The sequence below is a fragment of the Pseudomonas sp. RC2C2 genome, assembly GCF_018390435.1.
In the GTDB taxonomy this organism is placed as follows: domain Bacteria; phylum Pseudomonadota; class Gammaproteobacteria; order Pseudomonadales; family Pseudomonadaceae; genus Aquipseudomonas; species Aquipseudomonas donghuensis.
In genome coordinates this window covers 3,569,464-3,682,817 of record NZ_JAHBAX010000001.1, presented here as the reverse complement: position 1 = coordinate 3,682,817, position 113,354 = coordinate 3,569,464, and the positions used below count along the sequence as shown (strand labels likewise).

The following is a 113,354-nucleotide window of genomic DNA, read 5'->3' as shown; positions in this document are numbered from 1 at the left end:
GCAGGCCCAAGGCAAGTTCGACCCAAACGCCCCGCAAAGCTGCTACGACCTGCCCGCCATGATCGAACAGGCCAGCCTGCGTTATGACGCCGCCCGCCTGCAGTTGGCGGCCAGCGTACCGCAAGTGGCGATGCAGCGTGGTATTCGCGGTTACGTCGACCCCGCGTTGTGGGACGACGGCGTGCCTGCGGCGTTTATCAACTACCAGTTCAACAGCAGCCGCAGCGCCGGCGAGACCGACACCCGCATCGCCAACAACCTGGGCCTGCGTAACGGCATCAACCTCGGTGCCTGGCGTTTTCGCAACGAGTCGAACTTCACCAGCAGCACCGGCCGCCCGAGCGCCTTCAAGAGCAACCGCAGCTACCTGCAACATGACGTAACGGCGATCAAGGGCCAGTTCAGCGCCGGTGATATTTTCAGCGATACCGACCTGTTCGACAGCGTGCGCTACCGTGGCGTGAAGCTTGCGTCCGACGAAGGCATGCGCGCCGACAGCGAACGCGGCTACGCGCCGATCATCCGTGGCGTGGCGCAGACCAACGCCACCGTCGAGATCCGCCAGAACAATTACATCCTGTATACCGCCAGCGTACCACCGGGGCCGTTCGAGATCAGCGATATCTACCCGTCCGGCTCCAACGGCGACCTGCAGATCACCATCATCGAAGCCGACGGTCGCCGCCGGGTGACCACCCAGGCGTTCTCCAGCCTGCCGATCATGGTCCGTGAAGGCCAGGTGAAATACAGCGTCTCGGCCGGCCAATACAACAGCAACACCGACGGCATGGCCACGCCGAACATTCTCAGCAGCACCCTGGCCTACGGCATCAGCAGCAACCTCACCGGCATCATCGGTGTACAGGCCAGCGACAACTACAAGGCGCTGTCGCTGGGCGCCGGCAAGAACACTGCGCTGGGCGCCGTGTCATTCGACGTCACCCACTCGAGCAGCCGCGCACAGGGGCAAACCACCCAGGGTAATAGTGTGCGCGCCCTGTACGCCAAGACCTTCACCGGCACCGACACCAACTTCACGCTGGCCGCGTACCGCTACTCCACCGAAGGTTTCCGCACCCTGACCGACCACGTCCAGGACTTGAGCAGCGACCTCGAACGGCGCCCGGGCAACTCCAAGACCCGCACCGACCTGACCATCAACCAGAGCATGGGCCGCAACCGCGAACTGGGCAGCCTGTACGTCAACGCCAGCGACCAGCGCTACTGGAACCGCGGCGGCTCGCAGAGCTTTTCGGCCGGCTACAGCAACAATTGGGGCGAAGCCAGCTACAACATCGGCGTCACCCGCAGCAAAGACCTGGGCGATGGTTTTGGCGGCTCAAGCAGCGATACCCAGCTCAACCTGTCAGTGTCCTTCCCACTGGGCAGCCGCGCCCGCGCGCCGCGTGCATTCATCACCACCAGCACGCAAAAAGGCGGCGACAGCACCCAGGTCGGCGTCAACGGCTACCTGTCCGAGACCAGCGACACGTTCTATTCGGTACAGGGCGGCAACAGCAGCTCCGGCGGCAACTCCGCGTCGGCCAACCTCAACACCCGCACCTCGGTGGCCGACATTACCCTGGGCTACAGCCAGGGCCGCGGCTACGACTCGCAGAACCTCAACGTTGCCGGATCCGTGGTCGCCCACGAAGGCGGCATCAACCTGGGCCAGACCGTCGGCGAAACCTTCGCCCTGGCCCAGGTGCCCGGGGTCAAAGGCGCCAAGATCAGCAGCTACAGCGGTGTCGAAACCGGGCACAACGGCTACGCGGTGATCCCCAGCGCGCAACCTTACCGGGTCAACTGGATCAGCCTGGACACCCGCGAGCTGGGCGGTGACATCGAAATCGACAACGCCACCCAGCAACTGGTGCCACGCCGTGGCGCCGTGGTGGTGGCCCGCTACACCGGCAAGAGCGGGCGGCGGGTACAGTTCGAGCTGTTCGACGAACAGGGCGGGATGATCCCGTTCGGCGCTTCACTGGAAGATGCCAGCGGCAAACAACTGGCGATTTCCGACCCCAACGGCAAGGCGCTGGTTCTACTGGAAGAAGACCAGGGCAGCCTGACAATCAAATGGGGGGAGCGCCAGTGCAGCGCACCATACAACTTGCCTGAGCGCGACAAGGCGCTGAACTATGAGCGACAGCGCCTGGTGTGCCAGCCCTGAGCACGGCACACCCGCCTGGATCGATTACATGCGTTGAAGCACGTAACTGTTCTCGAAGCCATGCACACAGCCCAGTACATGGAAGCCGTTGAAGTAGCCCGTGGCCCTGAGCAGGTCAACAGCCGGTCCGACCTCGGGCGAATGCTGGAAATCACCATAGTCATCGAACACGATAAAGCCGCCAGGCACCACGCTCGGTGAGTACAGCAGGAAGTCCAGCAACACGTTGCGGCCGGCATGGCCACCGTCGATATGCAACAGCGCGACCTTGGGTGCGAGGCTGTAGAAGCGCTCGGCACACAGCTCCGAGAAACCGCGGATCACTTCGGCATTAGGCAACATCAGTTGCTTGTAGTGGCTGAACTCTTCGAACTGGTTTGGCAGCGCGAACGGGTCGATACCAATGATGCGGCGCTCGCGGTTGCACACCTCATTCATCAGCACCAGCGACTTGCCCTTCCACACGCCGATTTCCACCACATCACCCGGCACCTCGGCAATCAGCAGAGACAGATAGCCCAGCAGGCGCACATGATCATGAAAGGACAATTCGCGGCGCGGCATTGCCTGCTCGGCCGGCAGGGTCGCCTGCGCTTGTTCGAAGTGCTGGCCGATCAAGGCCCAGACCTGCCCGATACTGTCATTCAATTCCGGATTGCTGATGAAGTCGTTGAGCTCTTGGATGGTAATCATGTTTTCTCTGATTGCTTCGAACGAATAAAGGCACGTGTGCTGTAAAGCACGCTGAATTCAGGCCTGGGCCAATGGTGGTTGATAGTATTCTGGCGTCAGAAAAAGTAAAGCGCGGCGTAGTGGCATAATTGCCCTACCTCAAACAGCAGAAACGAAAAGCCCCTGAATCTTGCAATTCAAGGGCTTGCTCATGCATAGCAACGTCTCGCTACACCAGCCTGTCGGCAAAACGCTAGGGCGCAAGAGTCCTGGCTGTCAGGTCCATGGCCGCTGCTGTACCGGGCTCACCTTCAAACGCTTGTTGCGGTACCGCCGCCGGACGTACGCGCAACAGACGACAGGTCATCCACCAGCAAAGCGCAACGAAGACGTTGTACGGGAAGAACACCAACCAGAGAGGCATCAGCCACCATTTCTTGCCCTGCTCTTCCCCCGGCTCTCCCGTGCGCCAAGGCACGTAATGACGCAATGCCTGACGGGGTGTCAGGCAGATTGCGTTATGCGGTACAGACCACCAGTGGGGTTCTTGAGGAACGGGCAGTGTATCCGGGCCATGGGCCATGAACTGACGAATGTATTCCCACACCTGAGCAACGAAGATCGGCCGTGGATCGCTGGGTTCATTGCTGTCTATGCAGATGCTATAGGTGGGTGCCCAGGATTTGGCATTCTGCCGGGCTTGCAGGCTGTCTTGAAGGCTATCGAATGCATTCAGGATTAATGAAGTAGTACTACTGAACGATCGGCCGGAAAACTCGGTTCGCCCGATTATGCCGGCGTTGACATTCCCCCAGTCACCGACAAGCAGTGTCTTGCCCTTGAGGTAGTAGATCTTCTGGGTGCGGCGATTGAAATAGAAGTTCGATTGACTGCTGATCAAGTGGATTCGGTAAAAAAGGAACAACGAAACGCCCAGCGGCATGAGCAGGGGAATGAAAAGCACCCAGACTTCAGCGGATGGCGTGTCATTGATCACGGCACAGAACATCCATACCCACAGCAGTAGGGTAATGACTATCGTGGCAGAGAACATCTTTGCCATGAACGCCGAATCCGCAGGCATGGGATTGCGCAGGCACAAAACGTTTTCGTCCATGGAAATGTACTGATCACCAATAGACGGTACCGCCTCGGCCTTGTCTTTTGCAGTCCACGTCCAACTGATGGTCATGTGTACCTCCCTGGTCGACCCGCTCGCATCTTAACGTAGCGACGGTGGTTGTATCACTGCCTTGGTCGGGGCTGGTTGAGCGTGCAGATCGTCAATTTACGTACAATCGAAAAACAAACCACCTTGGCACATTTTTGGCGCAGTACGTTTGACGATGGCTACGGTCAGAAACCGCGCTGGCGCGGGTCAATGGGCATGATCCGTCTGCCTATTTGAAGGATGTTCTGACGATCAAACAAGTTGGGATCAGCAAACGTACCTTGCTAGCTCTATTCGTCCATGCTGATGCCCGATCCGCCCAACTCCTTGGGGACATCCTTCAGCTTGGGCAATCCATCCTTGATGCGCAGCACGCTCTCCTGATAGTGGACGTGAACGTCTGGCGAGTACGCGAAACCCAGGATGAGCGCGGCATACACGTCGATGAGCCCCATCCCCGGCGCTTGAACGACTATAGCTTGTATACGGTGGCTGTAGCTGCGTTTTTTCTTTAGCTGCTGGCTCTATTACCGCTGTCCGTCCCTATGATTCGCGATGCCTGGTACTTGAGAATCATCCCATCAAGTAGTGCCTTGATAACCGACTTCTCGGCTTCGGGCATATGGCGACGGCCTCGAAGCGCAGGCGTAAATCGTCGGACGGTCCGCGTTCTCCTTCAGCGAACACCAAATTCGCGCAGGAACCCATGCGGTTATTTCCAGCGGCATTTCAACGGCGGTCAATGGCGGTAGTTTTGGTGACAACCTCGGCTCGGCGTTGGTTGGCGAGGCGAGCACCATTGCGATGGCCACCGGCTTCAACTTTGTCGGCGACCGCACCATCAAGTTCGATAATGGCAGCGTGCCGAAGATCTTTGCTCACGCGCTCATGGGCGGATTGCTCGCGGAGGCAACCGGCAGCGACTTCAAGACCGGGGCCATGGCTGCCGGTTTGAACGAAGCAATGAGCAATAGGCTGGCAGCGGTTGCTCGGGGTAATGACAACGTTCACGTGATGCTTTCGCAGTTGACCGGGGTTGTTGCGGAAACTGCGGTTGATGGTGATCTAGGCGTCGGGTCAGAAATTGCGCAAAGCGGGACGATCTACAACTACCTTTACCACCGAGAAATCCTCGAGATACAGCGAGTAATCGATGCACAGAAGACTGAGGCTTGGCGGTTGGAGGTGCAAGAGCGCTATGCTGAGCTTGACGCTCGTAGAAACGACGAGACTGGAACTTTATGTCAGAAATCTTTGCCGCAGTGTGAAGTTATTGCCAAACGCTTGATATCTGAAAAGCCGGAAATCAGTCAGCTCGTTGATGAGGAAAAGAGGAAGGGTGTCAACGAAGGCGTGATGTCTGGTTACATCATTACCTCAAGTGGATAGTAAAGGGACGAAGCGTGCACCTACCAAGGAAGAGTTGGATTGGTTTAATATTATTAGCTGGTGAGGTGACCCCATGAAAGACCTGACAACTGGTCAACGCGTAATTGTTCATATCCACTCTGAATATGGACCATATATTAGAATTTCAAGCTATGAAGATGGTGGTGCGTTAGAGGATGTTTTTGATGAGCAATACCATGTGCTTTACTGGAAGGCCACTCCTGAAGAACTGGTGGCAACTGGTGGCAATGAATATTACTTTGGCAGAATTGCGGATCCGGTCAAGCTTCAAGAGCTGCTGGATAACATTGAATTTTAAGTGCACAGCATTAGGGTCTGTACGAAATTCGAGGCAAATCAACAGCAGCCCGCTACGCGTTGAGATTTTGTAGAGTCTCTGACTATCCAAGGAAAGGAATCCTGTGATGGCAATGCGTTACGAACTCTCTGATGCTGCGTGGGATGTGGTGGCCGATCTCTTCACTGAAAACCGCCGTAAAGGCCGTCCCCGCGTTGATGACCGGCTGATGGTCAACGGCGTGCTGTGGATCCTGTGCTCGGGCGCCAAGTGGCGCGACATGCCAGAGTATTTCAGCCCCTGGTCCACGGTCGATCAGCGCTTTCGTGACTGGAGAGACCGCGGCACGTTCGACCAGATGCTCAAGCGTCTTCATATCAGGCTCAACGAGCAGGGTCAGATCAATCTGCAAACCTGGATGATCGATTCAGCCGCAATTCGCGCTACCCGAGCGTCATCAGGCGCGGGTAAAAAAGGGGGCCTGACGAATCCGCCGACCACGCATTAGGCCGCAGCCGTGGTGGTTTGACCACCAAGATCCACATGCTTTGCGATGCCTACGGGGTGCCGTTGCGCTTCCTGCTCTCTGGCGGACAAACCAGCGATATCAACTATGCTCAGCCGCTGCTCGATGACGAGAGCATTCCCAATACTCGCGGTCGGCCACGCAAGTGCTGCCGATGGCTACTGGCTGACAAGGGCTACGACGCCGAAGCTCTGCGGCGGTACTGTGACCGCTACAGAATGCAACCTGTAATCCCTCTGCGAACCATGAAACGGAAGCCTAAGCCAGGGCTACCCAGGCTGTTCGACTGTCCAAAGTATCGTCAACGCAACATCATCGAACGGATGTTCGGATGGCTGAAAGAGCACCGACGTATCGCTACTCGTTTCGATAAGCTCGCGAAAAGTTTTGCAGCGATGATCTCGTTGGCTTGTCCGATGCGTTGTCTGCGACACCTTTTTTCATACAGTGCCTAGGAGGCATTAGCACTGGTCTCGCAGTCCAAAAGTGGGTGCAAATCAACTGGTAGATAGCTACTGATCAAGAAATGTCCGACGATTTCGACCTTCGCAGCCACTGAAGTTGTAGAAATCTACGTACAATCCATAAACAAAAAGCCCCTGAAACCATTGATTTCAGGGGCTTTCGTATGTGTGGCGGAGAGATAGGGATTTGAACCCTAGGTACTGTTGCCAGTACAACGGATTTCGAATCCGTCCCGTTCGGCCACTCCGGCATCTCTCCAGTGGCGCGCATGATACCAGCAGTTTGCCGAAAGGCAAAGCCTGTTTGCGAAAAAAATTCGCGTGGTATCAGGCGCTTGCGTGAACTTGTCGCTTACAGCGGCACGCCCAGGCGTTTGGCAACTTCTTCGTAGGCTTCGATAACGTCGCCCAGACCCTGGCGGAAGCGGTCCTTGTCCATCTTCTTGCGGGTCTCTTTGTCCCACAGGCGGCAGCCGTCCGGGCTGAACTCGTCGCCCAGGACGATCTCGCCGTGGAATACGCCGAACTCAAGCTTGAAGTCGACCAGCAGCAGGCCGGCGTCGTCAAACAGCTTGCTCAGCACTTCGTTGACCTTGAGCGACAGGGCTTTCATCTTCACCAACTGCTCGGCGGTACCCCAGCCGAAGGCAACCACGTGGGATTCGTTGATGAACGGGTCGCCCTTCTCGTCGTTCTTGAGGAACAGTTCGAAGGTCGAAGGCTCGAGCTTGATGCCTTCTTCGACGCCCAGGCGCTTGACCAGGCTGCCGGCAGCATAGTTACGCACGACGCATTCGACCGGGATCATGTCGAGCTTCTTGACCAGGCACTCGTTGTCGCCCAGCAGCTTGTCGAACTGGGTCGGGATGCCGGCTTCTTCAAGCTTTTGCATGATGAAGGCGTTGAACTTGTTGTTCACCATGCCCTTGCGGTCGAGCTGTTCGATGCGCTTGCCGTCGAACGCCGAGGTGTCGTTGCGAAACAGCAGGATCAAGCGGTCAGCGTCGTCGGTCTTGTAAACCGACTTGGCTTTGCCGCGGTAGAGTTCTTCACGTTTTTCCATGATGGGCTCCGCTTGCTAAATGATGGGCTAGGCGATTTCACGCCAGTCGAGCCCGGAATCCTGATTGGCCACTTGTAGCCAGTCCGGGTCGCAGCCGAGGGTATCGACGAAGCATTGCCGGGCCAGCTGTGGCTGGTTGTTCTTGCTGCTGAGATGGGCCAGCACCAGGTGTTGCAGGTTCTGCCAGTCCAGCTCCGACACCAGGCGCGCGGCCTGATGGTTGTTCAAATGTCCGTAGTCGCCGCCCACCCGCTGCTTTAAAAACATCGGGTAAGGCCCGCGTCCGAGCAGGTCGCGACAGTGGTTGGCCTCGATCAGCAGGGCATCCAGGCCCTGGTAGCTGCTGAGCAGGGCCGCGTCATACGAGCCCAGGTCGGTCAGCACACCAAAGCGCCGGCGACCATCACCAAATACGTACTGCAGCGGCTCCAGCGCGTCGTGGGTGACGCCGACGGCAGTAACGCTCAAGTCGCCCAGCTGCAACGTGTCATTGGCGGCCAGAAAGCCTGCGGCCTCGACCGGCTTGCGCATGCCGCGCAAGGTGCCGCGGCTGAGGTAGACCGGTACATTGTAGCGCCGCGACAGCAACCCGACCCCATGCACGTGGTCGGCATGTTCGTGGGTGACCAGCACCGCGCTCAATTGCGCCGCAGAAACGCCGAGCAGCGCCAGGCGCCGCTCGGTTTCACGCAGGGAAAAGCCGCAATCGACCAGGAGCAAGGTGTTGCCACTGGCGATCAGCGTGCCATTTCCCTGGCTTCCACTTCCAAGTACGGCGAAGCGCACTTAACCCAGATTGTCCTGAATCACGCTCAGCACGCGGCGGGCGACGTCTGCCGGGGCCACGGTGTTGATGTTCTTCTCGACGGTCACCTGGACGCTTTCGCCCACCTTGCTCAGGCGAACCTGATAGCGCTCGGCACGGGCTTCACGCTCTTCCTTGCTCGGTGCGCTGCCGAACAGGCGGCTGAAGAAGCCTGGCTGCTCCTTGGTCTCGGCCTTCTCGGCGAGGTTGATGTAGTACAGGCCCAGGCTGCGGTTGATGTCCTCGACGCGCCAATCACCCTGTTCCAGGGCACGGCCAACGCTGGACCAGGCGCGATCGAGGTCGGCGCCCAGGTTCAGCACCGGGTTGCCGCTGCCGTCTTCGCTGAGGCTAACGCGGCTCGGGGCGTCGAAGTCGCGAGCGGCGAGCAACGATACCGAACCACCCTTCTCGGCGCTGCGGGTCATGCTGGCGAGCATTTCGTCGACCAGGATGGCGTCGACACCGGTGTTGGCCGAACGCGCCGGGAAGTCCTGCTCGGCCGTGCTGCCGGCCGGACGCTCGACGGTAACGATGTAGACCTCACTGGTGTTGCGCTGCACGCCCGGCTCGATGCGGATGCGTGCACGGACTTCGTTGTCGCTGCTGCTCGAAGCACTGCCCAGGCGCTTGGCCATGGACGCCGAGAGCTCGTCGAAACGCTGCCAGGTGGTGTTGAATTCGCCGGTTTGTGGACGCTCTTCGGCAATCCGGAAGCCATTGTCTTCGAAGAACTGACGGGCAACCGGCCAGACTTCAGCCGGCGAACGCTGGGCCAGGACCCAACGCGCGCTGCCGCTCTTCTGCAGGCTGAAATCGCTGATGTCGGCGCCCGCGCTCAGCGGCTGCGGACGTGGCACTTCGAACTCGCCCTTGACGTTGTCGTCGGCGACGTTGCGCGGGATCGGCAGCAGCGGATCGAGCCGCTTGGCGCTGCTGACATCCGGTGGCAGCTGCATCGGCGGCTTCTGGGTGGCCTCCAGATAATCGCTGCCGCGGTCACGGAAGTAACCCTCTTCGCCCCAGAGCCAGCCACAACCGCTGGTACTGGAGATGATCAAGGCAAGGGCGGAAAGACCAGCCAATCGCTTCATGCGGTGTACGTCCTCAATTAAAACTGCAGGCCGCACTGGCGCATCGCCTGGCGTACCGTATCGTGACAGGATTCGCTCAGCCAGGTCAGTGGCAGGCGGATGCCTTGCTGCATCAGGCCCATTTCGACCAAAGCCCACTTCACCGGAATCGGGTTGGCTTCGATGAACAGGTTCTTGTGCAGCGGCATGAGTTTTTCGTTGATCGCGCGAGCCTTCTCGGCATTGCCCTCAAGGGCGGCTTCGCACAGATCGGCCATTTCCCGCGGCGCGACGTTGGCGGTCACGGAGATGTTGCCTTTACCGCCCATCAGGATCAGCTCAACGGCGGTCGGATCGTCGCCGGACAGGACGATGAAGTCCTTGCTGACGCCATCGAGGATGGCCTTGGCGCGCGTAAGGTCGCCGGTGGCTTCCTTGATGCCGATGATGTTCGCCACGGTCGACAGGCGAATCACGGTCTCGGCCTGCATGTCGCAGGCGGTGCGGCCGGGTACGTTGTAGAGGATCTGCGGGATGTCGACGGCTTCGGCAATGTGCTTGAAGTGCTGGTACAGGCCTTCCTGGGTCGGCTTGTTGTAGTACGGCACCACCAGCAGGCAGGCATCGGCGCCGGCTTTTTTGGCGTTGCGGGTCAGGTGCACCGCTTCGCTGGTGGAGTTGGCGCCGGTACCGGCGATCACCGGGATGCGGCCGGCAACGCGCTTGACCACGAACTCGATGACCTTGATGTGTTCATCGACGTCCAGGGTGGCGGACTCGCCGGTGGTACCGACGGCGACGATGGCATGGGTGCCCTTCTCCAGGTGGAAGTCCACGAGTTTGCCGAGGCTGTCCCAATCAAGACGCCCTTGTGCATCCATGGGTGTGACCAATGCCACCATACTGCCCGCAATCATGAATCTGCTCCTGCCGGAAAAAGAGAGCGGTAATGGTACTGGCGCCATCGGCCTTGCACAAGCGAAGCAGGCGGGCGGAGCATTCCCCTCGGCGGCCATTTTCGCTACCCTTCTGTCTTTGATCGGTACATAGTGGCCCGCCGGGCTGCCGACAACGCGCGTAGCCAGCGCCCGAAGCCTCGATCCTGAGCCCCGGGCTCTTGCCTGCCGGCCTTTTTGCCACGTCAGGTACCGACCGCTCATCGCTTTAGGAATGCTGCATGTCCACCCCCACCGTTCGCGAACAATTCCTTGTCATCAGCGCCCTGGGTGCCAACCCCATGGAGCTGACCAACATCCTGTGCCGGGCCAGCAACGACAATCGCTGCTCGGTCGTCACCTCGCGCCTGACCCGCCACGGCGAGTGCAGCGCCCTGGTGCTGCAGGTCACCGGCAGCTGGGACGCCCTGGCGCGCTTCGAAGCCGCCCTGCCGGGCCTGGCCAAGAAGCACACCTTCACCGTCAACGTGGTGCGCAGCGCCGAGCTGGAGGTACGCCCGCTGTCGCTGCCGTACGTGGCCTATGTCAGCGCCGCCTATCGCCCGGACATCATCAACGAGCTGTGCCAGTTCTTCATCGACCACCACGTGGAGCTGGAGAACCTGACCTGCGACACCTACCAGGCGCCGCAGACCGGCGGCACCATGCTCAACGCCACCTTTACCGTGACCTTGCCGGCCGGTACCCAGATCAGCTGGCTGCGTGACCAGTTCCTGGACTTCTCCGATGCGCTGAACCTGGATGCGCTGATCGAACCGTGGCGCCCACAGAACCCGATGTAAGGAAGCTTTCATGGCCGTTGAACTCGACCAACCCGTCGCCGATTTCCAGGCCCTGGCCACCAGTGGCCAGAGCATCAGCCTGGCTGAGCTCAAGGGCAAGCAGGTGGTGCTGTACTTCTACCCCAAGGACAGCACCCCGGGCTGCACCACCGAAGGCCAGGGTTTCCGTGACCAGCATGCGGCCTTCGACGCGGCCAACACCCTGGTGTTTGGCGTTTCGCGCGATGGCATCAAGTCCCACGAGAACTTCAAGGCCAAGCAGGCCTTCCCCTTCGAGCTGATCAGCGACAAGGACGAGGCCCTGTGCCAGCTGTTCGACGTGATCAAGCTGAAGAAGCTCTATGGCAAGGAATACCTGGGCGTGGACCGCAGCACCTTCCTGATCGACAAGGACGGCGTGCTGCGCAAGGCCTGGCGTGGGGTGAAGGTGCCCGGGCATGTCGATGCCGTACTGGCGCAAGCGCAGGCGCTTAACAAGGCCTGATAGCGCTTTACCTGTGGGAGCTGGCTTGCCAGCGATTGCATCACCGCGCTAGCCGCAAGGGCCAATGCGCCTGTATCGCTGGCAGCCAGCTCCCACAAAAGCTCACAGCAGCGGCGCCACCATCGGCTCGCGCCGCGGCCAGGCATCCAGCACGGCCTTGAACAAGGTCGCCAGCGGGATCGCAAAGAAAATCCCCCAGAACCCCCACAAGCCGCCAAACAGTAGCACCGCGCAGATGATCGCCACCGGGTGCAGGCTCACCGCCTCGGAGAACAGCAACGGCACCAGCACGTTGCCATCCAGGGCCTGAATGATCGCGTACACCGCCATCAGGTAGATGAACTGATCGCCCCAGCCCCACTGGAACAGCGCAATGAAGGTCACCGGCACGGTCACCACCACCGCGCCGACATAGGGCACCACCACCGACAGGCCGACCAGCAGGGCCAGCAACGCCGCATAGTTGAGGCCCAGGCTGATGAAGGCGATGTAGGTGGCCACACCACAGATCAGGATCTCGATGCCCTTGCCGCGGATGTAATTGGCAATCTGCCGGTTCATCTCTTCGGCCACCCGGGTCATCAGCGCCCGCTCCTTGGGCAGGTAACCGCTGACCCAGTGGGCGATCTGCTCGCGGTCCTTGAGGAAGAAGAACACCAGGATCGGCACCAGCACCAGGTAGATCATGATGTTGACCAGCAGCGGCAGGCTCGACAACGAGAAGGTCAGCGCCCACTGGCCGAACTTGCCGATCTCGCCGCGCATCACCTCGATGGCCTGCAGCACTTGTTCGTCAGAGACCAGGTGCGGGTAGCGCTCGGGCAACAGCAGCAACAGCGACTGCCACTTGCCGAGCATGCCCGGCAGCTCGTTGAACAGGGTGATCAACTGGTGCCAGAGCAGCGGCACCAGCACCAGCAGGAACACCGCCAGGGCGCCCATGAACAACGTGAACACCAGCGCCACCGCGTATCGGGTCGGCACCCGCAGGCGCTCCAGGGCATTGACCAGGCCCTGCATCAAGAACGCCAGGACCATCCCCGCCAGCACCGGGGCAAGCATGCCGCCCAGGGTCAGGACGGCGGTGAACGCCAGAAACAGCAAGACCGCCAATACCACCGCTTCTTCATCGGAGAAGTAGCGCTGCATCCAGTCGCGAAGCACCTTGAACATTGACGATCCTTTAACAGAGAAAACTCAGGCTTTCTTCAACCAGTAGGTGTACACACCGGCCTCGGCCTCTTCGAGCAGCAGCGTATGACCGGCCAACTTGGCAAAAGTGCGAAAATCGCGCTGGGAACCGGCGTCGGTGGCAATCACCTTGAGCACTGCGCCACTGTCCAGGCGGTTGAGCTCCATCTTCGCCTTGAGCAGCGGCAGCGGGCAGTTCAGCCCGCTGGCGTCGAGTTCGGCGTCATGGGTCGGGGTAGCGCTCATGGGGTTCTCCAGGCAGGAATGCGGGCACAGGTAGCATTTTGAACAAGCCCGGTAGGATACCGCCACTGGTCGCCAACGTGTGAGCGGGCTACAGTAAGGTTCTTTGTCGACCAGAGCTTCGTGCATGAATTTTCTGCGCCCTACCCTGCTGACGCTGGCCTGTTTGATGGCGCTCCCCAGCCATGCCGACGACCTGCCGTCACTCGGCGACGCCAGTTCTGCCATTGTCTCCCCGCAACAGGAACACCAGCTGGGCCGCGCCTGGCTCAGCCTGCTGCGGGGCAATGTCAACCAACTGAACGATCCCCAGCTCAAGGATTACGTCGAAACCAGCGTCTACCGCCTGGCCGAGACCAGCCAGCTACAGGACCGGCGCCTGGAGTTCATCCTCATCGACAGCCGCGAACTCAACGCCTTCGCCGCCCCCGGCGGGATCGTCGGGGTCAACGGCGGGCTGTTCCTCAATGCCCAGACCGAGGGCGAGTACGTCTCGGTATTGGCCCACGAACTGGCGCACTTGTCCCAGCGCCACTTCGCCCGGGGCGTCGAGGCCCAGCAACGCATGCAACTGCCGATGATGGGCGCGCTGCTGATCGGTATCGTCGCCGCCGCAGCAGGGGCCGGTGATGCCGGTATTGCCGCGATCGCCGGCACCCAGGCCGCAGCCATCCAGGAACAGCGGCGCTTCTCCCGGCAGAACGAACAGGAAGCCGACCGCATCGGTATCCTCAACCTCGAGAAGGCCGGCTACGATCCGCGCAACATGCCGACCATGTTCGAGCGCCTGATGCGCCAATACCGTTATGACGCCAAGCCGCCGGAATTCCTCCTGACTCACCCGGTCACCGAATCGCGGATCGCCGATACCCGTAACCGCGCCGAACAGGCGCCCAAGGGCGGCACTGAAGACAGCAAGCGTTATCAACTGATTCGTGCGCGGGTGGCATTGATCTACGAAGGCACCCCAGGGCTTGCGGCCAAGCGCTTCCAGGCGCAGCTCGACGAAAACCCGCAACAGGACGCCGCCCGCTACGGCCTGGCCCTGGCCCAGATCAAGGGCGGGCGCCTGAACGAGGCGCGCGAGAACCTCAAGCCGCTGCTGGCCAAGGCGCCCAACGACATCACCTACAACCTGGCGCAGATCGACCTGGACATCACCAACAACCGCTTGCCCGATGCCCAGCAGCGCGTCGAACGGATGCGTGGCCTGTACCCGGGCAACTACCCGTTGCAACAGGCGCGCATTGACCTGCTGCTCAAGCAGAACCGCCCCGCCGAGGCGGAAAAGGCGCTGGATGCGCTGCTCAAGAATCGCCCGCAAGACCCGGATGTCTGGTATGACGTGGCGGAAGTGCGCGGGTTGTCCGGCAACACCATTGGCCTGCACCAGGCCCGCGCCGAGTACTTCGCCTTGGTGGGCGACTTCGACCAGGCCTTGCAACAGCTCGATTACGCTAAACAGCGGGCCGGCAACAACTTTGTCCTGGCGTCGAAGATCGATGCGCGTCAGCGCGAGCTGATGGAGCAGCAGCGGATGGTCAAGGACATGATGCGCTAACACCGCAAAAAGCATCGCGGGGCAAGCCCGCTCTTACGGTAGGAGCGGGCTTGCCCCGCGAAGGCGTCGTCAGGCGTTACCGGACAACTTCATCCGCGCCGCCTGGGTAAAGTCGAGCATACGCTTGAGCGGCTTGATCGCCTGGGGGATCAGCGCTGGCTCGACGAAGATCTCGTTGCTGCCCTCACGCAGGCACTGCAAGGTGCGCTCCAGGGTATTCATCGCCATCCACGGGCAATGCGCGCAACTGCGGCAGGCCGCGCCGTTACCGGCGGTGGGCGCTTCGATGAAGATCTTGTCCGGGCACAACTGCTGCATCTTGTAGAAGATGCCGCGGTCGGTGGCGACGATAAAGGTCTTGTTCGGCAGGGTTTGCGCCGCAGCAATCAGCTGGCTGGTGGAACCCACCGCATCGGCCAGGTCAATCACCGCCTCAGGCGATTCCGGGTGCACCAGAATCGCCGCATCCGGGTACAGCGCCTTCATGTCGGCCAACTGGCGCGACTTGAACTCTTCGTGAACGATGCAGGCACCATCCCACAGCAGCATGTCGGCACCGGTCTGCTTCTGGATGTAGCGGCCCAGGTGCTGGTCCGGCCCCCAGATGATGGTCTCGCCGTTGTCCATCAGGCTTTCGACGATTTCCAGCGCGCAACTGGAGGTCACCACCCAGTCAGCCCGGGCCTTGACCGCCGCCGAGGTGTTGGCATACACCACCACGGTGCGCTCGGGGTGCTTGTCGCAGAACGCCGAGAACTCTTCTACCGGGCAGCCGAGATCGAGCGAGCAAGTCGCCTCGAGGGTCGGCATCAGCACGCGCTTTTCCGGAGTGAGGATCTTGGCCGTCTCGCCCATGAAGCGCACACCGGCCACCACCACGGTCGTGGCCGCGTGGTTCTTGCCAAAGCGGGCCATTTCCAGCGAGTCGGACACGCAGCCGCCGGTTTCTTCGGCCAGGGCCTGGATCACCGGGTCGCAATAGTAATGGGCAACCAGCACCGCATTTTGTGCCTTGAGTTCGGCAGCGATGGCGGCGCGGTAGTCGGCCTCTTGCTCGGGCGTCAGCGGCTTGGGCTGCTTGGCATCGAGGTGGGCCTGGACGAGAAGGCGTTCGGAAATCTGGGTCATGATCGCTGGACCTGCAGGCGCTTGAGCGCGTAAGTCGAGTGTATCACCGAGCCCTGGCAAATCGGCTACAGGCTCCGCAGGCAGGGCAACTCAGCCTTGCACACAGAACCACGGACCAGCTGCGGCCTCGGGTTTTTATAGGATGCCGAAGGCTACAGATAATCGGATGAATTCAAAAGGTTTTTTTAGTGAAACAAGCCCGGGGCGGGCGCCCCGGGCCTGAACATCAACCGCCTGTCGCCTGCATTGCGCTGGCGTTGGCCATGATCACGCTGGCGAACTGCTCAACGGTCATCTTCTGGCCGTTGAAGTCGACCATGCCATCGGCATAGTGCAGCGTGGTAACGATGTCGTTGCCCTCGACCTTGGCCATCTGGCTTTGCACCGCCATCATGCTGACCATTTCCCCGGCCTGAGCCGCTTGCTGGGAGACGATGGCAGCATCGGTCTGGCCTTCGAACTGCGCCTGCAGGGTCGCCAGGTCACCGATCATCGGCTTGGACAGCGACAGCTTGCTCTGCAGCTGGGTGATCAACTGCTTGTACAGCTCCTGCGGTGGCAACTCCAGAGAACTCGGGTTGGCCAGGTCAACGCTGAAGTTGAAACGGCTTTCGCCATTGGCAGTCTTGAACGACAGGTTCTCCAGGGCGATCTGCGGCTTGGCCGCCAGCAGACGCTGCACATCGCTGCGCACCTGGGCCGTTTCGGCCTCGGTCATCGCCAGGTCCGGCATGCCTTCACCTTCGGCAGCGGCCTTTTGGAACTCCGGCAGGCGGCTCTGGTACCAGCCGATCAGCGCCTGCATGGCCGGGATGTCGAGACGCTTGAGGCTCCAGACCATCTCGCCGGCACCGATGGCCTTGCCGTCGAAGTTGATGTCGGCAACCTTGTATTCCATGCGCGCCGAGAGCTTGTCACCGTCGTTCTTGTATTCGTTGTTCTGCGCCAGGCCCTTGAGCACCAGGACCTTCTGCTCGTCGCCGAAGGTCGCGACCGTGTCAGCCACGGCCATGTCCATCTTGCCGACATAGAAGCCGAACGGCGTCTTGGTCATGTCGCCGGTCAGGCTCAGGCCCTTGATCTCGACTTTCAGCACTTTGCTGTCGGGGTCGACCAGGTTCAGGCTCAGGCCGGCCGACTGGCCGGTGAGTTGCACATGTTCGGCGCCTTCGTTGCCGTGGCCACTGACTTCAAACCCGGAGAACTTCAGCGACGAGCCGTCCTTGCTCCACTCGATCGGCGCCACCTGGAAAGCACTGTCCATCGAGCGATCGTAGCCGTAGGCGACCTGGCCTTGCAGCGGCGAAACGTCCTTGGTCAGGGCGAACCAGTCAGCGGTGGCAGCGTCTTTTTCCAGGGCGTAGTGGCTTGCAGCCATGACCGGCATCAGCTTCAGTGCCTTGACCCGCGACAGCGGAAACGGCCCATGTTCGATCTGGTCGACAAAATTCAGCTCGAAACTTTTGCTTTCTTCACCAACCTGCAGGTTCTGCACCTTGAGGCGGTATTTGGCGGTACTGCTGAACAGACGGCTGTCCAGCGATACCAGTTGCAGCTCCATAGTGGTTTCCATGCCCAGCAGCGCCTGCTTGGTCTGGGCATTGGATTCGGCGATGGTGGTTTCGAGCACGCCGGGCAATTGCTTGCCGGTGTACCAGGCACCCGCGGTGCATGCCGCTGCCACTACCACTGCGAGGCCGAGTACGCCTGTAGATTTCTTCATGAATTGTTTCGCTTCCATTTGTAGAGAGTTGTTGCTTTGGTTAAGCCTTGTGGCTTATTCGTTGACATCCATGTACTCACGGGCCCAGACGATGTAGTCGCCCGGTACGGTGTAAGTATGGGTGAGTTCGGTGGCGCTCAGGTCCGAAGCGCTGCTGGTGATCCGCCGCTGTTCGCGCAGGCAGTCGTAGGTGGCCTTGATCGCGGCAAAGTAGGCGCCATGACCATCGACGGCGATACGCACGCCAAGCTCGGCCAGGCGCGCATCGTCGTGCAGCTGCGGGTTGCCGTAGGTCACCAGCATCAGCGGCACGCTCAGGTGCGCGGCGATCTGTTCAAGGTGGTCGAAGTCGCGGATACCGACCATGCACAGCGCGTCGGCGCCGGCGTTCTGGTAGGCCACGGTGCGGGCGATGACTTCTTCGGTCGGGATCAGCGCCGCGTTGGTGCGGGCAATGATCGACAGCTCCGGGTCGACCCGTGCCTCCAGTGCCGCGCGGATCTTGCCGACGCCTTCGGCGATGCTGACCAGGTCGGTGGACTTGCGCCCGAACTGGGCGGGCAGCAAGGTGTCCTCGATGGTCAGCGCGGCAATCCCGGCACGCTCAAGCTCGGTCACCGTGCGCATCACGTTGAGCGCATTGCCATAACCATGGTCGGCGTCGGCAATCACCGGTAACTGGGCCACCCGGCCGATCCGCGTTGCCTGCTCGGCGAATTCGCTGAGGGTGATCAGGGCAAAGTCAGGTGCGGCCAGCACCTGCAAGGATGCCACCGAGCCCCCCAGGATACCCACCTCAAAGCCCAAATCGGCGGCAATGCGCGCCGACATCGGGTCGAATACGGAGGCGGTGTGGTAGCAGGCAGGTGAGGCAAGCAGTTGGCGGAACGCGCGACGCAGGTCTTGGTGGGAGGCTCTTGGCATGGTCTTTCCAGGCTATCGACTTCATTTAGTAGGTCGAACATTACCACTGCTGGCTATCTGACTGACAGCGCCGCGCGTTTGAGGGTCTCGCTGGGCAGCTCCCTGAACAGCTTGCGGTAGCTGTCGGAAAACCGTCCCAGGTGCCAGAACGACCAGTGCATGGCCACCTCGGCCACGGTGGTGTCGCTAGGCCCGCTACTGAGCAGTTCACGCCGGGCACTGTTGAGCCGGCGCAGGCGTAGCCACTGTGCCGGGGCCATGCCGGTGAAGGCCTTGAAGGCGTGCTGCAACTGGCGCAAGGACACCCCGGCGACCTGCGACAGCTCCAGCAGATTAAGCGTTTCTTCCGGGCAATCGGCCGCCCATTCGCCGACTTTTCGCATGATCGCGCGCTCTTCGGTACGCCGCCACAACGCCCCGCGATCGAGGCAGATGCACGCGTTATCGAGAATGAACAGACAGTCTTCGAGCAGTTGCCCGGCCAGCGCATCCTGGCTTGGCGGGTCGATGGTCTGCGAGATGCGCGTGAGCGTCCCGCTCAGCCAGCGGCTGAACAGCTCGTTCTGCATCGAGTTCAGCGGCGCCATGAACAGCCCGTCGAGGCGGGCGATGTCCAGGCCGTGGCGCTGGACGAATTCCGGGCCGAACACCACCGCTACTTCCTGGTAGTTCTCCGGGGTGATCCAGATGTTGCGGCTTTCGCCATTGAGCACGTAGAGGCTGTGGTCGCTGCGGTCGAAGCAAAACGCCAGGGAGCCGGCCGGCGCACTGAAATTCTGCTCGATCCGGGTGTTCATGCACTCTTCGTAGATCTCCACGCCCTGCAGGTCAAGGCAGCGCAACTGGCCGGCGAAATGCCCGGGAGACATCTGTTGGTAATGCTGGGTCCAGCCTGGGGTGGCGCGGACCTGTTCGGTGACATCGGCGGTGTTGAAAGCCTGGACCCGCAAAGGCGTTGACGCTGTCATGAGCTGCTCTTTATGCACTCTTTTGGTGCATTTTAGTCTTGCTGAAAGTGGATAGATCGAATGCGCACGCGTCACCCAAGATAGACCTCAACGCGCTACAGGGGAAGCCGCTCGGGTGGCAAGCCGGTCGCAACTGCCGGTCCTGGCGTGGATAAAACCAACAACGAGGTCTTTATGAATGCCCCTTTCGATCAGCTGTCTGCGTGGCTGAAAGAGCACAAGATTACCGAAGTCGAGTGCGTGGTCAGTGACCTGACCGGTATCGCCCGCGGCAAGATCGCACCGACCAACAAGTTCCTGCATGAACGAGGCATGCGCCTGCCGGAAAGTGTGCTTCTGCAAACGGTAACCGGGGACTTTGTCGACGACGATATCTACTACGACCTGCTCGATCCCGCCGACATCGACATGGTCTGCCGCCCGGATTCGGCCGCGGTGTATGTGGTGCCGTGGGCCATCGAGCCAACCGCCGTGGTCATTCACGACACCTTCGACAAACAGGGCAAGCCGATCGAACTGTCGCCGCGCAACGTGCTCAAGAAAGTCCTCAAGCTCTACACCGACAAGGGCTGGCAGCCGATCGTCGCCCCGGAGATGGAGTTCTACCTGACCCAGCGCTGCGAAGACCCGGACTTGCCGCTGCAAGCACCGCTGGGCCGCTCGGGCCGGGCCGAAAGCGGTCGGCAGTCGTTCTCGATCGATGCCGCCAACGAATTCGATCCGCTGTTTGAAGACGTCTACGACTGGTGCGAAGCCCAGGGCCTGGACCTCGACACGCTGATCCACGAAGACGGCCCGGCGCAGATGGAGATCAACTTCCGTCACGGCGACGCCCTGGACCTCGCCGACCAGATCACCGTGTTCAAGCGCACCATGCGCGAGGCGGCGCTCAAGCACAACGTCACCGCCACCTTCATGGCCAAGCCTGTGGGCGACGAACCGGGCAGCGCCATGCACCTGCACCAGAGCGTGGTCGATATCGCCACCGGCAAGCCGATCTTCGTCGACGCCGACGGGGAGATGAGCGAGCTGTTTCTACACCACATCGGTGGCCTGCAGAAGTACATCCCCAAAGTGCTGCCGATGTTCGCACCCAACGTCAACTCGTTCCGCCGTTTCCTGCCCGACACCTCGGCGCCGGTCAACGTCGAATGGGGCGAAGAGAACCGCACCGTGGGCCTGCGCGTACCGACCTCGAGCCCCGAGGCCATGCGCGTGGAAAACCGCCTGCCAGGCGCCGACGCCAACCCCTACCTGGCGATTGCCGCCAGCCTTTTGTGCGGTTACCTGGGCATGGTCGAAAAGATCAACCCCAGCGCGCCGGTGCAGGGCCGCGCTTATGAGCGGCGCAACCTGCGCCTGCCCATCACCATAGAAGACGCCCTGGCGCACATGGAGGACTGCCCGACCATCGAGCAGTACCTGGGCAGCAAGTTCGTGCGTGGCTATGTGGCGGTCAAGCGTGCCGAGCACGAGAACTTCAAACGGGTGATCAGCTCCTGGGAGCGTGAGTTCCTGCTGCTCAGCGTTTGAGCTCGACCTTGTAACAAGTATCGAAAACAACAATTCGAAAAGGTGTCGATATGCGTCCCATGAAAACAGTCGTTACTGCAACCCTGGCGCTGCTGGTCAGCGCCGCGGCCCAGGCCCAGCCCAGTGTCAGCGTGTACAACTGGACCGACTACATCGGTGAAACCACCCTGGCGGACTTTCAGGGCAGCACCGGTATCAAGGTCATCTACGACGTGTTCGACTCCAACGAAACCCTGGAAGGCAAGTTGCTGGCCGGTCGCACCGGCTACGACGTGGTCGTGCCGTCCAACCACTTTCTGGCCCGCCAGGTCAAAGCCGGGGCCTTTGTGAAACTGGACCGCGAGCAGTTGCCGAACTGGAAGAACCTCGACCCGGTACTGCTCAAGGCCCTGCAAGAGAACGACGCCGACAACCAGCATTCGGTGCCCTACCTGTGGGGCACCAACGGCATCGGCTACAACGTCGACAAGGTCAAGCAGGTGCTGGGCGTCGATCACGTCGATTCCTGGGCAGTGATGTTCGAGCCTGAGAACCTGAAAAAACTCAGCCAGTGTGGCGTGTCGTTCATGGATTCGGCCGACGAGCTGTTCCCGGCCATCCTCAACTACATGGGCATGGACCCACGCAGCAATAACCCTGAAGACTACAAGAAGGCGGAGGCGAAACTGCTGACCCTGCGCCCCTATATCACCTATTTCCACTCCTCCAAATACGTCTCGGACCTGGCCAACGGTGATATCTGCGTGGCCTTCGGTTACTCAGGCGACGTGTTCCAGGCCGCCAATCGCGCCAAGGAAGCCAAGAACGGTGTCAACATCGCCTACGCCATTCCCAAGGAAGGCAGCAACCTGTGGTTCGACCTGCTGGCCATCCCCTCCGACGCCAGCAACCGCAAAGAGGCCTATGCCTTCATCAACTACCTGCTCGACCCGCAAGTGATCGCCAAGGTCAGCGGCGTGGTCGGCTACGCCAACGCCAACCCGCCGGCCAAGCAGTACATGGATGCCGAACTGGTCAACAACCCCGAGGTGTACCCGCCGCAAGAGGTGCTGGACAAGCTGTATGTCTCCACCACCCCGACGCCGGCGATCATGCGCCTGATGACCCGCTCCTGGAGCAAAGTGAAGTCGAACAAATGAACCAGCACACCTATGAACACGTCCGCTCCTATTACAGCGCCACGGCCCACAACCTGGCGGCTTACCCTGCCCTGGGCGCCGAACTGCAGGCCGATGTCTGCGTGATCGGCGGCGGCTTTACCGGGGTCAACTGCGCCATCGAACTGGCCCAGCGCGGGCTCTCGGTGATCCTCCTCGAAGCCCGGCACATCGGCTGGGGCGCCAGCGGTCGCAACGGCGGCCAGCTGATTCGCGGTATCGGCCACGAGGTCGAGGGCTTTGCCCGCTACGTCGGCCAGGACGGGGTGAAGTACCTGCAACGCGCCGGCATCGAATCGGTCGAAGTAGTGGCCGAGCGCATCTGCGCGCACGGCATCGATTGCGACCTGCGCTGGGGCTTTTGCGAACTGGCCAACACCCCGGCGCAGTTTGCCGCCTTCCGTGCCGAGCAGCAGAGCCTGGCCGAGCTGAACTATCGCCATGAAACGCAATTGGTCGGGCCCGAGCAAATGCACCAGGTGGTCGCCTCCGACGTCTATGCCGGCGGCCTGATCGATCGCGGTTCGGGCCATCTGCATCCGCTCAACCTGGTGCTTGGCGAGGCGCGCGTGGCCGCGTCCCTCGGCGTACGCCTCTTCGAACAGAGCCCGGTGGTGGAAATCAGCCATGGCGCCACCGTGCAGGTAAAAACCACCCACGGCACGGTGCGCGCCGGCAGCCTGGTGCTGGCCTGCAACGCCCACCTGGAGGAACTGGAGCCGCGCCTGAGCGGCAAGGTACTGCCCGCCGGCAGCTACATCATCGCCACCGAGCCGTTGTCACAGGCGCAGGCTGAGCAATTGATCCCGCAGAACCTGTCGCTGTGCGACCAGAAGGTCGGTCTGGACTACTATCGGCTGTCTGCCGACCGGCGTCTGCTGTTCGGTGGCGCCTGCCACTACTCCGGGCGCGACCCCGTGGATATCGCCGCCTACATGAAGCCGAAGATGCTCAAGGTATTCCCGCAACTGGCGGACACTCGCATCGACTTTCAATGGGGTGGCAAAATCGGCATCACCGCCAATCGCTTCCCCCAGGTCGGCCGCCTGCAACAGCACCCGAACGTGTTCTACGCCCAGGGCTACAGCGGCCATGGCCTGAACGTCAGCCATTGGACCGCGCGGCTATTGGCCGAGGCCATTCATGCCGGGCACAGCCAGGGCCTGGATGTGTTCAGCGCCGTACCGCACCTGACCTTCCCCGGTGGCAAGGCCCTGCGCTCGCCACTGCTGGCCCTGGGGATGTTCTGGTACCGCCTGCGTGAGGTGCTGGGCTGACTCAGCCGGCCGCCGGCAACACGCTCAGCGGATCGATCGGCTTGCCGTTCTGGCGGATCTCGAAGTACAGCTGCACCCGGTCGGTATCCAGGTCGCCGGCTTCGGCGATCTTCTGGCCCTTGCTGACGGTCTGGCCTTCCTTGACCAGCAACTTGCTGTTGTGACCGTAGACGCTGGCATGGGAGGTGCCGTGCTGGAGGATGATCAGGTTGCCGTAACCACGGATGTTCGTCGCGAACGCTACCTTGCCGCCGAGGCTGGCGTACACCGGCTGGCCCGGTGTGGCGGCGATGCGGATGCCCTTGTTGAGCTTGTCGGCGGACGAGTAGCGGCGGATCACCGTGCCCTGCAGCGGCCACGCCCACCCGCGCAAGGTGACCTTGGTGGCGGGCGCCACGGGTCTTGCCTTGCTGGCGCTAGCGGTGCTCGTGGTGGTCCGTGTGGCGGTTCTTGCACCGCCAAAGCGGATGGTCTGGCCGACATTCACCGCATAGGGCGCGCTGATGCCGTTGTAACGCGCCAACTCCTTGAAGCTCCAGCCATGACGCGAAGCGATCGAATACAGGGTATCGCCGCGCTTGACCTTGTAGGTGCCGGCCACGACTTTGTTGGCAGAAGGACCGGGGCTTGGGGAATGCGAACTGCATGCGGACATCGCCAGCATTACGGCGATCAGAACAAACCTGAAAAACACACCACTTCCTTTTCCCGGAGACGCCATTGACGAGGGCGCTACTATAAATCAGTCGGCGACATTACGCGGCAAAGTCCGTGCAAGTTCGATAAAGGCGCGGGTCGCTGGCGAGATGATTCGCTCATCGACCACCGCCAGCCCCACCGTGCGCTTGACCTGCGGATCGAGCGGGCGTTGCACGTACTCCAGGGTCGTGCTCAGCGGCAGGGACGCCTGGGCCACGATGCTCAAGCCTTCACCGCTGGCGACCATCTCCAGGGTGCTGAGCAGTTGTGAGGTGCGGTAGCGAATGCGTGGTTGCAGCCTGGCGCTGAGAAACAGGCGCGAGACGATCTCGGCGGACCCGGCCTCGGTCAGCACGAAGGGATCGCGGCAAAGCTGCTGGAGGGTCACCGCCGGTTGCTGCGCCAGCGCATGATCAACAGGCAGCAGCGCGACCATCTGGTCTTCCAGCAACGGATAGGTGTCGAGCTGCTCTTCAGGCAGCACCACGAAACCGATATCGATGCGCCGCTCCTGCAACCATTGCAACACTTGGCGATCCGGGCCCTCGTCGACATGCACTTCGATGCCAGGGTAGGCCTGGCGGTAAGCCTTGAGTATCGCCGGCAACAAACGCACCGACGCCGTCGGCCCGAACGAACCGATGCGCAGCGTGCCCTGCTTCATCCCTCGCGCATCCAGGGCCTCCTGGCGCATGGTTTCGGCCAGGCCAAGCATCGCTTGCGCCCGTTGCAGCAAGCGGCTGCCAATATCTGTCAGTTCGATCCGGCCCTGCTGGCGTTCGAACAAGGCCACGCCCAGCTCCTGCTCCAGGGCGCGAATAGCGTGGGAAACACCGGATTGCGAGATGTTCAGTTGCGCCGCCGCGAGGGTAAAGCCTTTACGCGCCGCCACCACGGCGAAAATTTCCAGCTGGGTCAAGGTCATCGGTAGCAGCCCCATGAGCGTTTGCTCATTTCCCTATGAGTTGGCATTCGATCAAGTATGGCGTATCGACGCCACATCGTCAGCCAGGGCCGCCCATGCCAACTCACGCTTGCACCTTTCTGAAACTCTCACTGGTCGCGATGATCTGGGGCGGCACCTTCGTCGCCGGACGCGCCCTTGCCAGCGGTATCGACCCGCTGTTTCTCGGCAGCCTGCGCTTCATCCTCGCTAGTGCGGTGCTGGTGCTCATCCTGATGGTTTCGAAACAAGGCTTGGTGCGGGTCAACACAGCGCAGCTCGTGCACATCGTGGGGCTGGGCTTTTTCGGGATCTATGCCTATACCCTGTTCTTCTTCCACGGCTTGCAGTACACGGACGCCTCCAGAGCCTCACTGATCGTTGCGACCAATCCTGCCGTCATGGCGATCGTCGCCTACCTGTGCTTCAGGCAACGCCTGGGCAGGGCCCAACTGCTGGGCGTCGCCCTGTGCCTGCTGGGCGCCGGCTGGGTGGTGCTGGCCCGAGCCCCCGGGGCGCTCGGCCAGGGCAACGGGATCGGCGATGGGTTGATTTTCGGCTGTGTACTGAGCTGGGTGATCTTCAGTGTCTTCTGCACCCGCGTGGTGACACAGATCGGTGCGCTGCACACCGTGACCTATGCAGTGTTCGCCGGGGCGGCGATGCTCAGTGTGCACGCTACGCTCAACGGCAGCATGAGCATCGCGTCGCTACGCGCGCTGACGGCGCGCGACCTCCTCTGCCTGGCCTATCTCGGGGCTGTGGGTTCCGCGCTGGCATACGTGATGTACTACGATGCCATCGCTAAAATCGGTCCGACCCGGGCCGGCAGCTTCATCGCCCTCAACCCGCTGACCGCCGTGGTCGCCGGCGCCTTGCTGCTGGGTGAGCAACTGACCGGTGCCATGCTGGCCGGCGGCACCCTGGTGATCCTTGGCATACTGCTGGCCAACCGGGTGCCGGCGCCGCTCAGTTTACCTGGTTCCAGTGCAGGTTCACCTTGCCAGTCTGGCCCGGAACAAGGGTGACTGTGCTCAACTGCTGCTCGCCATTACGCGAGGCGACCAGGTTGTATCTGCCCGGCGGCAGCTTGACGTAGACCATCGGCCCAACCTGATTCAGTTGCAGCAGGGCTTGCCCCTGCCCCCCTTGAATCGTCAGGTCGACGTCCGGCGCATACTCGTTCTGCGGGCCGGTCGAGAAGGTCAGATGCAGGTTGTAGCCCTGGACCTGCTGAATAGCCCGAGACTCATCAAGACCAATACCGCCGGTGAGGTAGCTCACGCCATTCTGCTCTTGAGGCTGCAGGTTGACCCCGGACGTGTCAATCGGCTCCTGGTACTGCGCAGCCTGCAATTGCAGAGCAGGCCAGCCCTGCAGTACCGCGGCCAGTGCAGTGATTAACGCAAGTGTGCTGAAGGATTTCATTGCCATGACTCCTGCGCTACAGCGTCGATACCATTTTACCCCGCTCATCCGTGGCGTTTAGATCGATTCGGCGTGACGGACGCGGGCAATACAATGACGGTTTAATAGCGTGCTAGAGTCTGCGGCCCAATCTGAAGGTGGACCACGAATGGACCTCTCCCCCGCCGAACGTCAGCTGTTGCAGGACCACCATCTGGCCCTGTTCGAGGGTTGCGTGATCTTCGACACTCAACCGCCCATTGACGCAGCCAACCTGGCCCGACTCGAAACCCACCTGAACGGCCCAGTGCCTGAGCAACTGCTGCGATTGTGGCAAACCTGCTTTGGCGGTCGCGTGGGCTATGACCTGGAGGTGGTCTACAACGGCCACCGTCATCCGTTTTCCTTCAGCGAACTGTTCTATCCGGGCAGCGACGGTTATCGCGACCTTTGGGGCTGGATCGAGCACGAACTGGAGCAGGCCGAAGAAGCCGCCCGCGCAGCGGGGCACCCATGGAGCGGCAAGCTGGACTACCTGCCGTTCGGTGGTTTCGAGTACCTGGAACGCCTGTACGTGTGCGTCACTCCAGGGCCCGAGTACGGCGCAGTGATTGCCTGGAGCCGTGGACTGCCGCCAGCCTGGGCCGGCAGCCTGCACCAGGACAGCCTTGCCCGCATCGCCGATGACGTCGGCGCGCTGTTGCGCCTGCTGGCCTACGAAGCAGATCCCTTCGACCCAGAGACTGAATACAGCAGCGCCAGCGAACTGCTTGAAGCGCTGGATGAACTGGACAATGACGGCGAAGCGGGCATGGCGCTCAAGGCCCGACTGGCGGCATTGCTGCGTCAACGGGTGCTGGACTGGCGCCCGGCACTGGCTGACGGCAGCCTCGCCAACCAGCCCCGCTTGCGCCAACTGGCGATGCTCGATGCCGCCGAACACGGCGACATCGAGCGTCTGGACGCCCTGCGCAAAGCCGGCTGCGACCTGAGCGAGGCGCTGCGCGGGCACGCCGCCAGCCTGGAGTGCTGCCTGCAGCACGGGCACCTGGCAGCGGCCAACTGGTTGCTCGACCAGGGCATCCCGGTGCAAGCCGACACGCTCTTGGTGGCGGCTGCCCAGGTGACTCCGGCATTGGCTTGCCGCTTGCTGGACATGGGTGCCTTGAGCGACCCCAACGCCGTGCTGAGCGCCGTTGCCCAGGGCCACATGGAAAGCGCCGAAGTCATGGCCCGACCATTGCTTGAAGCATCGCAGGCCAGTGCCGGCGCCTTGCGCAAAGCGCTGGTCGAGCGCGCCGAGCAGCAGCGTCGCGACGCCAAGCGGATCAAGGCTGGCAAGCTGTACAGCAATCTCGGTTTCGAACAGTACCTGGCCGAAGCTGAACGCATGGAAACATTTCTGCGCCAGCACGTGCACTGAGGCCTTGAACGGGCCCGCGACAGCTGAAGGTCGTGGGCAGCCGTTTTTTGAAATTATTTGTTACAACTGAGCGTGAAGCTGAAGCTTCAAGGGCGCTTATCATAAAAACGCATCTGTTAATAATTCTCATAAACAACAGCGTTTTTATTTGTGTAGGTAGCTCCGCCCATGACACGCGAACTCACCCCCGGTCGTTCCTCCCGCCCCTTCATGGCTTCGGCAATCGGCCTGGCTGTCGCCTCGGTCTCAAGCTATGCCGTCGCCGACAAAGCACCGTCCTCCCCCCTACAGCTGGACAACATCAACGTCGACGCCCAGGCTGGCGGTGACTACAAGACCGAACATTCGGCCTCGAGCAAGTACGCCACATCACTGCTCGACACGCCACAAACCATCACCGTGGTGCCTTCCCAGGTCATCAAGGAGCAGCAGGCCCTGAGCCTGCGCCAGGTGCTGTCCAACGTCTCCGGCATCACCTTCAACGCTGGCGAAGGCGGCGGCGGTTCGGGCGACAGCATCAACATCCGCGGCTTCTCGGCCAACAGCAACATCCAGATCGACGGCCTGCGCGACAGTGCGCAGACCAACCGCACCGACACCTTCAACATCGAGCAGGTCGAAGTCATCAAGGGCCCCAACTCGGTGTTCGGCGGTGCCGGCACTACCGGCGGTAGCATCAACATCATCAGCAAGCAGCCCCAGAACCAGGCATTTACCCGCCTGGGCGGCAGCGTCGGTACCGACAACTACTACCGCATGACCCTGGACAGCAACCAGCCGCTGGAAGGCGTGGGGCAAGACAGCGCATTTCGCATCAACCTCATGGGCCACCAGAACGATGTCGCCGGTCGCGAGCAGATCGACCGGGAACGCTGGGGTGTCGCGCCGTCCCTGCGCCTGGGCCTGAGCGAGTCCACGCGCCTGACCCTGAGCGCCTTCCACCAGGTCGATGACAACCTGCCTGACTACGGCGTACCGGCCCTGGACGGCAAACGCCTGGCAGGGGTTAACCGCGACGACTATTTCGGCTGGAGGAACCTCGACAAGGAAGAGATCGAGCAGAGCTCGCTGACCGCCAACTTCGAACATGATTTCAACGACAACCTGCGCCTGCAGAACCTCACGCGCTACAGCCATATCGCCCGCGATACCACGGTATCCGCTTCCCACGTCAATACCACCGGCGTCCCCCCGGGCCGTTACCGCCCCGCAGGCCCGCAAGGCTATGGCCGCGACGCGACCACCGAAATGTGGATTAACCAGACCAACCTGATCAGCAACTTCAACGTGCTGGGCATGCGTCACGACCTGGTCAGCGGCATTGAAGTGTCACGTGAAACCCTGGACCTGAAAACCTACGGCTATGGGCTGAGCAACGCCCTGTACCCTGCCAACGGCTACGACCTGAGCAACCCGCCGGGGTATTGGTCGGGGCCGGCCAACAAGGCCACCAGCGGCTACACCGAGACCGAGCTGAACAACCAGGCGCTGTACGTGTTCGACACGATTGCCCTGCATGAGCAATGGGACCTGAACCTGGGGCTGCGCTACGACATGTTCAAAGGCGAGGCCCAGGGGTACGACGCCGCCCGCGTGCGCACCTCCGACTTCGAATCGAGCGACGAGAAACTCAGTGGCCGCGCCGGGCTGGTCTACAAGCCGACTGAGAATGGGCGCATCTACCTGGCTTGGGGCAACTCCTTCAACCCCTCCGCCGAAAGCCTGGCCTCCACCGGCGGCGGCCTGAGTGCTACCACTGAAAACCTCGCCCCGGAGAAAAACCAGACCTGGGAACTGGGCACCAAATGGGAGTTGCTCGACAAACGCCTGGAGCTGGACGCCGCCCTGTTTCGCGTCGAGAAGACCAACGCGCGCGAAACCATGGCCGACGGCTCGACCCAACTGGCCGGCAAGCAGCGCGTACAGGGCGTGGAAGTCGGCGTGACCGGGCACATCACTGAACAGTGGGATGTGTTCGCCAACTACACCTTCCTCGACAGTGAAACCCTCAAGGCCGCCGACACCGCAGCCGGTATTGCCCGTGAAGGCCAGGCGCTGGGCAACACCCCGCCACGCTCGCTCAACCTGTGGACCACCTACGAGCTGCCTGCTGGCTGGACCCTGGGCTATGGCGCGCGCTACGTCAGCGAACGCAACGTGACCTCCAGCACCAGCGCCAAACTTGACGCCTATTGGCTGCACAATGCGATGGTGGCGTACCGGGTCAACGAGGACCTGGATCTGCAGCTGAACGTCAACAACCTGTTCAACAAGGACTATGTCGAACGTGTCCGTCAGCAAAATGGTACCGGGGCACGTTCTTCGGCAATCGAGTATGGCGATGCGCGTTCGGCGATTCTCTCGGCGACCTACGCGTTCTGATTGGTAGGAGCGAGGGTGCAACCTGCCTCGCGATTGCGTATGTCCTTCATATCGCAATCGCGGGGCAAGCCCGCTCCCACAGAAACGAAAAAGCCCGCGACCTTTGCAGGACGCGGGCTTTCTCTTACAGCGTATGGTGGGTCGTGTAGGATTCGAACCTACGACCAATTGGTTAAAAGCCAACTGCTCTACCAACTGAGCTAACGACCCGTTGGATGGCGCGTATAATACTGATTTCTAACAGGAAATCAACACCCCATCGCAAAATAATTTAAAAATATCGGGTCGGGTCCTCTACACCGGCGGCTTTGAAGCCCTCGGCGCGCAGGCGGCAGCTGTCGCATTTACCGCAGGCACGGCCTTCACCATCGGCCTGATAGCAAGAAACGGTCAGGCTGTAATCGACCCCACGGGCCATGCCGGCCTGGACGATCTGCGCCTTGCTGAGGTTCTGCAGCGGTGCCTGGATGCGAAAGCCTCGCCCTTCGACACCGGCTTTGGTGGCAAGATTTGCCATGCGCTCGAAAGCCTCGACGAACTCAGGACGGCAATCCGGGTAGCCGGAATAATCCACGGCGTTGACGCCGATGAAGATATCGCGGGCCTCAAGCACCTCTGCCCAGCCCAGGGCCAGGGACAGGAACACCGTATTGCGCGCAGGCACGTAGGTGACCGGGATGCCCTCGCTCGGCGCCTCGGGTACATCGATGCTGCTATCGGTCAGGGCCGAACCGCCAATACCGTCCAGGTTCAGGCCAATGACCTTGTGCTCGACCACGCCCAGGTCACGGGCAACCCGCGCGGCGGCGTTCAGCTCAGCGCGATGGCGCTGGCCGTAATCGAAGCTCATGGTGTAGCAGCTATAGCCTTCGGCCTTGGCCATGGCAACCACGGTGGCCGAGTCCAGGCCGCCGGAAAGCAGAATTACCGCACGTTTCTCAGTCATTGCATCACTCCTGTCAGCGTCCCGGTTCGTCGTTCCACAGCAGCTTGTGCAGCTGCATCTGAAAGCGAACCGGCAAATTATCGGCCACGATCCAGTCGGCCAGGTCGGTGGCGTTCACCTGATGGTGGCTTGGCGAGAACAGCACTTCGCCGGCGCGTTTTTCCAGGCCGTACTGAATGAGTTTGGACACCGCCCAGTCATAGTCTTCACGGGAACAGATAACGAACTTGACCTGATCGTTGGGGGTCAGCAGTTCGATGTTCTCGTAACGGTTGCGGTGCACTTCCTCCGAGCCTGGGGTCTTGAGGTCGACGACGCGGCTGACCCGGGTGTCGACCTTGGAAATATCCAGGGCGCCACTGGTCTCCAGCGAAACGTCGTAACCGGCGTCACACAACTGCTTGAGCAAAGGAATGGCATTGGGCTGGGCCAGCGGCTCACCACCGGTGACGCACACGTAGCGCGGCTTGTAACCGGCGACCTGGTCGAGGATCGAATCGAGGGTGCGGATGCTGCCGCCGCTGAAGGCGTATTCGCTGTCGCAATACTGGCAACGCAACGGGCAGCCGGTGAGGCGGACGAATACCGTGGGCAGCCCAGCGGTACGCGTTTCACCCTGCAAAGAGTAAAAAACTTCGGTGATACGTAATGTGTCTTGCATAGTCGCCACGGGCGTAACAGCTAAACAGGCTGTCCGCCTCCGTCAGGCACCGCTGAGAACCCGTCATCGCGTAGTTCGCAGCAGCGTGTTTCATAAAAGGGCAATGATTCTAACGAAAAAACCCGCGACTAGCGCGGGTTTCTTCTAAAACGGCTGGTTCAGAGCTTTTGCAGGTCACGCTGGGCCAGTTGTGCAGCCGAGGTCCCCGGGTACTGGGTAACCACCTGCTGGAGAATGCCCTTGACCCGGTCGGTGTGACCCAGGCGGCGTTCTACATCGGCCAGCTTGTACAGCGAGTCCGGCACCTTGTTGTGCTTGGGATACAGCTGGCTGACCTTGGCGAAGGCTTGCCCTGCAGCTTGCAGGTCGCCCTTGGCCAGGTTTACTTCACCGAGCCAGTACTGGGCGTTGCCGGCGTACTGACTGTTCGGGTATTTGCGCAGGAAGGCGTTGAACGCCTGGCTGGCCTTGTCGAAATCCTTGGCTTTGATCAGGTCGAAAGCAGCGTCGTAGTAGAGCTTCTCTTTCGCCGGATCACCAGGTTCGCTGCTGGCGGCAGGCTGTTGGCCGGCGGCAGCACCGGCGGCGGCGCCTGCAGCAGCACCGGCAGCGGCTTCGCCACCGGTAGGGGAATTGGTCGGAGTCGCGGCAGGTGCTACACCGCTTCCGATACGCCGATCCAGGTCCTGGTAACGCTCCAGGCTCTCCTGTTTCATGCGTGATACATCATTTTGCAGCTCTTCAATGATGCCTTGTTGACGCGCAATCTGCTCCTGCATTTGCTGCAGTTGCATGAACAGCTGGCCCTGTGCCGAGGCAGGGGCCGTAACCCCTCCCCCGGCATAGGCGCCGTTCGTACCATAACCCGCAGGTGGATAGCTGCTTGCGCCGCTATAGCCTGCGTTGTCATCAACAACAGGAACCTCAGCCCAGGCCATGAGAGGCAGGGTGAGAGCCAGGACGGTTACAGCACGACGGCACGTTCGCATATCGAATTACTTACGCAGTTCGACGCGACGGTTCTGAGCCCAGGACTGCTCGTCGTTGCCGGTAGCAACTGGACGCTCTTCGCCGTAGGAAACCAGTTCCAGCTGGGCAGGAGAAACGCCTTGCAGAACCAGGTAGCGTTGAACGGCTTTCGCACGACGCTCGCCCAGAGCCATGTTGTATTCGCGAGTACCACGCTCGTCGGTGTTACCTTCCAGCACGACGCGAGCGCCGTTGCCTTTCAGGTCCTTGGCATGAACGTCCAGAGCGCGCATGGCTTCTGGCTTCAGGTCCGAGCTGTCGTATTCGAAGTAGAAGGTGGTGATTGCGCGCAGAGCAGCTTCTTCGCTCAGGCTGCCGTCAACAGCGCCAGTGTTGGCACCGTAGCCAGCGTTAGGATCGACTTGGCCTTGGCCAGCGTCATCACCGCCCTTGGAGGAGCAACCTACAGCTACGGCCATGGCCAGAGCCAGCGCAGCAAACTTACCAAACTTCAGCATTTCCATCGTGAAACTCCTAATGAACCCCAGTGTGTTAAGTAAAACGTAAAGCGCCGCGTCAGTTCAGGTAAGGGGACCAGGACGGTTCTCTGACTTCGCCTTGAGCGGTAGGAAGCGGGAGCCTCACGCGTCCATTGAGAGAGACGAGCATCAAGACTCCCCGGCCCTGCTGGCGGGTGGCGTAGATTAGCATGGTGCCGTTGGGCGCAACAGTGGGTGACTCATCAAGACTGGTCTCGGAGAGAATCTTTACACTACCGCGTTGCAAATCTTGTGCAGCCACTTTGAAGTTGGTGAAACCTTGTTGGCGATGAATCATCACCAGGGTCTTTTCATCCGCCGACAGTTTAGGGTTGGCGTTGTAGTTACCCACAAAAGTTACCCGCTCTGCACCACCGCCGGAAACATTGGTTTTGTAGATTTGTGGTTTACCACCACGGTCGGAGGTGAAGTAGATAGTCGAGCCATCTTTACCCCAGAACGGTTCGGTATTGATACCAGGACCTGCAGTCACGCGCGACAGCTGGCGCGAGCCCATGTTCATCACGTAGATGTCCGGGTTACCGTCCTTGGACAGCACGAACGCCAGGCGCGAACCATCCGGCGACCAGGCTGGCGCACCGTTGAGGCCTTCGAAGTTGGTGATCTGCTCACGGCGGCCGGTGTCGATGTGCTGAACGAAGATGCGCGGACGCTTCTGCTCGAACGACACGTAGGCAATACGCTTGCCGTCTGGTGCAAAGCGCGGCGACAGGATCGGCTCACGCGATTGCAGCAGGGTTACCGCCCGCGCACCGTCGTAGTCCGAACGCTGCAGGGTGTAACGGGTGTTGTTGGTCGAGAAGCGCTCGGCGGTCACATAGAGCATGCGGGTGGAGAACGCACCCTTGATGCCGGTGAGTTTTTCGAACGACTGGTCGGCGATGTAGTGCGACATGTCGCGCAGTTGATCGACGCCGCCCGAGACGCTGCCGGTCAGCACTTGCTGCTCGGTGGCGACGTTGAACAGGGTGTACTGCACCTGCAGGCGACCGCCCGCTGGCACAATGCTGCCGACCATCACGTACTGGGCGCCCAGGGCTTTCCAGTCGCGGAAGATCACTTCGCTGGCCTGGCTCGGCTGGCTGATCATGTTCTGCCGAGGGATCGGCGAGTAATAACCGGAGTTGCGCAGGTCATTACCAATGATGTCAGCCATGTCTTCAGGCAGCACGCTGCCGCCCTGCAGACCGAACGGCACGACGGCGATCGGCGTGGCGCGATCGCTACCGCTGGTGACCAGAATGTTCTTTTCATCTGCTACGGCCAACCCTGCTGCGCAGCAGAGAACGACCAGCAGTCCTCGAAGAAGGTTAATCACAAGGCTAGATCCTCAGGTGTGAATGTCATCTTGAATGAACGATAGGGATTGAATTCGCTCGGTTTCAAGCCCTGCATTTCGGTTAAACGACCAATGTTCTTGACCGCTGCCACAGCCGAGCTGTCAAACGGACCGTCACCACTGGAGCGGGCTACGCTCACCGAGGTAATGGTGCCATCCGGCAACATGCCGATCTGCAGGACCACCGTCATGTTCTTGCGCGCAGAAGGTGGACGTGCCCAACCCTCGGCCGCACGTGCACGAATCAGATCGTCGAAGTCGCCGGCTACCTGATCACCCTGCTCGTCAGCCAGGGCTTGCTGCCGTTCGGTGGTGTCGGACAGAAGCTCGGCCAGGGCCTGGGCTTTCTTGTCTTCCGCCGCCTTGCGGGCTGCATCCTGTGCCTTCTTCTTGGCCGCATCGGCTGCAGCTTTCTTCTTGGCGTCTTCAGCGGCCTTTTTCTTCGCTTCCTCGGCCACTGCTTTCTTCTTGGCATCCTCGGCCGCCTTCTTCTTGGCGTCCTCGGCTGCTTTTTTCTTGGCTTCTTCAGCCGCCTGCTTCTTGGCCTCTTCGTCAGCCTTTTTCTTGGCTTCCTCTTCGGCCTTCTTCTTGGCGATGTCGGCCTGTTGCTTCTCGGCGGCCTTTTTCGCCTCTTCGGCCTTCTTGGCTTCGGCGGTTTTCTTCGCTTCTTCAGCCTTCTCGGCTTGTTCGGCTTTTTTCGCTTCGGCTTCGGCTCGCGCCTCTTCGGCCTTTTGAGCCGCTTCTTCTTTCTTTTGTTCCGCAGCCTTCACTGCCTGCTGCTCGACCTTCTTCTGCTCCATCTGCTCTTCTTCGGTTTGACGCGAAGCAGTCTTCTTGGCTTCACCGGCAATCTTCTGATTGGTCTGGGTGGTGGCCTGACTCTTGGATTTGAGCTGGTACAGGGTTGCCTGGACAATAGGCTTGGCCGGCGGCAGTTCCGGGGTCATGGCAAAACTGACGAACAGCATGCCGAACACCAGAACGTGCAGCGCAATGGCCCAGACGCTGGGCCAGAAATAGCTTTCCGAGGCGGATGGCTCTCGCTGTTGCATCAGGGCGCCTCGGTAATCAGGCCAACGTTACCGACACCTGCCTTCTGCAACCCGCCCATGGCACCCATGACCGCACCGTAGTCGACGGACTTGTCGCCACGGATGAAGACCTGGGTCTGCTTGCCCTGGTCACGGCCGGCGCCGATGATCTTGGTCACGGCGTCGGTCATTTGCGGCAAGGTCATGGCCTTGTCCATCTGCTTGTCGGTGTCGACTTCGCTGCCAAGGTTCCAGTAGTAGGTCTTGTCAGCCTTGATCGAAATGGTCAGGACCTGGGTGTTGTTGTCCTGCGGCAAGGCTTCGCTGGAAACCTTGGGCAGGTCGACCTTCACGCCCTGGTTGAGCATCGGTGCGGTCACCATGAAAATCACCAGCAGTACCAGCATCACGTCGATGTATGGCACCACGTTCATTTCGGCGACCGGCTTGCGTTTGTGGCGAACTCGGGCCATGGGCTTTTACCTGATCACTCTTCGCTGGTGTGCACTTTACGGTGCAGGATGGCCTGGAACTCGTCGGCGAACGTGTAGTAGCGGCCGATCAAGACTTCACTGCGGGCAGCGAAACGGTTGTAGGCAATAACCGCAGGGATCGCGGCGAACAGGCCGATCGCGGTGGCGATCAGGGCTTCGGCGATACCCGGGGCCACAGTGGCCAGGGTCGCTTGCTGCGCCGAGGCCAGGCCGCGGAACGAGTTCATGATGCCCCAGACAGTACCGAACAGGCCGATGTACGGGCTGGTCGAACCGACAGTGGCGAGGAACGGCAGGCTCTGCTCGAGCTTCTCTTCCTCGCGGGAGATGGCGACGCGCATGGCCCGGCCAACGCCTTCCATGACCGCATCGGGGTCGACGCCCGGCTGCTGGCGCAGACGCGAGAACTCCTTGAAGCCGGCGCGGAACACCTGCTCTACGCCCGAATCAGGGTCCGGGTTGCTGCCAGCCTGACGGTACAGCTTGGACAGGTCGATACCCGACCAGAAGCGCTCTTCAAAGCTGTCCAGCGCACGACGACCGGCGCGCAGCATGGTGCTGCGCTGAAAAATCATGATCCATGACGTTACCGATGCGGCCACCAGAATCAGCATGACCAGCTGTACCACGATGCTGGCATTGCTGACCAAGCTCCACATGGAGGTATGGTCGACGACGTTAGCTTCCACGCTTAATCTCCTGCATTTGAATGAGTACCCGGATCGCCCGCCTCGGCAAAGGCCGCGCGCAGCGCTTGGGGGATGGCCCGGGGTTTGAAAGTATCGGCGCGCACACAGGCCACCAGGAACTGCCCCTCACAGAGCAGCGTTGCATCTTTTTCGCGCCATACCTGCTGCACGAAGCGCAGGCTGGCGCGGTTCAATTCAAGCACGTGCGCGGTAACCCGCAATTCGTCGTCCAATCGCGCTGGCGCGTGATAGCGCGCCTCGCTGGAGTGGACCACGAACAGCAGGTTGTCCTGCGCCAGTGCCGACTGGGCAAAGCCCAGGTCACGCAACCGCTCGGTGCGGGCACGTTCCATGAATTTCAGGTAATTGACGTAATACACCACGCCGCCGGCATCGGTATCTTCGTAATAGACACGACAACGATGTGCGAACGGCTCTAGCTCATTTTGCGCGCGCATACTCTAGTGCTAACTCCTCAGCTTGCCAATCCGCCCCGGCAACTGTTTTTCATCGATTATGTCGTATTGCCAGCGCGACTGAGGCATGCCCGCGGTTAGGACCACAGAAACGCTGGATAAATCTGTCATTCATCGGTCTGGGCAGAAAAACCCTCGCCACTGATCGATTCGCCCAGGCGGTTGGGGATGTTCAGGCCGAAATGCAGGTAGGCGTGACGGGTAACCACCCGCCCCCGTGGCGTGCGCATGATGTAGCCCTGCTGGATCAGGTAGGGTTCGAGCACATCCTCGATGGTGTGGCGCTCCTCACTGATGGCCGCAGCCAGGCTGTCGACCCCGACCGGGCCGCCATCGAACTTCTCGATCATGGTCAGCAGCAGGCGCCGGTCCTGGTGGTCGAAGCCGCGCTCGTCGACATCCAGCAGGTTCAGCGCCATGTCGGCGACCGGCTTGGTGATATGGCCCTTGCCGCGCACCTCGGCGTAGTCGCGCACCCGCCGCAGCAGGCGATTGGCGATCCGCGGCGTGCCACGGGCCCGGCGGGCGATCTCGAAGGCGCCTTCGTCTTCGATCGGCAAGCCGAGAATGCCACCGGAACGGCTGACGATGGTCGCCAGGTCCTCGGTGTTGTAGAACTCAAGGCGCTGGACGATGCCGAAACGGTCGCGCAGCGGGTTGGTCAGCATGCCGGCCCGCGTGGTGGCGCCGACCAGGGTAAAGGGTGGCAGGTCGAGCTTGATCGAGCGCGCCGCCGGCCCCTCACCGATCATGATATCGAGCTGGAAGTCTTCCATGGCCGGGTACAGCACTTCTTCGACGATGGGCGACAGGCGATGGATTTCGTCGATGAACAGCACATCGTGAGGCTCGAGGTTGGTCAGCAAGGCGGCCAGGTCCCCCGGACGCTCGAGGATCGGCCCTGACGTGCTCTTGATCGACACGCCCATTTCCTGGGCGATGATGTTGGCCAGGGTGGTCTTGCCCAGCCCCGGCGGACCGAAGATCAGGGTGTGGTCGAGGGACTCGTTGCGCCCACGGGCAGCCTCGATGAACAAGGCCATCTGCTCACGCACCACCGGCTGGCCGATGTATTCGGCCAGGCGCAAGGGGCGGATCGCCCGGTCCTGGACCTCTTCACGGTCACGTCCGGTGGCGGCTATCAGGCGGTCAGCTTCAATCACTTAGATCATTCCCTTCAGACTGCGACGAATCAGCTCTTCGCTGCTAAGACCCTTGGCATCCACCGCGGCCACGGCCTTGCTGGCTTCCTGAGGCTTGTAGCCCAGGGAAATCAGCGCGCTGACGGCATCCGCTTCGGCGCTGGAGACGCTGGCAATCGGTAGCGGACCATTGGGCACAAGGGCAAACATGGCCGGAGAGGTTTCCCAGGCCTTGAAACGATCCTTGAGCTCGACCAGCAGGCGCTCAGCAGTCTTTTTACCAACCCCCGGGACCTTGACCAGGGCCGAAGCATCCTGGGCCTGGACACAGCGTACCAGTTCGTCGACCTCCAGGCCCGACATCAATGCCAGGGCCAGTTTGGGACCCACGCCATTGAGACGGATCAGCTCGCGAAACAGCTCGCGCTCGCGCTTTTCATGAAAGCCATACAACAGATGAGCGTCCTCGCGCACCACCAGGTGGGTGTGCAAGGTCACCACTTCACCGACCTTGGGCAGACGGTACAGGGTGGTCATCGGCACTTCGAGCTCGTAGCCCAGGCCGTTGACATCGACAATCAGGTGCGGCGGCTGCTTTTCAGCCAGGGTTCCGCGCAAACGTCCAATCACGTTCCGATCCTTCCTCATGGGCACCGGCAAACGACCGGTCAACCCTAACAGCAAATGCAATGGCCGATGGCATTGCCCGGGCAAAATGTGTTTCAGCAGATGATGCTATCAGAGCCGCAAACGCCCGCTGCGACTGCGCGCCGCCCCCAGGCCATGGGGCACCAGGCTTGAGCGGGTATGGGCGTGGCACAAGGCGATGGCCAGGGCGTCGGAGGCGTCGATCTGCGGTTTCTGCGTCAGTTTAAGCAGATGCATGACCATCATCTGCACCTGCTCCTTGTTGGCGCCCCCCGTGCCGGCAACCGCCTGCTTGACCTGGGTGGCGCTGTACTCGGCAATCTCCAGGCCTTCTTCGATGGCGGCGACGATGGCCGCGCCGCGGGCCTGGCCGAGCTTGAGCGCCGAATCGGCGTTGCGTGCCATGAACACCCGCTCGATGCCCATGGTCACCGGGCCGTGCTGGCGAATGATCTCGCGCACGCCACGAAACACGATCTGCAGTCGCTCCGGCAGCTCGCCCGCGCCGGTACGGATACAGCCGGACGCCACATACTCGCAGCCGCGCCCAGTATGGCGCACCACGCCATAGCCGGTGATGCGCGAGCCAGGGTCGATGCCAAGAATCAGAGTCATAACGCCTGCATACTCAATGACGCGTGATCGCGCCGTACTAAAAACAGAAGCCGGACCGGCTCGCAGGTGCAATGCATCTGCAGGCGGATCCGGCCTCGGACAAACCAGAAGCGAAGCTTAGCCGAGCTGCTCCATGACTTCGTCAGGAATTTCGGCATTGGAGTAGACGTTCTGCACGTCGTCCAGGTCTTCAAGCATGTCGATCAGCTTGAGTACCTTCTGCGCGCCGTCCAGGTCGAGTTCGGCACTGGTGGTCGGCTGCATGACGATTTCGGCGTCGGCAGCCTTGAAACCGGCCTCTTCCAGGGCATTACGCACGGCATAGAAGCTGTTGAACGAGGTGAAGACATCGAACGAGCCGTCGTCGTTGCTGACCACGTCGTCGGCATCGGCCTCCATCGCCGCTTCCATCAGCGCATCTTCGTCGACGCCAGCGGCAAAACTGATCTGCCCCTTGCGCTCGAACAGGTAGGCCACCGAGCCATCAGTACCGAGGTTACCACCGCATTTGCTGAAGGCATGACGCACCGCAGCTGCGGTACGGTTGCGGTTGTCGGTCATGGCCTCGACCATGATCGCCACGCCACCGGGGCCGTAACCTTCGTAGCTGAGTTCTTCGACGTTGTCGGCTTCGGCCGTGCCAGCACCACGGGCAACCGCCCGGTCGATGATGTCGCGGCTCATGTTCGCTCCCAGCGCCTTGTCCAGGGCCAGGCGCAAGCGCGGGTTGGAGGCCGGGTCGCCACCGCCCTGCTTGGCGGCAACGGTCAGCTCACGAATCCACTTGGTGAAGATCTTGCCTCGCTTGGCATCCTGGCGCTCTTTGCGGTGCTTGATGTTTGCCCACTTGGAATGACCAGCCATAACGCACTCCGAATCCTTTGTAACAATGCCACGCCCCGGCCGCGCTCATGCCCGACCGAGACCTTGAAATTCATGCGCCTTAACGCAAAGGCGCATCCATGTGGATGCGCCCGGGGTCCGCTTACTCAGCCTTGGGCTGTTCGCGCAGACGGATATGCAACTCACGCAGGGCCTTGGCATCGACCAGGCCCGGGGCCTGGGTCATGACGCACGCGGCGCTCTGGGTTTTCGGGAAGGCAATCACTTCGCGAATCGACTGGGCGCCGGTCATCAGCATCACCAGACGGTCCAGGCCGAAGGCCAGGCCGCCGTGCGGCGGTGCGCCGAACTTCAGGGCGTCGAGCAGGAAGCCGAATTTCTCTTCCTGTTCAGCCGCTTCGATACCCAGCAGACGGAAGACCGCCTGTTGCATCTCTTTGCGGTGAATACGGATCGAACCGCCACCCAGCTCGGTACCGTTGAGGACCATGTCGTAGGCACGCGACAGCGCGGTGGCCGGGTTGGCCTCCAGCTCTTCGGGGCTGCATTTTGGCGCGGTGAACGGGTGATGCAGGGCGGTGAAGCTGCCGTCGTCGTTCTCTTCGAACATCGGGAAGTCAACCACCCACATCGGGGCCCACTCGCAGGTGTGCAGGTTGAAATCGTTACCGACCTTGATGCGCAGGGCGCCCAGCGCCTCGCTGACGATCTTGGCCTTGTCGGCGCCGAAGAACACGATGTCACCATCGACCGCGCCCACGCGATCAAGGATCACGTTGAGGTTGGCCTCTGGGATGTTCTTGACGATCGGCGACTGCAGGCCGTCGACGCCCTTGGCGCGCTCGTTGACCTTGATGTACGCCAGGCCCTTGGCACCGTAGATGCCCACGAACTTGGTGTACTCGTCGATGCGGCTGCGCGGCATGCTCGCGCCACCCGGCACGCGCAGGGCGGCAACGCGGCTCTTCGGATCGTTGGCCGGGCCGCTGAAGACCTTGAATTCGACTTCCTTGAGCTGGTCGGCAACGTCGACCAGTTCCAGCGGGATACGCAGGTCCGGCTTGTCGGAACCGTAGCGGCGCATGGCTTCTTCAAAGGTCATGTGCGGGAATTCGCCGAATTCCAGGTCCAGGACTTCCTTGAACAGCTTGCGGATCATGCTTTCGGTCAGGCCCATGATCTCGGACTCATCGAGGAAGCTGGTCTCGATGTCGATCTGGGTGAATTCCGGCTGACGGTCGGCGCGCAGGTCTTCGTCACGGAAGCACTTGGCGATCTGGTAGTAGCGGTCGAAGCCGGCCACCATCAGCAGTTGCTTGAACAGCTGCGGCGATTGCGGCAAGGCGAAGAAGCTACCGGCATGGGTACGGCTTGGCACCAGGTAGTCGCGCGCGCCCTCGGGGGTGGCACGGGTGAGGATCGGCGTTTCGACGTCGAGGAAGCCGTTTTCATCGAGGAAGCGGCGGATGCTGGTAGTGATCCGCGAGCGCAGGCGCAGCTTCTCGGCCATTTCCGGGCGACGCAGGTCGATGAAGCGATAGCGCAGGCGGGTTTCTTCGCCAACGTCGGAGTATTCGTTGAGCGGGAACGGCGGCGTTTCTGCTTCGTTCAGTACGGTCAGCTCGTAACCCAGCACTTCGATGGCGCCAGACGCCATGTTGGCGTTGACCGCACCCGCCGGACGCGGACGCACCTTGCCGGTGATCTGCACCACGTATTCGCTGCGCACGCGATCGGCGGCGGCGAAGCTTGCTGCGCGATCCGGGTCGAAGACGACCTGGGCCATGCCTTCGCGATCACGGATATCGAGGAAAATCACCCCGCCGTGGTCGCGGCGACGATGGACCCATCCGCAAAGGGTAATTTCCTGACCTTCCAGGCTCTCGTTCAGTTGGCCGCAATAATGGCTGCGCATCATGATGGTGGTTTCGCTTCTCGTCATTCGTATGTTCAGTGGAGGCCCTGCAGCCCCAAAGGGCTAATAGTGCAAGACCCTGCCGGGGCAATCAACTCAGTCGGCCTTGTCGCCGCCTGCCAGGTTCTTTTTCGCACCGGTCTTGAAGTCGGTTTCGTACCAGCCCGTACCGCCCAGGCGGAACCCCGGGGCCGAGATCAGCTTCTTCAACGCAGGCTGCTCACACGCCGGACAATCGGTCAGCGGTGCGGCACTGAGCTTCTGGAGGGCTTCCATCTGGTGGTTGCAGGAAGCACATTGATAGTCGTACATGGGCATAGGCGTGTCTCGTTAACCACAGCGCAGGCTGGTTCAGGCAGTAAAGCGCGGGATTATATATGGTTAAGGAGTGCTGTGCAGCCCGGCAACCGACTAGCGTGTCACCTTCGCCCCCAACAGGTAGACCACGCAGACCACGCGGATCAGCCCGCTGAAATTTTTAACCCCGCCATGACGCAAGTGAACCTCACGGTCTACATACGACAGCACCGCGTTGACCGTGCACTGGTTGGCCTCGGCGATGCGCTCGAGAATGGTCCAGTAGATCTCCTCAAGGCGCAGGCAGGTGGCAAAGCCGTTCAGGCGCACCGAACGCGATAACGGCTGGGCCAGGCCCATATTGAAATCTGCCTCGAACGGATCGACGCCTTCCTTGTGCGCACCACCTGTGCGCCCTGTATGGTTCATCCATGCCGACATAGTCGTACCACGCCACTGTTTTAACCGGGAAACAAACCCGCGTGCGCTGTGCACGCCGGAACATGCCCTTAATAAAGCGCCGTGCCGTCGGTCGGTGCCAGCAGACTCACTCACTCTGCCTGTAGGAAGACTCGGTAATAAACCCGGTACTTGAAACACCGGAAACCACTTCCACACGAACTAAAACGCCCGAACTCAACAACAAGTTCGGGCGTTTGCAGTGGGCTCGAGAAACGCGAAGATCACTTTCCTTCGAGCAGAGAGCGCAGCATCCAGGCGGTCTTTTCATGCACCTGCATGCGCTGGGTGAGCAGGTCGGCGGTCGGCTCGTCGCTGACCTTGTCGAGCACCGGGAAGATGCTGCGCGCCGTGCGGGTGACCGCCTCCTGGCCCTCTACCAGTTGCTTGATCATTTCGTCGGCGGCCGGCACGCCCTCCTCCTCCTTGATAGAGGAAAGCCGCGCATAGATCGAATAAGCGCCGGGCGCCGGGAAGCCGAGGGCGCGAATACGCTCGGCAATTGAATCGACGGCCAGGGCCAGTTCGTTGTACTGCTCTTCAAACATCAGGTGCAAGGTACGGAACGCCGGGCCGGTGACATTCCAGTGGAAGTTGTGGGTCTTCAAATAAAGTACATAAGTATCCGACAACAGGCGCGACAAACCCTCGACGATGGACTTGCGATCTTCTTCGCTGATACCGATATCGATTGCCATGCAGTTCCCCTTTGCTTAGTGCTTGCTGATCAAGCGGGTACAAACCACTGTACCAAGAGTTTTCAGCCCCTGCAGCCTCGTGCCTGCGACACAGGGCTGCAGGCCGCGCGACACACGGTGGGCCACTGATTTGAGAAGCCCGGGGCTTTGCTGTTAAATAGGCAGCGTGCCGCCCGCGCCGATTGTCATTGCGCGGGCGCATAGGCTGACCTTTTTCACGTTTTTGCGCTTTTTGACCCGTGCGCGCCGTGAAGTCAGCTCTTCCTGTGATCCGCCTTATCAATGTGAGCCAACCAACATGTTCAAGATCGTCCACCTGTTGACGGGCGTTGCAGCTTTGCTGCTGTCCTTCATACCCAGCCTCAGAACCGAAGCCATTCCCTTCCTGCAGCAACCGGAGGCCGTTTATCTGGCACTCTTCGGCCTGCTCAACCTGGTCATTGCTCCCGTGCTTCCCCAGCATTACCGGGGCGTACGGCAACATCTGCAGCGTGCTGCCAGCGCCTTGCTGGTGCTTGCCGTGATCCTGCAGACCGTGACCCTGCTGGCCCGTCCAGAGCTCGGCAACCTGCCAGCGCTGGCCTGCGCCCTGCTGGCCAGCGTCCTGCATCTGCTTGCCGGCTTTGCCAAAAACACGGCCTCACGCAGCCAGAACACCCAGTACGACATGTCCAATCGTGATACCGGTACCGTGAAGTGGTTCAACACGTCCAAGGGTTTCGGCTTTATCTCCCGCGACTCGGGCGATGACATCTTCGTTCACTTTCGCGCCATTCGCGGCGAGGGCCATCGTGTCCTGGTCGAAGGTCAACGTGTCGAGTTCTCGGTCATGAACCGTGACAAGGGCCTGCAGGCCGAAGATGTGATTGCCGCGCCACGACGCTGATCGCCAGCCACAAAAAAACCGCGACGGCATCACTGCCCATCGCGGTTTTTTTACACCCCAGAATCAGTAATGGGGCGGCGGTGCTTCTTCACTGGCCTGGTACTGGCCGACCATTTCTTCGTAGCGCTTGAGCAGCGCCGCCATTTGCAACTGCAGGCGCTCAACGACCCGCTGCTGCTCGACCAGCACATCGTTCAAGGCCAGCAAGGTATCGTCCTGAAAGGCCAGCCGACTTTCCAACTCGGTCACCCGCGCTTCAAGGGTCATGATTCAAGCCTCCATGAACTGAAAATCGTCAACCAAGACCTCGGCCAGGCGCAAACGAACATCGGCCAACTGTTGTGGCGAATATTCAATCGCAGGCTTATTGCCCCAAACAGGCGCCGGCCAGGCCGGATCAGTGCGACGACGAACAATGACGTGCATATGTAGCTGGCTAACTACATTGCCGAGGGTCGCCACATTCATCTTGTCGGCGGCAAAGGTATCCTTGAGCACCTGCGCCAAGGCTGTAGTTTCTTTCCAGAGTTGCTGCTGATCTTTGTCATCAAGTTGAAACAATTCACTGATATCCGCACGGCGCGGCACCAGGATAAACCAGGGATAGTTGGCATCCTTGCTCAGCAGCAGGCGACATAGTGGAAAGTCACCCAGGCACAAGGTGTCTTGTTGAAGACGTTGATCCAGAACAAACACAGCGAAATCTCCTACAACAGCACAATACCTCGCCCACGCAAGCACCGCGAGCCACAGCCAGCAGGATACTCCTGATCGGCTGCCGCGGCATTGCCTGCTGCCGTATAAATGAAGAGACGCACTGTTTTGGCCCCCTACCGGCTGAAAAAAGGCCTGCAGACGAACGGGTGTTACGGTGCCCGATCGATAAAACGCTACTTTTCGCACCAAAATGAAGCCACCCATCCCCTCCTCGCCCACCGAACATCCACAAACTACTCAGCTTTAGCCTTCAGCGGTAACGCTTTGACTTTACGGGCAACTTTTTCAGTTATTCCATGGCAAGCGCCGACGGCTAACCAAAGGTTCTTTGACCCCCGGTTTCTCGGCACCTGGCCGCCCTGCACTGCAGAAAAGTGAAAATTTCGTGAACCCTGTTCGATTTTGTGCACGCTTGTTGCATTGTCATCCACCACAGTCGGCACGCCATCTGCATTGAAGCGGTGAGCGGCGACAAATTAACAACAGCTGCATGGGGTAACCAGGGAGTTTCAGAAGGTGCGGGCTAGCGTTTTTTACCTATCCTTAAACCGCCTGAAACAGCGCTGGAGTTGTACGGCCCGCAAAAAACGGGGCGTGATTTGCGACAAGGACATAACGGTTAGCGACATGACCGTAAAGTTACCGAAAGGTTCTTTGCCCCCATATCGCCAACGATGGTCAGCGTGATATACATTTCCGCCGACACAAAAAGAAAGAGCCGCGCTGTATAAAAAAATCAAACAGCGACGGCAGTACTCTTCCTAAAAACCAAAGGAGCAAATCACGATGCGCGTGATGAAGTGGAGCATAATCGCCCTGGCTGTTGCAGCCGGCACCTCGCAATTGGCAGTGGCCTCTTCTCAGGATGAGTCCAAGGGTTTTGTTGAAGACAGCAAGCTCAATGTCAAAACCCGCATGCTGTATTTTAGCCGTGACTTCCGTAACGTGCCTAATGATGAACAAAGCCGCGTTGAAGAAACCGGCCTGGGCTTCCTCGGCACCTTCCAGTCGGGCTTTACCCAAGGCACCGTAGGTGTCGGTGTCGACGCCATCGGCATGCTCGGCCTGAAACTGGACAGTGGCAAGGGTCGCGCCGGCACCGGCCAGTTCCCGCTGGGCGAGGATGGCCGTTCGCAAGACTCGTTCTCCGAAGGTGGCGCGGCGGTCAAGTTCCGCATCTCCGACACCGTGCTGAAATACGGCACTCAGTTCACCGCCCTGCCAGTTCTGGCGACCGACGACAGCCGTCTGCTGCCGGAAACCGTCGAAGGCTTCCTGGTTACCAGCAAGGAAATCAAAGGCCTTGAGCTGAACGCCGGTCACTTCACAGCACTGAATGCTCAATCGCAGTCCTACCACGACAGCATCGGTGGCAAGAACCGCACTACCTGGGTCAAGAACCCAGGCCTGACCCAGGCCGACGTATTCGGCGGCACCTATGCCTTCACCGACACCCTGAGCACCAGCCTCTACTATTCCAAGGTCGAAGACTACTGGCGCAAATACTACGCCAACGTCAACTGGGCACTGCCGATCAGCGACAAGCAAGGCCTGGTGTTCGACTTCAACATTTATGACACCAAGAGCGACGGCGCGGCCAACGTTACCGCATTCGATGGTGACAAACTTGATAACCGTGCGTTCAGCCTGTCGGGCGCCTACAACATTGGCGCGCACACCTTCACCCTGGCCTACCAGAAAGTTACCGGTGACGGCGACTATGCCTACGGCATCGACGGCGGCGGTACCATTTTCCTGGCCAACTCCATCGCCCGTTCCGACTTCAACGCCGAAGACGAGAAATCCTACCAGGCACGTTACGACCTGAACTTCGCCGAATACGGCGTTCCAGGCCTGACCTTCATGACCCGTTATGTCAAAGGTACCGGCGCCAACGTCACAGGCACCGACAACGGCAAGGAATGGGAACGCGATATCGAGGCCAAGTACGTCCTGCAGGAAGGTCCGGCCAAAGACCTGAGCTTCCGCATTCGTCAAGCCACCTACCGTTCCGGCGACGGCGTTTACTACGGTTCGCCATCGATCGACGAACTGCGCCTGATCGTCGAGTACCCGCTGAGCATCCTGTAAGCCTTAGGGTTTCAGTATCCCCAGTACGAAGAAGCCCGGCACTGCCGGGCTTTTTCTTGTCTCGATTCGGGCTGACAACGCCTTCGCGCTCCGGCATCCTGTACGTCACCGAATCGCCCCCGTACAATGCGGGGTCATTTAAAGTCTTAAGCAACCGACAACGGCCTACCATGCGCACCAGTCAATATTTGCTCGCTACCCAGAAAGAAACTCCTTCCGACGCGGTCGTCATCAGCCATCAGCTGATGCTGCGTGCCGGCATGATCCGCAAGCTCGCATCCGGCCTTTATACCTGGCTGCCGATGGGCCTGCGGGTAATGCGCAAGGTCGAAGCCGTGGTCCGCGAGGAAATGAACGCCGCTGGCGCCCTTGAAGTGCTGATGCCGGCCATCCAGCCTGCCGAGCTGTGGCAAGAGTCCGGCCGCTGGGACCAGTACGGCCCCGAGCTGCTGCGCCTCAAGGACCGTCACGGTCGCGAGTTCTGCGTGGGCCCGACCCACGAAGAGGTCATCACCGACCTGGCCCGCAACGAACTCAACAGCTACAAACAGCTACCACTGAACATGTACCAGATCCAGACCAAGTTCCGTGACGAGATCCGTCCGCGCTTCGGCCTGATGCGTGGTCGCGAGTTCATCATGAAGGACGCCTACTCCTTCCATGCCGATCCGGCTTCCCTGCAGGAAACCTACGATCGCATGCACCAGGCGTACAGCAACATCTTTACCCGCCTGGGCCTGGACTTCCGCCCAGTGCAGGCTGACACAGGCTCGATCGGTGGCAGCTACTCCCACGAGTTCCACGTGCTGGCCGAGTCCGGTGAAGACGATGTGATCTTCAGCGACAGCTCCGACTACGCCGCCAACATCGAGAAGGCCGAGGCCATCCCACGGGAAACCGAGCGCCCTGCGCCGACCGAAGCGCTGCGCCTGGTCGACACTCCGGACGCCAAAACCATCACCCAACTGGTCGAAAACTATGCACTGGCGATCGAAAAGACCGTCAAGACCCTGATCGTCCACGCCGCCGAAGAAGGCAAGCTGATTGCCCTGATCGTCCGTGGCGACCACGAACTCAACGAAATCAAGGCCGCCAACCTGCCAGAGGTTGCCAGCCCGTTGGTCATGGCCAGCGATGAAGAACTGCGCAACGCCATTGGCGCCGGCGCCGGTTCCCTCGGCCCGCTGAACCTGCCGCTGCCATGCATCATCGACCGCTCGGTCGCCCTGATGAGCGATTTCGGCATTGGCGCCAACATCGACGACAAGCACTACTTCGGCGTCAACTGGGAGCGTGACCTGCCGGTTCCGCAAGTGGCCGACCTGCGCAACGTCGTCGAAGGCGACCCAAGCCCGGATGGCCAGGGCACCCTGGTGATCAAGCGCGGCATCGAAGTCGGGCACATCTTCCAGCTCGGCACCAAGTACAGCGAAGCACTCAAGTGCCAGGTGCTGGGCGAGAACGGCAAGCCGGTGACCCTGAGCATGGGTTGCTACGGTATCGGCGTATCGCGCGTGGTTGCCGCAGCCATCGAGCAGAACTACGACGAGAACGGCATCATCTGGAGCGATACCCTGGCACCGTTCCAGATCGCCCTGGTACCACTGCGCTACGAAACCGAACAGGTTCGCGAAGCCACCGACAAGTTGTATGCCGAACTGACTGCCGCCGGTTTTGAAGTGCTGCTGGATGACCGCGACAAGAAAACCAGCCCGGGGATCAAATTCGCCGACATGGAACTGATCGGCATTCCACACCGCATCGTGGTCAGCGACCGCGGCCTGGCTGACGGCAACCTGGAATACAAGCACCGTACCGAGCGTGACGCACAGCCGCTGCCAGTGGCCGAGGTGCTGTCGTTCCTGCAAGCCCGCATTCGTCGCTAAGCCAACGCAAGAGTAATCATGTTCAAGCGAAGTACCATCAACCTGGGGGGCGCCGCACTGTGCGGCGCCCTGCTCCTCAGCGGTTGCGCCAACCAGATGTCCCAGCGCAGCGAACATGAGGAGCGCATCGAGCGCAAGCTGCTCGAACACAGCCTGCAGATCGATGTCGGGGACCCCAAGGTACTCGAACTGCCGCAGCGGCGTGTGCGCATCCATGAGCAGAAGAACTTCGAAGTCACCGAGTTCGAAGTGACTCGTCGCTACGATCGCTACACGCCTTACCAGCCCTGGCGCGAAGTCTACGAGATTCCGCTGGGCGCGGTGGCGGTGGTTGCCGGTGTCGGCGCCAACGTGGTCAACGTCTTTGCCCTGGGCAACCTGCCCGACAGCGTTACCCGTGACTGGTTGAGCTATGGCTTCGACGGCCTCAACCCGTTCATGAACGCCCAGTCCAACGGTCGTGCGCAGCAGAACCTGGCAGGCATCACCGAGGTGCAGAAGGACAAGCGTCAGGAGTACGCCAGCGTGCCGTGGAGCGAGCGGCCGGTAACGGTCAAGGCTGGCAAGGTGAATCACGAGCTGACCACCGACCGTAATGGCGTACTGCAGCTGAACCTGCTCGACAGCCCGTTCAGCGAGCAGAACCTGACCCATATCGGCACCCTGCACCTGCAGGTGGCGGATGAAGACAACAATGTGCGTGGCGATGCCAGCCTGCTGATCAGCAGCAACTTGCGCGGCAAACTGGTGGAAGCCCACGAACTGATTTTCGATGACCTGGAAGACGATGAAGTCAGCCAGTGGGTGCATCGGGTCAAGCGTCTGTCGGAGCTGGGCCTGGAAGAAGAAGCCAGTGAACTGGAGCAAAGCCTGATCGAGCTGACCCGCAACGATCCGGAACTGCAACAGGAATTCCTCAAGTCGCTGACCAAGGACGCTGGCCGCCTGGTTGCCGACCCCGGCGTACACTGACCTGCGCGTTACCCGGATAGCGCCAGCCTGCTGGCGCTGCCCTCCTCAGTCCTGAGTGAACAGTTCCAGCTGTTCATGGGCGCCGCGCAAATCCTGCAAGCGCACGCCGATCCCCAACAGCCTCACCGGCTTGCCACCACGGGCAAAGGCCTGGCTGAGCAATTGCTGATAGCTGCCAAGGTCACGCCCCGCCCCTGACTGTTCAAGCGTGGTCTGGCTGAAATCATGGAACTTCACTTTAACGAACGGCTTGCCCGGGCGATAACTGTCGTCGATACGGGCCATACGCCCGGCAAGGGTTTCCATCAGCTCCGGGAGTTTCTCCAGGCAGCTGGCCAGGTCCGGCAGATCGGCATCGTAGGTGTTTTCCACGCTGACCGACTGACGACGACTGTCGTTCTGTACCGGTCGGTCATCGATCCCTCGCGCCAACCCCCACAGCCGCTCACCAAAACTGCCGAATTCACGGGCCAGGGCCAGACGGCTCCAGTCACGCAGCTCCAGGCAATTGCTGATGCCCAAGCGGCCCATCTTGTCAGCGGTGACCTTGCCTACCCCGTGCAGCTTGCTGACCGGCAAGGCGGCAACAAAGTCCTCGACCTCATTGGGGGTGACCACAAACAGCCCATTGGGTTTGCGCCAGTCGCTGGCGATCTTGGCCAGGAACTTGTTCGGCGCGACGCCGGCTGACACGGTGATATGCAACTGCTGGGCAACCCGACGGCGAATATCCCCCGCAATACGGGTGGCGCTGCCGGCGAACCAGGAACTGTCCGACACATCCAAGTAAGCCTCATCCAGTGACAAGGGCTCGATCAGATCGGTGTACTCGCGAAAGATGCTGTGAATTTCTCGCGAGGCTTCCTTATACGCATCCATGCGCGGCTTGACGATCAACAGGTCCGGGCACAGCTTGAGGGCATGCCGCGAGGACATCGCCGAACGCACCCCGAACGCCCGCGCCTCATAGTTGCAGGTAGCGATCACCCCACGCCGCTCCGCCGCACCGCCCACCGCCAACGGCCGCCCGACCAGACGCGGGTCGTCGCGCATTTCGATGGCGGCGTAGAAGCAATCGCAGTCGATATGGATGATCTTGCGTTGAGACATAGGTAGCGTAAGAACAGGTTTAAAGTGATGTAAGCAGTATCTCACCCGATAGCGGCCCACGCATCACAACTAATTTATTCTCCGCCAGATACCCTGCAAGGCCCGCCCCAGCTAGCCTGCAGCCCTTTTCGGGCGCGCTAAGCGATTGAAGGAAAAAGGATTTCTGTAAATGAGCTATTGACAGCCACGGGCAAAACTGTAGAATCTCATTCCACAGGCGCGGGATGGAGCAGCCTGGTAGCTCGTCGGGCTCATAACCCGAAGGTCGTCGGTTCAAATCCGGCTCCCGCAACCAGATTCAGGAAAGGCCACTCTCACGAGTGGCCTTTTTCTTTGCCCGGAATAAAGCTCCAGGCAATTTTTTATTGTAAATCAACAATTAAGCGTTGACAGCCAAGCCCAACGCTGTAGAATCCGCCCCACAGACGCGGGATGGAGCAGTCTGGTAGCTCGTCGGGCTCATAACCCGAAGGTCGTCGGTTCAAATCCGGCTCCCGCAACCAAACAACAGAAAAGGCCACTTTGAAAAAAGTGGCCTTTTTTGCGTCTGTACCTCAAGCAATTCCCCTTACCGCGCCCTCCCCCTGCCGCTCAGGCAATATGAAACTTCTTTAACTATCCTCAAGGTGCTCAGCGGCCCGATCATACCGGCCATTACGTCTCCATAGGGATTGGTACTTTGACCGGATACACCCTGCTTGTCGCGCGCAAGCCACGAGGTGGTTGATGCGCACCCAGCCACCCGAAACACACGCTCCTGTTACTGCCGCACTGCCCAATGCCGAGCATCGCCTGCGCTGGCTCGAACGCCTGAGCAAGTACCGCCAGCCCATCGGCCTGGGCGTGACCTTGCTGCTGTTCGCTGTCGCACTGATCGCCTGCCGTCATCTGCTCAGCGAGCTGGACATTTATGCCCTGCACGATTCGCTGCTCAGCGTGCCGCCAACAGCATTGGCCGGCGCGTTGCTGGCCACGGTTGCCGGCTTCGTCATACTGCTCGGTTATGAGTGGTCGGCCAGCCGCTACGCCGGCGTTCAGTTACCGACGCGCACCCTGGTCATGGGCGGTTTCAGTGCCTTTGCCATCGGCAACGCCATCGGCCTGTCGCTGCTGTCCGGTGGCTCGGTGCGCTATCGCCTGTACGCCCGCCACGGTATCGGGGCCGCAGAAGTGGCACGGATGACCTTGTTTGCCAGCCTGTCCCTTGGCTGCGCCTTGCCGCCCCTGGCGGCATTGGCAACCTTGAGCAACCTGCCTGCCACCGCTTCAGCCTTGCACCTGTCGCCTGCGCTGCTGGCAGCGATCGCCCTGGCAGTACTTGGCCTGAGCGCGGCGCTGGTCTATGGCCTGTACCGTCGGCGACTGCCCGAACAACCATTGGCTGACAACCTGCTGGTGCAAGCAGGCCGGCGCACCTTGCGCCTGCCCGGCGCGCGCCTGAGCCTGCTGCAACTGCTGATTACCGCCCTGGACGTTGCCGCTGCCGCCACGGTGCTTTACCTGCTGTTGCCGCAGGCGCCGCCGTTTGGCGCCTTCCTGCTGGTGTATCTGCTGGCGCTGGCAGCCGGGGTACTCAGCCATGTGCCCGGCGGCGTCGGGGTCTTCGAGGCGATCCTGCTGGCGGCCTTTGCCGACCAGCTGGGGGCCGCGCCGCTGGCCGCCGCCCTGCTGCTGTATCGCCTGATCTACGTGGTATTGCCACTGCTGCTGGCCTGCGTCCTGCTGCTTGCCAGCGAAGCCAGGCGCCTGCTGTTTGCCCAGCAGGCGATCAGGGCGGCATCCGGGCTGGCAGCCCCGGTGCTGGCGGTGCTGGTGTTTCTCTCCGGCGTGGTGCTGCTGTTTTCAGGCGCCACGCCGGAAATTGATGAGCGCCTGGAACACCTGGGGTTCCTGGTGCCGCACCGATTGATCGACGCCTCGCACTTCGGCGCCAGCCTGATTGGCGTACTGTGCCTGCTGCTGGCCCAGGGCCTGCGGCGGCGCCTGTCGGCCGCCTGGATACTGACCACCATCCTCTTGCTGGTCGGCGCCCTGCTCTCGCTGCTCAAGGGCTTCGACTGGGAAGAGGCCAGCATCCTGACCTTTACCGCCTGCCTGCTGGCCGTCTTCCGGCGCTCCTTCTACCGCCCCAGCCGCTTGCTGGAACTGCCGTTCTCGCCGGTTTATCTTGTCGCCAGTGCCTGCGTACTGGGCGCGTCGGTATGGCTACTGCTGTTTGCCTATCAGGATGTGCCGTACAGCCATCAACTCTGGTGGCAGTTCACCCTCGATGCCGATGCCCCACGCGGCTTGCGCTCGGCACTGGGCAGCGCGGTGCTGCTGGTGATCGTCGCCCTGACCTGGTTGCTGCGCACCGCACGGCCAGTCATCCACCTGCCCACGAGCAAAGAACTGCAACGCGCCAACGCTATCCTGCAAGCCTCCGATCAACCCGACGGCGGCCTGGCACTGACCGGCGACAAGGCCTTGCTGTTCCACCCCAATGACGATGCCTTCCTCATGTACGCCCGCCGTGGTCGCAGCCTGGTGGCGCTGTATGACCCGATCGGCCCGGCACATGAGCGCGCCGAGATGATCTGGCAGTTCCGCGACCTGTGCGACGTGCATCACGCCCGCCCGGTGTTCTACCAGGTGCGCGCGGAGAACCTGCCCTTCTATATGGACATCGGCCTGACCGCAATCAAACTGGGCGAAGAGGCCCGGGTCGACCTCAAGCGCTTTGACCTCGACGCCAAAGGCAAGGAAATGAAAGACCTGCGCTACACCTGGAACCGCGGCGGCCGCGACGGTCTCAGCCTCGAAGTGCACGAGCCGGGGCAAGCCCCGCTGGAAGAACTCAAGGCCATCTCCGATGCCTGGCTCAGCGGCAAGAACGTGCGCGAGAAAGGCTTCTCCCTTGGCCGCTTCAGCCCTGAGTACCTGCAACACTTTCGCATTGCCCTGATCCGCTTCGAAGGGCGCCCGGTAGCGTTTGCCAACCTGCTGGAAACCCGCAGCCTGGAACTGGCCAGCCTCGACCTGATGCGCGCCCATCCCGAAGCGCCGAAGCTGACCATGGAATACATGATGATCGGCTTGATCCAGTACTATAAGCAGCACGGCTATGGGCGCTTCAGCCTGGGTATGGTGCCACTTTCCGGGCTGCAACCACGGCGCGGCGCGCCACTGACCCAGCGCCTGGGCTCGATGGTGTTCCAGCGCGGCGAGCAACTCTACAACTTCCAGGGGCTGCGCCGCTTCAAGGACAAGTTCCAGCCGGACTGGGAACCTCGCTACATGGCCGTGCCGGCCGGACTCGATCCGCTGGTGGCACTGGCCGACACCGCCGCCCTGATCGCGGGCGGCCTGACTGGATTGGTGAAACGCTGATGATTCGACGTTACTGGCTGTATCTACTGGTACCCCTGCTGTTGGCCTTGCTGGCTGCCGCTTTGGGCTTCTGGCTATGGACCCGCCCGGCTCCCGAGGCGAGCCTGGAACACCTGAGCCTGAGCGATGGCAGCAGCCTGATCCGGGTCAACCCGGGCACCCGTACCAAGGCGCGAGTGGCCATCGCCGTGCCCCAGGACCAGGCCCTGAGCGAGAAGCAACTGCTCGACCTGAGCCAAAGCGGTGAAGCGCAGATGGTCCAGGTGATCCTTCCACCTGCCGATTGCAGCAAGCAGCAGCAAGCCCTGCAGCAAGCACTGCAACAACTCCAGGGCACCCCGACCCTGGTGGCCGGGATCGGTCCTGGAGCGGCCCAGGCCTGGAACTGGCTCGCCAGTCAGACCGATGACAAGGCCCAGGCAATCTCGGTGGACTTCACGCTCGAACAACCCGGCTGCGCCACACCGCTGCCCAAGTCTGCCGCCCACGGCCACTGGAGCGTGGCCTGGAACGACAACCCGGATGACGCCAGCGCGGCCTTCGTCCGCGACCAGCCGAATGCCGAGACCAGCATCAGCGACTATGACATCCATCTGCCACAGGTGCTCAAGGCCCAACTGACCCAGGCGCTGGTGGGGGAGGATGGCAACGCCATGAGCATCCCGGTGGTCGAGGTGCCTGCCGGGCAGACCACCGATACCGTGACCCTGTTTCTTTCTGGCGATGGCGGCTGGCGTGACCTGGACCGCGACGTGGCCGGTGAGATGGCCAAGCTCGGCTACCCGGTGGTCGGCATCGACACCCTGCGCTACTACTGGCAACACAAGACCCCGGAACAGAGTGCCATCGACCTCTCCGAGCTGATGCAGCACTACCGGCAGAAGTGGGGCACCAAACGCTTCGTGCTGACCGGCTACTCCTTCGGGGCCGACGTGTTGCCGGCGATCTACAACCGCTTGCCGGCCGAAGACCAGAAGCGCATCGATGCGGTGATCCTGCTGGCCTTTGCCCGCAGCGGCAGCTTCGAAATCGAAGTCGAGGGCTGGCTGGGCAATGCCGGCAAGGAAGCACCGACCGGACCGGAGATGGCCAAATTGCCGGCCGCCAAGGTGGTCTGCGTGTATGGCGAGGAAGAGGCGGACGAGAGCGGCTGTACCGACCATACTGCGGTCGGCGAGCGCCTGAAGCTGCCTGGCGGGCATCACTTCGACGAAAACTACCCGGCGCTGGCCAAGCGCCTGATCGGTGACATCGAAAACCGCCAGGGCAAGACCAGCGTCGCCGAGCAGGATTGAAGCGCGCCTTGGCGCGCAGCTGCAAGCTACAAGCCTCAAGCTGCAAGCTAGAGCCGTGCGCGATTTGCTCTAGCTTGCAGCTTGACGCTTGAGGCTTGCCGCTCCCTAGATCTCTACCTGCGTCCCCAGTTCGATCACCCGGTTCAACGGCAAATTGAAGAACCTCAAGTTGCCGTTGGCATTCTTCAGCAAAAAGGCAAACAACAGCCCCCGCCAACGCGCCATGCCCACCAGCCGCGACGCAATCACCGTCTCGCGGCTGAGGAAATAGGTGGTACGCATCGGGCTGAAATCCAGCCCTTCCAGATGACAGAGCTTCAACGCCGCAGGCACATCCGGCTCATCCATAAAGCCAAAGTGCAACAGCACCCGATAGAAACCCTCGCCATACGCCTCGACTTCAAAGCGCTGCTGCGCCGGCACCCGCGGGGTGTCCTCGCTGACCACGGTCAACAGCACCACCTGCGAGTGCAGCACCTGGTTGTGCAGCATGTTATGCAACAACGCGTGAGGCACGGCATCCGCCCGTGCGGTGAGAAACACCGCCGTGCCTTCGACCCGATGCGGCGGCTGCACGCGAATGCTGCTGATAAACAACGGCAACGGCAGGCTGCCCTCGTCCAGGCGTTCGACCAGAATCTGCTTGCCGCGCTTCCAGGTGGTCATCAAGACAAACAGGACAATCCCCGCCAGCACCGGAAAAGCCCCGCCCTGAACGATTTTCGGCACGTTGGCGGCAAAGAACAGGCCATCGACAAAGAGAAAACCCAGCAAAATCGGCACCGCCAGCAGCGGCGGCCATTTCCACAGCAGCAACATCACCGTCGACACCAGCAGGGTGGTCATCAACATGGTGCCAGTCACCGCCACGCCATAGGCCGAGGCCAGCGCCCCGGAAGACTCGAAGCCCAGCACCAGCAGAATCACCCCGACCATCAGCGACCAGTTCACCGCACCTATATAGATCTGCCCCTGTTCGTCACTGGAGGTGTGCTGGATCTGCATGCGCGGCACATAGCCAAGCTGAATGGCCTGGCGGGTCAGGGAGAAGGCCCCGGAAATCACCGCCTGGGAGGCAATCACTGTGGCCAGGGTGGACAAACCGACCAACGGTATCAGCGCCCAGTTCGGCGCCAGCAGATAGAATGGGTTGCGCGCTGCCTCCGGGTTTTGCAGCAACAGCGCGCCCTGGCCGAAATAGTTGAGCACCAGCGCCGGCAGCACCAGGGCAAACCAGGCGCGGGCAATGGGTTTGCGGCCAAAGTGGCCCATGTCGGCATACAGGGCTTCAGCGCCGGTCAGGGCCAGCACCACGGCGCCAAGAATCGCCACGCCCATGCCCGGGTGGACAATAAAGAAGCGCACCGCCCATACCGGGTTGAAAGCCTTGAGCACCTCCGGGCTCTGGGCGATGCCATGCACGCCCAGGGCGCCGAGCACCACGAACCAGGTGACCATCACCGGACCAAAGAGGATGCCAATGCGCGCCGTGCCATGCTTCTGGATCAGGAACAGCGCCACCAGCACGATCAACGCCACCGGTATCACCCAGTGGTCGATACCGTCGAAGGCCAGCTCCAGGCCCTCTACCGCCGACAATACCGAAATCGCCGGGGTGATCATGCTGTCGCCGTAGAACAGCGCCGCGCCGATCAGGCCGCAGCCGACCATCAGCGCCTTGAGCTTCGGGTACGGCGTCGAAGCGCGCCGGGCCAAGGCGGTCAAAGCCATGATGCCGCCCTCGCCCTGGTTGTCGGCGCGCAGGATGAACACCACGTACTTGATCGTCACCACCCAGATCAGCGACCAGAAAATCAGGCCGAGGATGCCCAGCACCCCATCATGATTGACCGGTACGCCATAACCGCCTGAAAACACCTCCTTGAGGGTATATAAGGGGCTGGTGCCAATATCGCCGTAAACCACTCCGACCGCCGCCACCAGCAGGCTCAACGGCTTTGCCACCGCCCGGAATCGGCCTGACTACTTGCCTGAACCATCCATCACTCCCGCCACCAGGCCCCTTGCACCAGACACAGGCACACTGCCGCGAAGCATAGCTGAGCGTTCGTCGTATTTCTGCTGGTCAAGTGACTTTGCGCTCGCTAGAATTGCGCACTTTTTGATCAGAGGCGCCCAAAGCGCCCATCAGGTTTGCCCGCCTGCCCGGCCCCGCAAGCCCTTCAACACCGAGGTTAGTCATGTCCACCACCCCTACGCCCACCACGCCCAAGGTCGGCTTCGTTTCCCTGGGTTGCCCCAAGGCCCTGGTCGATTCCGAGCGCATCCTGACCCAGCTGCGCATGGAAGGTTATGAAGTCGTGCCCACCTACGAGGACGCCGACGTGGTGGTGGTCAACACCTGCGGCTTCATCGACAGCGCCAAGGCCGAGTCCCTGGAAGTGATTGGCGAAGCCATCAAGGAAAACGGCAAGGTCATCGTCACCGGCTGCATGGGTGTCGAGGAAGGCAGCATCCGCGATGTGCACCCGAGCGTGTTGTCGGTGACCGGTCCCCAGCAGTACGAGCAGGTGGTCAATGCCGTGCACGAAGTCGTGCCGCCGCGCCAGGACCATAACCCGCTGATCGACCTGGTACCGCCTCAGGGCGTCAAGTTGACCCCGCGCCACTATGCCTACCTGAAGATCTCCGAAGGCTGTAACCACAGCTGCAGCTTCTGCATCATCCCGTCGATGCGCGGCAAGCTGGTCAGCCGTCCGGTCGGTGAAGTGCTGAGCGAGGCCGAGCGCCTGGTCAAGGCCGGGGTCAAGGAGATCCTGGTGATCTCCCAGGACACCAGCGCCTACGGCGTCGACGTCAAGTACAAGACTGACTTCTGGAACGGTCGCCCGGTCAAGACGCGCATGCTCGAGCTGTGCGAAGCCCTCAGCAGCCTGGGTGCCTGGGTGCGCCTGCACTATGTGTACCCGTACCCGAACGTCGATGACGTGATTCCGCTGATGGCAGCCGGCAAGATCCTGCCGTACCTGGATATCCCGTTCCAGCACGCAAGCCCGAAAGTGCTCAAGTCGATGAAGCGCCCGGCCTTCGAAGACCGCACCCTGGCGCGCATCAAGAACTGGCGCGAGCAGTGCCCTGAGCTGGTGATCCGTTCGACCTTCATCGTCGGCTTCCCGGGTGAAACCGAAGAAGACTTCCAGTACCTGCTCGACTGGCTGACCGAAGCCCAGCTCGACCGCGTCGGCTGCTTCCAGTATTCGCCGGTCGAAGGCGCCCCGGCCAACGACCTGGGCCTGGACGAAGTGCCGGACGACATCAAGCAGGAGCGCTGGGACCGTTTCATGGCCCACCAGCAGGCCATCAGCACCGCACGCCTGCAACTGCGCATCGGCAAGGAAATCGACGTGCTGATCGATGAAGTCGAAGAAGAAGGCTCGGTTGGCCGCAGCTTCTTCGATGCCCCGGAAATCGACGGCAACGTGTTCATCGACGGCAACCACGGCTTCAAGCCGGGCGACACGGTTCGTTGCCGGGTAACCGACGCCGACGAGTACGACATGTGGGCCGAACCGATCTGATTCGGCGCCGGTAAAAAAGCCCCGCCAGCAATGGCGGGGCTTTTTTTTGCAACTATCGTTTCCTCAATTGCCCCGAGGAGAGCACCGCCATGCGCAGGCAGATGACCGTGCAGACGCCCAGCCTCAGCGACTACCCGGAGCTGGCGCGGGTGTGGGAAGCCTCCGTGCGTGCCACCCATGACTTTCTTCCCGACAGTTACATCTGCCTGCTGCGCGAGCTGCTGCTGACCCAGTACCTGGACGCGGTGATGCTGATTTGCTGCAAAGACGCCAGGCAGCGTATCCGCGGCTTTGCCGGGGTCGCCTGCGGGCGGGTGGAGATGCTCTTCATCGACCCCGAGGCACGCGGCCAGGGCCTGGGCTCACGGCTGCTGCGGGTGGCCATTGACGAGCTGCACGCCGAGCAACTGGACGTCAATGAGCAGAACGCCCAGGCCCTTGGCTTCTACCTGCACCAGGGCTTTGAGGTGGTCGGCCGCTCGGAAACGGACGGCATGGGCCAGCCCTACCCCCTACTTCATATGAGGCTAATTCGTACGCAGTCTGCCCGCTCCGGCTGAAGGCTTGTGTAATCTTCCTCTGAAATGCCGCGAAATAGCAGATTAATGGTCGGATCGACGAATGTTCCCGGCCCCAAGCCAGCCGGGGCAGTTACAATAGGCACCTTTCCCTGTGCCTACGGCTGTCGTCATGTCTGAACCCATTCGCCTTTCCAAACGCCTCATCGAACTGGTCGGTTGCTCCCGGCGGGAGGCCGAGCTGTACATCGAGGGCGGCTGGGTCACGGTGAACGGCACCGTGATCGACGAGCCGCAGTTCAAGGTCACCGAGCACAAGGTCGAACTGCGCCAGGGTGCCAAAGCCGAAGCCCTGGAGCCGGTCACCCTGCTGCTCAACCAGCCCGCCGAACTGGACGTCGACAGCGCCTGTGCCAGCATCAGCGCCGACACCCTCTCGCAAGAGCACAGCTACAGCCGTCGCCCGCTCAAGGGCCACTTCGCCCGCCTGAGCTGCGCCGCGCCATTGCAAGAAGGCGCCAGCGGCCTGCAGGTGTTCACCCAGGACTGGCGCGTGACCCGCAAGCTCAATGCCGACCTGGCCAAGCTCGAGCAGGAATACATCGTCGAAGTCAGCGGCGAGATGATTGCCCACGGCCTCGAACGGCTGAACCGTGGCTTCAATTGGAAGGGCAATGAACTGCCAAAGATCAAGGCCAGTTGGCAGAACGAAACGCGCTTGCGCATGGTCCTGAAGAACCCGCCCGCCGGGCTCATCAACCTGCTCTGCAGCAGCGTCGGGGTCACCCCGGTGAGCATGCGCCGGATCCGCCTGGGCGGCGTCGCCATGAGCAAGCTGCCACTAGGCCAGTGGCGCTACCTGGCAACCAGCGAAAGATTCTAAGCAACACGGCGCCGTCACCCGGGCGGCGCCCCTGAACAGGATTGTCCCAATGATTCACAACGATGTACTGCGCAGCCTGCGCTACCTGCTGGACGTCAACGACGCCAAGCTCACCGATATCATCAAGCTGACCGGCTTCGAGGTGTCCACTGCCGATATCGCCGCCTACCTCAAGAAGGAAGACGAGGAAGGTTTCGTGCGCTGCCCGGACGAGGTCATCGCCTATTTCCTCGACGGCCTGGTGATTTTCAAGCGCGGCAAGGACGACAGCCGCCCGCCGCTGCCGATCGAACTGCCGGTGACCAACAACATCGTCATGAAGAAGCTGCGCGTGGCCTTCGAGCTGAAGGAAGACGACCTGCACGCTATTCTCAAGGCCGCCGACTTCCCGGTGTCCAAGCCGGAACTCAGCGCGCTGTTCCGCAAGGTCGGGCACAACAATTACCGCCCTTGCGGCGACCAGCTGCTGCGCAACTTCCTCAAGGGCTTGACCCTGCGGGTTCGTGGCTGAAGCGGCGATGAACTACAGCGTCGCACCGATCGGCTACGTCCGCTCCTGCTTCAAGGAAAAATTCGCCATTCCGCGCCAGCCACAGCTGGCGCCGGCTGCCCGCGGGGTGCTGGAGCTGCTGGCGCCCTATGACAATGGCGAGGCGGTGGCCGGCCTGGAGCAGGTCAGCCATGTCTGGCTGCTGTTCCTGTTCCACCAGGCCCTGGAAGACAAGCCACGGCTGAAGGTGCGCCCGCCACGGCTGGGCGGCAACAAGTCCATGGGCGTGTTCGCTACCCGTGCGACGCATAGGCCCAATGGCATTGGCCAGTCCGTGGTAAGGCTGGAGAAAGTCGAGGCAGGGCGCCTTTGGCTGTCTGGCATCGACTTGCTCGATGGCACGCCGGTACTCGACATCAAGCCCTATGTCCCCTACGCCGACGCCGTGGCCGGGGCAGTCAACCAGATGGCCGACGCGCCGCCTGAGGCGATAGCGGTACACTGGAGTGATGCTGCCCTGCCCCAGGCCCGCGAGCACGCCTTGCGCCTTGCCGAGCCGCTGGTGGAGCTGATTGAGCAGTGCCTGGCCCAGGACCCGCGCCCCGCCTACCAGGTGCCACCGCCCGAGCGCGTGTACGGGGTGAAGTTCTGGGATGTGCAGGTGCGTTGGCACTACCCGCAGCCGGATCAGATCCGGGTGCTGGAAGTGGTGATGGACCTGTAGGTAGCGTCCTGCTCTCCATTGGGCCGGGCTGGCGAGCCAGTGGGAGCGGGCTTGACCCGCGCTGAGGCCAGTACAGTCAGCACATCAGGTATCGCCTGGATTGCGGGGCAAGGCCCGCGCCCACAAGTCCGCGGCATGCAGACCCGCTACTTCAGGCACAAAAAAAGCAGGCCGAAGCCTGCTTTTTTGTTTTCAGCGCCGCTTACTTCTCGACGAATGCACGCTCGATCAGGTAATCGCCTGGCTCGCGCATACGTGCCGAGATCTTCAGGCCGAAGCTATCGAGCACTTCGCTGGTCTCGTCGAGCATGCTCGGGCTACCGCAGATCATCGCGCGGTCGTCCTGCGGGTTGATCGGTGGCAGGCCGATGTCGCTGAACAGCTTGCCGCTGCGCATCAGGTCGGTCAGACGGCCCTGGTTCTCGAACGGCTCGCGGGTCACGGTCGGGTAGTAGATCAGCTTGTCACGCAGGGCCTCACCGAAGAACTCGTTCTGCGGCAGGTGCTCGGTGATGAATTCGCGGTAGGCGACTTCGTTGACGTAGCGCACGCCGTGGACCAGGATGACTTTTTCGAAGCGCTCGTAGGTTTCCGGGTCCTGGATGACGCTCATGAACGGCGCCAGGCCAGTGCCGGTGCTCAGCAGGTACAGGTGCTTGCCCGGGTTCAGGTCGTCGAGTACCAGGGTGCCGGTAGGCTTCTTGCTGATGATGATTTCATCGCCTTCCTTCAGGTGCTGCAACTGGGAGGTCAGCGGGCCATCCGGCACCTTGATGCTGAAGAACTCCAGATGCTCTTCCCAGTTAGGGCTGGCGATCGAGTAGGCGCGCATGAGCGGGCGGCCGTTTGGCTGTTGCAGGCCGATCATCACGAACTGACCGTTCTCGAAGCGCAGGCCCGGATCACGGGTGCACTTGAAGCTGAACAGAGTGTCGTTCCAGTGGTGAACACTGAGGACACGTTCGTGGTTCATGTTGCTCATGTACGGGCTCCTGAAGAAAAACGCGGCGCTAAGCGAGAGCGCGATTGCGCAATAGTTTAGTGCCAGCGACAATATCTGTTAAATGAATTATCAAGATATGTCTTATCGGTTATATAGATATGCGATTTACCCTTCGTCAGCTCCAGGTGTTCGTTGCCGTGGCCCAGTACCAAAGCGTCTCGCGGGCCGCCGGGATACTGGCGTTATCGCAATCGGCCGCCAGTACATCAATCACCGAACTTGAGCGCCAGTCCAGCTGCCAGCTGTTCGACCGCGCCGGCAAACGCCTGAGCCTCAACGCCCTGGGTCATCAACTGCTGCCCCAAGCGGTAGCCCTGCTCGACCAGGCCAAGGAAATCGAGGACCTGCTCAATGGCAAGTCCGGTTTCGGCTCGCTGGCAGTGGGTGCAACGCTCACTATCGGCAATTACCTGGCCACCCTGTTGATCGGCAGCTTCATGCAGATCCACCCGGAAAGCCAGGTCAAGCTGCATGTACAGAACACTGCGCATATCGTGCAACAGGTTGCTCACTACGAAATTGATCTGGGTCTAATCGAAGGCGACTGCAACCACCCCGACCTGGAGGTCCAGCCCTGGGTCGAAGATGAGCTGGTGGTGTTCTGCGCGCCTCAGCACCCCTTGGCCAAACGCGGCCAGGCGAGCATGGAGGAGCTCACCCACGAGGCCTGGATCCTGCGTGAACAGGGCTCGGGCACCCGCCTGACCTTTGACCAGGCCATGCGTCACCACCGCTCCAACCTCAACATTCGCCTGGAACTGGAGCACACCGAGGCGATCAAGCGCGCGGTCGAGTCGGGCTTGGGCATCGGCTGCATCTCGCGCCTGGCCCTGCGCGATGCCTTTCGTCGCGGCAGCCTGGTGCCGGTGGAAACCCCGGAACTGGACCTGGCCCGACAGTTTTTCTTCATTTGGCACAAGCAGAAGTACCAGACTTCCGCCATGCGCGAGTTTCTCGAACTGTGCAGAAGCTTTACTGCCGGTGTCAGCCGCAGCGACGAGATCGTGCTGCCGACCATCGCTTAAAGCAGGATCACCGCCCAGACCAGGCCGACCATGCTCAAGGCGACGAGCTGGGCGGCACTGCCCATGTCCTTGGCGTTCTTCGACAAGGGGTGGCGATCGAGGGAAATACGGTCGATCGCTGCCTCTACCGCTGAATTGAGCAATTCGACAATCAGCCCCAGCAAGCATACGGCGATCAGGATCGCCCGCTCGGCGCGGCTGACATCCAGCCAGAACGCCATCGGGATCAACAAGACGTTGAGCAGCACCAGCTGGCGGAACGCTGCCTCGCCGGTGAACGCGGCGCGCAGGCCATCGAACGAATAGCCGGCGGCATTGAAAATACGTTTAAGGCCGGTCTGGCCCTTGAAAGGCGACGACATAGAAGGTCACTTCATCCACTGAAAACGCTGCAGCCTAGTGTAGCCGGGGTTAAAAAAGCGTGAAGGCCAAAGGCCTTAACCGGCTGAAACCGATTCCAGTTGTTGCAGCAGCAAGGCGGCCTGGGTCCGGGTACGTACGCCGAGCTTACGGAAGATCGCCGTGACGTGGGCCTTGATGGTGGCTTCCGAGACGCTCAGCTCGTAGGCAATCTGCTTGTTCAACAAACCTTCACAGACCATGGTCAGCACCCGGAACTGTTGCGGCGTCAGGCTCGCAAGGCCTTCACTGGCGGCCTTGGCCTCAGCAGACACATCGACTTTCTCGAAAGCCTGCGGCGGCCACCAGACTTCACCGTCGAGGACCTTCTGCACTGCGTCCTGAATCACTTCCAGGGGGCTGGACTTGGGAATGAAGCCACTAGCGCCGAATTCACGGGACTTCACCACGACCGCGGCTTCTTCCTGAGCCGAAACCATCACCACCGGAATCTGCGGATACTGACCGCGCAGCAGGACCAGTCCGGAGAACCCGTAGGCTCCAGGCATGTTCAGATCCAGCAGCACCAGGTCCCAGTCGGCCTTTTCAGTCAGGCGGGTTTCCAGTTCGGCGATGCTTGCCACTTCAACCAGACGTACATCCGGGCCCAGGCCCAGGGTAACGGCCTGGCGCAGCGCGCTGCGAAACAGCGGGTGGTCATCGGCAATCAGGATTTCGTATGTGGCCATCGATCTAATGATCCTGTTCTGTGCAGGCGCAGGAAGGAAGAATAGGCGCCTGGCGGGCAACTCGGGGCTACGGCGACGCCGTATGCCCAACAGGCACATCGAGGCCAGGAAAAACAGCGTTTCAAGCCTTCGTCGTGCCCGAATCGGCGCCAAGGATGCCGAGCCCGGACCGGGTGGTCAAGTTCAATACCCGCCGCGCTCGCCGACCCTGGCCACCAATCTGCCCATTATGCAACAAAGTCCCGCGCCTGCCCCTTGTACTATAGGAAGGTATGCAAACGTTGGTGCACGGTATCCTGCTCATCCAGCGGCAATTGATGCTTGGCACTCAGGTAATGGGTGGTAAACACATCCAGGTAGGCGTCCAGCGCTTGCGCTGCGCGCTGATCGCCAGCCAGTTCCAGGCACATGGCCGCCACTTCGGCGGTGCAGAAGTGATCGTCACGCTTGGAGCGGCGCAGGCGATAGCGCGATATCTGCTCAGGTTGCAGGCTCAGCACCGGGAAGCGGTTGAGGTACGGGCTCTTGCGAAACATCTTGCGTGCTTCGGTCCAGGTGGCATCCAGCAGAATGAACAGCGGACGCTTGCCCGGCGTACGTACCACCTCGTTGACCACCCGCCCAGGCTCGACGAACTCGCCGGGGAAGACGATGTAAGGCTGCCAGTACGGCTGATCGAGCAAGGCCAGCAGTGACTCGTCGACGGCCGTTCGCTGCCAGCCGAATGCCGAGGTGTCGGCAATCAGGTCGGCGATCAGCCAACCGGTATTGGTCGGCTTGAGTGGCTCGGTGTCATGCATCAACAGGCAAATGCCCGAGTCGGCCGGTACTTGCGGGCGCCAGGCGCACAGGCAATAGCTGAAAATGACCCGGCACTGCGGGCAGCGTGGCGCCCGAGAACCGCGGGCAACGAAGGGTTTGACACTGCGTGCCAAGCGTTCGGCGCGCAGGCGCGATACGGCATGGCTCATGACTGGGCGCAACGTAAGCAAGAAAGGGATGGCACTGCACGGACTCGGCAAGACGGGAAACCCACGCAGTTTATCAGAGCCTGCTTACGGGTTGAGGGGAATTGCCGTGCAGCTATAGCGGCGACTCCCTATAATCTTCAACCTGTCGCTACCCGCTGGCATTGCCGTTGCGCCGTGACGGAACACCGTGCGCCGTTGTTGGTCCAATTGCCAGTTACCGAACCAGGAGAGATACATGCTGCGTTTCATCGTCCCGTCCCTGAGCCTGTTGCTCGCCCTGCCCCTGGCGGCCAATGCCGCGTCCAAGCAGGAATACGAGCTGAGCCAGATGCTGCAAAAAGTTGCCACGCAGAGCAGCGTGGGCACGCCGCGGGCGATCAACGAAGACATCCTCGACCAAGGCTACACCGTTGAAGGCAAACAACTGATCAACCACCTGAGCGTACGCGCCAGCCACGCCCAGCAAATGCAGGCCAACCCGGACAAGGTTCGCGACCAGTTGGGCGCCAGCGTGTGCAAGAACAGCGGTTTTCGCCAGTTGCTGGCCAAAGGCGCGGTGTTGACCTATCGCTTCACCGAGTACAAGAGCAACCGCATGGTGGGTGAACAAGCGTTCAATGCCGCCAGTTGTGGCCTGACCGTCAAGAAGTAACCGCCTTAGGCAACCCGCTCCCTGTCGCGCCGTTGTTTTTCATCGGCGCGCAGTTCGGCCACCAGGGCCTGGATGTACCGCGAGTGCCGCTCCCCTCCCCCCAACCGCCGCAGGCACTCCTGTTCAAGGCTCAGGTTATTGGCCTGGGCTGCACGCTCCAGCAACTGGTATAGCTGCTCGTCGAGCTCTAGATCAAGCCGTTGCATATTGCAGCCTCCCTGCACCGCGACTGTCGCTCTGAACTTCAGTTAACCACCCTCGCGCAATGATTGGATCCCAGCTGACGAGCGGTCTGTGCTTAAGCGCGGCCTGACGGCGTGTCTCGCTCGTATCATTCGGCATAAACGCGTGCCAGGGTCTAGATTGATAGCAACCACCCTTCATTTTTCGGGCAAGCAAAGGGGGTTGCCCAGCGACGCTTTGCGCACATGAAGAACAATAAGTTGTATGGACCCATTACCACTGCACTGAGACCTTGCAGGTCTACTGCACTGCTCGGGGGTCACACTCGAGCCACGGCAGCCAGCGACACATGCAGTGTCGCGGCCGGGCAGCCCATTGAAGCCCGGTCAGAGGTTTTGCTGCAGAAGGAGACGCTTGAATGCCTTACCAACCGAACGAACTGCTTTCGAACCACTTCAAGGACAACGGAATCGACCTGAGCAAGATTGAAGAACAACTGGACCTGGTTGCGCCCAACAGCCCTAACCTGCCGCTGTACCGCGATATGATGCTGACGGTCCTGCGCATGGCCCACGACGACCGCAATCGCTGGAACGCCAAGATTACCCTGCAGGCCCTGCGCGAGCTTGATCACGCCTTTCGCACCCTGGAACAGTACAAGGGTCGACGCAAGGTCACGGTGTTTGGCTCGGCCCGCACCCCAATCGAACACCCGATGTATGCCCTGGCCCGCGAACTGGGCGCAACCCTGGCGCGCTCCGACCTGATGGTTATCACCGGCGCCGGTGGCGGCATCATGGCCGCCGCCCATGAAGGCGCAGGCGTGGAGCACAGCCTGGGCTTCAATATCACCCTGCCGTTCGAGCAACATGCCAATCCCACCGTGGATGGCACCGACAAGTTGCTGCCGTTCCACTTTTTCTTCATTCGCAAGCTGTTCTTCGTCAAGGAAGCCGATGCCCTGGTGCTGTGCCCGGGTGGGTTCGGCACGCTGGATGAAGCGCTGGAAGTACTCACCCTGATCCAGACCGGCAAAAGTCCGCTGGTGCCAGTGGTGCTGCTGGACTCACCAGGCGGCACCTTCTGGCAGGATGCCTTGAATTTCATCACCCGCCAGTTGGAAGAGAATCGCTACATCCTGCCCAGCGATATGAAGCTGCTACGCCTGGTGTACAGCGCCGACGAGGCCGTGGAGGAAATCAACCAGTTCTACAGCAACTATCACTCCAGCCGTTGGCTGAAGAACCAGTTCGTGATCCGCATGCAGCATCCGCTCAGCGAAGCAGCGCTGTTTGATTTGCAGGAAGGTTTTGCGGACTTGCGCCTGAGTGGCCACTTCCATCAGCACGCTTATGGCGGCGAACACCATGACGAAGCGCGCTTCAGCCACCTGACGCGTCTGGCGTTTGCCTTCAACGGTCGCGACCAGGGCCGCCTGCGTGAATTGGTGGATTACATCAACCTGTCGGAAAACTGGGCCAAGCCTGAACCCATGCACACCACCCAGCGCGCACGTGAAGCGCTGAAAGTTACCTAGGGTCAGTCATCCAGCCCTCGGCCGCTTAACAAGCGGCCGACAGCTTCCATGGAAAAACCACGGTAAACCAGAAAACGGGTTTGCTGTGCGCGGCTGCGCGGATCGGTCGGCAACTGGCCAGCGAACTTGCGTTGCCAGACGTCCAGCAACCGCGCCGACCAGTCCACACCACATTCACGCAGGGCCTGATCGATATCGCCACGGTGCAGCCCGCGCTGGCCCAGCTCTTCACGAATACGCGCCGGACCATAGCCCGAACGTGAACGGTAGCTGATGAAGCTTTCCAGATAACGGGCTTCGCTGAGCAGGCCCTCTTCCGTCAGACGGTCGAGCTCCTGGTCAATCAGTTCGGGGGGAGCACCGCGCTGACGCAACTTGCGCGTCAGCTCGACTCGACCGTGCTCGCGACGTGCGAGCAGGTCCATGGCTGTCCGCCTTACGGCGACGGGAGTATCGAGTACGGCGGACATGGGTGCGATCAATAATCAGCGTTAGCGTCAGCCAGGTCTTCCGGCTCAGCCTCGGCTACTGCCGCTTTACCGGCGGCTTCGACAGCACCGGCGTTGAGCAGCTTGTCGCGGATCTGCTTCTCAAGGGTGGCAGCGATCTCCGGGTTCTCCTGGAGGAACTTGGCCGAGTTGGCCTTGCCCTGACCGATCTTGCTGCCCTGGTAGCTGTACCAGGCACCGGATTTTTCCAGGAAGCCGTGCAGCACGCCGAGGTCGATGATCTCGCCGTTGAGGTAGATGCCCTTGCCGTAAAGGATCTGGAATTCAGCCTGACGGAATGGTGGCGCAACCTTGTTCTTGACGATCTTGACCCGGGTTTCGCTGCCGACCACTTCGTCGCCTTCCTTCACCGCGCCGGTACGGCGGATGTCGAGACGGACCGAAGCATAGAACTTCAGCGCGTTACCACCGGTGGTGGTTTCCGGGCTGCCGAACATCACGCCGATCTTCATGCGGATCTGGTTGATGAAGATTACCAGGCAGTTGGCGTTCTTGATGTTACCAGTGATTTTACGCAGCGCCTGGGACATCAGACGCGCCTGCAGGCCCACGTGCATGTCGCCCATTTCGCCTTCGATTTCGGCCTTGGGTACCAGGGCCGCCACGGAGTCGACGATGATCACGTCAACGGCGTTGGAACGCACCAGCATGTCGGTGATTTCCAGAGCCTGTTCGCCGGTATCCGGCTGCGAGACCAGCAGGTCGTCGACGTTGACGCCCAGCTTGCCGGCGTATTCCGGGTCCAGGGCGTGCTCGGCGTCAACGAAGGCACAGGTAGCGCCCATCTTCTGCGCCTGGGCGATCACCGACAGGGTCAGGGTGGTTTTACCGGACGACTCAGGGCCGTAGATCTCGACGATACGGCCTTTAGGCAGACCGCCAATGCCCAGGGCAATGTCCAGGCCCAGGGAGCCGGTGGAAATGGCCGGAATCGCCTGGCGCTCGTGGTCGCCCATGCGCATGACCGCGCCTTTACCGAATTGACGCTCGATTTGCCCCAGGGCCGCAGCCAAGGCGCGCTTCTTGTTGTCGTCCATTGAAGTCCTCACGTAATCGATAGGGCCTGACGGCCAGAACACCTGTATAAGTAGCCAGTATTATTCCACAGGGTTTTCTTCCCGCCTACCCCCGATGTGCATTTACTCTGCACCAAGCTGTAACAAGCCCTCTAGCGCGGCGATTACCGTTTGTCGGCGTACCGCATCACGGTCGCCGTCGAAGTGCCGGCGCTCGCTGCTGACATGGCTGCCGTCGGCCCAGGCCAGCCATACGGTACCCACCGGTTTTGCCGGCGAGCCGCCATCGGGCCCGGCCACGCCGCTGACCGCCACGGCAAAGCGCGCGCCGCTGGCCGCTTGGGCGCCGCGGACCATGGCCTCGACCACTTCCTGGCTGACCGCCCCGACCTGGCCGAACAACGCCTCGGGCACCGCCAGTTGGCGAGTCTTCTGGCTGTTGGAGTAGGTCACGTAACCGGCTTCGAACCACGCCGAACTGCCCGAAGTGCGGGTGATGGCCTCGGCGATGCCGCCCCCGGTGCAGGATTCGGCAGTGCTCACTTGGGCATTGAAGCGGCGCAAATGTTCCCCCAGGCGGGCGGAAAGCGCAGTGATCGGGTCCATGGCAGGCTCCTTGAAAGTCTGCCGCCTACCCTACACCAGCCGCGATCAGCTACACAGCCTCATTGCGCCAGCGCCCGCACATAGGCCTGGCAAGCGCGCAAGGCGATCAGTCCGCGGTCACCGTCGTCGGTGATGGCGACAATTCGTCGAGCATGCGCCGGGTTAAGTCGGGCGCGTACGGGGTCATGATCCAGGCTGCCGGTGCCGGCGGCGGCAGGCACGCCGGCGCAACCGGCGGCGTCGCGCTCGACCAGGACCGACAGCCGCAAGTCAGCAGTAGCCAGGCGATCACGCAGGCGTGCCTGAGTCTGTTGGCCATCGAGTAGCTCCTGATAATGTTGTTGCTCACTGAGCTCCAGCCGTTGCGCCAGCCCCTGGCGTTGCAGGCGTTCGGCGACCAGTTGCGCGGCAGCGGACTCGGCCTGGGCTTGCCACTCCCGACCATGCTGTTCGGCTTGCTCCGCCAGTTGCCGGCCCATGCGCCAGCCCTGGACCTGCCAGGTCAGCGCACAGGCCAGCAGCGTCAGCAGCAGGCATGCCCCCGACTGCAAGCGGCTCAACACAGCACCTCACGGGCCCTCGCCCAGAGTTTCAGGCGATCCTCCAGGCCATTGAGCCCGCCGTTGATATGCCGGGTGATGCGGTTGAACTCGCTGCGGTCAGCCAGTTGATTGAGGCCGCGCGAGTGCCAGAACCAGGCAGCAGACTCGGCTGCCCATTGCGGTTGCTCCAGCAATTGCGGCTGCTTGAGCAAGCGCTCGTCGCCAAACAGGGCCATGCTGCAGGCCCGGTAGTTGTTGCGCCCGGTGACCTGGATCAGGCCCCGGCCGCAGTACAGTTGACCGTCGCCATCCGCCTCGGCGGTATTGCCCAGGCGCAGGGCCAGGGTGCCAGTGTCGTAGCGCGCCAGGTAGCGGTCATTGCCCAGCTCCTTGACGTAGCGTAACTGGCCGGACTCATGGCCGACCTGGGCGAGGAAGGCCGCTTGACGCCGCGGGGTATCGATTTCCCAACGGGCCATGGCGGCATTTAACGCAGAAACAAAAACGCCCGCTTGCTGGCGGGCGTTGGGGAACATCAACTGCAGCGTTTTTTCAGTTAGCGCCATTGATACCTCATACGTATTGCTTAATCCATTCAACGAGAGACACCGCCTTTGCGCGGCCTGGCGCCCTTGGCCCGAGCCTTGCCCTGCTTGCCACCATTGCATTCGACCGTGGTCGTCCAGCCGGACGCCGTGAACACTTGCTCCACCGACTCCACCAGGTACTCACCATCGAGCCCGATCTTGAAGCCCTTCAACTCCACGCTCCGTTCGGTGAACAGATCTGTACGCCCGGGCATATCCAGTCGGACACTGGCGGTACTGCGGTTGAGCGCCGCCAGCTTGGCTTTGGCCACCTGCTCGGCGCAGGCCTTGTCGGGGTAAAGGTGGCGATCGGTGTGAACCGGCGCCAGCCCCTGCGGTGTCTCGGCGTTCGCCAGGTCGACCACCATGAGCTGGCCACTACGCTTGTCCTGATGACGAGTCTGGACCGCCTTGTAGGTCCCCTTGTCGGCCAGGCGAAACTGCCAACGCGTGACATCCGCCCGACGCACGCCGACAACGCCAAGCGCCTTGCCACTAGCGCTCTTACCACCCTGACGCGGTAGCACCAGCAGGATGCCGTCGCCGACCTTGGCCGTGCAGTCGTACTGTTTGGCCAAACGCGTGATGAAGTTGAAGTCCGATTCGTTGAACTGATCGACCCGCAGCACCCTGGTCAACACCGGACACGCCGGTTGCCAGCCGTTACGCGCGGCGATATCACGCACGATCTGCTGCAACGGGATGTTCTCCCAGCTGCCGCTGCGCGTGGTCTTGCCGGTACCGCGCATATCGCTGGCCTTGCCACGAATGACCACGCTGTCGGGCGGCCCGGTCAACTCGACTTCATCCACGGTGTAGCACCCCAGACGGGTCAACGTCTGGCTGGCGTACCCCAGGTGAATCTCGATCAGCGCGCCACGCGCGGGCAAGGTCACCGCACCGTCGCGATCATCGATACGCAGCTCGAAATCATCCGACTCCATGCCAGGCTTGTCCGAGGTGCGCAGTAGCAACAAGCGATCATTGATCACGGTGGTAATGTCGTTGCCATCGGCGACAACACGAAAAACAGGTTGCATGGCTCATGCTCCAGAAAAGCAGCCCCCGCACGGGGCGGGGGCTGCTGGTTGCACGGCAGGCCGGGGTGTCAGTCCCATAGCTGTACCGTGACATCGGTAGCGGCGATCAGGTCTGGCAATTGAACCAGCACCCCGGCGCGAAAAGGCTGGGGTTCGCCGGCCAGCCCCTGATTGGCATTGAGCACCGCCTCGACGCTGCCATTGAGATGCCCGTAGTAGTGTTGGCAAAGGGTATCGAGCACGTCTCCTTCAGAGGTTCTGCAGGTCGTCGCCATAGCTCACAAACTCCAATGTAAAGCCCTGCTTTCTGGGGATGCCCCCCGCCAACAGGCTGCTCTGATCTTCATCGATGCTGAGCAGGCACCAGTTACCCAGGACCTCGCCGTAACCGGTGATCAGACTTAAGGGGCGCAACAACCGTCCGATGCTGCGCAACGTCTGTAACTGACCCAGGCCGCCCTTGAAGGTGGGAAATATCACGCCCCGAATATTGATTTTTTCCTCGCCCAGGCTCACCGCCTGCTGGGCGGCACTGCGCGTGAGACGCTCCTGGCCGACCCAGCGAAAGCTGGTCTGGCGCCGCAATTCTTCGAAGGCTGCCGTGTCGAGGTTGAAGTAGTAACCCGGCGACTCACCATCCAGCGGTTGCAGGATCAACAGGTGCGGGAAAGGTTTGACCGCCTCCGCGGCTGGGGTGACGGTAGGGGCGAAACTGCCGGTGGGTAGAATATTGCCCAGCGATGGGCTGATCTTGCCGGCAATTCGGTTGATCGTCGCTGCTGCCTTGGCCGCCTGCTCGCCGAATGCCTGAACCCGCTCCTGAACCTGCACCACTACTGCCAATCCCTGATCGTATTTGGCCGAGACGCGGTTGACGGCCGCTTGTGCGCTATGGATGGCGCGCATCGTACGTTGCAGCTTTGCCCCGATAACCGGCCCGACAAAAGGGATGGCCTCAAGCTCGGCAACAGCGCCGCTGATGTCGCTGACAGCGCCGTTCATCGGTGCCAGCATGTCATCGGCGCTACGCCGCCCCGCCTGCCCTGCCGCCACCACGAAGCGCAGCGCCGACTGTAGCTGCTGCATGTAGGTCATGGACTCTCCTTAAACGTAAACATGGGGAACGTCGGACAACTGCCGAGAGTTCGCCATGCGCATCAGTTCCTCGAATTCACGGCGGACCATGGCCTGCAGGTTCTGGGCGAGCAGCATCGGGTCGGTGACGCTGCCCTGGACCGTGATTGGCATGCTGGGGGTAAAGGTGAATTGCTGGGTAACCGATTGCGGCTGGCCAAGCCCTTCGCCCACCGGCTTTATCGGCGCTGGCAGGGTGTCGTTTGCAGGCGTTGCACTCACCAGTGAACGCGCCACCTCACCCGGTTGTGCAGCCACCGGTCTAGTGGGTTGCGCCTGGGTGTCGGCAGGCTTTTCTCCCTCAGCGCAAGACACCATGCGCTTGCCCAGCCAGCCACCGATTGCATCACCCGCCATCCCACCGAGCATGGCGCCAATGGATGTTCCGATTACCGGGACGAACGAGCCCACCACGCCGCCAATGACCGACCCCACCAGACCGCCAGCAGCCGCACCGTAACCCTCGGCTTTTTCTTCCGGGGTGTCGGCAGTCATGAACGTTGCGACAGTATTGATACCCGCCGTGAGCAAGGCCGGGCCACGAACGCCCTTGATCGCCGCACCAATCTTGCCGGCAGCACCCACCGGGCTGGCGGGAGGCGCTGGCGGCGGTGTGGACGGACGTGGCGCAGGCGCCGGGCGCGTCGGAGCCCGCCGAGTCGATGCGCGAGGCTGGCGTTGCGGTGCCCTGCGTTGCGACGTCCGGCCTTGCGGCGCCTTTCGCCCGTTGCGGGTCGGCTTGCGGCGCTGACCCGGCGTCCTCACGCAGCAGCCAATGTCACTGGCATTGACGACAAACACATTGAGCGGGTTATTGAGCACATTTACGTTCAACAGGTCAGTGCCCTGCCCTGGACCGCCCGCAGCCCCCTCCGGCGTCGGCTTGCGTTTGAGCCTGTTCAAAAGGCCCTTGGCAGCTTCACCACCTTTGAGTGCCAGCAAGGTCGTACCGAGCACCGTGGCACCCGCTACCAACCACTTGAGCGCATCCGGAGCGGCCGTGAATTCTTTGGCCTTGGCAGCCACGCCCAAGGCCAAGCCATCCGCCAACGGCCGCAGGGAATCACCCAAGCTGCGTAGCGCCTCATCGACCGCGTTGGACGCTTCGCTCAAACGCTGATCAGAAGTTCCACGGCGTGCAAGCAAATCCCTGTCGAGCACGCCCTTGGCACCCGAGGCTTCGGTACTGCCTAGTGCCTTGTCCAACGTTTGGTTCTGCGCTGCGGACAGACTGTCGGCAGCGCCTTCGCCCGTTCCCTTGCGCTGAAACACTATGTGCTCCAGTGCTTTCTCCAGCTCATCCGGCCCGCTCACCTGAGGTTTTTTCTGAACCTCGCCGACCAGGCGTGCCGCCTCCTTGGCTGACACATCCTGGCCAACCGCGAATCTGGCCGCCACGGGGGCGTAAGCAAGGGCTTTATTCAAGCCCATCCCCGTGTCGAACAACTGCTTGATCAGCTCAGCTGCCTGATTACGCTCCATCCCTGTTGCGTCGGTGATCGTCGTCACCTTGGCGATGATTGCCTGCTCTTGCGCCGAAGGTTCCGCACCATCGGCCACCCCTGCGCTAATGGCAAGATCGCGGGTGATCTTCTGATACTCAGCGCTGATCTGGGTGGGTAGCAGCAACACCCGCGAACGTTTCAATACCTCGCCAACGAGCGGAATGTCCTCAATGACCTTCAGGTTGTCCCGTTTGGGTGCTGTATCCGTTGCCGGCGGCCCGGCCTTGCCCACAGCCACCACGATCTGCTGCTGACGAAACCTGCCCAGCGCAACGACCTGCCGCTCAAGCAGGTTGAGCGTTGCCTGCAGGTAAGGGCGCAACTCGCCCAGCCAGTCCAGGCTGCCTTGCGGTGCAGGCGTTGCGCCGTTGCGCAAGCTGAAGACTTCAGCGTAAATGCTCTCCAGAACGTTGGTATTTTCCTTGATACGGTCTTCGATCGACTTGAACGCAATACCTACCGTAAATGCGACGGCGGCACCGAGTTCCAGTTTCAATGCCGAATTGCTCGTCATCTGATTCCCCCTATAGCCACGCCACAGGCTTAATCCGTGAGCCACCAGAGCATGTCGCTGAACGACATGCTCATGATTTCGGCGGCGGAAAAGTTCAGCTCCCTGGCCAATCGCTTTGCCGCCGCCTTCTGCCCATTGGGGTCAAACCTCGTCGTCTTGCACCAGGCGAAAATACCCGGCCTGCAAGCGGCCATAGTCTTTCAGGGCAAGCCCTTCGAGGTCCTTGACTCCCACTTCGGCCAGCGAGGCGAAGAGGTTCAGTTCCCGTTGCTCATCGTCACTGTTCGAGGCCGATTGCGCGGCACGAATGTCGCGTACGGTCGGTGCACGCAGCGACAGGCTGTCGACTTGCACGCCATTGGCCTCGGACGGTTTACTGAGCGTCACGACAACGCGTTCGGTGCTCACGGCCAGCCAACTCGGGGTCTTGTTTGCTTGATTCATGACAGCTCCTTACAGGCCCAGGGCCGAACGTTGGGCGGCGAGCTGATCGACGCCATTGATGACCCGCTTCATACCGATCGGATCGATTTCGTAGACCAGGCGGCCATCGACTTCGAGCTTGTAATAGGTCACGGCCACGTTGTGCTTGATCTCGGCCTTGTCGCCCGGCTTCCAGTCGCCCATGTCGACTTCTTTCAGCGCCCCGCGCAAGGTGACGATGACCGGGGTGATCTGGCCTTTGAGGCCTTTGAAGGCACCGCGAAAGGTACCGTTGAACGCCGAGCCGTCGGCCAGGCCGAAGAACTTCAGCGACTCGCGACGAACGCCAGTGGTGACAAAACCGGCTTCCTGCTTTTCCATGCCCATGTCGATCTCGACCGGCATGTCCATGCCGCCAGCACGGTGCTCCTCCACCTTCAGGGTGAGCTTTGGCAGGGTCAGGCTGGGGACGTCACCTTGAAAGCTGACGCCATCGACGAACAGGTTCAGGTTCGCCAGGGTTTCGGGAATCATTGCCATGGTTATTGCTCCTTAAGCGGCTTGGTCGAGGACTTCGGTCAACCACTGGTTGGTGACCTCGACACGGAAATTCGGGTTCTCGGCTGGCGGCACGTCGGTGAAACGGATGTTCCAGTACACCTTGCCTTGCTCCAGCTGGCTGGCGGTGTTCAGCTCGGGGTCGGCGAACACTTCGAAATTGATGATCGCGCCCTGGGCTTTCAGATCACGCATGAACGCCTGCAGGCCTTCGGTCACATCCTTGACGTAGGTCGCGGTAATCGAGCGGTCGACCGCCCACTTATGGCCGTAGAGGATCGCGTCCATGACGATGTCCATGGTCCGCACGCGGGTAACGAAGGCCCACTTCGGGTCGCTGCTCAGGGTGCGGTTGCCCCACAGGCGGAAGCCGTCATCGCGGATCACGGTGGTGATGTTGGCGTTGTTCAGCAGGTTGGCCCGGCAGGTCGCGTCGCCATCCAGGTACTCGATCGAGCGGCTGGTACCGGTGATGCCGACGAACGCCTTGTTCGACGGCGAGGCCCAGAAGCCGTACTCGCTGTCGGTCCAGGCGAACAGGCCGGCAACCCAGGCCGAAGCCGGTGCATCTAGGGTTGCGTTCTTGCCGGTGTCCCAGTACTGCACGCCCGGGTCGACCAGGTAGGCGCGCTTGGCGCCGAAGTTCTCGGCATAAGCGATCGCCGCTTCGTCGGTGCTGTTCGGGCCATCGATAATGGCCAGGCCGCGCAGCTTGTCGGCCAGGGCCACCAGGGCGGTGCCAACCGCCAGGGTGGAGCTGTGCTTGGGCGTTACCAGCAGGCGTGGCTGGGCGTTGAAGCGGCTTTTGCCGTCCAGCAGCGCCTGCAGGCCGGTGCGTTTGCCATCGGCCAGCACGCCGCCGATGATTGCCGAGGTCTGCGCCGCCTCCTCTTCGAGCTTGGCCACGCCGCAGGCGACGATAACCGCCTTGGCGCGGCTGTAGATGGCCTGGCAGGCCCGGGTGATCGGCGCATCGGCGCCGAACGCGGCGATGGCTTCACGTTCGCTGGTGATCAGCACCAGGTCATTGGCCTTGGCGCTTGCACCCGGGCCTTCAGTGAAGGTATCGACCAGGCCGATGATCGAGGAAGAAGGCAGCGCGATGGTGCGTGCGCCGGTGTCGACGTTGGTTACGGTAACGCCGTGGAAGAATCCACTCATGGGTAAGTCTCCAGAAATGCGAAGGCCCCGCGGTGCGGGGCCTTCAAAGGGATTGTTGCGGGTATGAAAAAGCCCCGGCGGTGCGGGGCTTTATTGGGTTTGCGTAGCGATCCACGGCGGCGCTACGGGTTTATACTCATTCGCCGGGAAAACCTCAGCTTGCGGCCAATCACGCAGTTGCTGCATATAGCCCAACAGCTCGGTAAATTGCGTCACGGTTAAAGTAGGCTTGCGCTGCAAATCCAGTTCGTCACGATGCCGGTTGCGTAACCATTCGACCCTCGATAACTCCGAATTTCGCCAAGCGCGTTGCTCAACGGCCGCCAGCCCTTCAAGCGCCCGATACTCAACGGTGCCATTAACGTAGTAACACTGCTGCCCCCGCTGAAGAGTAAGGCTTTGCTCAAATGACTTACTGCTGACAGGTACAGCACCCTCTGGTACTTCTTGATTCACAACCGTATCAAGACGGCCAATCAAGCGTCCATCCTCAGCAATAACGAACCAGTATCGATCAGACATTGTTAGTTCCCCCACGCCCAATAATATCCATATCCTGCTCCGCCCAGCGAACCGCCAACGGACCACAAGAAAGCATTTCGGTTAGCCACTTGCACCACATGCCCAAAGCTACCGGCATGTCCACCTGTGGTGGCCGCCTCGATAGTGATGTTCATACCGAAAACGTTGTTGGGAAACGGGATGGTGAAATTGCGATAGTCCGAGACACCTTGGGACTCGTAAACGTAACCCCATTGAAAAATGAAGCCCCCAAGCCAGTAGGGAAGTGCAACATAGCCGTTCTGCGTCAAGCTATAAGCTACGCCGAAACGCAGTTTCTTCGGCGTCACAATCAGGGTGTCATCCGTCCCTGCATTCACTTCGGCTTGTGTACCGATGCGCGCAAGGCCGGCCAGCGCTTCCGTGGCCTGTTTCACTGTTCGGGCAACGAACCGAGCCACGCCTGCGACGCTCATCCACTTGAGCGAGGTGGTACCTGCATCGATTTCCGGCTCTGTGGCCTGCATGCCAAAATCTACAACCTCATGCCCGAGCCCAACATCGCCTACCGGCGCTCCGGCAGGCCACCTGCGCACCATGGCACGACCGCCTGCCGCTACGAGGGCAACAGAACTCTTGGTTGGATCATGTCTGACCCATGATGCTCCGTCGTAGTAGGCATTCTGTGCGACCGTCGACTCAGACAGTGACGTCAGAAATGCATAAGGCCCACCGTGAACATCAAGACTTCCCGCCGCCAACGGATTGTGGTTCGGGATAGCGTCGGTAATGCCGTAACCAGCCAGAGTTGAGGAGCGATTGGCTTTAGTGGCCAGTTGATTAAGCATAGTGGTGGCAAAGCTTGGATCATTGTTGAGTGCCGCTGCTAACTCATCAAGCTTATCCAAGGCACCAGGAGCTGACCCCACAAGCTCAGCAATAGCTGAAGTTATTCGCTGCTGGGTTTCAGTTTTGGTGTAAACGTCGGTGATGCCATGCTCTGATACTTTCGAGGGCAACTGCCGCAGATAGCTGAACAGAATATTTGAAGTATCAAGAATTGGAGAATTGGAAGCCCAAACAATCGGATTGGCGCCAGCGGGTGCACGACGAACAGTGACCGCTCCATTGGATGCCACTACGCAAATCGCTGGGGTACTTTCACTATGCCGAATCCAGTCTTTCCCGTTCCAGTAGCAGTTTTGGCAAACTGCCGACTCATACGGTGATGTCAGAAATGCATATGGCCCACCGTGAACATCCAGACTTCCGCCCGGCAGTGGGTTGATAATCGGGATAGCGTCGGTGATCCCGTATCCAGTAAGGGTCGTTGCTCGGTCGGCTTTAGTGGCCAGCTGGTTAAGCATGGTCGTAGCAAAGTTCGGGTCGTTGCCCAAAGCTGCGGCTAGTTCATTGATGGTGTCGAGCGTAGCCGGCGCCGAGTCAACCAATGCAGCTACCAATAGCCGGCAAAAATCCAACGTTGCGATTTGATTACCCGTTGCCTCGGCTGCCGCTGTGGGCGCCTTGGGTATCCCCGTAAAGATTGGCGAATCTACCGGCGCCCGAGTGCTGTCCGTCGGGTGGCGGTGATCCTCCCGCGACTTCTTCGCCGACATACCAGCAACCGCTGCACCATCCATCAACGGTACTACGCTGCCTCGCTCTGCTAACAGTTCCTGCTGTACAAAACCAGTGCTCGCCAATCGTCCATCATTCGATCCAATGGGCAAGGTCGGTAGATTCCTCATCCTGTACACCGTGCCGGTGCCCTGAGCAAACCACTCGGTTGGATGAATGCGGACCAGTTCCAGCTCTGTACATGGGTGCATCGTTAGCGACGGGAGTGAGTTGCTGCCGCCAACCCAAACTTTCTCCCCTTCAGATGGAAATATCTCAACCGGCACTGAGCCCATATTCTGCAGGTTCAGCTTTGCGCCTGGATACAGTTCGGACGCGCGCGGCAAGGTCAAAACCTGATCGGCTGAGTTGCCATAGAAATAGAACATCTTTCCCGCATCAGCAGCGCCGATTTGCCCACTGGTATTTCGAGCGGTAACGCCACTGTATCCAGCGGCAAGATTTTGGAACTGCAAAGCAGTGGAGCCCAGCACAATGGGGCCGTCGGTGACGAGTGTCCATCGAGTGTCCGCAAGCTGAGCCCCTTGCTCCACCATCACCGTAAGACCCGGCGTCACTTCGGCATTGCCGTCTGCATCCTGCGCTCGTACCCATGCCCCTGCACCAGCAATGTAGATACCGTTATCCCTGGCTTGCACCTGGTCCTTGATTAGCACCCGGTCCCCTGCCCGGATTGCAATACCATCCAATACCGGCAACCCACCCAGATCGATTGGACCTGTAGTTGCTACCCGCACACTGTTTTTACTATCCAGCTTGCCGATTTCCTCGGACAGCCGCAGCTCTACAAACTCTCGTGTTGCCAACACTACCGCAGGGTCAACCTTCAAGGTCACGTTAGCCGCACTGGTGACGATGAAATTCATGCGCACGACTTGCGTCTTGCCGGTACCCTGGTTGAGCAGCGGTTTGAAGCTCGGTGCACAGTTGGCCACCGCCACGAGGTCACCATCAGCGTCGTAAAGCCCTATTTCCCGAATCCACCAGCCGCCAACGTCGGGAGGGATGACCTGTTCGGCGATGATGATGTTTGTATTGGCAGGGTCAACCTTGACCTGATTGAGCGGCGCGCGGCGGCGCTCGTTGATCAGTCGGGTCTGGGTTCGGGATGGCGTTGGATCGGTGCCGTTGGCGTCACCAACACCCATTTGCGCAAAAGTCCAAGGCACCCCCAGGGCATCGGCGTTGGCCTGTTTGGCCTCTCCTACTGCTGTGAGAATGGCAAAGAACTGGCTGTTTTGATCAGTCATAAATAAACGTCCAGAGTTTCAATGTGGTGTGTGCGGCCGACCGGGCCGAAGCCGCCCTTGACTTCAATGTCACGAGACGCCGGAGGAAACACGTCAATTTCATCGCCTTCGGACAAGCTCATCGCCAAGCGAAGATGTCCGGTGCTCGCGAGGGTGATCGCCAACCCTGTCAGATGGCGGCTGACCGGCTTGGCGTCATCGATCAGCCGGGTCAGCTCCAGGTACATCTCTTCGGAGATTCCGTTCTCCAGTACCCCGACCTGAAGCGCAAAGGTGCCCGGCACACCTTGCGGTACCGTCTGCCACCACTCCTTCACGTCGATCAGGTAGCCCAGCGGCTCCACCACCCGGCGAAGCGCACCGATGGTCCCTTTGTGCGCATGCACATAGAACGCCGAGCGGATTACCGAGCGCTTGATTGCCTCAGGCCAGGTTTCGTCCCAGCGGTCTACCGACCAGGCCCAGGCCAACTGATGTAACAGGTGCGCCGGGCAGGTGTCGGGGTTGTACAGCGCACGCAGGGGGACTTCGGTGGTTTCAACGCCGGCGGCCTCGATGGCATGTTCGAGATCGGTACTGTTGAGCGGGAGCAGGCTGTCCATGTCAGCTCCCCCGGGTCACGGTGATCCCGTCGCACCAGGCCGCTTGCGCCTGGGTCGGGCGGATGTCGGTCCAGTTGCTCAGGTCGACCCGGCTGACGCCGTTGATATGCAACTGGGCATCCACGCCCGAGCGGGCCACTTCAGCACCCAGGCGCCGGCGCGGATTGATCCAGGCTTGCAACCGGCGTTTGCACTCGGCAAGCGTCGCTTCGATTTCCGGACCGCTACCGCTCATGTGCACCACCGCATCAATGCGATAGCGCAGGATTTGCGCACCTTGCACCGTCAAGCGGTCGCCAACCGGGCGCACGTCATCGTCATTGAGCTTGAGCCGCACGGTTTCCAGCAGCTCTGCTGCGGCACTGCCATCGCCTTCGAGCGCCAGTACCGTCACCACGACCTGAGCCGGCGACGGGCTTTCGGCCGTGGCATCAGCCACCTGGCCGGACGCATTGCGGGCATGCAGGATGTAACTGTTGCGCGGGCCCGCGGTGGTCAGCCCTTCATAGACCAGTTGCACCCGCTCACGCAGAGCATCGTCTGCTTCGAGCACCTGCGGCGTTGGCGGCACCGTGTTTGTGTCCCTGGCCTGCACCACCAGCCGCTGCAGTTGCACATTGGCCGCCAGTTGATCCAGGTCGGAACCCTGCGCATAGGCCAGCAACAGCGCCTTGGCGGCGTCGTTGACCCGTGCGCGGTTGAGCAGCTTGCGGTAGGCACCGACTTCCAGCAGTTTGTTCACCGGGTCGCTTTCGACTGCGGCGTCCCAGTTGTCGCCCATATGCAACCGGAAGGTCGCCAGGTCGGTCTGGAAGAGCGCCTCGAAATCGAGGTCTTCCAGCACCTGCGGCGCGGGCAGCGCCGAAAGATCCACACTACTCATGCCGTTACCTCCAAGGTCTGGTTGGCTCCCAGGTACCGTCCGCTCAGCTGCAAAGTGATCTGCCCGCCAACCACACCAGTCACCCTGACCCGCTCAAGCTTCAGACGCGGCTCCCACCGCCCCAGTGCGCGCGCCACCTCCGCCTGCACCGCGCTTTTCCAGCCTTCATTGACCGGCAAATCGACGAAGCGGCGCAGCTTGCTGCCGTACTCCGGGCGCATGCGCCGGCTGCCGAGCGGTGTGCTGAGGATGTCCTCGATGGATTGGCGCAAATGTGCAATGCCGGATAACGGCTGGCCGCTCCGGCGATCCATGCCGATCATTGATGTTCTCCAGGCGTAAAAAAGCCCGCAGTGGGCGGGCTGGTTTTCAGTGTTTGTGATTGGCGGTGTTGCCGCCGGTGTCGATGATCTTGCCGCCGCCGAGGATGTCACCGGTTACCCGTAGGGGCCCGCTGATCTGCACCTCACCGGTCAGGCTGATGCTCGCGGCATTCGCAGTGATGGCCTGGTCGGTCACCACTGCCGAACTGCTGCCAACCTTGATGCTGACGGTACCGCTGGGCAACTCGATGCTGTAACTGCGGGCCTGCCAGTCGTAGACCAGCGAGCCACCATCGTCGAAGCGCCAGACCTCGACATGCTCGCGGTTGTCCGGCTGATCGCCGGCATTGCCGTACAGGCCCGGCACAAAAGTACCTTGCGCCGGCTCGCCACTCGGGCTGATCAGCACCCCCTGTTCGTTGAGGCTGGGCGCACGCCAGTGGCGGGCCTTGCCGGCGGCCTGGCTGTGCCAGCGCAACCAGGCGCTGGTCCAACCGGCGCCGTCGGACACCCGCACTCGGGCGGCGGTAAGGTCAACGGCCACCACTCGACAGGGAATCACCAGACCGGCGAGCATACGGTCGTGCATGGCGCTGGCGTAGCTCATGGCATGTCCTCCGGCGATTGGTAATCCGCCTCAAAGCCCGGGCCGGTGTCGGGACTGAAGGCAAAGGCCAGCGGGCCTGGTTCATTGGGCCATGGCCACTGCTCAGCCCCCAGGTACAGGACCTGCTCCCACTGCACCAGCCAACTGATCGGTGAAGGCGAGCCTGCTGGGGGTTGAACCACCGAAGCCAGGACATTTTTCGCGGCTTCGACAAAGTTCATTTGCCAGTACTGCTGGCGCAACAAAACCGTCAGTTGCGTTGCCAAAGTCGCCACCTGCAATGGCGCCTGCGCAACACTGACATCGACCAGGATGCACGCTTCGAAGGTTGCCAGGAGGCAACAGCGGCCATCGCCCGGATCAGCTCCGGGCTTGAGATTGGTCATGGCGTGGTACAGCGCCGGCAGCGCTGGGTTCTGATCCGCTGCGGTATAGGCGGCAACGGTTTCAAGCTGAGGCATGGCGGCCGTGATGGTCGCGGTGATGGCCTCGTGTAACGTCTGTAACTCGCTCACTGTCGGTCCTCCCGCTCACAATCGCCCGCCTGCCCCACTGCCGGTTGCTCCAGGCCCAAGCGCTTGGCCGCCCATCGCTCATACAGGCCTATGGCAACATCAGCACCGGCCATCGCCGTCAGGCAGCCAAAAGCACTGGCCGTCCAGATCGACAACCCGCTGGCATACAGCAGCATCACGGTCGAAACGCCACAGACCATGCAGGCTCCCGAGCGCAATACCAACCGCCGAAACAATGCCCAGCCATGCGCACCGGCCTTGTCGGCACGCCACATCTCACCGGACACTCCGCCCAGCAACGCCAGGACGACCACCAACCAGATCGGCATTTCCAGCAACGTCTGTTGTTCGTTTGTCACTGTCCTGTCTCCTTTTTGTTATCCCACATAGCCCCGAGGACCCGCAGGGTTGTTCTGATGTTCAAGCGCCGATCACTCAGCATTCCAAAAAGCCCGGCCTCCCCAGGCTTTTCAGTAATGCGTTGTCGAACCGCCCGCCACGACTGGTGCGCTGGGCGACTCCGCTTCAAATTGTTCCTCCGGCCGCGGCCACCTGCCCGCCGGATAACTGCTTCTGGTGCTTTACGCTGCACACCTGGGCCAGTTGCCAACCCTCTGAACAGTTCAGGCCTGTTCATCGCTGCCTTTGTCACTACCGGTGTCGACCGGCTTGAGACAAAGATTATGCATTGATGCATATGCAGTCAATGCATTTATGGAAATATTTATGCATAGGAAAATGCACCTACGCATGTAAGCCTTGATCTGCCTGGGTTGGTGGGGTTTTCTGAAGGCGAAAAAAAACCCGCCGAAGCGGGTTTTCAGAAGGCACGGACTACTCAGCGCGCGTACATGCCCCACCAGAACACATGGCCGAGGATGCTGATCTGTTCTTCCTGCATCTGCTGGAAGCTGTAGTCTTCATCCGGGTGTTCGTCGCGGTTGAAGCTGCGCAGGCGAATGCCGGTAGGCAGGCGATAGAGCTGCTTAACCCGCAACTGGCCATTGTGGTTGATGGCGTACAGGTCACCGTCGACGATGTCGCCAATGCCGCTCTTGCCGGCGTTGACGCCGACCGTGGCACCGTCACGCAGTACCGGCAACATGCTGTTGCCGCGTACCGTCACGCACTTGGCTTGGTCGAACTGCACACCGTTGTGGCGCAGGCTGCGCTTGCCAAAACGCAGGCTGGCCTTCTCGCTTTCTTCGATGACGAATCTTCCTGATCCTGCTGCCAACTCGACCTCGCGAAGAAACGGAATGGACACCTCGTCGTCCTCGACGGGGGTGTCGTCATCCCACAGGCTGATGTCGCGCAACTCGGCGTGGCTGCGCGCGGGCGCGGCTTCGCGGCTTTCACCGAGCTCGACGCGACCGCGTAGCTGATCAGTGCTGACGCCGAAATATTCAGCAATCTTCGACACATGCTTATCGGACGGATCGACGATCTTCTCGCTGAGAATGCGCGACAGGGTGGATTGCGGCACGCCGGTACGCCGGTGCAGCTCCGTGGGGGAGAGACCGTGGCGATCGAGCAGTGCTCTGAGGACGGATGCTACGTTGCGTTTTTGCATAAAATGCATAATGCCGGGAACTTAAATAGAATGCAAACACCGTTATGCATGGATATGCACGGACAAATGGTCGCGCCCGCCCGTTTGCCCTCGGCAGCCCAGGCAAAATCCCTGTACCATTGCCCGCTTGCCTTTGGTCTACAACGACACTGCGAGCCAAGTTTTTGCAATGAGCGATCTTTCCGCACACACCCCGATGATGCAGCAGTACTGGAAGCTGAAAAACCAGCACCCGGACCAGCTGATGTTCTACCGCATGGGCGATTTCTACGAGATCTTCTACGAAGACGCGAAGAAGGCCGCCAAACTCCTGGACATCACCCTGACCGCCCGCGGCCAGTCGGCGGGCCAGTCGATCCCCATGTGCGGTATCCCCTTCCATGCGGCCGAGGGCTACCTGGCCAAGCTGGTGAAGCTGGGCGAGTCGGTGGTGATCTGCGAGCAGATCGGCGACCCGGCCACCAGCAAGGGCCCGGTGGAGCGCCAGGTGGTGCGGATCATCACCCCCGGCACAGTCAGTGACGAAGCCCTGCTCGACGAGCGTCGCGACAACCTGATCGCCGCCGTGCTGGGTGACGAGCGCCTGTTCGGCCTGGCCGTGCTGGACATTACCAGCGGCAACTTCAGCGTGCTCGAGATCAAGGGCTGGGAAAACCTGCTGGCTGAGCTCGAACGCATCAACCCGGTCGAGTTGCTGATCCCCGATGATTGGCCCCAGGGCCTGCCAGCGGAAAAACGTCGCGGCGCGCGCCGTCGTGCGCCCTGGGATTTCGATCGCGATTCGGCACGCAAAAGCCTTTGCCAACAGTTCGCCACCCAGGACCTCAAGGGTTTTGGCTGCGAGAAACTGACCCTGGCCATCGGCGCCGCCGGCTGCCTGCTCGGCTACGCCAAGGAAACCCAGCGCACCGCCCTGCCGCACCTGCGCAGCCTCAAGCATGAACGTCTGGACGATACCGTGGTGCTCGACGGCGCCAGCCGGCGCAACCTCGAGCTGGATGTGAACCTGGCCGGTGGCCGCGACAACACCCTGCAGTCGGTGATCGACCGCTGCCAGACCGCCATGGGCAGCCGTTTGCTGACCCGCTGGCTGAACCGCCCGTTGCGCGACCTGAAAGTGCTGCAGGCGCGTCAGGGCTCGATTCGTTGCCTGCTCGACGGCTATCGCTTCGAGAAGCTGCAACCGCAGCTCAAGGAAATCGGCGACATCGAGCGTATCCTCGCCCGCATCGGCCTGCGCAATGCCCGTCCACGGGACCTGGCGCGCCTGCGCGATGCCCTCGGCGCCCTGCCCGAGCTGCAGAGCGCCATGGCCGAGCTTGAGGCGCCCCACCTGGCGCGCCTAGCAGCCATCGCCGGCACCTACCCGGAGCTGGCCGACCTGCTGGCAAAAGCCATCATCGACAACCCGCCGGCGGTCATCCGCGACGGCGGCGTGCTCAAGACCGGCTACGACAGCGAGCTGGACGAACTGCTGGCCATGAGCGAGAACGCCGGGCAGTTCCTGATCGACCTGGAAGCGCGTGAAAAAGCCCGCACGGGCCTGGCCAACCTCAAGGTCGGCTACAACCGCGTGCACGGCTATTTCATCGAGCTGCCGAGCAAACAGGCCGAGCAGGCGCCAGCCGACTATATCCGCCGCCAGACCCTCAAGGGCGCGGAGCGCTTTATCACTCCAGAGCTGAAAACCTTCGAAGACAAGGCATTGTCGGCCAAAAGTCGCGCGCTTGCCCGCGAGAAGATGCTCTACGACGCGCTGCTGGAAAACCTGATCGGCCACCTGGCCCCCTTGCAGGACACCGCTGCGGCCCTGGCCGAGCTCGACGTACTGAGCAACCTTGCCGAGCGCGCGCTGAACCTGGACCTGAACTGCCCAAGCTTCGTCGACGAGCCGTGCATGCGCATCAGCCAAGGTCGTCACCCGGTGGTCGAGCAAGTGCTGACCACGCCGTTCGTGGCCAACGACCTAGCGCTGGATGACAACACCCGGATGCTGGTGATCACCGGCCCGAACATGGGCGGTAAATCCACCTACATGCGCCAGACCGCGCTGATCGTGCTGATGGCGCATATCGGCAGCTTCGTCCCGGCCGCGGCCTGCGAGCTGTCGCTGGTCGACCGCATCTTCACCCGCATCGGCTCCAGCGACGACCTGGCCGGTGGCCGTTCGACCTTCATGGTCGAGATGAGCGAAACCGCCAACATCCTGCACAACGCCACCGAGCGCAGCCTGGTGCTGATGGACGAAGTCGGCCGCGGCACCAGTACCTTCGATGGCCTGTCGCTGGCCTGGGCCGCCGCCGAGCGCCTGGCGCAGCTGCGTGCCTATACCCTGTTCGCCACCCACTACTTCGAGCTGACGGTACTGCCGGAGAGCGAACCGCTGGTGGCCAACGTGCACCTGAATGCCACCGAGCACAACGAGCGCATCGTGTTCCTGCACCACGTGCTGCCAGGCCCTGCCAGCCAGAGCTACGGCCTGGCCGTGGCGCAGCTTGCCGGTGTACCGTCGCCGGTGATCCAGCGTGCTCGCGAACATCTCGGCCGGCTGGAAACCGCCAGCCTGCCCCACGAAACACCCGCCTTGCAGCAAGGTGCGCCAGCCGTTCCGCACCAGAGCGACCTGTTTGCCAGCCTCCCGCATCCGGCCATCGAGAAGCTCGGAAAGCTGGACCTGGACAACATGACGCCGCGTCATGCTATCGAAATGCTCTATACACTGAAGACTCTGTTATAACGCGCGCCCGCACAAGCTGATAGAATCCCGCGCGGTTTGGTGGCGCCGCAGGTTACTAGCCTGGCCTGCAGCCGAACAACCAAACCGAGCGGCCCTGTCTGGAAGGGCACCGCTGCCGTCGCCTGAGGAGAGAATTAGAAATGACCTTCGTCGTCACCGACAACTGCATCAAGTGCAAGTACACCGACTGCGTAGAAGTCTGTCCGGTGGACTGCTTCTACGAAGGCCCGAACTTCCTGGTCATTCACCCGGACGAGTGCATCGACTGTGCACTGTGCGAGCCTGAATGCCCCGCCGTCGCCATTTTCTCGGAAGACGAAGTGCCTGCGGGCATGGAAAACTTCATCGAGCTCAATGCTGAACTGGCGGAAATCTGGCCGAACATCACTGAAAAGAAAGATTCGTTGCCAGATGCCGCAGAGTGGGATGGCAAGCCAGGCAAGATCGCCGATCTGGAGCGCTAAGCGCAAGGATCAACAAAAAAGGCCCTTCAAGGGCCTTTTTTCATGTTTGTTGCGGGCAAAAAAAAGGGGCGGTTTAACCCGCCCACATTTTTTCCGTAGTCCCTTTGTTCCCTTTCATCATCCTGATGAATCGCATCCTGCGATGTCCTTGGCCCTCATCCTTGAAAGCCTGTGTCAGTCCGTAGACACAGGACAAATACTAACGCGTCCAAGATTTACGACAACCGTATAAAGCTCTCAAAAAGCTGCGGTAACCATACTGTCACAAACAAAATAGTCGCTATATATCAATAGCTTAAACAAAAGCGCACACTGAAAACGACAACGATTTACTACAGCGTACAGCTATGGCTTACATCACGGGTAAGCGATGACTTACACGAACTAGAACAGTACCAACATCGCCGTCGGACCTCGTCCAAACCCTGATGTTTCAAGAACGTCATCGGGAAACCATTCTCAGGTATTCCGCTTGAGCCAGATGCAAAAACGCCCCGAAAGGTCGGGGCGTTCTTCACTGCGATATCGCGGCTTTTTACTGGAAAAGCGACTCGCTGGACAACCCATTCTTCTCGAGGATCTCACGCAGGCGCTTGAGCCCTTCTACCTGAATCTGCCTTACGCGCTCCCGCGTCAGACCAATCTCCAGGCCAACATCCTCCAGCGTGCTGCTTTCGTGACCACGCAGGCCAAAGCGGCGAATGACCACCTCACGCTGCTTGTCGGTCAGCTCGCTCAGCCACTGGTCGATGCTCTGGGACAGATCGTCATCCTGAAGCAGTTCGCACGGATCGGTTGGACGGTCGTCGGTGAGGGTATCGAGCAGGGTCTTGTCCGAATCAGGCCCCAGGGATACGTCCACCGACGAGACCCGTTCGTTGAGCCCAAGCATGCGCTTGACCTCACCGACCGGTTTTTCCAGCAGGCTGGCAATTTCTTCCGGGGACGGTTCGTGATCGAGCTTCTGGGTCAGTTCGCGGGCGGCGCGCAGGTAGACGTTGAGCTCCTTGACCACATGAATGGGCAAGCGAATGGTACGGGTCTGGTTCATGATCGCCCGTTCAATGGTCTGCCGGATCCACCAGGTGGCGTAGGTAGAAAAGCGGAAACCACGTTCCGGATCGAACTTCTCGACCGCACGGATCAGGCCGAGGTTGCCCTCCTCGATCAGGTCGAGCAGCGAAAGCCCCCGGTTGACATAACGCCGGGCGATTTTTACCACCAGGCGCAGGTTGCTTTCGATCATGCGCTTGCGCCCGGCCGGGTCGCCACGTTGCGACAGGCGCGCAAAGTGCACTTCTTCTTCCGGCGAGAGCAGTGGTGAAAAACCGATTTCGTTGAGGTAAAGCTGGGTCGCATCAAGTGCCCGAGTGTAGTCGATGTACTTGTGCTGTTTGAGCGTAGAGCTCTGTTTAGCCTTGGTCCGAACCGTAGGTACAGCAGGTTCGTCTGACATCACATCCGTTTCCAAAACAATGCCGGTCTCCATCAGGAGAACCTCATCGTCGATGTCAAACTCCGGCACTTCTTTACTGAGAGCCATTGTTATAGTCCTTTGCTGAGTTCGAACTCAGACTCAAGCGACGCCTTAATCCTTGGCAGCGCTGGAGCCCGTCCCCTCTACGCGAGGAACAGGCTGGGCCTAGCAATCAACGACGTGGCAGGAATTGCAGTGGATCGACAGGTTTGCCCTGGCGGCGAATTTCAAAATGAAGCTTCACCCGGTCTGTACCCGTGGACCCCATTTCGGCAATTGTCTGCCCTACCTTGACCTGCTGTCCCTCCCGAACCAAAAGCCTGCGGTTGTGGCCGTAGGCACTGACGTAGGTATCGTTGTGCTTGATGATTACCAACTCGCCGTAGCCCCGCAAGCCACTCCCGGCGTAGACAACCGAACCATCAGATGCAGCAAAAACAGGCTGTCCCAAATCACCGGCGATATCAACGCCTTTATTCAAACTACCGTTTGAAGCAAATTTCCCAATCAATACACCGTTGGCCGGCCAGGCCCAACCGGCCGTCGAGCGCCCTGCAGGAGGGACTTGCGCAGGCGCAGTGGTAGCCACCACCGGAGCAACGGACGGGGTGGTTGGCGTGGTTGCAGGCGTTGTGGTGGCAGGGGCCGCTATCGGCTTGCCAGTGCTATCGAGCGGTCGCTTGATGATAGTGGTCTTGATTGAGGACGACGGCGTGCTGGCAACCACCGTGCTGCCCGCTACCGGCGCCGGGCCACTGGAGCGGCCGTCGAAACGGATCGCCTGTCCCGGGCGAATGGTGTAGGGCGGGGTGATGCCATTGCGTGCAGCCAGGGCCTTGTAGTCCCAACCATAGCGAAAGGCAATGGAGAACAGGGTGTCGCCGGGACGCACCACGTACTGGCCGGTGGTGACCACAGGGCGCTTAGGGGCAGCGTTGTTGCGATCGACCACCCGGACACTGTTGGAAGACGTGCTGGAGCACCCCGTCACCAGCGTACCCACGGCCAGTGCAATCAGCAGAAGCTTGAAGCGTGATGGATCCCTGCGCTGCCGAATGATTGTGTGACCCACCCGCCGCTCCCTCTAATGGTGACCGATGAAAAAAATGCAATATTGTTGCAATTATACCCGAGCGCACCGCCATGCGGACGTCAGGCAATTGCCAAAGGTGATCTGCAACAGACTATGGTAGCCCGCCAGATAGACAGGGCAATGCCGCCGAAATTCGCCCAGGCGAAAAAAAAGCCCGGTCAGGCCAGTGGCCCGGTGAGCAACGGCACAAAACGCACGGCTCCCAGTACCCGCCGCGAGAAGCCGTGCTCTTCGCGCACGATCAGCATCAAGTGCTGGGTTTCGCCGGCCGGCCCCACCGGAATGACCATGCGCCCGCCCGGGGCGAGCTGGTCGAGCAAGGCCTGTGGCACTTCTGGCGCCACGGCAGTAACGATGATGCCATTGTACGGTGCCAGCGCCGGCCAGCCTTCGCAGCCATCGCCCCAACGAAACACCACGTTGCGCAGGTTCAGCTCGATCAGGCGCTCCTTGGCGCGATCCTGCAACACCTTGATGCGCTCAACGGAAAACACCCGCTCGACCAGTTGCGCCAGTATCGCGGTCTGGTATCCCGAGCCGGTACCGATCTCCAGCACCTTGTCGAGCGGGCCGGCTTCGAGCAGCAGCTCGCTCATGTGCGCAACCATGAACGGCTGCGAAATGGTCTGGTTGTTGCCGATCGGCAGGGCTGTGTCTTCGTAGGCGCGGTGGGCCAGGGCCTCATCGACAAACAAGTGCCGCGGCGTACGGCGCAGCACGTCGATCACCTTGGGGTTGGATACCCCCTCCTCGATCAGGCGCTTGATCAGCCGTTCACGGGTTCGCTCAGAGGTAAAACCGATACCATGGCGCATCAGATCATCCTGTTCGCGCATCAGAGTAGCCCCTCCAGCCAGCCATCGAGGCGCTCGAAGGCATCGTTGAAGGTCCGGTCAAGCTGCAGCGGCGTGATCGAGACATAGCCCTGCATCACCGCATGAAAATCCGTACCCGGGCCACCGTCTTCGGCATCACCGGCCACGGCGATCCAGTAACCTTCCTTGCCCCGCGGGTTGACCACCTTGGTCGGCGCCGCCGCGCGGGCGCGATGGCCCAGGCGGGTCAACTGGATACCACGGATGTGCTCCAGCGGCAGGTTGGGGATGTTGACGTTGAGCACCGTACGCGGCGGCAGTTCGAGACTGGCGTGGGCCTCAACCAGTTTACGCGCGAAATAGGCGGCTGTTGGCAGGTTGTCGGGCAAGCGCGAGAGCAACGAGAAGGCAAACGAGGTACCACCCAGAAAGCGCCCTTCCAGCGCCGCAGCCACCGTGCCGGAATACAGCACATCATCGCCCAGGTTGGCGCCCAGGTTGATACCTGAAACCACCATGTCCGGGGTGTGCTCCAGCAGGCCATTGAGCCCCAGGTGGACGCAATCGGTCGGCGTGCCGTTGAGGCTGATAAAACCATTGGCCAGGGTTTGCGGGCACAACGGCCGGTCGAGCGTCAGCGAACTGCTGGCGCCGCTTTTGTCCTGGTCCGGGGCGATCACCACACATTCGGCATAATCCGCCAGCGCAGCATGCAGCGCGGCGAGACCGGGTGCGGTAACCCCGTCGTCGTTCGAAATCAGAATACGCATGGGCTGTCCGTCTGCCCTGCCGGCACCAGATCAACAAGCTCGCGCACCACCACGGTGGCGAAGCATCCGGCCGGAAGGACGAATTCCAGTTGCAGGATATCAGGCTCAGGATAATGCCACGTCAGCCCGCTAATGGGCAGTCGCAGAATGCGTCGTTCGTGACTCATGCCCGCCCGAGCCAGCCATTGGCACAAGGCAGCGTGCTGTTCACCGATGCGTTGCTCAAGCGCGCCGGCCGCCCCCGTGGCGCCCGACTGCCCTTCGCCCCATAGCGGGCCAGTGGGGTGCAGATCGAGAATGGCCAGGCGCGGATCGGAACATTCGGCCTCGCCTGCCGGAAAAAAGCTGCGGCTGTCGGTAAACGCCAGCAGATCGCCGACCTGCGCCTGCTGCCAGCTGCCGTCGGCGACGCGCTGGGCCAGCACCTGGTTGAACAGGTAACTGCGGGCGCTGGAGAGCAGCCGCGAGCGGACGTTGCGCTGCTCCGGCAACGCCTGGCGACTGGCCCAGTCGCGGGCATCGTGAACATTGCCGCCGCCGTGACCGAAACGCTGGGTGCCGAAATAGTTCGGCACGCCCTGGCTGCGGATCTGCTCAAGCCGCGCATCCAGCGCCGCGCGCTCGGCCTTAAGGCCCGTCAGGCGCAAGGTAAAACCATTGGCCGAATGCGCGCCCCGCTGCAGTTTGCGCGAGTGACGGGTTTGCTTGAGGATGCTCAGGGTTTCGTTTTCAGCGGCGCTCAGGTCCGGGTCGGCCTTGCCCGGCAAATGCAGGCTGAACCATTGGCGGGTCAGGGCCTGACGGTCCTTGAGGCCGGCATAGCTGATGCTGCGTACCGGCACACCCGCGGCGCGGGCCAGACGGCGGGCAGCCTCTTCGGTGTTGAGGTCGCGTTTTTCGACCCACAGCCACAAGTGCTCACCGGCCCCGCTCAGGGGAATGTCGAGCACTTCATCGACCTGGAAGTCTTCGGCGGTGGCCTTGAGAATCGCGCTGCCCAGCGCTTCGCCCGCGGCACGCGGGCCCAGCAGTTCGAGTTCGGTCATGCCGGCAGCAACAGCGCAACGGCGTGAACGGCAATGCCTTCCTCACGCCCGGTGAAGCCGAGCTTTTCGGTGGTGGTGGCCTTGACGTTGACCTGGTCCAGCTCGACCTGCAGGTCCTGGGCGATCAACTGGCGCATGGTGTCGATATGCGGGGCCATCTTCGGCGCCTGGGCAACGATGGTGGCGTCGATATTGCCGACCTTCCAGCCTTTGGCCTGGACGATCTTGACGATATGGCGCAACAACACGCGGCTGTCTACACCCTTGAACTGCGGATCGGTGTCGGGGAAGTGCCTGCCGATATCGCCCAGCGCCGCAGCGCCCAGCAGGGCATCGCTCAGGGCGTGCAGCAGGACGTCGCCATCGGAATGGGCCAGCAGCCCGAACTTGTGCGCAATGCGCACCCCACCCAAGGTGATGAAATCGCCTTCCGCGAAACGGTGCACATCGTAGCCGTGGCCAATACGCATAAAAAAACGCCCTGATTGAGTCAGGGCGTGATTCTACCTGCTTTGCCGGTGCTTGGGCTTGATTTGTAGGATCAGTTACCCGCACCGATCAGCGCTGCGGCATGATGACGCAAGTGGTCATCGATGAAGCTGGCGATGAAGTAGTAGCTGTGGTCATACCCCGGCTGCAGCCGCAACGTCAGCGGATGGCCCGCTGCCTTGGCCGCCTGCTCGAGCACCTGCGGCTTGAGCTGGTTGTCGAGAAAATCATCGCGATCGCCCTGGTCGACCAGCAACGGCAAGCGCTCGCTGCCCTGGGCAAGCAACACACTGGCATCCCACTCGCGCCAGCGGGAGCGGTCTTCACCCAGGTAGCGGCTAAAAGCCTTCTGCCCCCAGGGGCAATCCATCGGGTTGCTGATCGGCGCGAATGCCGACACTGAACGATAGCGGCCGGGGTTACGCAAGGCACACACCAGCGCACCATGGCCGCCCATGGAGTGACCACTGATACCGCGCTGCGCGGACGCGGGGAAATGCGCCTCGACCAAAGCCGGCAACTCCTCAACCACATAGTCGTGCATGCGGTAGTGCTGCGCCCACGGCTGTTCGGTAGCGTTGAGGTAGAAACCGGCACCCAGGCCAAAGTCCCAGGCACCCTCCGGATCGCCCGGAACCTGCGGGCCACGCGGGCTGGTGTCGGGGGCGACGATGATCAGCCCCAGTTCGGCCGCCAGCTTGTGGGCGCCGGCCTTTTGCATGAAGTTCTCATCGGTGCAGGTCAGGCCGCTCAGCCAGTACAGCACCGGCAGCTTGCCGCCCTGCTCGGCCTGCGGCGGCAGGTAGACGGCAAACACCATGTCGCAGCCGAGCACCTGGGAGCGATGACGGTAGCGTTTATGCCAGCCACCAAAGCTCTTCTGACAGGAGATGTTTTCCAGGCTCATGGCAGACCTCAGAAGTGGATGACGCTGCGAATGCTCTTGCCTTCATGCATCAGGTCGAATGCCTTGTTGATGTCTTCCAGGCCCATGGTGTGGGTGATGAACGTATCCAGCGGGATTTCGCCTTTTTCCGCCATTTCCACGTAGCTTGGCAGCTCGCTGCGGCCACGTACGCCACCGAAGGCAGAACCGCGCCAGACCCGGCCGGTAACCAGCTGGAACGGACGAGTGGAGATTTCCTGGCCAGCACCGGCAACGCCGATGATCACCGATTCACCCCAGCCTTTGTGACAGCATTCCAGCGCCGCGCGCATCAGTTGCACGTTACCCACGCACTCGAAGGAGAAGTCCACACCGCCGTCGGTGAGGTCGACAATCACCTCCTGGATCGGACGGTCGTAGTCTTTCGGGTTGACGCAGTCGGTAGCGCCGAGCTGTTTGGCGATCTCGAATTTGCCCGGGTTGATGTCCACGGCAATGATTCGCGCGGCCTTGGCCTTGACCGCACCGATGATCGCCGACAGGCCGATGCCGCCCAGGCCGAAGATGGCCACGGTGTCACCCGGCTTGACCTTGGCGGTGTTGAGCACCGCACCGATACCGGTGGTCACGCCGCAACCGAGCAGGCAGACCTTCTCCAGCGGTGCCTCCTTCTGGATCTTGGCCACGGAGATTTCCGGCAGCACGGTGTACTCGGAAAAGGTCGAGGTGCCCATGTAGTGGAACAGTTGCTGGCCCTTGTAGGAGAAACGCGTAGTGCCGTCGGGCATCAGGCCCTTGCCCTGAGTGGCGCGGATGGCCTGGCACAGGTTGGTCTTGCCGGAGCGGCAGAATTTGCACTGGCCGCACTCGGGGGTGTACAGCGGGATCACATGATCGCCAACGGCAACCGAGGTCACGCCCTCACCGATGGCCTCGACGATGGCACCGCCTTCATGGCCGAGGATCGACGGGAAGATGCCTTCCGGGTCGGCACCCGACAGGGTGTAGGCATCGGTATGGCAGACGCCGCTGGCAACCACGCGCAGCAGCACTTCGCCGGCCTTGGGCATGGCCACGTCGACTTCGACGATCTCCAGCGGTTTCTTGGCCTCGAAGGCAACGGCGGCACGGGACTTGATCATCAATCTTCTCCAGCAAAGGGTCAGTTCAAGCTGGCAGTGTAATTCATCGACATTTGATGAATAATCCAGACAAAGACAAAACATTATTGCCACACAGGGATAATCAATGAGCAACCGCTGGGAAGGCATCGACGAGTTCGTCGCCGTCGCCGAGTCCGGGCAGTTCACTGCGGCCGCCGAGCGCCTGGGGGTATCGTCGTCCCACGTCAGCCGGCAGATCGCCCGCCTTGAAGAACGCCTGCAAACCCGCCTGCTCTATCGCAGCACCCGGCGGGTAACCCTGAGCGAGGCCGGGCAGACGTTCCTGCAACACTGCCAACGCCTGCAAGATGGCCGCGAGGAAGCCCTGCGCGCCATGGGCGACCTGACCAGCGAACCGAAGGGCCTGCTGCGCATGACTTGCGCCGTGGCCTACGGCGAGCGTTTTATCGTGCCCCTGGTAACCCGTTTCATGGCGCAGTACCCACAACTGCGGGTGGATATCGAACTGAGCAACCGCACCCTGGACCTGGTGCATGAAGGTATGGACCTGGCCATTCGCCTGGGCCGCTTGCAAGACTCGCGGCTGGTGGCAACGCGCCTGGCGCCGCGGCGCATGTACCTGTGTGCATCGCCCGCCTACCTGGAACGCTACGGCCGACCGCACAGCCTCTCGGAGCTGGCGCGGCACAACTGCCTGATTGGCAGCTCCGACAGCTGGGCTTTGCAACTGGATGGGCGGGAAATCGGCCAGCGGGTTCAGGGTAACTGGCGCTGCAACAGTGGCCAGGCGGTGCTGGATGCAGCGTTGCAGGGGATGGGTTTGTGTCAGCTGCCAGACTATTACGTACTCGAACACCTCAAAAGTGGCGCGCTGGTGTCGCTGCTAGAAGCTCATCAACCGCCCAATACAGCAGTGTGGGCGCTGTACCCGCAGCAGCGGCACCTGTCGCCGAAGGTGCGCAAGCTGGTGGACTATCTGCGCGAGGGGTTGGCGTTACTGCCTGAGTATCGAGGTGCCTGAAAAGCTTCGCGGGGCAAGCCCGCTCCTACAGTAGGAGCGGGCTTGCCCCGCGAAGAGTGCTCAACCGCGCTTGGCCCAGCGCTGGCGCAGCCACTCCAGGTCTTCCGGGCGGGTGACCTTGATGTTGTCGCTGCGCCCTTCGATCAGGCGCGGCGCCTGCCCGGCCCATTCAATCGCCGAAGACTCATCGGTGATCGCCACGTCAGCCACCAGGCTGTCGGCCAGGGCCCTGTGCAAGGCACCGAGGCGGAACATCTGCGGCGTATAGGCCTGCCATACGGTACTGCGATCGATCGTGGTGCTGACCCGACCATTGGCATCCGCGCGCTTGAGCGTATCGCGCGCCGGCACCGCCAGCAGCCCACCGACCGGATCATCGGCAAGCTCGGCCAGCAGACGGTCGAGGTCACTGCGTGCCAGGTTCGGCCGCGCGGCGTCATGCACCAGCACCCAGTCGCTGTCCGCCGCGCCCTGGGCGTGCAGCAGCAGCAAGGCATTGAGCACCGAGTCGGCACGCTCCCGACCGCCTTCGGCGCGCTGGATACGTGGATCGCTGGCGCAGCGCAAACCGGGCCAGTAAGGATCGTCAGCGGCAACGCTGACCACCACCCCTTTGACACAGGGATGATCAAGAAAACAGTCGAGGCTATGCTCGAGAATGGTCTGCCCGCCCAGTTGCAGGTACTGCTTGGGACGGTCGGCAGCCATGCGGGCGCCAACACCCGCGGCGGGAATCACGGCCCAGAAGGCCGGCAAGGTCTGGTTCATTGGGCAAGCTGGTAGAGGGTTTCACCCTCCTTGACCATACCCAGTTCGTGGCGAGCCCGTTCTTCGACGGTTTCCATACCTTTCTTCAACTCCAGCACTTCGGCGTCAAGCACGCGGTTACGCTCCAGCAGACGCTCGTTTTCGGCGTGCTGGTCAGCGATTTGTTGCTTGAGTTCGGCGACCTGGGCCAGGCTGCCATTGCCCACCCACAGACGGTACTGCAGGCCACCGAGCAGCAGGAGCAAGACGAGGAACAACCAATAAGGACTGCGCATCAGGGTATCCAGTGGAAAAGACCGCCATATCTGCAGGTCGCTGATGGCACGAAGCCTGGCCGAAGCCAGGCTTTGTGTTCAGACACCTGCAGCAAAGGCTTCTGAACGATCAGTATGACCGTTCGGCGCCGCTTTGCTGCGGTCTTTTTACCATCTCTTGCTTAGCCGCGAAACTCGGCACGGCCACGGTACACAGCCTTGCTGCCCAGTTGCTCTTCGATACGCAGCAGCTGGTTGTACTTGGAGACGCGGTCGGAACGGCACAGCGAACCGGTCTTGATCTGGCCGGCAGCGGTACCCACGGCCAGGTCGGCAATGGTCGAGTCTTCGGTTTCGCCCGAACGGTGCGAGATCACCGCAGTGTAACCGGCAGCCTTGGCCATCTGGATGGCTTCCAGGGTTTCGGTCAGCGAACCGATCTGGTTGAACTTGATCAGGATCGAGTTGGCGATCTTCTTGTCGATGCCTTCTTTCAGGATCTTGGTGTTGGTCACGAACAGGTCGTCACCGACCAGTTGCACCTTGTCGCCGATCTTGTCGGTGAGGATCTTCCAGCCAGCCCAGTCGGACTCGTCCAGGCCATCTTCGATCGAGATGATCGGGAAGCGCTCGGTCAGGCCTTTGAGGTAGTCGGCAAAACCGGCAGCGTCGAACGACTTGCCTTCGCCGGACAGGTTGTACTTGCCGTCTTCGAAGAATTCGCTGGCCGCGCAGTCCAGAGCCAGGGTCACGTCAGTGCCCAGCTTGTAACCGGCGTTGGCGACGGCTTCGGCGATGGCCGACAGCGCGTCTTCGTTGGATGCCAGGTTAGGCGCGAAACCACCTTCGTCACCGACGGCGGTGTTCAGGCCACGGGCCTTCAGCACAGCCTTGAGGTGATGGAAAATCTCGGTGCCCATGCGCAGCGCGTCGGAGAAAGTCTTGGCGCCAACCGGCTGAACCATGAACTCCTGGATGTCGACGTTGTTGTCGGCGTGCTCGCCGCCGTTGATGATGTTCATCATCGGAACCGGCATCGAGTACTGGCCTGGGGTGCCATTGAGGTTGGCGATGTGCGCGTACAGCGGCAGGTCCTGGTCCTGGGCAGCAGCCTTGGCGGCAGCCAGGGACACAGCGAGAATGGCGTTGGCGCCCAGCTTGGCCTTGTTCTCGGTACCGTCCAGCTCGATCATGGCGCGGTCGAGGGCTTTCTGGTCAACCGGGTCCTTGCCCAGCAGCAGGTCGCGGATCGGGCCGTTGATGTTGGCAACTGCCTTGAGTACGCCCTTGCCCATGTAACGGCTCTTGTCGCCATCACGCAGCTCCAGCGCTTCGCGCGAGCCAGTGGAAGCACCGGACGGCGCGCAGGCGCTGCCGATGATGCCGTTGTCGAGCAGCACGTCCGCTTCTACGGTAGGGTTACCACGCGAATCGAGAACTTCACGACCTTTGATGTCGACGATTTTTGCCATTGTTGTAAGCACTCCAGAATTGACGAAAACAACGCAGCTGAGAAAAATCTTGCCGCTCGCCGGGCAATGTAAAACAGGCAGGCCCGGCGAAAGCAGACCCCTGACCCGAGGGTCAGAGGTTGAACGGGGGGTACTTTACCGGAGAATCGAGGATTACGCGGTTTCTACCGTCGGAAAACTCTTCACCAGGTCATCCAGTTGCTTGAGCTGGGCCAGGAAAGGCTCCAGTTTGTCCAGGCGCAGGGCGCATGGTCCGTCACACTTGGCGTTGTCCGGATCCGGATGCGCCTCGAGGAACAGGCCGGCCAGGCCCTGGCTCAGGCCCGCCTTGGCCAGATCGGTGACCTGGGCACGGCGACCACCGGCGGAATCGGCGCGACCACCCGGCATCTGCAGGGAATGGGTCACGTCGAAGAACACCGGGTACTGGAACTGCTTCATGATGCCGAAGCCGAGCATGTCCACTACCAGGTTGTTGTAACCAAAGCTCGAACCACGCTCGCAGAGGATCAACTGATCGTTACCGGCCTCTTCGCACTTGGTCAGGATGTGTTTCATCTCCTGGGGTGCGAGGAACTGGGCTTTCTTGATGTTGATCACTGCGCCGGTCTTGGCCATGGCCACCACCAGGTCGGTCTGGCGCGAGAGAAACGCCGGCAACTGGATGATGTCGCAGACCTTGGCCACCGCGGCAGCCTGCTCTGGCTCGTGCACGTCGGTGATGACCGGCACGTTGAAGGTCTTCTTGATCTCTTCGAAGATCTTCATCCCCTCTTCCAGGCCCGGGCCACGGTAGGAGTTGATCGACGAACGGTTGGCCTTGTCGAAGCTGGCCTTGAACACGTAAGGGATACCGAGTTTCTCGGTAACCCGCACGTACTCTTCGCAGACCTTCATGGCCAGGTCACGGGATTCCAGCACGTTCATGCCGCCGAACAGGACGAACGGCTTGTCGTTGGCGATCTCGATGTTACCGACGCGAATGATCTTCTGGGTCATGTATCAGGCCTTGTTCTTTTGAGCCAGTGCCGCCTTGACGAAGCCGCTGAACAGCGGATGGCCGTCACGCGGAGTCGAGGTGAACTCTGGGTGGAACTGGCAAGCGACGAACCATGGATGATCCTGGGACTCGACCACTTCGACCAGCGCGCCGTCGCCGGAACGACCGGAGACTTTCAGGCCGGCTTCGACCAGTTGCGGCAGCAGGTTGTTGTTCACTTCGTAACGGTGACGGTGACGCTCGACGATCACGTCCTTGGCGTAGCAATCGTGGACCTTGGAGCCGCTTTCCAGCTGGCACTCCTGGGCGCCCAGGCGCATGGTGCCGCCCAGGTCAGAGGCTTCGGTACGGGTTTCGACCGCACCGGTGGCGTCTTCCCACTCGGTGATCAGGCCAACGACCGGGTGACCGCTGTTGCGATCGAACTCGGTGGAGTTGGCGTCTTTCCAGCCCATGACGTTACGAGCGAATTCGATGACCGCCACCTGCATGCCCAGGCAGATACCCAGGTACGGAACCTTGTTCTCGCGAGCGTACTGCACGGCAGTGATCTTGCCTTCGACGCCACGCAGGCCGAAACCGCCTGGAACCAGGATCGCATCGGCGCCTTCGAGCAGGCTGGTGCCCTGGTTCTCGATGTCTTCGGAGTCGATGTAGCGCAGGTTGACCTTGGTGCGGTTCTGGATGCCGGCATGGCTCATCGCTTCGATCAGCGACTTGTAGGCGTCCAGCAGCTCCATGTACTTGCCGACCATGGCGATGGTGACTTCGTGCTCGGGGTTGAGCTTGGCGTCGACGACCTTTTCCCACTCGGACAGGTCGGCACCGTTGCATTGCAGGCCGAAACGCTCGACGACGAAGTCATCCAGGCCCTGGGCGTGCAATACGGCCGGGATCTTGTAGATGGTGTCGACGTCTTCCAGGGAGATCACCGCACGCTCTTCGACGTTGGTGAACAGGGCGATCTTGCGGCGCGAGGAGACATCCACCGGATGGTCGGAGCGGCAGATCAGTACGTCAGGCTGCAGGCCGATGGAGCGCAGCTCCTTGACCGAGTGCTGGGTCGGCTTGGTCTTGGTCTCGCCAGCGGTGGCGATGTACGGAACCAGGGTCAGGTGCATCAGCATGGCGCGCTTGGAGCCCACTTCGACGCGCAGCTGGCGGATAGCCTCGAGGAACGGTTGCGACTCGATGTCACCCACGGTACCACCGATTTCCACCAGGGCCACGTCGGCATCGCCGGCACCCTTGATGATGCGGCGCTTGATCTCGTCGGTGATGTGCGGAATGACCTGGATGGTCGCGCCCAGGTAATCACCACGGCGCTCCTTGCGCAGCACGTGCTCGTAGATACGGCCAGTGGTGAAGTTGTTGTTCTGGGTCATGGTCGTGCGGATGAACCGCTCGTAGTGGCCCAGGTCCAGGTCGGTCTCGGCGCCGTCGTGGGTGACGAACACTTCACCGTGCTGGAACGGGCTCATGGTGCCCGGGTCGACGTTGATGTACGGGTCCAGCTTGAGCATGGTGACCTTGAGCCCCCGCGCCTCCAGGATGGCCGCCAATGAAGCCGAGGCAATGCCTTTCCCCAATGAAGAAACAACACCGCCCGTGACGAATATGTAGCGCGTCATGAAAAACCCTAGAAGTCTGCGTTAAAGCGGTCAGTGCCGCCGGGGAAAGCGAAGGAAGGCCGAAGCCCCCGATCACCTGCGTCAATCACAGTGCATCTTAAAAAACTGCCGCGTCTGGTCACACCGAGGGTTGGATACCCGGCTAGGAGCTCGCTAAACATTTTTAGAATCGCCCAGCAAAAAACTGCTTGGTAATCGGCAACTGCTGTGATTTCGGGGAAGCCACAGAAGCTGTATCAAGAAGGGAGCGTAGTCTACCCGAATGTGCCTTTCATCTCAAACCTTGCTCGCTCGTCGGCGCATGCCAATGCAATTGCCAGTCGCCCTGGCTCAGCCCCGGCAGGTTGGCCACCGCCAGCAATTGCTCGGCGCAATACAGCAACGGCAGGCGCGAACGGGCGAATGACGGCAGCTGCGACTCGTTGAGCAGGCGCTTCAGGTCACGCTGGCCACGGCCGCTGACTGCCAGGGTTTCGCCGCCCTGGCGGTAGGCAATGTGCAAGGGGCCCTGCGGCAACGTGCCGCTGAGGCTGACGCTGCCGTTATGGTTCAACGCCAGCGGCTGGGCCGGATCAGGCCAGATCGGCTGGCCAGCCGGCGGCTTCAGCCAATCACCGGCCAGCCACCAGATTCGTCCATTGGCGCGCTGCAGTTCACCGTCGGTCAGGCGCCACAGTGGCCGTCCGTCGGATGCCGCGTCGCGCAGGGTCTCCCAGCCGGCCCAGTGGCGGCTATCGGGCAAGCGTGTGCGCGGCGCCAGCCAGTACTGCAGGGCGTTGCGCTGGCGAGCCGGGGATAGCTGGCGCAGCACCTCGAGGTCCAGCGAGTCGAGGCCAAGCCAGGCGAACGGTGCCGGGGTCGCCGCCTGGGCCAGGTCCGCCTGCGCCAGCTCATCGAGCAGGCCCTGGGCTTCGCTCAGGTGCTCGGCGCTGCGCGCCAGGTTTTGCGCCGCCTGCGGCCAACGTTGCAGCAGCGCCGGGAACACCTGGTGACGCAGGTAGTTACGGGAGAACCGGGTGTCGCTGTTGGAGGGGTCCTCGATCCAGGCCAGGTGCTGCTCCTGGGCATAGCACCGCAGCTGGTGGCGCGAAACGCCAAGCAACGGCCGCACCAGCATGCCCTGCCCGAGCGGACGCCACTCGGGCATCGCGCTCAGGCCGCGCAGGCCGGCACCGCGCAACAGGCGAAACAGCAGGGTTTCGGCCTGGTCCTCGCGGTGCTGGCCGGTCAACAGGACTTCATCACGGCGCAACGAATCGGCGAGTGCGGCATAGCGCGCGTCACGGGCGCCCTGCTCGATGCTGGCACCGGGGGCGACCTTGACCCGAATGATCTGCAGATCGACGCCCAGATCGTCACACAGGCGCTGACAATGCTCCGGCCAGGCATCAGCCGCAGCTTGCAGGCCGTGATGGATGTGGATGGCGCGCAGTGGCGGCAAGCGTTGCTGGCGGGACAGGGTTGCCAGCAGATGCAGGAGGACGCTGGAGTCCAGGCCGCCGGAGAGGGCGATGCACCAGGAGGGGGCGGTTAGCCAGGGGGACAGCCTTGGGTAGAGATCGAGCATCGGATGGACCTCTTTTACGAGTGCTGCGCACTCGTTCGCTGGCAAGGCCAGCTCCCACAGGTCCGGTAGTGAACCCAATGCCTGTGGGAGCCGGCCTTGCCGGCGATGGACCTCAGATCAGAGCCCGTAGCTCATCAGGCGGTCATAACGGCGCTTGAGCAGCGCGTCGTTGTCGAACTTCTTGAGCATGTCCAACTGCTCGATCAACTCGCCGCGAACGGTGGCGGACATCTTCGCCGGATCACGGTGCGCACCGCCCAGAGGCTCGGCGATGACCTTGTCGACGATGCCCAGGCCTTTCAGGCGTTCGGCGGTGATACCCATGGCTTCGGCTGCGTCCGAGGCCTTTTCGGCAGTCTTCCACAGGATCGAGGCGCAACCTTCCGGCGAAATCACCGAGTAGGTCGAGTACTGCAGCATGTTCAACTGGTCGCACACGCCAATGGCCAGCGCACCACCGGAACCACCCTCACCGATAACGGTGGCGATGATCGGGGTTTTCAGGCGCGCCATGACTCGCAGGTTCCAGGCAATGGCTTCGCTCTGGTTGCGCTCTTCGGCGTCGATGCCAGGGTAGGCGCCCGGGGTGTCGATGAAGGTCAGGATCGGCATCTTGAAGCGTTCGGCCATTTCCATCAGGCGGCACGCCTTGCGATAGCCTTCAGGGCGCGGCATGCCGAAGTTGCGGCGTACCTTTTCGCGTACTTCGCGGCCTTTCTGGTGACCGATGACCATCACCGGCTTGTCGTCCAGGCGCGCGATACCGCCGACAATGGCAGCGTCATCGGCGAAATGACGGTCGCCGTGCAGCTCGTCGAACTCGGTGAAGATGTGCTCGATGTAGTCCAGGGTGTACGGACGGCGCGGGTGACGGGCCAGGCGGGCGATCTGCCAGCTGGTCAGGTTGCCGAAAATGCTCTCGGTCAGGGTGCTGCTCTTGTCTTGCAGACGGGCGATCTCATCGCCGATGTTCAGCGAGTTGTCATTGCCGACCAGGCGCAGCTCTTCGATCTTGGCTTGCAGGTCAGCAATCGGCTGTTCGAAATCCAGAAAATTCGGGTTCATAGGCATCCGTCTTGGGTCTACGGCCAGGCGGCCGGCCGGTTGATCCGTTTGGCGCCCTACCTTAAGGGATCAGGCGCATTCAGGTCGAGATTAAAAATTCATCGATATTGCAAAAAGACGTTCTCACGTCCGAACTGGTCACGCAGGGCCTGAATCAGGCCATCGGCCGGGTCGATACGCCAGCTTTCGCCGAACTGCAGCATGGCCTTGGCATCGCTGCCGGTATATTCCATGGTGATCGGGCAGGCGCCGCGATGGCGCTTGAACAACTCGCCCAGCCAGCTCAGCCGGTCCCCCTTGAGGGCATCGGCATGCACCTTCAGGCGCAGGCTTTCGGCAAGGTTGGTGCGGGCATCTTCCATGCTCATCACCCGCTTGACCCGCAGGCGCAGGCCACCGGAGAAATCGTCGTTGCTGACCTCGCCTTCAACCACCACCATAGCATCGGTCTGCAACAGCGCCTGGGCAGCCATGAAGGCATCGGCGAACAGCGACGCCTCGATGCGCCCGGAGCGGTCGTCGAGGGTGACAAAGCCCATCTTGTCGCCCTTCTTGTTCTTCATCACCCGCAGGGCAATGATCATCCCGGCAACGGTCTGGGTGTCGCGCGCAGGCTTCAGGTCAATGATGCGCTGGCGGGCAAAGCGGCGGATCTCGCCTTCATACTCATCGATCGGGTGACCTGTCAGGTACAGGCCCAGGGTGTCTTTTTCACCGCGCAGGCGCTCCTTGAGGGTCAGCTCGCGAGCCTTGCGGTGGTTGGCATAAACGTCGGCATCCGCTTCGACGAACAACCCGCCGAACAGGTCGGCATGGCCGCTATCGGCCGTGCGCGCGGTCTGCTCGGCAGACTTGATGGCCTCTTCCATCGCCGCCAGCAGTACCGCCCGGTTGCGGTCGATATTGGCCTGGTAGGCCTTGAGCTCGTCATGGAAGTACGGGCCCAGGCGATCCAGCGCACCGCTACGGATCAGTGCGTCGAGGGTGCGTTTGTTGATGCGCTTGAGGTCGACCCGCTCGCAGAAGTCGAACAGGTCCTTGAACAGGCCAGCAGCGCGGGCTTCGACGATGGCCTCGACCGGCCCCTCACCCACGCCCTTGATCGCCCCCAGGCCGTAGACGATGCGGCCATCGTCATTGACCGTGAACTTGAAGTCGGAGGTGTTCACGTCCGGCGCATCGAGGCGCAGCTTCATGCTGCGCACTTCCTCGATCAGGGTCACGACCTTGTCGGTGTTGTGCATATCCGCCGACAGCACCGCAGCCATGAACGGCGCCGGGTGGTGGGTCTTGAGCCAGGCGGTCTGGTAGGAAACCAGGCCATAGGCGGCGGAGTGGGATTTGTTGAAGCCGTAACCGGCGAACTTCTCCACCAGGTCGAAAATGTTACCGGCGAGGTCCGGATCGATGTTGTTCGTGGCACAACCTTCGATGAAACCGCCGCGCTGCTTGGCCATTTCCTCGGGCTTTTTCTTACCCATGGCTCGACGCAGCATGTCCGCGCCGCCGAGGGTGTAACCGGCCATGACCTGGGCAATCTGCATTACCTGTTCCTGGTACAGGATGATGCCGTAGGTCGGCGCCAGAACGGGCTTGAGGCCTTCGTACTGATAGTCCGAATGCGGGTAGGCAAGTTCCGCACGACCGTGCTTGCGGTTGATGAAGTCATCCACCATGCCCGATTGCAACGGGCCGGGACGGAACAGCGCCACCAGTGCGATCAGGTCTTCCAGGCAGTCGGGCTTGAGCTTCTTGATCAGCTCCTTCATGCCCCGCGATTCAAGCTGGAACACCGCCGTGGTTTCGGCTTTTTGCAGCAGGTCGTAGGTTTTCTTGTCATCCAGCGGGATGAAGTCGATGTTCAGGTCATCCAGGCCTTTCTTGGCCTGCTCGCGGTTGATGGTTTCCATCGCCCACTTGATGATCGTCAGGGTTCGCAGACCGAGGAAGTCGAACTTCACCAGGCCCGCAGCCTCAACGTCATCCTTGTCGAACTGGGTGACCAGGCCGCCGCCCTCTTCATCACAGGCAATCGGCGAAAAGTCGGTGAGCTTGGTCGGAGCGATAACCACACCACCGGCGTGCTTACCGGTACCGCGGCAGACGCCCTCGAGCTTGAGGGCCATGTCCCAGATTTCCTTGGCGTCTTCGTCGCTCTTGAGGAAATCGCGCAGAATCTCTTCCTGCTCGTAGGCCTTTTCCAGGGTCATGCCGACTTCGAAGGGGATCATCTTCGACAGACGGTCAGCCAGGCCGTAGGACTTGCCCTGCACCCGCGCCACGTCCCGCACCACCGCCTTGGCGGCCATGGTGCCGAAGGTGATGATCTGGCTCACGGCATTGCGCCCGTAGGCGTCGGCCACGTATTCGATGACCCGGTCACGACCATCCATGCAGAAGTCGACGTCGAAGTCGGGCATCGATACCCGTTCCGGGTTGAGGAAACGTTCGAACAGCAGGTCATAGGCCAGCGGGTCGAGGTCGGTAATCTTCAACACGTAGGCGACCAGCGAGCCGGCACCCGAGCCCCGGCCCGGGCCAACCGGCACGCCGTTGTTCTTGGCCCACTTGATGAAGTCCATAACGATCAGGAAGTAACCGGGGAAGCCCATTTGGATGATGATATCCAGCTCGAACTTCAAGCGGTCGAGGTAGACCTGGCGCTTCTCTTCGTAATTCGGTGTGGTGTCTTTGGGCCACAGCACCGCCAGGCGCTCTTCCAGGCCTTCGTGGGAAACATGGCGCAGGTAGTCGTCGATACCCATGCCGTTGGGCGTCGGAAAGTCGGGCAGGAAGTGCTTGCCCAGCTGTACCTGGATATTGCAGCGCTTGGCGATCTCGACGGTGTTGGCAATCGCCTCGGGCAGGTCGCTGAACAGCTCGGCCATTTCCTCAGGGCTTTTCAGGTACTGCTGATCGCTGTAGTTGCGCGAGCGGCGCGGATCGTCCAGGGCACGGCCTTCGCCGATGCACACACGGGTTTCGTGGGCATCGTAGTCGGACTGCTTGATGAAGCGCACATCGTTGGTCGCCACCAGCGGCGCGTCCAGCTTGTCGGCCAGGGCCACGGCGGCGTGCAGGTATTCTTCGTCACCGGCGCGGTTGGTGCGCTGCACCTCGACGTAAAAGCGCTCCGGGAACATCTGCAGCCAGTCGCGCAGCAACGCTTCGGCTTCATCCGGGTTGCCATTGAGCAACGCCATGCCGATGTCGCCTTCCTTTGCCGCAGACAGGGCAATCAGCCCCTCGCTGGCCTCGGCGATCCACGGCCGCTCGATGATCACCAGGCCATTGCGCTGGCCGTCGACCCAGCCGCGGGAGATCAACTCGGTAAGGTTGCGGTAGCCCTTGGCGTCCATCGCCAGCAGGCAGATGCGCGACAGCGGCGCATCCGGGTCGCTGTTGGCCAGCCACAGGTCGGCGCCGCAGATCGGCTTGATGCCGGCGCCCATGGCGTTCTTGTAAAACTTGACCAGCGAGCACATGTTGCTCTGGTCGGTGACCGCGACCGCCGGCATGTTCATCGCCACCAATGCCTTGGCCAGCGGCTTGATCCGCACCAGGCCATCGACCAGCGAGTATTCGGTGTGCAGGCGAAGATGAACGAAAGAAGCCGACATGATGATCCTATAGCAGCACAAAACAACAAGGCCCGGATTGTACCGGGCCTTGATCAAAACAACAGCCAGTGCGGGACGATCCTGACTACTGACGCCCGCCGCACCTGGTCAGACCTCGGCAAACCCGCCATTGATGGCGTCACGGGCTTCGAAGGCGGCACGCACCGGTGCGAACGAGCGCCGGTGAATCGGCGTCGGCCCCAGGCGCGCCAGGGCTTCGAGGTGCACCGGCGTCGGGTAGCCCTTGTGCCCACCGATGCCATAACCGGGGTAGATCAGCTCGAACGCCGCCATCTCGCGATCACGGGTGACCTTGGCCAGGATCGATGCAGCGGCAATGGCTGGCACCTGGCTATCGCCCTTGACCACCGGCGCCGCCGGTACCGACAACTGCGGGCAGCGGTTACCGTCGATCAGCGCCAGTTTCGGCGTGATGCTCAAGCCTTCGACAGCACGCTGCATGGCCAGCATGGTGGCGTGAAGGATGTTGAGCTGGTCGATTTCCTCGACCTCGGCACGGGCGATGCAAAAGCTCAGGGCTTTTTCACAGATTTCGTCAAAAAGCTTTTCACGCTTGGCTTCGGTGAGCTTCTTCGAGTCGTTGAGCCCCAGAATCGGCCGCTTTGGATCGAGAATAACCGCAGCGGTCACCACCGCGCCGCACAGCGGGCCACGGCCCACTTCGTCGACGCCGGCGACCAGCTCCTCGACCAGGTTGAAGTCCAATCCCATTTGCATCTATCGGTTTTCCAGCAGGGCCAACACCGCGTCAGCTGCCTGGTTCGAGGCATCGCGGCGCAAGGTACGGTGAATCTGGTCAAAACCTTCGGTCTGCTGCACACCGCCATGCACCAGCGGCGCCAGGGTCTGGGCCAGGGCATCGGCAGTGGCCGCTTCCTGCAGCAACTCGGGCACCAGCATGCGCTGGGCCAGCAGGTTGGGCAGTGACACGTACGGGCTTTTTACCAGGCGTTTGAGAATCCAGTAGGTCAACGGTGCCAATCGATACGCCACGACCATTGGCCGCTTGAACAGCAAGGCCTCAAGGGTCGCGGTACCCGAGGCGATCAGTACTGCATCGCAAGCGGCCAGGGCCTGGTGCGAACGACCGTCAAGCAGGGTCACCGGCAAGTCGCGGCCTTGAAGCATCTGCTCAAGCTGGGCCCGACGCTCGGCATTGGCGCACGGCGAGACGAAACGCACCCCGGGCACCAACTCGCGCAGACGCTGGGCGGTATCGAGAAACAGCGCGCCCAGGCGGCCGACTTCGCCGCCCCGACTGCCGGGCATCAAGGCAACCAACGGCCCTTCACCCAGCCCGAGCTGTTCGCGCGCGGCGTCACGGTCGGCGTCCAGTGGAATGCTGTCAGCCAGCGGATGGCCGACAAAGCGTACCGGCACGCCTTTCTCTTCATAGAACCTGGCTTCGAACGGAAACAGCGTGAGCATCAGGTCGCAGCCTTCGCGAATCTTCAGCACGCGCTTCTGCCGCCAGGCCCAGACCGACGGGCTGACGTAATGCACGGTCTTGATCCCGGCCTTGCGCAGGTTCAGTTCGATATTGAGGTTGAAGTCCGGGGCATCGATGCCGATGAACACATCCGGGCGTTCGGCGATCAGGGTCTGGATCAGCTCCTTGCGGCGCTTGAGCAACTCGCGCAGGCGCCCTAGCACCTCGACCAGGCCCATCACCGCCAGGCGCTCCATGGGGAAGTACGAGGTCAGGCCTTCGGCCTGCATCAACGGCCCGCCGACGCCAATGAAGCGTACCTGCGGGTGGCGTGCCTTGAGCGCACGCATCAACCCGGCGCCGAGAATATCGCCGCTGGCCTCACCCGCCACCAGCGCTACACAAAACTCGGCCATATCAGCGGGTGATGCCGCGGGTGGAGTTCTGGATCGACTGGAGGAACACGTCGACTTCCGGGTACTGGGTCGCAGGCTCCGCCAGTTCGGCAATGGCCTGCTCGATGGTCAGGCCCTGGCGGTAGACCACCTTGTAGGCCCGGCGCAGCGCGTGAATGGCGTCCTCGCTGAAACCCCGACGGCGCATGCCCTCGAAGTTCATGCTGCGCGCCTCGGCCGGATTACCGAATACAGTGACGTAAGCCGGAACATCCTTGCCGATGGCGGTCCCCATGCCGGAGAAGCTGTGGGCACCGATGCGACAGAACTGATGCACCAGGGTGAAACCGGAAAGGATCGCCCAGTCGTCAACATGTACATGGCCCGCCAGTGCGGTGTTGTTGACCAGGATGCAATGGTTGCCGATGACACTGTCATGGCCGATGTGGGCATAGGCCATGATCAGATTATGATCACCCAGGGTGGTTTCCGAGCGGTCCTGCACGGTGCCGCGGTGGATGGTCACGCCCTCGCGGATCACATTGTGATCGCCGATCACCAGGCGCGTGGCTTCACCCTTGTACTTGAGGTCTGGGGTGTCTTCGCCTACCGAGGAAAACTGGTAGATACGGTTGTGCCGACCGATGCGGGTCGGCCCCTTGAGAATCACATGCGGACCGATAACGGTCCCCTCGCCGATCTCGACCCCGGCACCGACGATCGACCAAGGGCCTACCTCGACACCGTCGGCGAGCTTGGCCGACGGATCGATGATTGCCCGAGGGTCAATCAAACTCATAGTTTGCGTTCCGCGCAGATGATCTCGGCCGAGCATACCGGCTTGCCGTCGACCGACGCCTGGCACTCGAACTTCCAGATCTGGCGCTTGCAGCTGATGAACTTGGCTTCGAGGATCAGTTGGTCACCCGGCAGCACTGGCTGGCGGAAGCGCAGCTTGTCGGAGCCGACGAAGTAGTACAGGGTACCGTCCGCAGGTTTGACGTCGAGCATCTTGAAGCCGAGGATGCCGGCCGCCTGGGCCATCGCCTCGATGATCAGCACGCCCGGCATGATCGGATGTGCGGGGAAGTGACCATTGAAGAAAGGTTCGTTGATGCTGACATTCTTGTAGGCACGAATGCGCTGGGCCTCGACGTCCAGTTCCACCACCCGGTCCACCAACAGGAACGGGTAACGGTGAGGCAGGTATTCGCGAATCTCGTTGATGTCCATCATTTCGGGGGGAAGCCTGTAGTAAAGATAGGGAGCGCCGGTTTTCACACGGCGCTCCTTTAGCAAATCAAAGAGTCAGTCTAGGGCTGTTCACTCTTGATCAGGAAATGGTATCAGCCTTCTGATGAAGCTTTATCGCCAGAGGTCACGGCGGCGAGACGCTTTTCCAGTTGTTGAAGGCGTTTTGACATCTCGTCCAGCTGGCGAATCCGTGCGGCGCTTTTACGCCACTCGGCCAGCGGCTGCATTGCCGTACCGGAAGAATAGGCGCCTGGCTCGGTGATCGAGCGCGTCACCATGGTCATCCCGGAGACGAAAACGTTGTCGCAGACATCGATGTGTCCAACCATG

The 113,354-nt window shown here is 61.3% G+C and carries 113 protein-coding genes, 4 tRNA genes and 1 pseudogene (2 of these 118 only partly in view); 32 read left to right on the top strand and 86 right to left on the bottom strand.

What is annotated here, in order from left to right; genetic code table 11:
* A protein-coding gene (locus KHO53_RS17020; RefSeq protein ID WP_249684329.1) for a fimbria/pilus outer membrane usher protein crosses the window boundary here: on the top strand, positions 1–2,173 show its 3' portion. 392 nt of this gene lie to the left of the window's left edge; 2,173 of the gene's 2,565 nt are visible here — the last part of the coding sequence; the start codon falls outside the window, past its left edge; its stop codon occupies positions 2,171–2,173.
* Between the two features lie 24 nt (positions 2,174–2,197).
* On the opposite strand, the gene KHO53_RS17015 is transcribed toward KHO53_RS17020, so the two are convergent.
* From KHO53_RS17015 to KHO53_RS17005, 3 genes and pseudogenes are all read right to left on the bottom strand, one after another.
* The gene (locus KHO53_RS17015) at positions 2,198–2,866 is read right to left on the bottom strand and encodes a class I SAM-dependent methyltransferase (RefSeq protein ID WP_010223154.1); all 669 of its coding nucleotides are present in this window, start codon (positions 2,864–2,866) and stop codon (positions 2,198–2,200) included.
* A 232-nt stretch (positions 2,867–3,098) separates the two neighbouring features.
* A complete protein-coding gene (locus KHO53_RS17010; RefSeq protein ID WP_213570539.1) occupies positions 3,099–4,037 on the bottom strand; it encodes a hypothetical protein in 939 nt (312 codons plus the stop codon).
* Between the two features lie 269 nt (positions 4,038–4,306).
* Positions 4,307–4,477, bottom strand: a pseudogene (locus KHO53_RS17005) (GFA family protein); the annotation flags it as partial.
* 190 nt (positions 4,478–4,667) lie between these two features.
* Between KHO53_RS17005 and KHO53_RS25625 the strand changes: the two are divergent.
* The 3 genes from KHO53_RS25625 (at position 4,668) to KHO53_RS16990 (ending at position 6,684) form a co-directional block, all read left to right on the top strand.
* On the top strand, positions 4,668–5,405 hold the full coding sequence (locus KHO53_RS25625; protein ID WP_349628552.1) for a DUF637 domain-containing protein: 738 nt from the start codon (positions 4,668–4,670) through the stop codon (positions 5,403–5,405).
* 73 nt (positions 5,406–5,478) lie between these two features.
* Entirely contained in the window at positions 5,479–5,724 is a 246-nt protein-coding gene (locus KHO53_RS16995; RefSeq protein ID WP_213570538.1) for a hypothetical protein, read from the top strand.
* A gap of 106 nt (positions 5,725–5,830) precedes the next feature.
* A protein-coding gene (locus KHO53_RS16990; protein WP_213570537.1) for an IS5 family transposase occupies positions 5,831–6,684 on the top strand; the annotation gives its coding sequence in 2 pieces (ribosomal slippage) (positions 5,831–6,172 and positions 6,175–6,684; 852 coding nt in all).
* Between the two features lie 178 nt (positions 6,685–6,862).
* On the opposite strand, the gene KHO53_RS16985 is transcribed toward KHO53_RS16990, so the two are convergent.
* The 5 genes from KHO53_RS16985 to dapA all read right to left on the bottom strand — a co-directional run bounded on the left by KHO53_RS16985 (position 6,863) and on the right by dapA (position 10,551).
* A tRNA-Ser gene (locus KHO53_RS16985) sits at positions 6,863–6,952 on the bottom strand.
* Between the two features lie 93 nt (positions 6,953–7,045).
* A complete protein-coding gene (purC, locus tag KHO53_RS16980; protein WP_010223163.1) occupies positions 7,046–7,756 on the bottom strand; it encodes a phosphoribosylaminoimidazolesuccinocarboxamide synthase in 711 nt (236 codons plus the stop codon).
* Between the two features lie 27 nt (positions 7,757–7,783).
* Complete coding sequence (locus KHO53_RS16975) at positions 7,784–8,542, bottom strand: MBL fold metallo-hydrolase (protein ID WP_010223164.1); 759 nt, start codon at positions 8,540–8,542, stop codon at positions 7,784–7,786.
* On the bottom strand, positions 8,543–9,655 hold the full coding sequence (gene bamC, locus KHO53_RS16970) for an NlpB/DapX family lipoprotein (RefSeq protein ID WP_010223165.1): 1,113 nt from the start codon (positions 9,653–9,655) through the stop codon (positions 8,543–8,545).
* A gap of 17 nt (positions 9,656–9,672) precedes the next feature.
* Positions 9,673–10,551 carry a 4-hydroxy-tetrahydrodipicolinate synthase gene (gene dapA / locus KHO53_RS16965; RefSeq protein WP_159388226.1) on the bottom strand — a complete coding sequence of 293 codons (879 nt, stop codon included), beginning with the start codon at positions 10,549–10,551 and terminating at the stop codon, positions 9,673–9,675.
* A gap of 260 nt (positions 10,552–10,811) precedes the next feature.
* Between dapA and KHO53_RS16960 the strand changes: the two genes are divergently transcribed.
* Together KHO53_RS16960 and KHO53_RS16955 are read left to right on the top strand one after the other, a co-directional pair.
* Complete coding sequence (locus tag KHO53_RS16960; protein WP_010223167.1) at positions 10,812–11,372, top strand: glycine cleavage system transcriptional repressor; 561 nt, start codon at positions 10,812–10,814, stop codon at positions 11,370–11,372.
* A 10-nt stretch (positions 11,373–11,382) separates the two neighbouring features.
* Entirely contained in the window at positions 11,383–11,856 is a 474-nt protein-coding gene (locus KHO53_RS16955) for a peroxiredoxin (RefSeq protein WP_010223168.1), read from the top strand.
* A 102-nt stretch (positions 11,857–11,958) separates the two neighbouring features.
* On the opposite strand, the gene KHO53_RS16950 is transcribed toward KHO53_RS16955, so the two are convergent.
* Both KHO53_RS16950 and KHO53_RS16945 read right to left on the bottom strand, forming a co-directional pair.
* The gene (locus KHO53_RS16950; RefSeq protein ID WP_213570536.1) at positions 11,959–13,029 is read right to left on the bottom strand and encodes an AI-2E family transporter; all 1,071 of its coding nucleotides are present in this window, start codon (positions 13,027–13,029) and stop codon (positions 11,959–11,961) included.
* Positions 13,030–13,053: 24 nt separating this feature from the next.
* The gene (locus KHO53_RS16945; RefSeq protein WP_010223170.1) at positions 13,054–13,293 is read right to left on the bottom strand and encodes a sulfurtransferase TusA family protein; all 240 of its coding nucleotides are present in this window, start codon (positions 13,291–13,293) and stop codon (positions 13,054–13,056) included.
* 124 nt (positions 13,294–13,417) lie between these two features.
* On the opposite strand from KHO53_RS16945, the gene KHO53_RS16940 reads away from it, so the two are divergent.
* Positions 13,418–14,851 (top strand): M48 family metalloprotease, encoded by a 1,434-nt coding sequence (locus KHO53_RS16940; protein WP_036994159.1) that lies wholly within the window; start codon positions 13,418–13,420, stop codon positions 14,849–14,851.
* Positions 14,852–14,920: 69 nt separating this feature from the next.
* On the opposite strand, the gene nadA is transcribed toward KHO53_RS16940, so the two are convergent.
* The 4 genes from nadA to KHO53_RS16920 form a co-directional block, all read right to left on the bottom strand.
* Complete coding sequence (gene nadA, locus KHO53_RS16935) at positions 14,921–15,979, bottom strand: quinolinate synthase NadA (RefSeq protein WP_115088288.1); 1,059 nt, start codon at positions 15,977–15,979, stop codon at positions 14,921–14,923.
* 226 nt (positions 15,980–16,205) lie between these two features.
* Positions 16,206–17,702 carry a YdgA family protein gene (locus KHO53_RS16930; protein ID WP_213570535.1) on the bottom strand — a complete coding sequence of 499 codons (1,497 nt, stop codon included), beginning with the start codon at positions 17,700–17,702 and terminating at the stop codon, positions 16,206–16,208.
* Between the two features lie 54 nt (positions 17,703–17,756).
* On the bottom strand, positions 17,757–18,626 hold the full coding sequence (locus KHO53_RS16925) for an oxaloacetate decarboxylase (RefSeq protein ID WP_010223174.1): 870 nt from the start codon (positions 18,624–18,626) through the stop codon (positions 17,757–17,759).
* Positions 18,627–18,679: 53 nt separating this feature from the next.
* The gene (locus tag KHO53_RS16920; RefSeq protein WP_010223175.1) at positions 18,680–19,594 is read right to left on the bottom strand and encodes a helix-turn-helix domain-containing protein; all 915 of its coding nucleotides are present in this window, start codon (positions 19,592–19,594) and stop codon (positions 18,680–18,682) included.
* 174 nt (positions 19,595–19,768) lie between these two features.
* Here KHO53_RS16920 and KHO53_RS16915 point away from each other — a divergent pair, with 174 nt between their 5' ends.
* The 3 genes from KHO53_RS16915 to KHO53_RS16905 are packed head-to-tail and all read left to right on the top strand — an operon-like array spanning position 19,769 to position 23,561.
* The gene (locus tag KHO53_RS16915; RefSeq protein WP_213570534.1) at positions 19,769–21,127 is read left to right on the top strand and encodes a glutamine synthetase family protein; all 1,359 of its coding nucleotides are present in this window, start codon (positions 19,769–19,771) and stop codon (positions 21,125–21,127) included.
* 50 nt (positions 21,128–21,177) lie between these two features.
* Positions 21,178–22,266, top strand: a complete 1,089-nt coding sequence (locus tag KHO53_RS16910; protein WP_010223177.1) for a polyamine ABC transporter substrate-binding protein — start codon at positions 21,178–21,180, stop codon at positions 22,264–22,266.
* On the top strand, positions 22,263–23,561 hold the full coding sequence (locus KHO53_RS16905) for an NAD(P)/FAD-dependent oxidoreductase (RefSeq protein WP_213570533.1): 1,299 nt from the start codon (positions 22,263–22,265) through the stop codon (positions 23,559–23,561). Before KHO53_RS16910 ends, KHO53_RS16905 begins: the two co-directional genes overlap by 4 nt.
* A 1-nt stretch (position 23,562) precedes the next feature.
* Here KHO53_RS16905 and KHO53_RS16900 read toward each other — a convergent pair whose 3' ends face one another.
* Both KHO53_RS16900 and KHO53_RS16895 read right to left on the bottom strand, forming a co-directional pair.
* On the bottom strand, positions 23,563–24,255 hold the full coding sequence (locus KHO53_RS16900) for a peptidoglycan DD-metalloendopeptidase family protein (protein ID WP_010223179.1): 693 nt from the start codon (positions 24,253–24,255) through the stop codon (positions 23,563–23,565).
* A gap of 48 nt (positions 24,256–24,303) precedes the next feature.
* A complete protein-coding gene (locus KHO53_RS16895; protein WP_213570632.1) occupies positions 24,304–25,185 on the bottom strand; it encodes a LysR family transcriptional regulator in 882 nt (293 codons plus the stop codon).
* Between the two features lie 95 nt (positions 25,186–25,280).
* Here KHO53_RS16895 and KHO53_RS16890 point away from each other — a divergent pair, with 95 nt between their 5' ends.
* Positions 25,281–26,231 (top strand): DMT family transporter, encoded by a 951-nt coding sequence (locus KHO53_RS16890; protein ID WP_249684326.1) that lies wholly within the window; start codon positions 25,281–25,283, stop codon positions 26,229–26,231.
* Here KHO53_RS16890 and KHO53_RS16885 read toward each other — a convergent pair.
* Positions 26,173–26,631: a hypothetical protein gene (locus tag KHO53_RS16885; RefSeq protein ID WP_036994147.1), complete on the bottom strand. Its 459-nt coding sequence runs from the start codon at positions 26,629–26,631 to the stop codon at positions 26,173–26,175. The genes KHO53_RS16890 and KHO53_RS16885 overlap by 59 nt on opposite strands.
* Positions 26,632–26,779: 148 nt before the next feature.
* Here KHO53_RS16885 and KHO53_RS16880 point away from each other — a divergent pair, with 148 nt between their 5' ends.
* Positions 26,780–28,033, top strand: a complete 1,254-nt coding sequence (locus KHO53_RS16880) for an SMI1/KNR4 family protein (RefSeq protein ID WP_100783014.1) — start codon at positions 26,780–26,782, stop codon at positions 28,031–28,033.
* Between the two features lie 168 nt (positions 28,034–28,201).
* Positions 28,202–30,415 carry a TonB-dependent receptor gene (locus KHO53_RS16875; RefSeq protein ID WP_213570532.1) on the top strand — a complete coding sequence of 738 codons (2,214 nt, stop codon included), beginning with the start codon at positions 28,202–28,204 and terminating at the stop codon, positions 30,413–30,415.
* 134 nt (positions 30,416–30,549) lie between these two features.
* Here the strand turns inward: KHO53_RS16875 and KHO53_RS16870 are convergent.
* The 18 genes from KHO53_RS16870 to KHO53_RS16785 form a co-directional block, all read right to left on the bottom strand.
* A tRNA-Lys gene (locus tag KHO53_RS16870) sits at positions 30,550–30,625 on the bottom strand.
* Between the two features lie 61 nt (positions 30,626–30,686).
* Positions 30,687–31,361 carry a 7-cyano-7-deazaguanine synthase QueC gene (queC, locus tag KHO53_RS16865; protein ID WP_010223185.1) on the bottom strand — a complete coding sequence of 225 codons (675 nt, stop codon included), beginning with the start codon at positions 31,359–31,361 and terminating at the stop codon, positions 30,687–30,689.
* A gap of 13 nt (positions 31,362–31,374) precedes the next feature.
* A complete protein-coding gene (queE, locus tag KHO53_RS16860) occupies positions 31,375–32,022 on the bottom strand; it encodes a 7-carboxy-7-deazaguanine synthase QueE (RefSeq protein ID WP_010223186.1) in 648 nt (215 codons plus the stop codon).
* Between the two features lie 158 nt (positions 32,023–32,180).
* Entirely contained in the window at positions 32,181–33,011 is an 831-nt protein-coding gene (gene ybgF / locus KHO53_RS16855; RefSeq protein WP_213570531.1) for a tol-pal system protein YbgF, read from the bottom strand.
* A gap of 6 nt (positions 33,012–33,017) precedes the next feature.
* Positions 33,018–33,515, bottom strand: a complete 498-nt coding sequence (pal, locus tag KHO53_RS16850) for a peptidoglycan-associated lipoprotein Pal (protein ID WP_010223188.1) — start codon at positions 33,513–33,515, stop codon at positions 33,018–33,020.
* Positions 33,516–33,567: 52 nt separating this feature from the next.
* Positions 33,568–34,869, bottom strand: coding sequence for a Tol-Pal system beta propeller repeat protein TolB (gene tolB / locus KHO53_RS16845; protein WP_010223189.1), 1,302 nt, complete (start codon positions 34,867–34,869; stop codon positions 33,568–33,570).
* A complete protein-coding gene (gene tolA, locus KHO53_RS16840) occupies positions 34,866–35,942 on the bottom strand; it encodes a cell envelope integrity protein TolA (RefSeq protein ID WP_010223190.1) in 1,077 nt (358 codons plus the stop codon). Before tolA ends, tolB begins: the two co-directional genes overlap by 4 nt.
* Positions 35,942–36,394, bottom strand: a complete 453-nt coding sequence (tolR, locus tag KHO53_RS16835) for a protein TolR (protein WP_010223191.1) — start codon at positions 36,392–36,394, stop codon at positions 35,942–35,944. The genes tolA and tolR overlap by 1 nt, the downstream gene beginning before the upstream one ends.
* Positions 36,395–36,408: 14 nt before the next feature.
* Positions 36,409–37,104, bottom strand: coding sequence for a protein TolQ (gene tolQ, locus KHO53_RS16830; RefSeq protein ID WP_010223192.1), 696 nt, complete (start codon positions 37,102–37,104; stop codon positions 36,409–36,411).
* 2 nt (positions 37,105–37,106) lie between these two features.
* Positions 37,107–37,562, bottom strand: a complete 456-nt coding sequence (gene ybgC / locus KHO53_RS16825) for a tol-pal system-associated acyl-CoA thioesterase (protein ID WP_010223193.1) — start codon at positions 37,560–37,562, stop codon at positions 37,107–37,109.
* A gap of 125 nt (positions 37,563–37,687) precedes the next feature.
* Positions 37,688–38,743 carry a Holliday junction branch migration DNA helicase RuvB gene (gene ruvB, locus KHO53_RS16820; RefSeq protein ID WP_010223194.1) on the bottom strand — a complete coding sequence of 352 codons (1,056 nt, stop codon included), beginning with the start codon at positions 38,741–38,743 and terminating at the stop codon, positions 37,688–37,690.
* Positions 38,744–39,352, bottom strand: coding sequence for a Holliday junction branch migration protein RuvA (ruvA, locus tag KHO53_RS16815; protein WP_010223195.1), 609 nt, complete (start codon positions 39,350–39,352; stop codon positions 38,744–38,746). It abuts the gene before it with no gap.
* A gap of 108 nt (positions 39,353–39,460) precedes the next feature.
* Complete coding sequence (gene ruvC / locus KHO53_RS16810) at positions 39,461–39,985, bottom strand: crossover junction endodeoxyribonuclease RuvC (RefSeq protein ID WP_010223196.1); 525 nt, start codon at positions 39,983–39,985, stop codon at positions 39,461–39,463.
* A gap of 117 nt (positions 39,986–40,102) precedes the next feature.
* A complete protein-coding gene (locus KHO53_RS16805) occupies positions 40,103–40,849 on the bottom strand; it encodes a YebC/PmpR family DNA-binding transcriptional regulator (protein WP_010223197.1) in 747 nt (248 codons plus the stop codon).
* Positions 40,850–40,970: 121 nt separating this feature from the next.
* Positions 40,971–42,746, bottom strand: coding sequence for an aspartate--tRNA ligase (gene aspS / locus KHO53_RS16800; RefSeq protein ID WP_010223198.1), 1,776 nt, complete (start codon positions 42,744–42,746; stop codon positions 40,971–40,973).
* 93 nt (positions 42,747–42,839) lie between these two features.
* Positions 42,840–43,061: an FmdB family zinc ribbon protein gene (locus tag KHO53_RS16795; RefSeq protein ID WP_010223199.1), complete on the bottom strand. Its 222-nt coding sequence runs from the start codon at positions 43,059–43,061 to the stop codon at positions 42,840–42,842.
* A 93-nt stretch (positions 43,062–43,154) separates the two neighbouring features.
* The gene (locus KHO53_RS16790) at positions 43,155–43,481 is read right to left on the bottom strand and encodes a ribbon-helix-helix domain-containing protein (protein WP_026001328.1); all 327 of its coding nucleotides are present in this window, start codon (positions 43,479–43,481) and stop codon (positions 43,155–43,157) included.
* Between the two features lie 242 nt (positions 43,482–43,723).
* The gene (locus KHO53_RS16785) at positions 43,724–44,197 is read right to left on the bottom strand and encodes a Dps family protein (RefSeq protein ID WP_010223201.1); all 474 of its coding nucleotides are present in this window, start codon (positions 44,195–44,197) and stop codon (positions 43,724–43,726) included.
* A gap of 298 nt (positions 44,198–44,495) precedes the next feature.
* Between KHO53_RS16785 and KHO53_RS25780 the strand changes: the two genes are divergently transcribed.
* Positions 44,496–45,083 (top strand): cold-shock protein, encoded by a 588-nt coding sequence (locus KHO53_RS25780; RefSeq protein ID WP_283772002.1) that lies wholly within the window; start codon positions 44,496–44,498, stop codon positions 45,081–45,083.
* A 63-nt stretch (positions 45,084–45,146) separates the two neighbouring features.
* On the opposite strand, the gene KHO53_RS16775 is transcribed toward KHO53_RS25780, so the two are convergent.
* Positions 45,147–45,350 (bottom strand): SlyX family protein, encoded by a 204-nt coding sequence (locus KHO53_RS16775; protein ID WP_213570530.1) that lies wholly within the window; start codon positions 45,348–45,350, stop codon positions 45,147–45,149.
* Between the two features lie 3 nt (positions 45,351–45,353).
* A complete protein-coding gene (locus KHO53_RS16770; protein WP_010224730.1) occupies positions 45,354–45,779 on the bottom strand; it encodes an HIT family protein in 426 nt (141 codons plus the stop codon).
* Between the two features lie 807 nt (positions 45,780–46,586).
* On the opposite strand from KHO53_RS16770, the gene KHO53_RS16765 reads away from it, so the two are divergent.
* The 3 genes from KHO53_RS16765 (at position 46,587) to KHO53_RS16755 (ending at position 50,749) form a co-directional block, all read left to right on the top strand.
* A complete protein-coding gene (locus KHO53_RS16765; RefSeq protein WP_036994133.1) occupies positions 46,587–47,891 on the top strand; it encodes an OprD family porin in 1,305 nt (434 codons plus the stop codon).
* 170 nt (positions 47,892–48,061) lie between these two features.
* Positions 48,062–49,777: a proline--tRNA ligase gene (locus KHO53_RS16760; RefSeq protein WP_213570529.1), complete on the top strand. Its 1,716-nt coding sequence runs from the start codon at positions 48,062–48,064 to the stop codon at positions 49,775–49,777.
* A gap of 18 nt (positions 49,778–49,795) precedes the next feature.
* Positions 49,796–50,749, top strand: a complete 954-nt coding sequence (locus KHO53_RS16755) for a hypothetical protein (protein ID WP_010224736.1) — start codon at positions 49,796–49,798, stop codon at positions 50,747–50,749.
* Positions 50,750–50,794: 45 nt separating this feature from the next.
* Here KHO53_RS16755 and dinB read toward each other — a convergent pair whose 3' ends face one another.
* Positions 50,795–51,859 carry a DNA polymerase IV gene (gene dinB / locus KHO53_RS16750; RefSeq protein ID WP_036994128.1) on the bottom strand — a complete coding sequence of 355 codons (1,065 nt, stop codon included), beginning with the start codon at positions 51,857–51,859 and terminating at the stop codon, positions 50,795–50,797.
* A gap of 218 nt (positions 51,860–52,077) precedes the next feature.
* Between dinB and KHO53_RS16745 the strand changes: the two genes are divergently transcribed.
* The 4 genes from KHO53_RS16745 to KHO53_RS16730 all read left to right on the top strand — a co-directional run bounded on the left by KHO53_RS16745 (position 52,078) and on the right by KHO53_RS16730 (position 56,523).
* Positions 52,078–52,154: transfer RNA gene (locus KHO53_RS16745), tRNA-Met, on the top strand.
* 131 nt (positions 52,155–52,285) lie between these two features.
* Positions 52,286–52,362, top strand: a tRNA-Met gene (locus tag KHO53_RS16740).
* 223 nt (positions 52,363–52,585) lie between these two features.
* Complete coding sequence (gene mprF / locus KHO53_RS16735) at positions 52,586–55,228, top strand: bifunctional lysylphosphatidylglycerol flippase/synthetase MprF (protein ID WP_213570528.1); 2,643 nt, start codon at positions 52,586–52,588, stop codon at positions 55,226–55,228.
* Positions 55,228–56,523, top strand: coding sequence for a virulence factor family protein (locus KHO53_RS16730; RefSeq protein WP_010224747.1), 1,296 nt, complete (start codon positions 55,228–55,230; stop codon positions 56,521–56,523). Before mprF ends, KHO53_RS16730 begins: the two co-directional genes overlap by 1 nt.
* A gap of 105 nt (positions 56,524–56,628) precedes the next feature.
* Here KHO53_RS16730 and KHO53_RS16725 read toward each other — a convergent pair whose 3' ends face one another.
* A complete protein-coding gene (locus KHO53_RS16725; RefSeq protein WP_349628529.1) occupies positions 56,629–58,488 on the bottom strand; it encodes a potassium transporter Kup in 1,860 nt (619 codons plus the stop codon).
* Between the two features lie 236 nt (positions 58,489–58,724).
* On the opposite strand from KHO53_RS16725, the gene rimO reads away from it, so the two are divergent.
* The 5 genes from rimO (at position 58,725) to tsaA (ending at position 62,677) form a co-directional block, all read left to right on the top strand.
* Positions 58,725–60,062 carry a 30S ribosomal protein S12 methylthiotransferase RimO gene (gene rimO / locus KHO53_RS16720; RefSeq protein ID WP_010224750.1) on the top strand — a complete coding sequence of 446 codons (1,338 nt, stop codon included), beginning with the start codon at positions 58,725–58,727 and terminating at the stop codon, positions 60,060–60,062.
* An 89-nt stretch (positions 60,063–60,151) separates the two neighbouring features.
* Positions 60,152–60,622 (top strand): GNAT family N-acetyltransferase, encoded by a 471-nt coding sequence (locus KHO53_RS16715; RefSeq protein WP_036994119.1) that lies wholly within the window; start codon positions 60,152–60,154, stop codon positions 60,620–60,622.
* A 130-nt stretch (positions 60,623–60,752) separates the two neighbouring features.
* Positions 60,753–61,463: an rRNA pseudouridine synthase gene (locus tag KHO53_RS16710; protein WP_010224753.1), complete on the top strand. Its 711-nt coding sequence runs from the start codon at positions 60,753–60,755 to the stop codon at positions 61,461–61,463.
* A 49-nt stretch (positions 61,464–61,512) separates the two neighbouring features.
* Positions 61,513–61,974: a YehS family protein gene (locus KHO53_RS16705; RefSeq protein WP_010224755.1), complete on the top strand. Its 462-nt coding sequence runs from the start codon at positions 61,513–61,515 to the stop codon at positions 61,972–61,974.
* A 7-nt stretch (positions 61,975–61,981) separates the two neighbouring features.
* On the top strand, positions 61,982–62,677 hold the full coding sequence (gene tsaA, locus KHO53_RS16700) for a tRNA (N6-threonylcarbamoyladenosine(37)-N6)-methyltransferase TrmO (protein WP_213570527.1): 696 nt from the start codon (positions 61,982–61,984) through the stop codon (positions 62,675–62,677).
* Between the two features lie 202 nt (positions 62,678–62,879).
* On the opposite strand, the gene fpr is transcribed toward tsaA, so the two are convergent.
* On the bottom strand, positions 62,880–63,659 hold the full coding sequence (gene fpr / locus KHO53_RS16695) for a ferredoxin-NADP reductase (protein ID WP_003222277.1): 780 nt from the start codon (positions 63,657–63,659) through the stop codon (positions 62,880–62,882).
* Positions 63,660–63,778: 119 nt separating this feature from the next.
* Here fpr and KHO53_RS16690 point away from each other — a divergent pair, with 119 nt between their 5' ends.
* Positions 63,779–64,705 (top strand): LysR family transcriptional regulator, encoded by a 927-nt coding sequence (locus KHO53_RS16690; protein ID WP_010224761.1) that lies wholly within the window; start codon positions 63,779–63,781, stop codon positions 64,703–64,705.
* Here the strand turns inward: KHO53_RS16690 and KHO53_RS16685 are convergent.
* From KHO53_RS16685 to KHO53_RS16675, 3 genes are all read right to left on the bottom strand, one after another.
* The gene (locus KHO53_RS16685; RefSeq protein ID WP_010224763.1) at positions 64,702–65,067 is read right to left on the bottom strand and encodes a diacylglycerol kinase; all 366 of its coding nucleotides are present in this window, start codon (positions 65,065–65,067) and stop codon (positions 64,702–64,704) included. The genes KHO53_RS16690 and KHO53_RS16685 overlap by 4 nt on opposite strands.
* A 75-nt stretch (positions 65,068–65,142) precedes the next feature.
* Positions 65,143–65,793 (bottom strand): response regulator transcription factor ErdR, encoded by a 651-nt coding sequence (gene erdR, locus KHO53_RS16680; RefSeq protein WP_010224764.1) that lies wholly within the window; start codon positions 65,791–65,793, stop codon positions 65,143–65,145.
* 260 nt (positions 65,794–66,053) lie between these two features.
* A complete protein-coding gene (locus KHO53_RS16675) occupies positions 66,054–66,764 on the bottom strand; it encodes a tRNA-uridine aminocarboxypropyltransferase (RefSeq protein ID WP_010224765.1) in 711 nt (236 codons plus the stop codon).
* Positions 66,765–66,999: 235 nt separating this feature from the next.
* On the opposite strand from KHO53_RS16675, the gene KHO53_RS16670 reads away from it, so the two are divergent.
* A complete protein-coding gene (locus KHO53_RS16670) occupies positions 67,000–67,416 on the top strand; it encodes a quorum-sensing-regulated virulence factor family protein (protein ID WP_010224766.1) in 417 nt (138 codons plus the stop codon).
* Positions 67,417–67,421: 5 nt separating this feature from the next.
* Here the strand turns inward: KHO53_RS16670 and KHO53_RS16665 are convergent, their stop codons facing one another.
* Complete coding sequence (locus tag KHO53_RS16665; RefSeq protein ID WP_010224767.1) at positions 67,422–67,622, bottom strand: hypothetical protein; 201 nt, start codon at positions 67,620–67,622, stop codon at positions 67,422–67,424.
* 395 nt (positions 67,623–68,017) lie between these two features.
* Between KHO53_RS16665 and KHO53_RS16660 the strand changes: the two genes are divergently transcribed.
* On the top strand, positions 68,018–69,136 hold the full coding sequence (locus KHO53_RS16660; RefSeq protein ID WP_036994103.1) for an LOG family protein: 1,119 nt from the start codon (positions 68,018–68,020) through the stop codon (positions 69,134–69,136).
* 2 nt (positions 69,137–69,138) lie between these two features.
* On the opposite strand, the gene recX is transcribed toward KHO53_RS16660, so the two are convergent.
* The 21 genes from recX to KHO53_RS16555 all read right to left on the bottom strand — a co-directional run bounded on the left by recX (position 69,139) and on the right by KHO53_RS16555 (position 86,635).
* On the bottom strand, positions 69,139–69,606 hold the full coding sequence (gene recX / locus KHO53_RS16655; protein ID WP_010224769.1) for a recombination regulator RecX: 468 nt from the start codon (positions 69,604–69,606) through the stop codon (positions 69,139–69,141).
* 8 nt (positions 69,607–69,614) lie between these two features.
* A complete protein-coding gene (recA, locus tag KHO53_RS16650; RefSeq protein ID WP_010224770.1) occupies positions 69,615–70,682 on the bottom strand; it encodes a recombinase RecA in 1,068 nt (355 codons plus the stop codon).
* Between the two features lie 102 nt (positions 70,683–70,784).
* Positions 70,785–71,267, bottom strand: coding sequence for a CinA family protein (locus KHO53_RS16645; RefSeq protein ID WP_010224772.1), 483 nt, complete (start codon positions 71,265–71,267; stop codon positions 70,785–70,787).
* Between the two features lie 59 nt (positions 71,268–71,326).
* Positions 71,327–71,827 carry a lysis system spanin subunit gene (locus tag KHO53_RS16640; RefSeq protein WP_213570526.1) on the bottom strand — a complete coding sequence of 167 codons (501 nt, stop codon included), beginning with the start codon at positions 71,825–71,827 and terminating at the stop codon, positions 71,327–71,329.
* A complete protein-coding gene (locus tag KHO53_RS16635; RefSeq protein ID WP_036994099.1) occupies positions 71,824–72,375 on the bottom strand; it encodes a glycoside hydrolase family 19 protein in 552 nt (183 codons plus the stop codon). The genes KHO53_RS16640 and KHO53_RS16635 overlap by 4 nt, the downstream gene beginning before the upstream one ends.
* 29 nt (positions 72,376–72,404) lie before the next feature.
* The gene (locus tag KHO53_RS16630) at positions 72,405–73,436 is read right to left on the bottom strand and encodes a phage late control D family protein (protein WP_010224778.1); all 1,032 of its coding nucleotides are present in this window, start codon (positions 73,434–73,436) and stop codon (positions 72,405–72,407) included.
* A gap of 68 nt (positions 73,437–73,504) precedes the next feature.
* A complete protein-coding gene (locus KHO53_RS16625) occupies positions 73,505–73,711 on the bottom strand; it encodes a tail protein X (protein WP_026001407.1) in 207 nt (68 codons plus the stop codon).
* Positions 73,686–74,531 (bottom strand): phage tail protein, encoded by an 846-nt coding sequence (locus KHO53_RS16620; protein WP_010224782.1) that lies wholly within the window; start codon positions 74,529–74,531, stop codon positions 73,686–73,688. Before KHO53_RS16620 ends, KHO53_RS16625 begins: the two co-directional genes overlap by 26 nt.
* Before the next feature lie 9 nt (positions 74,532–74,540).
* Positions 74,541–76,589, bottom strand: coding sequence for a phage tail tape measure protein (locus tag KHO53_RS16615; protein WP_213570525.1), 2,049 nt, complete (start codon positions 76,587–76,589; stop codon positions 74,541–74,543).
* A 141-nt stretch (positions 76,590–76,730) separates the two neighbouring features.
* Positions 76,731–77,033, bottom strand: coding sequence for a phage tail assembly protein (locus tag KHO53_RS16610; protein ID WP_010224786.1), 303 nt, complete (start codon positions 77,031–77,033; stop codon positions 76,731–76,733).
* A 9-nt stretch (positions 77,034–77,042) separates the two neighbouring features.
* Positions 77,043–77,552, bottom strand: coding sequence for a phage major tail tube protein (locus KHO53_RS16605; RefSeq protein WP_036994092.1), 510 nt, complete (start codon positions 77,550–77,552; stop codon positions 77,043–77,045).
* A 12-nt stretch (positions 77,553–77,564) separates the two neighbouring features.
* Entirely contained in the window at positions 77,565–78,731 is a 1,167-nt protein-coding gene (locus tag KHO53_RS16600) for a phage tail sheath subtilisin-like domain-containing protein (protein WP_036994090.1), read from the bottom strand.
* A 90-nt stretch (positions 78,732–78,821) separates the two neighbouring features.
* Positions 78,822–79,253 carry a tail fiber assembly protein gene (locus KHO53_RS16595; protein WP_081839617.1) on the bottom strand — a complete coding sequence of 144 codons (432 nt, stop codon included), beginning with the start codon at positions 79,251–79,253 and terminating at the stop codon, positions 78,822–78,824.
* Positions 79,254–79,255: 2 nt separating this feature from the next.
* Positions 79,256–82,123, bottom strand: a complete 2,868-nt coding sequence (locus KHO53_RS25850; protein WP_349628528.1) for a phage tail protein — start codon at positions 82,121–82,123, stop codon at positions 79,256–79,258.
* The gene (locus KHO53_RS16585) at positions 82,120–82,725 is read right to left on the bottom strand and encodes a phage tail protein I (RefSeq protein ID WP_036994089.1); all 606 of its coding nucleotides are present in this window, start codon (positions 82,723–82,725) and stop codon (positions 82,120–82,122) included. The genes KHO53_RS25850 and KHO53_RS16585 overlap by 4 nt, the downstream gene beginning before the upstream one ends.
* Before the next feature lies 1 nt (position 82,726).
* Positions 82,727–83,608, bottom strand: coding sequence for a baseplate J/gp47 family protein (locus KHO53_RS16580; protein ID WP_036994088.1), 882 nt, complete (start codon positions 83,606–83,608; stop codon positions 82,727–82,729).
* Positions 83,605–83,931 (bottom strand): GPW/gp25 family protein, encoded by a 327-nt coding sequence (locus tag KHO53_RS16575; protein WP_010224798.1) that lies wholly within the window; start codon positions 83,929–83,931, stop codon positions 83,605–83,607. Before KHO53_RS16575 ends, KHO53_RS16580 begins: the two co-directional genes overlap by 4 nt.
* 46 nt (positions 83,932–83,977) lie before the next feature.
* Positions 83,978–84,538 carry a phage baseplate assembly protein V gene (locus KHO53_RS16570; protein ID WP_010224799.1) on the bottom strand — a complete coding sequence of 187 codons (561 nt, stop codon included), beginning with the start codon at positions 84,536–84,538 and terminating at the stop codon, positions 83,978–83,980.
* Positions 84,535–85,053 (bottom strand): hypothetical protein, encoded by a 519-nt coding sequence (locus tag KHO53_RS16565; protein ID WP_213570524.1) that lies wholly within the window; start codon positions 85,051–85,053, stop codon positions 84,535–84,537. The genes KHO53_RS16570 and KHO53_RS16565 overlap by 4 nt, the downstream gene beginning before the upstream one ends.
* A complete protein-coding gene (locus KHO53_RS16560; RefSeq protein ID WP_010224801.1) occupies positions 85,050–85,412 on the bottom strand; it encodes a phage holin family protein in 363 nt (120 codons plus the stop codon). The genes KHO53_RS16565 and KHO53_RS16560 overlap by 4 nt, the downstream gene beginning before the upstream one ends.
* 479 nt (positions 85,413–85,891) lie before the next feature.
* Positions 85,892–86,635 carry a LexA family transcriptional regulator gene (locus KHO53_RS16555; protein WP_026001408.1) on the bottom strand — a complete coding sequence of 248 codons (744 nt, stop codon included), beginning with the start codon at positions 86,633–86,635 and terminating at the stop codon, positions 85,892–85,894.
* Between the two features lie 160 nt (positions 86,636–86,795).
* Between KHO53_RS16555 and mutS the strand changes: the two genes are divergently transcribed.
* Entirely contained in the window at positions 86,796–89,363 is a 2,568-nt protein-coding gene (gene mutS / locus KHO53_RS16550; RefSeq protein WP_010224803.1) for a DNA mismatch repair protein MutS, read from the top strand.
* A gap of 140 nt (positions 89,364–89,503) precedes the next feature.
* Complete coding sequence (gene fdxA / locus KHO53_RS16545) at positions 89,504–89,827, top strand: ferredoxin FdxA (protein ID WP_010224804.1); 324 nt, start codon at positions 89,504–89,506, stop codon at positions 89,825–89,827.
* 535 nt (positions 89,828–90,362) lie between these two features.
* Here fdxA and rpoS read toward each other — a convergent pair.
* The 8 genes from rpoS to KHO53_RS16505 form a co-directional block, all read right to left on the bottom strand.
* Complete coding sequence (gene rpoS, locus KHO53_RS16540; RefSeq protein ID WP_010224806.1) at positions 90,363–91,370, bottom strand: RNA polymerase sigma factor RpoS; 1,008 nt, start codon at positions 91,368–91,370, stop codon at positions 90,363–90,365.
* 106 nt (positions 91,371–91,476) lie between these two features.
* Positions 91,477–92,376, bottom strand: a complete 900-nt coding sequence (locus KHO53_RS16535; protein ID WP_036994084.1) for a peptidoglycan DD-metalloendopeptidase family protein — start codon at positions 92,374–92,376, stop codon at positions 91,477–91,479.
* Between the two features lie 179 nt (positions 92,377–92,555).
* A complete protein-coding gene (locus KHO53_RS16530; RefSeq protein ID WP_010224809.1) occupies positions 92,556–93,233 on the bottom strand; it encodes a protein-L-isoaspartate(D-aspartate) O-methyltransferase in 678 nt (225 codons plus the stop codon).
* The gene (gene surE, locus KHO53_RS16525; RefSeq protein ID WP_010224810.1) at positions 93,233–93,982 is read right to left on the bottom strand and encodes a 5'/3'-nucleotidase SurE; all 750 of its coding nucleotides are present in this window, start codon (positions 93,980–93,982) and stop codon (positions 93,233–93,235) included. The genes KHO53_RS16530 and surE overlap by 1 nt, the downstream gene beginning before the upstream one ends.
* Positions 93,970–95,028, bottom strand: a complete 1,059-nt coding sequence (gene truD / locus KHO53_RS16520; RefSeq protein WP_010224811.1) for a tRNA pseudouridine(13) synthase TruD — start codon at positions 95,026–95,028, stop codon at positions 93,970–93,972. The genes surE and truD overlap by 13 nt, the downstream gene beginning before the upstream one ends.
* Entirely contained in the window at positions 95,025–95,498 is a 474-nt protein-coding gene (ispF, locus tag KHO53_RS16515; protein WP_010224812.1) for a 2-C-methyl-D-erythritol 2,4-cyclodiphosphate synthase, read from the bottom strand. Before ispF ends, truD begins: the two co-directional genes overlap by 4 nt.
* A 71-nt stretch (positions 95,499–95,569) precedes the next feature.
* Positions 95,570–96,424, bottom strand: coding sequence for an S-formylglutathione hydrolase (gene fghA, locus KHO53_RS16510; RefSeq protein WP_010224813.1), 855 nt, complete (start codon positions 96,422–96,424; stop codon positions 95,570–95,572).
* A gap of 8 nt (positions 96,425–96,432) precedes the next feature.
* Positions 96,433–97,545 (bottom strand): S-(hydroxymethyl)glutathione dehydrogenase/class III alcohol dehydrogenase, encoded by a 1,113-nt coding sequence (locus tag KHO53_RS16505; protein ID WP_010224814.1) that lies wholly within the window; start codon positions 97,543–97,545, stop codon positions 96,433–96,435.
* A gap of 106 nt (positions 97,546–97,651) precedes the next feature.
* Between KHO53_RS16505 and KHO53_RS16500 the strand changes: the two genes are divergently transcribed.
* Positions 97,652–98,548 carry a LysR substrate-binding domain-containing protein gene (locus KHO53_RS16500; protein WP_213570523.1) on the top strand — a complete coding sequence of 299 codons (897 nt, stop codon included), beginning with the start codon at positions 97,652–97,654 and terminating at the stop codon, positions 98,546–98,548.
* Between the two features lie 60 nt (positions 98,549–98,608).
* Here the strand turns inward: KHO53_RS16500 and ispD are convergent, their stop codons facing one another.
* The 13 genes from ispD to lpxD all read right to left on the bottom strand — a co-directional run.
* Positions 98,609–99,316 carry a 2-C-methyl-D-erythritol 4-phosphate cytidylyltransferase gene (ispD, locus tag KHO53_RS16495; protein WP_100782992.1) on the bottom strand — a complete coding sequence of 236 codons (708 nt, stop codon included), beginning with the start codon at positions 99,314–99,316 and terminating at the stop codon, positions 98,609–98,611.
* The gene (gene ftsB / locus KHO53_RS16490) at positions 99,313–99,591 is read right to left on the bottom strand and encodes a cell division protein FtsB (protein ID WP_010224820.1); all 279 of its coding nucleotides are present in this window, start codon (positions 99,589–99,591) and stop codon (positions 99,313–99,315) included. Before ftsB ends, ispD begins: the two co-directional genes overlap by 4 nt.
* Before the next feature lie 161 nt (positions 99,592–99,752).
* On the bottom strand, positions 99,753–101,042 hold the full coding sequence (gene eno / locus KHO53_RS16485) for a phosphopyruvate hydratase (protein ID WP_010224822.1): 1,290 nt from the start codon (positions 101,040–101,042) through the stop codon (positions 99,753–99,755).
* Positions 101,043–101,195: 153 nt separating this feature from the next.
* Positions 101,196–102,041 carry a 3-deoxy-8-phosphooctulonate synthase gene (gene kdsA / locus KHO53_RS16480; protein WP_010224824.1) on the bottom strand — a complete coding sequence of 282 codons (846 nt, stop codon included), beginning with the start codon at positions 102,039–102,041 and terminating at the stop codon, positions 101,196–101,198.
* 3 nt (positions 102,042–102,044) lie between these two features.
* Positions 102,045–103,673: a CTP synthase gene (gene pyrG, locus KHO53_RS16475; RefSeq protein WP_010224826.1), complete on the bottom strand. Its 1,629-nt coding sequence runs from the start codon at positions 103,671–103,673 to the stop codon at positions 102,045–102,047.
* A 271-nt stretch (positions 103,674–103,944) separates the two neighbouring features.
* On the bottom strand, positions 103,945–105,240 hold the full coding sequence (tilS, locus tag KHO53_RS16470) for a tRNA lysidine(34) synthetase TilS (RefSeq protein ID WP_036994081.1): 1,296 nt from the start codon (positions 105,238–105,240) through the stop codon (positions 103,945–103,947).
* Positions 105,241–105,357: 117 nt separating this feature from the next.
* Positions 105,358–106,305, bottom strand: coding sequence for an acetyl-CoA carboxylase carboxyltransferase subunit alpha (locus tag KHO53_RS16465; protein WP_036994080.1), 948 nt, complete (start codon positions 106,303–106,305; stop codon positions 105,358–105,360).
* Between the two features lie 98 nt (positions 106,306–106,403).
* Complete coding sequence (gene dnaE, locus KHO53_RS16460; protein ID WP_213570522.1) at positions 106,404–109,925, bottom strand: DNA polymerase III subunit alpha; 3,522 nt, start codon at positions 109,923–109,925, stop codon at positions 106,404–106,406.
* A gap of 108 nt (positions 109,926–110,033) precedes the next feature.
* Entirely contained in the window at positions 110,034–110,663 is a 630-nt protein-coding gene (rnhB, locus tag KHO53_RS16455; protein WP_010224830.1) for a ribonuclease HII, read from the bottom strand.
* Entirely contained in the window at positions 110,664–111,791 is a 1,128-nt protein-coding gene (gene lpxB / locus KHO53_RS16450; RefSeq protein WP_213570521.1) for a lipid-A-disaccharide synthase, read from the bottom strand. It abuts the gene before it with no gap.
* Between the two features lies 1 nt (position 111,792).
* A complete protein-coding gene (gene lpxA, locus KHO53_RS16445) occupies positions 111,793–112,569 on the bottom strand; it encodes an acyl-ACP--UDP-N-acetylglucosamine O-acyltransferase (protein ID WP_010224832.1) in 777 nt (258 codons plus the stop codon).
* Positions 112,566–113,006, bottom strand: coding sequence for a 3-hydroxyacyl-ACP dehydratase FabZ (gene fabZ / locus KHO53_RS16440; protein ID WP_010224833.1), 441 nt, complete (start codon positions 113,004–113,006; stop codon positions 112,566–112,568). The genes lpxA and fabZ overlap by 4 nt, the downstream gene beginning before the upstream one ends.
* Before the next feature lie 110 nt (positions 113,007–113,116).
* Positions 113,117–113,354, bottom strand: the 3' portion of a protein-coding gene (lpxD, locus tag KHO53_RS16435) for a UDP-3-O-(3-hydroxymyristoyl)glucosamine N-acyltransferase (RefSeq protein WP_159388195.1). It continues 818 nt past the right edge of the window; only the last 238 of its 1,056 coding nucleotides appear in the window; its start codon lies beyond the right edge, outside the window — the gene reads right to left on this strand; its stop codon occupies positions 113,117–113,119.

Coding starts and splice junctions, on each gene's coding strand:
- KHO53_RS17015 (WP_010223154.1), bottom strand. CDS start 2,866: ATGATTACCATCCAAGAGCTCAACGACTTCATCAGCAATCCGGAATTG.
- KHO53_RS17010 (WP_213570539.1), bottom strand. CDS start 4,037: ATGACCATCAGTTGGACGTGGACTGCAAAAGACAAGGCCGAGGCGGTA.
- KHO53_RS16995 (WP_213570538.1), top strand. CDS start 5,479: ATGAAAGACCTGACAACTGGTCAACGCGTAATTGTTCATATCCACTCT.
- purC (WP_010223163.1), bottom strand. CDS start 7,756: ATGGAAAAACGTGAAGAACTCTACCGCGGCAAAGCCAAGTCGGTTTAC.
- bamC (WP_010223165.1), bottom strand. CDS start 9,655: ATGAAGCGATTGGCTGGTCTTTCCGCCCTTGCCTTGATCATCTCCAGT.
- dapA (WP_159388226.1), bottom strand. CDS start 10,551: ATGATTGCGGGCAGTATGGTGGCATTGGTCACACCCATGGATGCACAA.
- KHO53_RS16960 (WP_010223167.1), top strand. CDS start 10,812: ATGTCCACCCCCACCGTTCGCGAACAATTCCTTGTCATCAGCGCCCTG.
- KHO53_RS16955 (WP_010223168.1), top strand. CDS start 11,383: ATGGCCGTTGAACTCGACCAACCCGTCGCCGATTTCCAGGCCCTGGCC.
- KHO53_RS16950 (WP_213570536.1), bottom strand. CDS start 13,029: ATGTTCAAGGTGCTTCGCGACTGGATGCAGCGCTACTTCTCCGATGAA.
- KHO53_RS16945 (WP_010223170.1), bottom strand. CDS start 13,293: ATGAGCGCTACCCCGACCCATGACGCCGAACTCGACGCCAGCGGGCTG.
- KHO53_RS16940 (WP_036994159.1), top strand. CDS start 13,418: ATGAATTTTCTGCGCCCTACCCTGCTGACGCTGGCCTGTTTGATGGCG.
- nadA (WP_115088288.1), bottom strand. CDS start 15,979: ATGACCCAGATTTCCGAACGCCTTCTCGTCCAGGCCCACCTCGATGCC.
- KHO53_RS16930 (WP_213570535.1), bottom strand. CDS start 17,702: ATGAAGAAATCTACAGGCGTACTCGGCCTCGCAGTGGTAGTGGCAGCG.
- KHO53_RS16925 (WP_010223174.1), bottom strand. CDS start 18,626: ATGCCAAGAGCCTCCCACCAAGACCTGCGTCGCGCGTTCCGCCAACTG.
- KHO53_RS16920 (WP_010223175.1), bottom strand. CDS start 19,594: ATGACAGCGTCAACGCCTTTGCGGGTCCAGGCTTTCAACACCGCCGAT.
- KHO53_RS16915 (WP_213570534.1), top strand. CDS start 19,769: ATGAATGCCCCTTTCGATCAGCTGTCTGCGTGGCTGAAAGAGCACAAG.
- KHO53_RS16910 (WP_010223177.1), top strand. CDS start 21,178: ATGCGTCCCATGAAAACAGTCGTTACTGCAACCCTGGCGCTGCTGGTC.
- KHO53_RS16905 (WP_213570533.1), top strand. CDS start 22,263: ATGAACCAGCACACCTATGAACACGTCCGCTCCTATTACAGCGCCACG.
- KHO53_RS16895 (WP_213570632.1), bottom strand. CDS start 25,185: ATGACCTTGACCCAGCTGGAAATTTTCGCCGTGGTGGCGGCGCGTAAA.
- KHO53_RS16890 (WP_249684326.1), top strand. CDS start 25,281: ATGCCAACTCACGCTTGCACCTTTCTGAAACTCTCACTGGTCGCGATG.
- KHO53_RS16885 (WP_036994147.1), bottom strand. CDS start 26,631: ATGAAATCCTTCAGCACACTTGCGTTAATCACTGCACTGGCCGCGGTA.
- KHO53_RS16880 (WP_100783014.1), top strand. CDS start 26,780: ATGGACCTCTCCCCCGCCGAACGTCAGCTGTTGCAGGACCACCATCTG.
- KHO53_RS16875 (WP_213570532.1), top strand. CDS start 28,202: ATGACACGCGAACTCACCCCCGGTCGTTCCTCCCGCCCCTTCATGGCT.
- queC (WP_010223185.1), bottom strand. CDS start 31,361: ATGACTGAGAAACGTGCGGTAATTCTGCTTTCCGGCGGCCTGGACTCG.
- queE (WP_010223186.1), bottom strand. CDS start 32,022: ATGCAAGACACATTACGTATCACCGAAGTTTTTTACTCTTTGCAGGGT.
- ybgF (WP_213570531.1), bottom strand. CDS start 33,011: ATGCGAACGTGCCGTCGTGCTGTAACCGTCCTGGCTCTCACCCTGCCT.
- pal (WP_010223188.1), bottom strand. CDS start 33,515: ATGGAAATGCTGAAGTTTGGTAAGTTTGCTGCGCTGGCTCTGGCCATG.
- tolA (WP_010223190.1), bottom strand. CDS start 35,942: ATGCAACAGCGAGAGCCATCCGCCTCGGAAAGCTATTTCTGGCCCAGC.
- tolR (WP_010223191.1), bottom strand. CDS start 36,394: ATGGCCCGAGTTCGCCACAAACGCAAGCCGGTCGCCGAAATGAACGTG.
- ybgC (WP_010223193.1), bottom strand. CDS start 37,562: ATGCGCGCGCAAAATGAGCTAGAGCCGTTCGCACATCGTTGTCGTGTC.
- ruvC (WP_010223196.1), bottom strand. CDS start 39,985: ATGACTCTGATTCTTGGCATCGACCCTGGCTCGCGCATCACCGGCTAT.
- KHO53_RS16805 (WP_010223197.1), bottom strand. CDS start 40,849: ATGGCTGGTCATTCCAAGTGGGCAAACATCAAGCACCGCAAAGAGCGC.
- aspS (WP_010223198.1), bottom strand. CDS start 42,746: ATGATGCGCAGCCATTATTGCGGCCAACTGAACGAGAGCCTGGAAGGT.
- KHO53_RS16795 (WP_010223199.1), bottom strand. CDS start 43,061: ATGCCCATGTACGACTATCAATGTGCTTCCTGCAACCACCAGATGGAA.
- KHO53_RS16790 (WP_026001328.1), bottom strand. CDS start 43,481: ATGTCGGCATGGATGAACCATACAGGGCGCACAGGTGGTGCGCACAAG.
- KHO53_RS16785 (WP_010223201.1), bottom strand. CDS start 44,197: ATGGCAATCGATATCGGTATCAGCGAAGAAGATCGCAAGTCCATCGTC.
- KHO53_RS25780 (WP_283772002.1), top strand. CDS start 44,496: ATGTTCAAGATCGTCCACCTGTTGACGGGCGTTGCAGCTTTGCTGCTG.
- KHO53_RS16775 (WP_213570530.1), bottom strand. CDS start 45,350: ATGACCCTTGAAGCGCGGGTGACCGAGTTGGAAAGTCGGCTGGCCTTT.
- KHO53_RS16765 (WP_036994133.1), top strand. CDS start 46,587: ATGCGCGTGATGAAGTGGAGCATAATCGCCCTGGCTGTTGCAGCCGGC.
- KHO53_RS16760 (WP_213570529.1), top strand. CDS start 48,062: ATGCGCACCAGTCAATATTTGCTCGCTACCCAGAAAGAAACTCCTTCC.
- KHO53_RS16755 (WP_010224736.1), top strand. CDS start 49,796: ATGTTCAAGCGAAGTACCATCAACCTGGGGGGCGCCGCACTGTGCGGC.
- dinB (WP_036994128.1), bottom strand. CDS start 51,859: ATGTCTCAACGCAAGATCATCCATATCGACTGCGATTGCTTCTACGCC.
- mprF (WP_213570528.1), top strand. CDS start 52,586: ATGCGCACCCAGCCACCCGAAACACACGCTCCTGTTACTGCCGCACTG.
- KHO53_RS16730 (WP_010224747.1), top strand. CDS start 55,228: ATGATTCGACGTTACTGGCTGTATCTACTGGTACCCCTGCTGTTGGCC.
- rimO (WP_010224750.1), top strand. CDS start 58,725: ATGTCCACCACCCCTACGCCCACCACGCCCAAGGTCGGCTTCGTTTCC.
- KHO53_RS16715 (WP_036994119.1), top strand. CDS start 60,152: ATGCGCAGGCAGATGACCGTGCAGACGCCCAGCCTCAGCGACTACCCG.
- KHO53_RS16710 (WP_010224753.1), top strand. CDS start 60,753: ATGTCTGAACCCATTCGCCTTTCCAAACGCCTCATCGAACTGGTCGGT.
- KHO53_RS16705 (WP_010224755.1), top strand. CDS start 61,513: ATGATTCACAACGATGTACTGCGCAGCCTGCGCTACCTGCTGGACGTC.
- tsaA (WP_213570527.1), top strand. CDS start 61,982: ATGAACTACAGCGTCGCACCGATCGGCTACGTCCGCTCCTGCTTCAAG.
- fpr (WP_003222277.1), bottom strand. CDS start 63,659: ATGAGCAACATGAACCACGAACGTGTCCTCAGTGTTCACCACTGGAAC.
- KHO53_RS16690 (WP_010224761.1), top strand. CDS start 63,779: ATGCGATTTACCCTTCGTCAGCTCCAGGTGTTCGTTGCCGTGGCCCAG.
- KHO53_RS16685 (WP_010224763.1), bottom strand. CDS start 65,067: ATGTCGTCGCCTTTCAAGGGCCAGACCGGCCTTAAACGTATTTTCAAT.
- erdR (WP_010224764.1), bottom strand. CDS start 65,793: ATGGCCACATACGAAATCCTGATTGCCGATGACCACCCGCTGTTTCGC.
- KHO53_RS16675 (WP_010224765.1), bottom strand. CDS start 66,764: ATGAGCCATGCCGTATCGCGCCTGCGCGCCGAACGCTTGGCACGCAGT.
- KHO53_RS16670 (WP_010224766.1), top strand. CDS start 67,000: ATGCTGCGTTTCATCGTCCCGTCCCTGAGCCTGTTGCTCGCCCTGCCC.
- KHO53_RS16665 (WP_010224767.1), bottom strand. CDS start 67,622: ATGCAACGGCTTGATCTAGAGCTCGACGAGCAGCTATACCAGTTGCTG.
- KHO53_RS16660 (WP_036994103.1), top strand. CDS start 68,018: ATGCCTTACCAACCGAACGAACTGCTTTCGAACCACTTCAAGGACAAC.
- recX (WP_010224769.1), bottom strand. CDS start 69,606: ATGTCCGCCGTACTCGATACTCCCGTCGCCGTAAGGCGGACAGCCATG.
- recA (WP_010224770.1), bottom strand. CDS start 70,682: ATGGACGACAACAAGAAGCGCGCCTTGGCTGCGGCCCTGGGGCAAATC.
- KHO53_RS16645 (WP_010224772.1), bottom strand. CDS start 71,267: ATGGACCCGATCACTGCGCTTTCCGCCCGCCTGGGGGAACATTTGCGC.
- KHO53_RS16635 (WP_036994099.1), bottom strand. CDS start 72,375: ATGGCGCTAACTGAAAAAACGCTGCAGTTGATGTTCCCCAACGCCCGC.
- KHO53_RS16630 (WP_010224778.1), bottom strand. CDS start 73,436: ATGCAACCTGTTTTTCGTGTTGTCGCCGATGGCAACGACATTACCACC.
- KHO53_RS16625 (WP_026001407.1), bottom strand. CDS start 73,711: ATGGCGACGACCTGCAGAACCTCTGAAGGAGACGTGCTCGATACCCTT.
- KHO53_RS16620 (WP_010224782.1), bottom strand. CDS start 74,531: ATGACCTACATGCAGCAGCTACAGTCGGCGCTGCGCTTCGTGGTGGCG.
- KHO53_RS16615 (WP_213570525.1), bottom strand. CDS start 76,589: ATGACGAGCAATTCGGCATTGAAACTGGAACTCGGTGCCGCCGTCGCA.
- KHO53_RS16610 (WP_010224786.1), bottom strand. CDS start 77,033: ATGAATCAAGCAAACAAGACCCCGAGTTGGCTGGCCGTGAGCACCGAA.
- KHO53_RS16605 (WP_036994092.1), bottom strand. CDS start 77,552: ATGGCAATGATTCCCGAAACCCTGGCGAACCTGAACCTGTTCGTCGAT.
- KHO53_RS16600 (WP_036994090.1), bottom strand. CDS start 78,731: ATGAGTGGATTCTTCCACGGCGTTACCGTAACCAACGTCGACACCGGC.
- KHO53_RS16595 (WP_081839617.1), bottom strand. CDS start 79,253: ATGTCTGATCGATACTGGTTCGTTATTGCTGAGGATGGACGCTTGATT.
- KHO53_RS25850 (WP_349628528.1), bottom strand. CDS start 82,123: ATGACTGATCAAAACAGCCAGTTCTTTGCCATTCTCACAGCAGTAGGA.
- KHO53_RS16585 (WP_036994089.1), bottom strand. CDS start 82,725: ATGGACAGCCTGCTCCCGCTCAACAGTACCGATCTCGAACATGCCATC.
- KHO53_RS16580 (WP_036994088.1), bottom strand. CDS start 83,608: ATGAGTAGTGTGGATCTTTCGGCGCTGCCCGCGCCGCAGGTGCTGGAA.
- KHO53_RS16575 (WP_010224798.1), bottom strand. CDS start 83,931: ATGATCGGCATGGATCGCCGGAGCGGCCAGCCGTTATCCGGCATTGCA.
- KHO53_RS16570 (WP_010224799.1), bottom strand. CDS start 84,538: ATGAGCTACGCCAGCGCCATGCACGACCGTATGCTCGCCGGTCTGGTG.
- KHO53_RS16555 (WP_026001408.1), bottom strand. CDS start 86,635: ATGCATTTTATGCAAAAACGCAACGTAGCATCCGTCCTCAGAGCACTG.
- mutS (WP_010224803.1), top strand. CDS start 86,796: ATGAGCGATCTTTCCGCACACACCCCGATGATGCAGCAGTACTGGAAG.
- fdxA (WP_010224804.1), top strand. CDS start 89,504: ATGACCTTCGTCGTCACCGACAACTGCATCAAGTGCAAGTACACCGAC.
- rpoS (WP_010224806.1), bottom strand. CDS start 91,370: ATGGCTCTCAGTAAAGAAGTGCCGGAGTTTGACATCGACGATGAGGTT.
- KHO53_RS16530 (WP_010224809.1), bottom strand. CDS start 93,233: ATGCGCGAACAGGATGATCTGATGCGCCATGGTATCGGTTTTACCTCT.
- surE (WP_010224810.1), bottom strand. CDS start 93,982: ATGCGTATTCTGATTTCGAACGACGACGGGGTTACCGCACCCGGTCTC.
- truD (WP_010224811.1), bottom strand. CDS start 95,028: ATGACCGAACTCGAACTGCTGGGCCCGCGTGCCGCGGGCGAAGCGCTG.
- ispF (WP_010224812.1), bottom strand. CDS start 95,498: ATGCGTATTGGCCACGGCTACGATGTGCACCGTTTCGCGGAAGGCGAT.
- fghA (WP_010224813.1), bottom strand. CDS start 96,424: ATGAGCCTGGAAAACATCTCCTGTCAGAAGAGCTTTGGTGGCTGGCAT.
- KHO53_RS16505 (WP_010224814.1), bottom strand. CDS start 97,545: ATGATCAAGTCCCGTGCCGCCGTTGCCTTCGAGGCCAAGAAACCGCTG.
- KHO53_RS16500 (WP_213570523.1), top strand. CDS start 97,652: ATGAGCAACCGCTGGGAAGGCATCGACGAGTTCGTCGCCGTCGCCGAG.
- ispD (WP_100782992.1), bottom strand. CDS start 99,316: ATGAACCAGACCTTGCCGGCCTTCTGGGCCGTGATTCCCGCCGCGGGT.
- ftsB (WP_010224820.1), bottom strand. CDS start 99,591: ATGCGCAGTCCTTATTGGTTGTTCCTCGTCTTGCTCCTGCTGCTCGGT.
- eno (WP_010224822.1), bottom strand. CDS start 101,042: ATGGCAAAAATCGTCGACATCAAAGGTCGTGAAGTTCTCGATTCGCGT.
- kdsA (WP_010224824.1), bottom strand. CDS start 102,041: ATGACCCAGAAGATCATTCGCGTCGGTAACATCGAGATCGCCAACGAC.
- pyrG (WP_010224826.1), bottom strand. CDS start 103,673: ATGACGCGCTACATATTCGTCACGGGCGGTGTTGTTTCTTCATTGGGG.
- tilS (WP_036994081.1), bottom strand. CDS start 105,240: ATGCTCGATCTCTACCCAAGGCTGTCCCCCTGGCTAACCGCCCCCTCC.
- KHO53_RS16465 (WP_036994080.1), bottom strand. CDS start 106,305: ATGAACCCGAATTTTCTGGATTTCGAACAGCCGATTGCTGACCTGCAA.
- dnaE (WP_213570522.1), bottom strand. CDS start 109,925: ATGTCGGCTTCTTTCGTTCATCTTCGCCTGCACACCGAATACTCGCTG.
- rnhB (WP_010224830.1), bottom strand. CDS start 110,663: ATGCAAATGGGATTGGACTTCAACCTGGTCGAGGAGCTGGTCGCCGGC.
- lpxB (WP_213570521.1), bottom strand. CDS start 111,791: ATGGCCGAGTTTTGTGTAGCGCTGGTGGCGGGTGAGGCCAGCGGCGAT.
- lpxA (WP_010224832.1), bottom strand. CDS start 112,569: ATGAGTTTGATTGACCCTCGGGCAATCATCGATCCGTCGGCCAAGCTC.
- fabZ (WP_010224833.1), bottom strand. CDS start 113,006: ATGATGGACATCAACGAGATTCGCGAATACCTGCCTCACCGTTACCCG.